This is a genomic window from Streptomyces sp. NPDC058579, from assembly GCF_042718575.1.
Lineage (GTDB): Bacteria > Actinomycetota > Actinomycetes > Streptomycetales > Streptomycetaceae > Streptomyces.
Window position 1 is genome coordinate 407,965 of sequence record NZ_JBHXPI010000002.1, and the last position, 114,289, is coordinate 522,253.

At 72.0% G+C, this 114,289-nt stretch carries 90 protein-coding genes, 2 tRNA genes, 1 pseudogene and 5 riboswitches (1 of these 98 cut by a window edge); of the genes and pseudogenes, 39 read left to right on the forward strand and 54 right to left on the reverse strand.

What is annotated here, in order from left to right:
- Window positions 1-163 precede the first annotated feature (163 nt).
- The 7 genes from shc to ACFWRO_RS04755 all read left to right on the forward strand — a co-directional run bounded on the left by shc (window position 164) and on the right by ACFWRO_RS04755 (window position 8,217).
- A complete protein-coding gene (gene shc / locus ACFWRO_RS04725; RefSeq protein ID WP_384504285.1) occupies window positions 164-2,143 on the forward strand; it encodes a squalene--hopene cyclase in 1,980 nt (659 codons plus the stop codon).
- Entirely contained in the window at window positions 2,143-2,892 is a 750-nt protein-coding gene (locus tag ACFWRO_RS04730) for a 1-hydroxy-2-methyl-2-butenyl 4-diphosphate reductase (RefSeq protein WP_384504287.1), read from the forward strand. Before shc ends, ACFWRO_RS04730 begins: the two co-directional genes overlap by 1 nt.
- Before the next feature lie 7 nt (window positions 2,893-2,899).
- Window positions 2,900-3,922, forward strand: a complete 1,023-nt coding sequence (gene hpnH / locus ACFWRO_RS04735) for an adenosyl-hopene transferase HpnH (protein ID WP_384504289.1) — start codon at window positions 2,900-2,902, stop codon at window positions 3,920-3,922.
- Window positions 3,923-4,034: 112 nt separating this feature from the next.
- Window positions 4,035-5,912 (forward strand): 1-deoxy-D-xylulose-5-phosphate synthase, encoded by a 1,878-nt coding sequence (dxs, locus tag ACFWRO_RS04740; RefSeq protein WP_384504291.1) that lies wholly within the window; start codon window positions 4,035-4,037, stop codon window positions 5,910-5,912.
- A complete protein-coding gene (locus ACFWRO_RS04745) occupies window positions 5,909-7,294 on the forward strand; it encodes an aspartate aminotransferase family protein (RefSeq protein WP_384504293.1) in 1,386 nt (461 codons plus the stop codon). The genes dxs and ACFWRO_RS04745 overlap by 4 nt, the downstream gene beginning before the upstream one ends.
- A gap of 95 nt (window positions 7,295-7,389) precedes the next feature.
- Entirely contained in the window at window positions 7,390-8,028 is a 639-nt protein-coding gene (locus ACFWRO_RS04750) for a helix-turn-helix domain-containing protein (protein WP_384504295.1), read from the forward strand.
- Between the two features lie 33 nt (window positions 8,029-8,061).
- Window positions 8,062-8,217 carry a DUF6126 family protein gene (locus ACFWRO_RS04755; RefSeq protein WP_384504297.1) on the forward strand — a complete coding sequence of 52 codons (156 nt, stop codon included), beginning with the start codon at window positions 8,062-8,064 and terminating at the stop codon, window positions 8,215-8,217.
- Window positions 8,218-8,233: 16 nt separating this feature from the next.
- Here ACFWRO_RS04755 and ACFWRO_RS04760 read toward each other — a convergent pair whose 3' ends face one another.
- On the reverse strand, window positions 8,234-9,046 hold the full coding sequence (locus ACFWRO_RS04760) for a tyrosine-protein phosphatase (protein ID WP_384504299.1): 813 nt from the start codon (window positions 9,044-9,046) through the stop codon (window positions 8,234-8,236).
- A 394-nt stretch (window positions 9,047-9,440) separates the two neighbouring features.
- A riboswitch (cyclic di-AMP (ydaO/yuaA leader) is annotated at window positions 9,441-9,600 on the forward strand.
- Between the two features lie 4 nt (window positions 9,601-9,604).
- Here ACFWRO_RS04760 and ACFWRO_RS04765 point away from each other — a divergent pair.
- Both ACFWRO_RS04765 and ACFWRO_RS04770 read left to right on the forward strand, forming a co-directional pair.
- A complete protein-coding gene (locus tag ACFWRO_RS04765) occupies window positions 9,605-10,579 on the forward strand; it encodes a peptidoglycan DD-metalloendopeptidase family protein (RefSeq protein ID WP_384504301.1) in 975 nt (324 codons plus the stop codon).
- Window positions 10,580-10,756: 177 nt separating this feature from the next.
- Window positions 10,757-11,569, forward strand: a complete 813-nt coding sequence (locus tag ACFWRO_RS04770) for an SGNH/GDSL hydrolase family protein (protein ID WP_384504303.1) — start codon at window positions 10,757-10,759, stop codon at window positions 11,567-11,569.
- Here ACFWRO_RS04770 and ACFWRO_RS04775 read toward each other — a convergent pair.
- The 5 genes from ACFWRO_RS04775 to ACFWRO_RS04795 form a co-directional block, all read right to left on the reverse strand.
- A complete protein-coding gene (locus ACFWRO_RS04775) occupies window positions 11,556-12,434 on the reverse strand; it encodes an STM4011 family radical SAM protein (protein WP_384504306.1) in 879 nt (292 codons plus the stop codon). The two genes, ACFWRO_RS04770 and ACFWRO_RS04775, sit on opposite strands and share 14 nt — an antisense overlap.
- A gap of 9 nt (window positions 12,435-12,443) precedes the next feature.
- The gene (locus ACFWRO_RS04780) at window positions 12,444-13,811 is read right to left on the reverse strand and encodes an STM4012 family radical SAM protein (RefSeq protein WP_384504308.1); all 1,368 of its coding nucleotides are present in this window, start codon (window positions 13,809-13,811) and stop codon (window positions 12,444-12,446) included.
- Window positions 13,808-14,629: an STM4013/SEN3800 family hydrolase gene (locus ACFWRO_RS04785; RefSeq protein WP_384504310.1), complete on the reverse strand. Its 822-nt coding sequence runs from the start codon at window positions 14,627-14,629 to the stop codon at window positions 13,808-13,810. Before ACFWRO_RS04785 ends, ACFWRO_RS04780 begins: the two co-directional genes overlap by 4 nt.
- A 20-nt stretch (window positions 14,630-14,649) precedes the next feature.
- A complete protein-coding gene (locus tag ACFWRO_RS04790) occupies window positions 14,650-15,819 on the reverse strand; it encodes an STM4014 family protein (protein WP_384504311.1) in 1,170 nt (389 codons plus the stop codon).
- 62 nt (window positions 15,820-15,881) lie between these two features.
- Window positions 15,882-16,844, reverse strand: a complete 963-nt coding sequence (locus tag ACFWRO_RS04795; RefSeq protein WP_384504313.1) for an STM4015 family protein — start codon at window positions 16,842-16,844, stop codon at window positions 15,882-15,884.
- A 177-nt stretch (window positions 16,845-17,021) separates the two neighbouring features.
- Between ACFWRO_RS04795 and ACFWRO_RS04800 the strand changes: the two genes are divergently transcribed.
- Both ACFWRO_RS04800 and ACFWRO_RS04805 read left to right on the forward strand, forming a co-directional pair.
- Entirely contained in the window at window positions 17,022-17,348 is a 327-nt protein-coding gene (locus tag ACFWRO_RS04800) for a hypothetical protein (protein ID WP_384504315.1), read from the forward strand.
- Window positions 17,349-17,401: 53 nt separating this feature from the next.
- On the forward strand, window positions 17,402-18,442 hold the full coding sequence (locus ACFWRO_RS04805) for a DUF6745 domain-containing protein (RefSeq protein ID WP_384504317.1): 1,041 nt from the start codon (window positions 17,402-17,404) through the stop codon (window positions 18,440-18,442).
- Window positions 18,443-18,656: 214 nt separating this feature from the next.
- Here the strand turns inward: ACFWRO_RS04805 and ACFWRO_RS04810 are convergent, their stop codons facing one another.
- Window positions 18,657-19,286: a TetR/AcrR family transcriptional regulator gene (locus tag ACFWRO_RS04810; RefSeq protein ID WP_384504319.1), complete on the reverse strand. Its 630-nt coding sequence runs from the start codon at window positions 19,284-19,286 to the stop codon at window positions 18,657-18,659.
- 146 nt (window positions 19,287-19,432) lie between these two features.
- Window positions 19,433-20,611, reverse strand: a complete 1,179-nt coding sequence (locus tag ACFWRO_RS04815; RefSeq protein WP_384504320.1) for a Glu/Leu/Phe/Val dehydrogenase dimerization domain-containing protein — start codon at window positions 20,609-20,611, stop codon at window positions 19,433-19,435.
- A gap of 104 nt (window positions 20,612-20,715) precedes the next feature.
- On the opposite strand from ACFWRO_RS04815, the gene ACFWRO_RS04820 reads away from it, so the two are divergent.
- Window positions 20,716-21,945, forward strand: a complete 1,230-nt coding sequence (locus ACFWRO_RS04820) for an MBL fold metallo-hydrolase (protein WP_384504322.1) — start codon at window positions 20,716-20,718, stop codon at window positions 21,943-21,945.
- A 44-nt stretch (window positions 21,946-21,989) separates the two neighbouring features.
- Here ACFWRO_RS04820 and ACFWRO_RS04825 read toward each other — a convergent pair whose 3' ends face one another.
- From ACFWRO_RS04825 to ACFWRO_RS04840, 4 genes are all read right to left on the reverse strand, one after another.
- Window positions 21,990-23,468, reverse strand: coding sequence for a carboxylesterase/lipase family protein (locus ACFWRO_RS04825; protein WP_384504324.1), 1,479 nt, complete (start codon window positions 23,466-23,468; stop codon window positions 21,990-21,992).
- A gap of 124 nt (window positions 23,469-23,592) precedes the next feature.
- Window positions 23,593-24,498, reverse strand: coding sequence for an MBL fold metallo-hydrolase (locus ACFWRO_RS04830; protein WP_384504326.1), 906 nt, complete (start codon window positions 24,496-24,498; stop codon window positions 23,593-23,595).
- Between the two features lie 53 nt (window positions 24,499-24,551).
- A complete protein-coding gene (locus tag ACFWRO_RS04835) occupies window positions 24,552-25,514 on the reverse strand; it encodes an SMP-30/gluconolactonase/LRE family protein (protein WP_384504328.1) in 963 nt (320 codons plus the stop codon).
- Between the two features lie 115 nt (window positions 25,515-25,629).
- The gene (locus ACFWRO_RS04840; protein WP_384504330.1) at window positions 25,630-26,559 is read right to left on the reverse strand and encodes a helix-turn-helix domain-containing protein; all 930 of its coding nucleotides are present in this window, start codon (window positions 26,557-26,559) and stop codon (window positions 25,630-25,632) included.
- Between the two features lie 154 nt (window positions 26,560-26,713).
- Between ACFWRO_RS04840 and ACFWRO_RS04845 the strand changes: the two are divergent.
- Window positions 26,714-27,237, forward strand: a pseudogene (locus ACFWRO_RS04845) (GNAT family N-acetyltransferase).
- Window positions 27,238-27,341: 104 nt separating this feature from the next.
- Here the strand turns inward: ACFWRO_RS04845 and ACFWRO_RS04850 are convergent.
- From ACFWRO_RS04850 to ACFWRO_RS04860, 3 genes are all read right to left on the reverse strand, one after another.
- On the reverse strand, window positions 27,342-28,190 hold the full coding sequence (locus ACFWRO_RS04850) for an alpha/beta fold hydrolase (RefSeq protein WP_384504331.1): 849 nt from the start codon (window positions 28,188-28,190) through the stop codon (window positions 27,342-27,344).
- Between the two features lie 81 nt (window positions 28,191-28,271).
- Window positions 28,272-28,970: an alpha/beta fold hydrolase gene (locus ACFWRO_RS04855; RefSeq protein ID WP_384504333.1), complete on the reverse strand. Its 699-nt coding sequence runs from the start codon at window positions 28,968-28,970 to the stop codon at window positions 28,272-28,274.
- A 138-nt stretch (window positions 28,971-29,108) separates the two neighbouring features.
- Window positions 29,109-31,370, reverse strand: coding sequence for a helix-turn-helix domain-containing protein (locus tag ACFWRO_RS04860; RefSeq protein ID WP_384504334.1), 2,262 nt, complete (start codon window positions 31,368-31,370; stop codon window positions 29,109-29,111).
- Window positions 31,371-31,544: 174 nt separating this feature from the next.
- On the opposite strand from ACFWRO_RS04860, the gene ACFWRO_RS04865 reads away from it, so the two are divergent.
- The 6 genes from ACFWRO_RS04865 (at window position 31,545) to ACFWRO_RS04890 (ending at window position 36,812) form a co-directional block, all read left to right on the forward strand.
- A complete protein-coding gene (locus tag ACFWRO_RS04865) occupies window positions 31,545-32,450 on the forward strand; it encodes a LysR family transcriptional regulator (RefSeq protein WP_384504336.1) in 906 nt (301 codons plus the stop codon).
- A 498-nt stretch (window positions 32,451-32,948) separates the two neighbouring features.
- Window positions 32,949-34,832: an ATP-binding protein gene (locus ACFWRO_RS04870; RefSeq protein ID WP_384504337.1), complete on the forward strand. Its 1,884-nt coding sequence runs from the start codon at window positions 32,949-32,951 to the stop codon at window positions 34,830-34,832.
- 7 nt (window positions 34,833-34,839) lie between these two features.
- On the forward strand, window positions 34,840-35,274 hold the full coding sequence (locus ACFWRO_RS04875; protein WP_215071982.1) for a roadblock/LC7 domain-containing protein: 435 nt from the start codon (window positions 34,840-34,842) through the stop codon (window positions 35,272-35,274).
- Complete coding sequence (locus tag ACFWRO_RS04880) at window positions 35,271-35,648, forward strand: DUF742 domain-containing protein (RefSeq protein WP_384504339.1); 378 nt, start codon at window positions 35,271-35,273, stop codon at window positions 35,646-35,648. The genes ACFWRO_RS04875 and ACFWRO_RS04880 overlap by 4 nt, the downstream gene beginning before the upstream one ends.
- Window positions 35,626-36,249, forward strand: coding sequence for an ATP/GTP-binding protein (locus ACFWRO_RS04885; RefSeq protein ID WP_384504341.1), 624 nt, complete (start codon window positions 35,626-35,628; stop codon window positions 36,247-36,249). The genes ACFWRO_RS04880 and ACFWRO_RS04885 overlap by 23 nt, the downstream gene beginning before the upstream one ends.
- Window positions 36,246-36,812, forward strand: a complete 567-nt coding sequence (locus ACFWRO_RS04890; protein ID WP_384504342.1) for a GAF domain-containing protein — start codon at window positions 36,246-36,248, stop codon at window positions 36,810-36,812. The genes ACFWRO_RS04885 and ACFWRO_RS04890 overlap by 4 nt, the downstream gene beginning before the upstream one ends.
- Before the next feature lie 128 nt (window positions 36,813-36,940).
- On the opposite strand, the gene ACFWRO_RS04895 is transcribed toward ACFWRO_RS04890, so the two are convergent.
- Window positions 36,941-38,140, reverse strand: coding sequence for an acyl-CoA dehydrogenase family protein (locus ACFWRO_RS04895; protein WP_384504343.1), 1,200 nt, complete (start codon window positions 38,138-38,140; stop codon window positions 36,941-36,943).
- 574 nt (window positions 38,141-38,714) lie between these two features.
- On the opposite strand from ACFWRO_RS04895, the gene ACFWRO_RS04900 reads away from it, so the two are divergent.
- Entirely contained in the window at window positions 38,715-39,086 is a 372-nt protein-coding gene (locus ACFWRO_RS04900; RefSeq protein ID WP_384504345.1) for an MmcQ/YjbR family DNA-binding protein, read from the forward strand.
- A gap of 51 nt (window positions 39,087-39,137) precedes the next feature.
- On the opposite strand, the gene ACFWRO_RS04905 is transcribed toward ACFWRO_RS04900, so the two are convergent.
- Both ACFWRO_RS04905 and ACFWRO_RS04910 read right to left on the reverse strand, forming a co-directional pair.
- Window positions 39,138-40,031 carry a transketolase family protein gene (locus ACFWRO_RS04905; RefSeq protein WP_384504347.1) on the reverse strand — a complete coding sequence of 298 codons (894 nt, stop codon included), beginning with the start codon at window positions 40,029-40,031 and terminating at the stop codon, window positions 39,138-39,140.
- Between the two features lie 68 nt (window positions 40,032-40,099).
- Window positions 40,100-40,786, reverse strand: coding sequence for a transketolase (locus ACFWRO_RS04910; RefSeq protein ID WP_384504349.1), 687 nt, complete (start codon window positions 40,784-40,786; stop codon window positions 40,100-40,102).
- 126 nt (window positions 40,787-40,912) lie between these two features.
- On the opposite strand from ACFWRO_RS04910, the gene ACFWRO_RS04915 reads away from it, so the two are divergent.
- Window positions 40,913-40,986, forward strand: a tRNA-Pro gene (locus ACFWRO_RS04915).
- Window positions 40,987-41,298: 312 nt separating this feature from the next.
- Here the strand turns inward: ACFWRO_RS04915 and ACFWRO_RS04920 are convergent.
- Window positions 41,299-41,694, reverse strand: a complete 396-nt coding sequence (locus ACFWRO_RS04920; protein WP_384504350.1) for a hypothetical protein — start codon at window positions 41,692-41,694, stop codon at window positions 41,299-41,301.
- A 562-nt stretch (window positions 41,695-42,256) separates the two neighbouring features.
- Window positions 42,257-44,833 carry a SpoIIE family protein phosphatase gene (locus tag ACFWRO_RS04925; RefSeq protein WP_384504352.1) on the reverse strand — a complete coding sequence of 859 codons (2,577 nt, stop codon included), beginning with the start codon at window positions 44,831-44,833 and terminating at the stop codon, window positions 42,257-42,259.
- 857 nt (window positions 44,834-45,690) lie between these two features.
- Here ACFWRO_RS04925 and ACFWRO_RS04930 point away from each other — a divergent pair.
- A complete protein-coding gene (locus tag ACFWRO_RS04930; protein WP_384504353.1) occupies window positions 45,691-47,199 on the forward strand; it encodes a DUF4246 domain-containing protein in 1,509 nt (502 codons plus the stop codon).
- Here the strand turns inward: ACFWRO_RS04930 and ACFWRO_RS04935 are convergent.
- Window positions 47,166-48,569, reverse strand: a complete 1,404-nt coding sequence (locus tag ACFWRO_RS04935) for an erythromycin esterase family protein (RefSeq protein ID WP_384504355.1) — start codon at window positions 48,567-48,569, stop codon at window positions 47,166-47,168. The two genes, ACFWRO_RS04930 and ACFWRO_RS04935, sit on opposite strands and share 34 nt — an antisense overlap.
- 251 nt (window positions 48,570-48,820) lie before the next feature.
- On the opposite strand from ACFWRO_RS04935, the gene ACFWRO_RS04940 reads away from it, so the two are divergent.
- Together ACFWRO_RS04940 and ACFWRO_RS04945 are read left to right on the forward strand one after the other, a co-directional pair.
- On the forward strand, window positions 48,821-49,636 hold the full coding sequence (locus tag ACFWRO_RS04940; RefSeq protein ID WP_384504356.1) for a S1 family peptidase: 816 nt from the start codon (window positions 48,821-48,823) through the stop codon (window positions 49,634-49,636).
- A 143-nt stretch (window positions 49,637-49,779) separates the two neighbouring features.
- Complete coding sequence (locus ACFWRO_RS04945; protein WP_384504357.1) at window positions 49,780-50,916, forward strand: alpha/beta hydrolase; 1,137 nt, start codon at window positions 49,780-49,782, stop codon at window positions 50,914-50,916.
- A gap of 77 nt (window positions 50,917-50,993) precedes the next feature.
- Here the strand turns inward: ACFWRO_RS04945 and ACFWRO_RS04950 are convergent, their stop codons facing one another.
- The 6 genes from ACFWRO_RS04950 to ACFWRO_RS04975 are packed head-to-tail and all read right to left on the reverse strand — an operon-like array spanning window position 50,994 to window position 59,145.
- Window positions 50,994-51,485, reverse strand: a complete 492-nt coding sequence (locus ACFWRO_RS04950; protein ID WP_384504358.1) for a DUF4430 domain-containing protein — start codon at window positions 51,483-51,485, stop codon at window positions 50,994-50,996.
- A gap of 34 nt (window positions 51,486-51,519) precedes the next feature.
- The gene (locus ACFWRO_RS04955) at window positions 51,520-52,323 is read right to left on the reverse strand and encodes an ECF transporter S component (RefSeq protein ID WP_384504360.1); all 804 of its coding nucleotides are present in this window, start codon (window positions 52,321-52,323) and stop codon (window positions 51,520-51,522) included.
- On the reverse strand, window positions 52,320-53,996 hold the full coding sequence (locus tag ACFWRO_RS04960; protein WP_384504361.1) for an ABC transporter ATP-binding protein: 1,677 nt from the start codon (window positions 53,994-53,996) through the stop codon (window positions 52,320-52,322). Before ACFWRO_RS04960 ends, ACFWRO_RS04955 begins: the two co-directional genes overlap by 4 nt.
- Window positions 53,993-55,216, reverse strand: a complete 1,224-nt coding sequence (locus ACFWRO_RS04965) for an energy-coupling factor transporter transmembrane component T (protein ID WP_384504363.1) — start codon at window positions 55,214-55,216, stop codon at window positions 53,993-53,995. The genes ACFWRO_RS04960 and ACFWRO_RS04965 overlap by 4 nt, the downstream gene beginning before the upstream one ends.
- 3 nt (window positions 55,217-55,219) lie before the next feature.
- Entirely contained in the window at window positions 55,220-56,200 is a 981-nt protein-coding gene (locus tag ACFWRO_RS04970) for a hypothetical protein (RefSeq protein WP_384504364.1), read from the reverse strand.
- The gene (locus ACFWRO_RS04975) at window positions 56,197-59,145 is read right to left on the reverse strand and encodes a prenyltransferase/squalene oxidase repeat-containing protein (RefSeq protein ID WP_384504365.1); all 2,949 of its coding nucleotides are present in this window, start codon (window positions 59,143-59,145) and stop codon (window positions 56,197-56,199) included. Before ACFWRO_RS04975 ends, ACFWRO_RS04970 begins: the two co-directional genes overlap by 4 nt.
- Before the next feature lie 166 nt (window positions 59,146-59,311).
- Window positions 59,312-59,450, reverse strand: a riboswitch (cobalamin riboswitch).
- Between the two features lie 119 nt (window positions 59,451-59,569).
- Window positions 59,570-59,646: riboswitch (cobalamin riboswitch) on the forward strand.
- A gap of 137 nt (window positions 59,647-59,783) precedes the next feature.
- On the opposite strand from ACFWRO_RS04975, the gene ACFWRO_RS04980 reads away from it, so the two are divergent.
- The gene (locus ACFWRO_RS04980) at window positions 59,784-61,196 is read left to right on the forward strand and encodes a hypothetical protein (RefSeq protein WP_384504367.1); all 1,413 of its coding nucleotides are present in this window, start codon (window positions 59,784-59,786) and stop codon (window positions 61,194-61,196) included.
- A 61-nt stretch (window positions 61,197-61,257) separates the two neighbouring features.
- On the opposite strand, the gene meaB is transcribed toward ACFWRO_RS04980, so the two are convergent.
- The 3 genes from meaB to ACFWRO_RS04995 are packed head-to-tail and all read right to left on the reverse strand — an operon-like array spanning window position 61,258 to window position 66,226.
- The gene (meaB, locus tag ACFWRO_RS04985; RefSeq protein WP_384504369.1) at window positions 61,258-62,247 is read right to left on the reverse strand and encodes a methylmalonyl Co-A mutase-associated GTPase MeaB; all 990 of its coding nucleotides are present in this window, start codon (window positions 62,245-62,247) and stop codon (window positions 61,258-61,260) included.
- On the reverse strand, window positions 62,244-64,418 hold the full coding sequence (gene scpA / locus ACFWRO_RS04990; RefSeq protein WP_384504371.1) for a methylmalonyl-CoA mutase: 2,175 nt from the start codon (window positions 64,416-64,418) through the stop codon (window positions 62,244-62,246). Before scpA ends, meaB begins: the two co-directional genes overlap by 4 nt.
- On the reverse strand, window positions 64,418-66,226 hold the full coding sequence (locus tag ACFWRO_RS04995; protein WP_384504373.1) for a methylmalonyl-CoA mutase family protein: 1,809 nt from the start codon (window positions 66,224-66,226) through the stop codon (window positions 64,418-64,420). The genes scpA and ACFWRO_RS04995 overlap by 1 nt, the downstream gene beginning before the upstream one ends.
- A gap of 148 nt (window positions 66,227-66,374) precedes the next feature.
- A riboswitch (cobalamin riboswitch) is annotated at window positions 66,375-66,560 on the forward strand.
- 262 nt (window positions 66,561-66,822) lie between these two features.
- On the opposite strand from ACFWRO_RS04995, the gene ACFWRO_RS05000 reads away from it, so the two are divergent.
- Genes ACFWRO_RS05000 through ACFWRO_RS05020 form a run of 5 tightly spaced genes read left to right on the forward strand, consistent with a single transcriptional unit; the run spans window position 66,823 to window position 72,285 of the window.
- Entirely contained in the window at window positions 66,823-68,346 is a 1,524-nt protein-coding gene (locus ACFWRO_RS05000; protein WP_384504375.1) for a CoA-acylating methylmalonate-semialdehyde dehydrogenase, read from the forward strand.
- 6 nt (window positions 68,347-68,352) lie between these two features.
- A complete protein-coding gene (locus ACFWRO_RS05005; protein ID WP_384504377.1) occupies window positions 68,353-69,501 on the forward strand; it encodes an acyl-CoA dehydrogenase family protein in 1,149 nt (382 codons plus the stop codon).
- The gene (locus ACFWRO_RS05010; protein WP_384504379.1) at window positions 69,498-70,604 is read left to right on the forward strand and encodes an enoyl-CoA hydratase/isomerase family protein; all 1,107 of its coding nucleotides are present in this window, start codon (window positions 69,498-69,500) and stop codon (window positions 70,602-70,604) included. The genes ACFWRO_RS05005 and ACFWRO_RS05010 overlap by 4 nt, the downstream gene beginning before the upstream one ends.
- Window positions 70,601-71,497, forward strand: a complete 897-nt coding sequence (mmsB, locus tag ACFWRO_RS05015; protein WP_384504381.1) for a 3-hydroxyisobutyrate dehydrogenase — start codon at window positions 70,601-70,603, stop codon at window positions 71,495-71,497. Before ACFWRO_RS05010 ends, mmsB begins: the two co-directional genes overlap by 4 nt.
- Window positions 71,494-72,285 (forward strand): enoyl-CoA hydratase, encoded by a 792-nt coding sequence (locus ACFWRO_RS05020; protein WP_384504382.1) that lies wholly within the window; start codon window positions 71,494-71,496, stop codon window positions 72,283-72,285. The genes mmsB and ACFWRO_RS05020 overlap by 4 nt, the downstream gene beginning before the upstream one ends.
- A 61-nt stretch (window positions 72,286-72,346) precedes the next feature.
- Here the strand turns inward: ACFWRO_RS05020 and metE are convergent, their stop codons facing one another.
- The 4 genes from metE to aceA all read right to left on the reverse strand — a co-directional run bounded on the left by metE (window position 72,347) and on the right by aceA (window position 79,098).
- Window positions 72,347-74,665 (reverse strand): 5-methyltetrahydropteroyltriglutamate--homocysteine S-methyltransferase, encoded by a 2,319-nt coding sequence (metE, locus tag ACFWRO_RS05025; protein WP_384504384.1) that lies wholly within the window; start codon window positions 74,663-74,665, stop codon window positions 72,347-72,349.
- 160 nt (window positions 74,666-74,825) lie between these two features.
- A riboswitch (cobalamin riboswitch) is annotated at window positions 74,826-75,046 on the reverse strand.
- 90 nt (window positions 75,047-75,136) lie between these two features.
- Entirely contained in the window at window positions 75,137-76,027 is an 891-nt protein-coding gene (locus tag ACFWRO_RS05030; protein ID WP_384504511.1) for a 3-hydroxybutyryl-CoA dehydrogenase, read from the reverse strand.
- Between the two features lie 41 nt (window positions 76,028-76,068).
- Complete coding sequence (gene aceB / locus ACFWRO_RS05035) at window positions 76,069-77,667, reverse strand: malate synthase A (protein ID WP_384504386.1); 1,599 nt, start codon at window positions 77,665-77,667, stop codon at window positions 76,069-76,071.
- A gap of 150 nt (window positions 77,668-77,817) precedes the next feature.
- The gene (aceA, locus tag ACFWRO_RS05040; protein ID WP_384504388.1) at window positions 77,818-79,098 is read right to left on the reverse strand and encodes an isocitrate lyase; all 1,281 of its coding nucleotides are present in this window, start codon (window positions 79,096-79,098) and stop codon (window positions 77,818-77,820) included.
- A 397-nt stretch (window positions 79,099-79,495) separates the two neighbouring features.
- Between aceA and ACFWRO_RS05045 the strand changes: the two genes are divergently transcribed.
- Entirely contained in the window at window positions 79,496-80,902 is a 1,407-nt protein-coding gene (locus ACFWRO_RS05045) for a short-chain fatty acyl-CoA regulator family protein (RefSeq protein ID WP_384504390.1), read from the forward strand.
- A 20-nt stretch (window positions 80,903-80,922) separates the two neighbouring features.
- Here ACFWRO_RS05045 and ACFWRO_RS05050 read toward each other — a convergent pair whose 3' ends face one another.
- From ACFWRO_RS05050 to ACFWRO_RS05060, 3 genes are all read right to left on the reverse strand, one after another.
- Window positions 80,923-82,209 carry a cation:proton antiporter gene (locus tag ACFWRO_RS05050; RefSeq protein WP_384504392.1) on the reverse strand — a complete coding sequence of 429 codons (1,287 nt, stop codon included), beginning with the start codon at window positions 82,207-82,209 and terminating at the stop codon, window positions 80,923-80,925.
- A gap of 5 nt (window positions 82,210-82,214) precedes the next feature.
- Complete coding sequence (locus ACFWRO_RS05055) at window positions 82,215-82,700, reverse strand: cation:proton antiporter regulatory subunit (RefSeq protein ID WP_384504394.1); 486 nt, start codon at window positions 82,698-82,700, stop codon at window positions 82,215-82,217.
- Window positions 82,701-82,782: 82 nt separating this feature from the next.
- On the reverse strand, window positions 82,783-83,352 hold the full coding sequence (locus ACFWRO_RS05060; protein WP_384504396.1) for a TetR/AcrR family transcriptional regulator: 570 nt from the start codon (window positions 83,350-83,352) through the stop codon (window positions 82,783-82,785).
- A gap of 148 nt (window positions 83,353-83,500) precedes the next feature.
- Here ACFWRO_RS05060 and ACFWRO_RS05065 point away from each other — a divergent pair, with 148 nt between their 5' ends.
- Both ACFWRO_RS05065 and ACFWRO_RS05070 read left to right on the forward strand, forming a co-directional pair.
- Complete coding sequence (locus ACFWRO_RS05065; protein WP_384504398.1) at window positions 83,501-84,532, forward strand: medium chain dehydrogenase/reductase family protein; 1,032 nt, start codon at window positions 83,501-83,503, stop codon at window positions 84,530-84,532.
- A gap of 85 nt (window positions 84,533-84,617) precedes the next feature.
- Window positions 84,618-85,016 (forward strand): nuclear transport factor 2 family protein, encoded by a 399-nt coding sequence (locus ACFWRO_RS05070; protein ID WP_384504400.1) that lies wholly within the window; start codon window positions 84,618-84,620, stop codon window positions 85,014-85,016.
- 28 nt (window positions 85,017-85,044) lie between these two features.
- Here ACFWRO_RS05070 and ACFWRO_RS05075 read toward each other — a convergent pair whose 3' ends face one another.
- The 4 genes from ACFWRO_RS05075 to ACFWRO_RS05090 all read right to left on the reverse strand — a co-directional run bounded on the left by ACFWRO_RS05075 (window position 85,045) and on the right by ACFWRO_RS05090 (window position 94,511).
- On the reverse strand, window positions 85,045-86,856 hold the full coding sequence (locus tag ACFWRO_RS05075; RefSeq protein WP_384504514.1) for a bifunctional serine/threonine-protein kinase/glutamate ABC transporter substrate-binding protein: 1,812 nt from the start codon (window positions 86,854-86,856) through the stop codon (window positions 85,045-85,047).
- 130 nt (window positions 86,857-86,986) lie between these two features.
- Entirely contained in the window at window positions 86,987-88,078 is a 1,092-nt protein-coding gene (locus ACFWRO_RS05080) for a trypsin-like serine peptidase (RefSeq protein WP_384504402.1), read from the reverse strand.
- Window positions 88,079-88,107: 29 nt separating this feature from the next.
- Complete coding sequence (locus tag ACFWRO_RS05085; RefSeq protein ID WP_384504404.1) at window positions 88,108-93,477, reverse strand: trypsin-like peptidase domain-containing protein; 5,370 nt, start codon at window positions 93,475-93,477, stop codon at window positions 88,108-88,110.
- Window positions 93,478-93,614: 137 nt separating this feature from the next.
- Window positions 93,615-94,511 carry a DNA/RNA non-specific endonuclease gene (locus ACFWRO_RS05090; protein WP_384504406.1) on the reverse strand — a complete coding sequence of 299 codons (897 nt, stop codon included), beginning with the start codon at window positions 94,509-94,511 and terminating at the stop codon, window positions 93,615-93,617.
- Window positions 94,512-94,617: 106 nt separating this feature from the next.
- On the opposite strand from ACFWRO_RS05090, the gene ACFWRO_RS05095 reads away from it, so the two are divergent.
- Complete coding sequence (locus ACFWRO_RS05095) at window positions 94,618-95,514, forward strand: caspase domain-containing protein (protein WP_384504408.1); 897 nt, start codon at window positions 94,618-94,620, stop codon at window positions 95,512-95,514.
- On the opposite strand, the gene ACFWRO_RS05100 is transcribed toward ACFWRO_RS05095, so the two are convergent.
- The 8 genes from ACFWRO_RS05100 to ACFWRO_RS05135 form a co-directional block, all read right to left on the reverse strand.
- Window positions 95,457-98,342 (reverse strand): AAA family ATPase, encoded by a 2,886-nt coding sequence (locus ACFWRO_RS05100; RefSeq protein ID WP_384504409.1) that lies wholly within the window; start codon window positions 98,340-98,342, stop codon window positions 95,457-95,459. The two genes, ACFWRO_RS05095 and ACFWRO_RS05100, sit on opposite strands and share 58 nt — an antisense overlap.
- 205 nt (window positions 98,343-98,547) lie before the next feature.
- Window positions 98,548-100,245 carry a S8 family serine peptidase gene (locus tag ACFWRO_RS05105; RefSeq protein WP_384504517.1) on the reverse strand — a complete coding sequence of 566 codons (1,698 nt, stop codon included), beginning with the start codon at window positions 100,243-100,245 and terminating at the stop codon, window positions 98,548-98,550.
- A 688-nt stretch (window positions 100,246-100,933) separates the two neighbouring features.
- Window positions 100,934-101,827: a GNAT family N-acetyltransferase gene (locus tag ACFWRO_RS05110; protein WP_384504411.1), complete on the reverse strand. Its 894-nt coding sequence runs from the start codon at window positions 101,825-101,827 to the stop codon at window positions 100,934-100,936.
- A gap of 139 nt (window positions 101,828-101,966) precedes the next feature.
- A complete protein-coding gene (locus tag ACFWRO_RS05115) occupies window positions 101,967-102,866 on the reverse strand; it encodes a hypothetical protein (RefSeq protein WP_384504413.1) in 900 nt (299 codons plus the stop codon).
- Window positions 102,863-103,882 (reverse strand): SPFH domain-containing protein, encoded by a 1,020-nt coding sequence (locus ACFWRO_RS05120; RefSeq protein WP_384504414.1) that lies wholly within the window; start codon window positions 103,880-103,882, stop codon window positions 102,863-102,865. The genes ACFWRO_RS05115 and ACFWRO_RS05120 overlap by 4 nt, the downstream gene beginning before the upstream one ends.
- A 52-nt stretch (window positions 103,883-103,934) precedes the next feature.
- Complete coding sequence (locus ACFWRO_RS05125) at window positions 103,935-104,642, reverse strand: MerR family transcriptional regulator (RefSeq protein WP_384504416.1); 708 nt, start codon at window positions 104,640-104,642, stop codon at window positions 103,935-103,937.
- 87 nt (window positions 104,643-104,729) lie between these two features.
- Window positions 104,730-105,725: a DMT family transporter gene (locus ACFWRO_RS05130; protein WP_384504417.1), complete on the reverse strand. Its 996-nt coding sequence runs from the start codon at window positions 105,723-105,725 to the stop codon at window positions 104,730-104,732.
- Entirely contained in the window at window positions 105,722-106,648 is a 927-nt protein-coding gene (locus tag ACFWRO_RS05135; RefSeq protein WP_384504419.1) for a phosphatase PAP2 family protein, read from the reverse strand. Before ACFWRO_RS05135 ends, ACFWRO_RS05130 begins: the two co-directional genes overlap by 4 nt.
- 159 nt (window positions 106,649-106,807) lie before the next feature.
- Between ACFWRO_RS05135 and ACFWRO_RS05140 the strand changes: the two genes are divergently transcribed.
- From ACFWRO_RS05140 to ACFWRO_RS05150, 3 genes are all read left to right on the forward strand, one after another.
- Window positions 106,808-107,425 carry a TetR/AcrR family transcriptional regulator gene (locus ACFWRO_RS05140; protein ID WP_384504421.1) on the forward strand — a complete coding sequence of 206 codons (618 nt, stop codon included), beginning with the start codon at window positions 106,808-106,810 and terminating at the stop codon, window positions 107,423-107,425.
- A gap of 29 nt (window positions 107,426-107,454) precedes the next feature.
- Window positions 107,455-107,832 carry a DUF488 domain-containing protein gene (locus ACFWRO_RS05145; RefSeq protein ID WP_384504423.1) on the forward strand — a complete coding sequence of 126 codons (378 nt, stop codon included), beginning with the start codon at window positions 107,455-107,457 and terminating at the stop codon, window positions 107,830-107,832.
- Window positions 107,833-107,921: 89 nt separating this feature from the next.
- The gene (locus ACFWRO_RS05150) at window positions 107,922-109,157 is read left to right on the forward strand and encodes a cytochrome P450 (protein WP_384504425.1); all 1,236 of its coding nucleotides are present in this window, start codon (window positions 107,922-107,924) and stop codon (window positions 109,155-109,157) included.
- Window positions 109,158-109,163: 6 nt separating this feature from the next.
- Here the strand turns inward: ACFWRO_RS05150 and ACFWRO_RS05155 are convergent, their stop codons facing one another.
- Entirely contained in the window at window positions 109,164-109,634 is a 471-nt protein-coding gene (locus tag ACFWRO_RS05155; RefSeq protein ID WP_384504427.1) for a DUF309 domain-containing protein, read from the reverse strand.
- Window positions 109,635-109,771: 137 nt separating this feature from the next.
- Here ACFWRO_RS05155 and ACFWRO_RS05160 point away from each other — a divergent pair.
- Window positions 109,772-109,845 (forward strand) — tRNA-Pro (locus ACFWRO_RS05160).
- 99 nt (window positions 109,846-109,944) lie between these two features.
- On the opposite strand, the gene ACFWRO_RS05165 is transcribed toward ACFWRO_RS05160, so the two are convergent.
- The 4 genes from ACFWRO_RS05165 to ACFWRO_RS05180 form a co-directional block, all read right to left on the reverse strand.
- The gene (locus tag ACFWRO_RS05165; RefSeq protein WP_384504429.1) at window positions 109,945-110,322 is read right to left on the reverse strand and encodes a site-specific integrase; all 378 of its coding nucleotides are present in this window, start codon (window positions 110,320-110,322) and stop codon (window positions 109,945-109,947) included.
- The gene (locus ACFWRO_RS05170; RefSeq protein WP_384504431.1) at window positions 110,270-111,121 is read right to left on the reverse strand and encodes a universal stress protein; all 852 of its coding nucleotides are present in this window, start codon (window positions 111,119-111,121) and stop codon (window positions 110,270-110,272) included. The genes ACFWRO_RS05165 and ACFWRO_RS05170 overlap by 53 nt, the downstream gene beginning before the upstream one ends.
- 86 nt (window positions 111,122-111,207) lie before the next feature.
- Window positions 111,208-112,032: a hypothetical protein gene (locus tag ACFWRO_RS05175; RefSeq protein ID WP_384504433.1), complete on the reverse strand. Its 825-nt coding sequence runs from the start codon at window positions 112,030-112,032 to the stop codon at window positions 111,208-111,210.
- A 50-nt stretch (window positions 112,033-112,082) separates the two neighbouring features.
- Window positions 112,083-113,363 carry a DUF2254 domain-containing protein gene (locus tag ACFWRO_RS05180; RefSeq protein WP_384504435.1) on the reverse strand — a complete coding sequence of 427 codons (1,281 nt, stop codon included), beginning with the start codon at window positions 113,361-113,363 and terminating at the stop codon, window positions 112,083-112,085.
- Window positions 113,364-113,634: 271 nt separating this feature from the next.
- Between ACFWRO_RS05180 and ACFWRO_RS05185 the strand changes: the two genes are divergently transcribed.
- Window positions 113,635-114,289, forward strand: the beginning of a protein-coding gene (locus ACFWRO_RS05185; protein ID WP_384504437.1) for a glycoside hydrolase family 15 protein. 1,193 nt of this gene lie beyond the right edge of the window; 655 of the gene's 1,848 nt are visible here — the first part of the coding sequence; the start codon lies at window positions 113,635-113,637; the stop codon falls past the right edge of the window.

Sequence of the window (114,289 nt, forward strand, 5' to 3'; positions counted from 1 at the left end):
CGGCTGGTTCTTTTGTTTATACCACACTGTAACGTAATAGTTCAACACAACACCCTTTTTTTGTGGGGGGGCGGGCCGGCCGGCCCCCCCGGCCCCCGCCCGACGGCAGACCCGAGTGAAGCAGAAAGTACGCAAAGTACACCGCCTGCACGAAGGGGAAGCCATGACAGCGACGACCGACGGAAGCGCCGGGGCCATGGGCCCCCGGACGACCGCGGCCAGCGACACCACCACACACGCCCCCGGCGGCCTCGAAGAGGCGGCCGCGCGGGCGACGGAACGCTCCATCGCACACCTGCTCGGCCGCCAGGACGCGGAAGGGTGGTGGAAGGGCGACCTGGAGACCAACGTCACCATGGACGCCGAAGACCTCCTGCTGCGCCAGTTCCTCGGCATCCGGGACGAGGCCACCACCCTCGCCTCCGCCCTGCACATCCGCGGCCAGCAGCGCGAGGACGGCACCTGGGCCACCTTCTACGGCGGACCCGGCGAACTCTCCACCACCATCGAGGCCTACGTCGCGCTCCGCCTGGCGGGCGACCGGCCCGAGGACCCGCACATGGCCCGCGCCGCGGCCTGGATCCGGGACAAGGGAGGGATCGCGGCCGCCCGGGTCTTCACCCGGATCTGGCTCGCCCTCTTCGGCTGGTGGAAGTGGGACGACCTGCCCGAGCTGCCGCCCGAGCTGATCTTCCTGCCCAAGTGGTTCCCGCTCAACATCTACGACTTCGGCTGCTGGGCCCGGCAGACCATCGTGCCGCTCACCGTGGTCTCCGCCAAGCGGCCGGTGCGGCCCGCGCCCTTCGCCCTGGGCGAGCTGCACACCGACCCGGAGCGGCCGAGCCCGGTGAAACCCCTGGCGCCCGCCGCGAGTTGGGACGGCGCCTTCCAGCGGCTCGACAAGGCGCTGCACGTCTACCGCAAGGTGGCGCCGCGCCGGCTGCGCAAGACCGCGATGAACGTCGCCGCCCGCTGGATCGTCGAACGCCAGGAGAACGACGGCTGCTGGGGCGGCATCCAGCCCCCCGCCGTCTACTCCCTGATCGCCCTGCGCCTGCTCGGCTACGACCTGGAACACCCGGTCATGCGGGCAGGACTCGAGTCGCTCGACCGGTTCGCCGTCTGGCGCGAGGACGGATCGCGCATGATCGAGGCCTGCCAGTCGCCCGTCTGGGACACCTGCCTCGCCACGATCGCCCTCGCCGACGCGGGCCTCCCGGCCGACCACCCGGCGCTCGTACGGGCCGCCGACTGGATGCTCGACGAGGAGATCGTCCGCCCCGGTGACTGGACCGTCCGTCGGCCCGGACTGCCCCCGGGCGGCTGGGCGTTCGAGTTCCACAACGACAACTACCCGGACATCGACGACACCGCCGAGGTCATCCTGGCGCTGCGCCGCGTCAAGCACCCCGATCCCTCCAGGACCGAGGCGGCCATCGCGCGAGGCGGCCGCTGGACCCTCGGCATGCAGTCGAAGAACGGCGCGTGGGCCGCCTTCGACGCCGACAACACCAGCCCCTTCCCCAACCGGCTGCCGTTCTGCGACTTCGGCGAGGTCGTCGACCCGCCATCGGCCGACGTCACCGCCCATGTCGTGGAGATGCTCGCCTACGAGGGCAGGGCCCAGCACCCCCGTACCCGCAGGGGAGTCGAGTGGCTGCTCGCCGAACAGGAGCCCAACGGCGCCTGGTTCGGACGCTGGGGCGTCAACTACGTCTACGGGACCGGATCGGTGGTTCCCGCGCTCACCGCCGCCGGGCTGCCCCGCTCCCACCCGGCGATCCGGCGGGCCGTCGCCTGGCTGGAGTCCGTACAGAACGAGGACGGCGGCTGGGGCGAGGACCTGCGGTCGTACAAGCCGCAGCCCTGGCTCGGGCGCCCCGCCTCGACCGCCTCGCAGACCGCCTGGGCGCTGCTCGCCCTGCTCGCGGCCGACGGACGCGACTCCAAGGCGGTGGGACGGGGCGTCGCCTGGCTGGCCGCGACACAGAACGCGGACGGCTCCTGGGACGAGCCGTACTTCACCGGAACCGGCTTCCCCTGGGACTTCTCCATCAACTACCACCTCTACCGGCAGGTCTTCCCGCTCACAGCCCTCGGCCGCTACGTGAACGGCGAACCGACCGTCTCCAGGGAGGCCTGATGGGCGAAGAGCCGGGGCCACCGGCCGGCTCCGCACCGCCGCTGCTGATCGCCTGCGCGCTCGGCATCGAGCAGTTCGCCCTGCGCAGCGGTGACCGGACCGGCGCGCCCGGCCCCTTCACCGTGGTGCGCACCGGCATGGGCCCGGAGCACGCCCGCCGGGGCGTCGCCCGGGCCCTGGACCGGGAGCCCTGGCGGGACGCCGCCGTCATCGCCTCGGGCTTCTGCGCCGGGCTCGCCCCGGGGATACACCCGGGCGACCTGATCGTCGCCGACGAGACCCGGGGCGGCCCGGTCGGCCCGGTCGGCCCGGTCGGCCCGGTCGGCCCGGTCGGCCCGGGCGGATCGGGTGCGCCGGTCGGCCCGGGCGCACCGGTCGGCCACGCCACGGTCACGGCCTGCATCGGGACCGAGCTCCTGGTGAAGGCCCTGACCCGGGCGCTGCCCGGGCGCACCGTCCACACCGGCCCCCTGACCGGCTCCGACCACGTGGTCCGGGGTCACGAGCGGGCCGAGCTTGCGGCCACCGGCGCCATCGCCGTCGACATGGAGTCCGCCGCCACGCTCCGTACCGCGCTGGCGGCCGGACCGCGTCCGGTTGCGGCCGTACGGGTGGTCGTGGACGCTCCAGAACATGAACTGGTCCGGATCGGCACGGTACGCGGGGGAATATCGGCGTTCCGTGTACTTCGTGCCGTCCTTCCCGCATTCTTCGAATGGCACCGTTCTTTGCTGCTCCCCAGGAGGTGAGCTAGTTATGGCCATGCCGCTCCGTCAGACCATCCGGGTCGGGACCTATCTCGTCGAACAGAAGCTCCGCAAGCGGGAAAAGTTCCCGCTCATCGTCGAACTGGAGCCCCTGTTCGCCTGCAACCTCAAGTGCGAGGGCTGCGGAAAGATCCAGCACCCGGCCGGTGTGCTCAAGCAGCGGATGCCGGTCGCCCAGGCCGTCGGCGCTGTCCTGGAGTCCGGGGCGCCGATGGTCTCCATCGCCGGCGGCGAGCCCCTGATGCACCCTCAGATCGACGAGATCGTGCGCCAGTTGGTCGCGAAGAAGAAGTACGTCTTCCTCTGCACCAACGCGATGCTGATGCGCAAGAAGCTGGAGAACTTCACCCCCTCCCGGTACTTCGCCTTCGCGGTGCACATCGACGGGCTGCGCGAGCGGCACGACGAATCCGTAGCCAAGGAGGGCGTGTTCGACGAGGCGGTGGCGGCGATCAAGGAGGCCAAGCGGCAGGGCTTCCGGGTCACCACCAACTCGACCTTCTTCAACACCGACACCCCGCAGACCATCATCGAGGTGCTCAACTACCTCAACGACGACCTCCAGGTCGACGAGATGATGATCTCGCCGGCGTACGCCTACGAGAAGGCACCCGACCAGGAGCACTTCCTCGGCGTCGAGCAGACCCGCGAACTCTTCAAGAAGGCCTTCGCGGGCGGCAACCGGGGCCGGTGGCGCCTCAACCACTCGCCGCTCTTCCTGGACTTCCTGGAGGGCAAGGCGGACTTCCCGTGCACCGCGTGGGCGATCCCGAACTACTCGCTCTTCGGCTGGCAGCGACCCTGCTACCTGATGAGCGACGGCTACGTCCCCACCTACCGGGAGCTGATCGAGGAGACCGACTGGGACAAGTACGGCCGGGGCAAGGACCCGCGCTGCGCCAACTGCATGGCGCACTGCGGCTACGAACCGACCGCCGTCCTCGCCACCATGGGCTCGCTCAAGGAGTCCCTGAGGGCGGCCCGCGAGACCGTCTCCGGCAACCGCGGATGACGTGACGTGACGTGACGTGATGTGACGTGTACGGGAGGGCCCGCGCGCCATCGGGCGCGGCCCTCCCCGTACGGCCGAGGGTGCGGAGCCGAACGACGAAAGGGGGCCGAGCATGACGATTCTGGAGACCATCCGGGGGCCGCGCGACCTCCGGCCGCTGGGCGGCGCCGAGCTCGACGAACTCGCCGAGGAGATCCGGCAGTTCCTGATCCACGCGGTCGCCAGGACGGGCGGCCACCTGGGACCCAACCTCGGCGTGGTGGAGCTGACCCTCGCGCTGCACCGGGTCTTCGACTCGCCCGCCGACCGCATCCTCTGGGACACCGGGCACCAGAGCTACGTCCACAAACTCCTCACCGGGCGCCAGGACTTCTCCAAGCTGCGCTGCAAGGGCGGGCTCTCCGGCTACCCCTCCCGCGAGGAGTCGGTCCACGACGTCATCGAGAACTCGCATGCCTCGACCGTCCTCGGCTGGGCGGACGGTCTCGCCAAGGCGAACAAGGTCCTGAAGAAGGACGACCACGTCGTCGCCGTCATCGGCGACGGAGCCCTGACCGGCGGCATGGCCTGGGAGGCGCTCAACAACATCGCCGCCGCCCCCGACCGGCCCCTGATCGTCGTCGTCAACGACAACGAACGCTCCTACGCGCCCACGATCGGCGGTCTCGCCGACCACCTGGCCGCCCTTCGGACCACGGACGACTACGAGCGGGTGCTCGCCTGGGGCAAGGACGTCCTCCAGCACACCCCCGTGATCGGCCGCCCTCTCTACGGCTCGCTGCACGGCGCCAAGAAGGGGTTCAAGGACACGTTCGCCCCGCAGGGGCTCTTCGAGGACCTGGGGCTGAAGTACGTCGGACCCGTCGACGGTCACGACCTCGCGGCCGTCGAGTCGGCCCTGCGCCGGGCCCAGCGTTTCCACGGGCCGGTCCTGGTGCACTGCCTCACCGAGAAGGGCCGCGGCTACCGCCCCGCCCTGGAGGACGAGGCGGACCGCTTCCACGCCGTCGGCGCCATGGACCCGGTCACCTGCGAACCGCTCGCCCCCTCGGCCGGACCCTCCTGGACCTCCGTCTTCGGTGACGCCATCGCCGAGATCGGGGCCGAGCGGCCGGACGTCGTCGCGCTCACCGCGGCCATGCTCCACCCCGTCGGCCTCACGAAGTTCGCCGAACGCTTCCCCGACCGGGTCTGGGACGTCGGCATCGCCGAGCAGCACGCCGTCGTCTCCGCCGCCGGCCTGGCCACCGGCGGACTCCACCCGGTCGTCGCCGTCTACGCGACCTTCCTCAACCGCGCCTTCGACCAGCTGCTCATGGACGTCGCCCTACACAGGTGCGGCGTCACCTTCGTCCTGGACCGGGCCGGCGTCACCGGCACCGACGGCCCCTCGCACAACGGCATGTGGGACCTCTCCGTCCTCCAGGTCGTGCCCGGTATCCGGATCGCCGCCCCGCGCGACGCCGACCAGCTCCGCGCCCAGCTGCGCGAGGCCGTCGCCGTCGACGACGCCCCGACCGTGCTGCGCTTCCCCAAGGAGACCGTCGGCCCGCCGGTCCCGGCCGTCGGCCGGATCGGCTCGATGGACGTCCTCCTCAGGGACGAGGACCCCGAGGTGCTGCTCGTCGCCGTCGGGGTGATGGCCGAGGTCTGCCTCCAGGCCGCCGACCTCCTGGCCGGACGGGGCGTCCGCTGCACCGTGCTTGACCCCCGCTGGGTCACACCCGTCGACGAGGCCCTCGCTCCGCTCGCCGAACGGCACCGCCTGGTCGCCGTCGTCGAGGACGGTATCCGCACCGGCGGAGTCGGCGCCGCCGTCGGCCGGGCCCTGCGCGACGCGGGCATCGACGTCCCGCTGAGGACCTTCGGGATCCCCGAACAGTTCCTCGCCCACGCCAAGCGCGGCGAGGTCCTCGCCGACCTCGGCCTCACCCCGGTGGAGCTCGCCGGGAACATCAGCGCCGCACTGACCCGGAAGAAGGGGCGATGAGCAAGGAGTTCGACCTCTCGGCACTGCTCGCCGAACGCGGCGCGGAGCGCTACGAGCTGCACGGCCGGTACCTCAACCACCAGCTCCCGCGCATGCTGCACACGATCGGCTTCGACAAGGTCTACGAACGGGCCGAGGGCGCCCACTTCTGGGACGCCGACGGCGAGGACTACCTCGACATGCTGGCCGGCTTCGGCGTCATGGGCCTCGGCCGGCACCACCCCGTCGTCCGCCAAGCCCTCCACGACGTCCTGGACGCCCAGCTCGCCGACCTCACCCGCTTCGACTGCCAGCCGCTGCCGGGCCTGCTCGCCGAGAAGCTGCTCGCCCACAGCCCGCACCTCGACCGGGTCTTCTTCGGCAACAGCGGTACGGAAGCGGTGGAGACCGCCCTCAAGTTCGCCCGGTACGCCACCGGGAAGCCCAGGATCCTCTACTGCGCGCACGCCTTCCACGGCCTGACCACCGGCTCCCTCTCGGTGAACGGGGAGAAGGGCTTCCGGGACGGCTTCACCCCGCTGCTGCCCGACACGGCGATCGCCCTCGGCGACCTCGACGCCCTGGAGCGGGAGCTGCGCAAGGGCGACGTGGCCGGCTTCGTGGTCGAGCCGATCCAGGGCAAGGGGGTGCACGAGGCCCCGCCCGGCTTTCTGCGCGCCGCTCAGGAGCTGCTGCACCGGCACGGGGCCGTGCTGATCGCCGACGAGGTGCAGACCGGGCTCGGCAGGACCGGGGACTTCTACGCGTACCAGCACGAGGAGGGCGTCGAGCCCGATCTGCTCTGTGTCGCCAAGGCCCTCTCCGGCGGGTACGTGCCCGTCGGCGCGACGCTCGGCAAGGACTGGATCTTCAAGAAGGTCTACTCGTCCATGGACCGCGTCCTCGTCCACTCCGCCAGCTTCGGCTCGAACGCCCAGGCCATGGCCGCCGGGCTCGCCGTGCTCGCGGTGATGGAGAACGAGGGGACGGTGGCGCACGCGCGCCGGATCGGCGAGCTGCTCTCCTCGCGTCTGAAGGAGCTCGTGCCGCGCTACGAGCTGCTGCACGAGATCCGCGGGCGCGGGCTGATGATCGGGATCGAGTTCGGCCGGCCCTCGTCGATCGGCCTGCGCAGCCGGTGGACGATGCTGCAGGCCGCCCGGAAGGGTCTCTTCGCGCAGATGGTCGTCGTACCGCTGCTCCAGCGCCACCGGATCCTGACCCAGGTGTCGGGGGACCATCTGGAGGTGATCAAGCTGATCCCGCCGCTGGTCATCGACGAGGCGGACGTGGACCGCTTCGTGACCGCGTTCACGGCGGTCATGGACGACGCCCACGGCGGCGGCGGGCTGATGTGGGACTTCGGGAAGACGCTGGTCAAGCAGGCGGTCGCGCAGCGCTGACGGTCGGCTGGCCCTGCTTCTCGACTCTTGCCGAGTCTCTTTGCCTCTGGGGCAAGAAATTTGCCTCAGAGGAAAAAAACTGGCGGAATGGAGGCATGGAGCACCTCCCCGGAGAGCCGTCCCCGGACCCAGCCGCAGCGGAGGCGACCGCCGTCCTGCCGGACGTCGCGCCGCAGCTGCGAGGACTGCGCCGGCGCCGCGGGCTGACCCTGGAGGCCGCCGCGCAGCGGGCCGGGCTCTCCCCGGCCCATCTCTCCCGACTCGAGACGGGCCACCGCCAGCCCTCGCTCCCGATGCTGCTGGCCCTGGCCCGTATCTACGGTACGACGGTCTCCGCGCTCCTGGGCGAGGTTCCGGCCGAGCGTGATCCGATCGTCCGGGCCGGCCGGTCCGAGCCCGTCGAGGCCGACGGCTGGACCTACCGCCAGGCCGGGGGGCCGGGCCGCGCCCTGCAGGCGCTCCGCGTCCACGTGCCGTACGCCACCCGGGCCGACATCGTGCGCGTCCATCCCGGCGAGGAGTGGCTGTACGTCCTCGACGGCCAGGTGCGCCTCGCGCTCGGCGACGCCGTCCATGTCCTGGACCCCGGGGACAGCGCGCACTTCGACTCGCTCACCCCGCACCGGATCGGCGCCGCCGGGCGCGGCGGGGCCGAGCTGCTCTTCGTCCACACGCTGATGCAGAGCCCCGCCGCCGAGCTGTGCCTCGGCGACGGCGCGCCGCACCTGCGCTGAGCCCTTCGAAGGCCTGATATGGAAAGGACCGATATGTCCGAGAAGTTCAAGCCGGTCACCGGCGAGGAGCGCGAGAACGGCAAGTTCCCCAAGGGGCTGGTCCTCCGGCTCTTCGCGTACCTCGTGGCCGGGCACCTCTTCGCCGGGTTCCTCTATCTGCTGTTCGCCCTGGGCGCGCAGAACCAGTGACACGCGGCAGGTGCGGTCACGCCTCGACGACGAGCCGCTCGCGCAGCCGCGCACGGGTCTCCGGGCTGAGCTTCAGGCCGTCGGTGAGGTAGTTCTCGGCCGTCCCCCAGGTCTGCTCCATCGTCTCGAACGCGGCCCGCAGGTACTCCACCCGCGCGTCGAACAGCGGGCTGATCAGCTCCATCACCTCGGGCGCCATCGCGTCCGAGGCGGAGGAGGCGCGGCGCACCTTGTAGCGGCGGTGCGGGTCGTTCGACTTCACGTAGTCGGCCTCGATCGCCTCGCGCTCGACGCCCACCGCGAGCAGCGAGATGGCGATCGAGAGGCCGGCCCGGTCCTTGCCGGCCGCGCAGTGCATGAGCGCCGGGACGCTGTCCTCGGCGAGCGCGTGCAGGATGCGGCTGTGCTCCGCCGTCCGCTCGACGATCATCTGCCGGTACGAATCGGACATTCGGGTCGCCGCCTTGCCGTCCCCGAGGATCTCGCGGAGCTGCTCCAGCTCGCCGGAGCGGACGAGCTTCCAGAACTCCTTGCCGTCGGCCGGGTCGTTGAGCGGTATGTTCACATTCCGTACACCGGGCAGGTCGACGTCCGGGCCCTCGATCTTGACGTCGGCCTGATTGCGGAAGTCGAAGATCGTGTGCAGCCCGAGGGTGGAGAGGAACGCCGCGTCCTCCTCGGTGGCGTGGGCCAGGTGGCCGCTGCGGAAGAGGCGTCCGAAGCGCACCGCACCACCGTCCACGGTCGGCAGTCCGCCCACATCGCGGAAGTTGCGTACCCCGGTGAGCTCGGGTTCGGTCGACGGGACCTGGGGCAGCTGCTGCGTCACGAGTGCTCCTGAAGGTAGACGGATCGCGATCGGTTCCTGATCGATTCCTGGGGCAATCATCCCGGGTGTCGAGGGCTGTGCGCACCCCTGGGTAAGGGAATGGGCGTTCTGTCCGAATTAAACCCTTCGGTATAACGCGCCCTGGTTGCAGGGGAGATGGGATTCGGGGCGTGAGCAGCGTCTCAAAGGTGACGGACCGTGCCTGATCGTCCGGACCAATTCCCTGGCCGGAAAAGGAAATCGATCCTCCGTCATCCACGGAGGGTGACCGGAATTCGGTACGAATATCACGCCGCTGAATGCGCGTGGAATCGGGCGGCTTGTTCGGCTCGACCCCGCTCGTCTAGCGTCACGCTCAATCCGGTCGGACCGCCGAATCCTGCCACCGCCCGGAATCGAATCCGCACCCATCCACGTACGGCAGGAGCGGGGGACCCAGGTAAGTACGCCGCACCGGTCTGACCGGACGGCTTGGGGTTAAGCCGCGTGAGAACGCGGCCGGACATCTCCAGTCCGAACCCGACAGCTCACCTCGCAGGCGACGGAGAGGAATTCGCCATGCCCGCGAAGGGTAAGCATCGCCGTCCCAAGGTCAACCCGATCACGCGCGGATTCGTCGCCGCCGGCACCGGTGGCGCAGTCGTCGCCCTCCCGCTGCTCGGCGCGACCGGAGCCCACGCCGCCGAGAAGGCCGCTCCGACCGTGACGCCCGAGAAGGCCGTCACCGCCGTCGCCGTCACTCCCGCGAAGGCCCCGGCCGCTCCGGCCGCCGCCCCCGCGGCGAAGCCGAAGACGTACTCCGTCGTCCGCGGCGACTACCTGTCGAAGATCGCCGCCGAGCACGACCTCAACGGTGGCTGGCAGAAGCTCTACGCCGACAACCGCCAGGTCGTCGGCGAGAACCCGTCGCTGATCCTGCCCGGCATGAAGCTCACCCTCGGCGCCAAGTCGACGGCCGCCCCGAAGGCCGCGGCCCCCAAGGCTGCCCCGAAGGCCGCGCCCAAGGCCGCCCCGAAGGCCGAGAAGAAGTCCTCGTCCTCCGACACGAGCGAGTCGCGCGCCTCCCGCTCCTCCGAGCGCACCGCGGCCACCTCCACCCAGGACTCCGCCCCCGCGCAGGCCTCCTCCTCCGGCTGGGTCGCTCCGGTCGGCGGTGGCATCTCCACCCCGTACCGTGCCTCCGGCTCGATGTGGTCCTCCGGCTACCACACCGGTGTCGACTTCATCGCCTCCTCCGGCACCTCGGTGAAGGCCGTCGGCGCGGGCACCGTCCACTCGGCCGGCTGGAGCGGCTCGTACGGCAACGAGGTCGTCATCCAGCACGCCGACGGCACGTACTCCCAGTACGCCCACCTCTCCTCGCTCTCCGTCTCGGCCGGCCAGACCGTCACGGGCGGCCAGCAGATTGGCCTCTCCGGCTCGACCGGCAACTCCAGCGGCCCGCACCTGCACTTCGAGATCCGCACCGGCCCGAGCTACGGCTCGGACATCGACCCGCTGGCGTACCTGCGCCAGCACGGCGTCGGCATCTGACGCCTCCGCGTCACCCGCGTCATCCGCAGCACCCCACAGGGGCCCGGCACTTCGGTGTGCCGGGCCCCTGCGGCGTATTCCGGCTTTGTGGAATCTTGACCGGTGGCGTATCTCACCCGGCGTCAACCCCTCCTTACGGTCGCGTAGGTCACATGTGTAAGGGAAAGATGAACTCCCGTGGCAGACGATTCGAGATCAAGAGACATGAAGGCATTCGGGTCGTACGCGGCGATCGGGGACAGCTTCACCGAGGGCGTGGGAGATCCCGGGCCGGACGGGCAGTACGTCGGCTGGGCGGACCGTTTCGCGGTACTTCTCGCCGACCAATTGCCGGAGCACGACGCGTTCCGTTACGCCAATCTGGCCGTCCGAGGCCGGCTCCTCGACCAGATCGTCGCGGAGCAGGTTCCGAGGGCCAGGGAACTCGCCCCCGACCTGGTGAGTTTCTGCGCGGGCGGCAACGACATCATCCGGCCCGGCACCGACCCGGACGACGTCGCCGAGCGCTTCGAGCGCGCCGTCGCCGACCTGACGTCGGCCGTCGGCACGGTGATGGTGACGACCGGCTTCGACACCCGCGACGTACCCGTGCTGCGGCACCTGCGCGGCAAGATCGCGACGTACACCGCCCACGTCCGGTCCATCGCGGACCGCTACGACTGCCCGGTCCTCGACCTGTGGTCGCTCAAGTCCGTTCAGGACAGGCGGGCCTGGGACGGCGACCGGCTGCACCTCTCGCCGGAGGGGCACACCCGGGTCGCGCTGCGCGCCGCCCAGGTCCTCGGCATGGAGGTGCCGGCCGACCCGGACCAGGCCTGGCCGCCGCTGCCGCCGAGGGGGACCCTGGAGGTCCGCCGCGACGACATCCACTGGGCCAGGGAGTACCTCGTCCCGTGGATCGGGCGGCGGCTGCGGGGCGAGAGCTCGGGCGACGACGTCGCGGCCAAGCGGCCCGACCTCATGCCGCTCGGCGACCTCATGCCTCTCTGAGCAGTCTGTCGGGCGCGGCCGGAGCCGGAGCCGGGATCCGCTCCAGGACCCCGCCGGCGAACACGTCGTACAGCGGCAGCGTCTCCAGGTGGACGTAGCCGATGTGGCAGTCGCAGACGGCGAGCGGGCAGGCGCGCGGGCGCAGGGCGGCACGGTACGAGCCGTCGTACAGGTTGCCGAGCTCGGCCTTGACGAAGTGGCAGCGGCGCACGGTCCCTTCGCCGTCCACGGAGATCACCGACTCGCCGGTCCGGCAGGGCAGCCCGGCGGAGCGGTGCGGACGGCGGCTGTACGGGAAGAGGGGATCGAGGGCCGTCCAGCCCTCGGCCTCCTCGTCGGTGTACGTGTGGCCCTCCGCCGCGTTCACCCAGAGGTAGACCTCGGGCGGGAGGTCCGCGCGCAGCCGCAGAGCGTGCTCCCGGTGCTCGGGCAGGCCGACGACCCCGACGCTGAACCGGGTGCCCCTGGCCGCCAGCTCGCGGCACTTCGCGAGGAAGCGGTCGTACGGCGTCTGGCCGGGATGGTACGTGCACCAGAGCGCGAGGGTCCCGGGGTCGGCCTCGGCCAGCCAGTCGGTGCGGCAGCTCAGATTGGTCTGGATCGCCACCCGATCGATGTGCGGCAGGTGGGACAGCTCGGCGAGGGTGCGCCGGTACCAGGAGCGGACCAGGCCCTCGCCCCACGGCGTGAAGAGGATCCTCAGCCGGTCGCCGGTCTGTTCCGCCGCCCAGGCGGCGAAACGTTCCAGTGCGGCCCGGTCGGCCCGCAGCTGTTCACGGCTGTCGCGGCGCTTGGCGAAGGGGCAGTAGGGGCAGTCGTAGTCGCAGGAGGCGAGCGGCCCCCGGTACAGGATGGTCAGGTCCATGTCGACGCCCTACTTCAGCTCGTAGGCGGCCATCGCCGCCCGGACCGCCGGGGAGAAGAGCGCGGGACCGAGCGCGTCCGAGTGCGCCAGGCCCTCGGCGGAGAGCCGCAGCAGCCCGGCGGGCGCCGCCCGGTCCAGCCAGCCCAGCGCTTCGAACCGGCCCAGCTCGTCGGGGAAGTCCGCGAACGGCGAGGCGCCGAACCGGTCCTGGTACTCCCCGGTCGGCATGCCCTGGGCCTGGAGGAGGGACTGGAGGAGGTGACGGCGGCGGGCCTCGTCCGGCTCGGCCGCTTGGTCCGCCTCGTCCGCCTCGTCCGTGTCGACCCAGCGGCCCACCCGCGCCCGGCCGAAGTCTTCGGTCGCGGTGTAGTCGTCGATGATCGCGCGGATCTCCCGCATCTCGACGGCGTAGTCGAAGGAGTAGTGCAGCGCCGAGGTGTACGAGCGGGCCCCGCAGCCGAGGCCGATCATGCCGTCGGTCTGGCAGGCGTAGTCGTCGGCGCCCTGTGGCGGGGCGTCGGCGCGCCGGAACATGCGCATCGACACCTGCTCGTAGCCGCGGGCGAGCAGATGGTCCCGGCCGTGGCGGTAGAGCCGCAGCCGCTGCTCGTCCCAGTCGCGGTCGGCGGTCGCCGAGAGCCGGCCGAGGCCGGTGAGGGGACGGACGTACAGCGGGTAGAGGTAGAGCTCCTCCGGGTGCCAGGCGAGGGCGGCGTCGAGCGATTGGGTCCAGGTTCTTTCGGTCTGGCCGTCGATGCCGTAGATCAGGTCGATGTTGAGGACGGGGACGCCGGTCTCGCGGATCCGGCCGAGTGCGGCCTCGACCTCGGCGCGGCGCTGGGGACGCACGGCGGCGCGGGCCTCCGCCTCCACGAAGCTCTGCACGCCGATGCTGAGGCGGGTGGCCCCGCGCTCGGCGAGGACCGCGAGCCGGTCGGCGGTCGCGGTCGACGGGGAGGTCTCGACGGAGAGGGGGACGGCGCGCAGGTCGACGCCCATCCGCTTCTCGGCGATGTCGCAGAGCCGCTCCAGCTCGTCGGCGGTGAGGAAGGTGGGGGTACCGCCGCCGAAGGCGGCCGTGGCGAAGCGGACGGGCTCGGCGTCGCCGAGCGCTTCGCGGACGGTGGTCGCCTGGCGGTCGAGGGCGTCGAGGTAGCGGGTCGTCAGCTCGTCCGGGGCACCGATCCGGGTGAAGAGGTTGCAGAAGCCGCAGCGGATCTCGCAGAACGGTATGTGGGCGTAGAGGGAGAGCGCGTCCTTCGGCTCGTCCCGCCAGAGCGCGGCGAGGGAGGGCGCCGGGTCGGGGAGCGGCCGGTACGCCGTCTTGTGCGGGTAGGCGTAGACGTAACTCTCGTACGGTCGGGGCGACTCGGTCATGCGTGAGCCTCCGAGCGCGGTCCGGACAGGAGGAAGTGGGCGTACGGGACGTTCCAGACGACCTCGTGGCCGAGCCGGTGACCGGTGAAGCCGTCCTCTCCGTACGCGGTGCCGTGGTCCGAGCAGACGATCGCGAAGCAGGGGCGGCGGCTGCTCATCGCGGCGAAGAGGCGGCCGATGTGCCGGTCCACGTACTCCAGGGCCGCCGCGTGCGAGGCGCGGGTGTCGCCGGACTCCCGGGTCGCGCCGGGGAGATGGAACCAGTTGGGCTGGTGCAGCGCGGAGACGTTCACGAAGAGGAAGAGCCGCTGCTCGGCGGGGAGCGCGGCGACGATCTCCTCGGCCCTCGTCACCTGGGACTCGAAGGAGGTGGGGGAGGCGACGCCGAAGGCGGGCTCCCAGTGGCTCTCCTCGAAGAGCCCCGGCAGAACCGAACCGAGCGGGCCCTGCCCGTTGAAGAACCCGACACCGCCGACGCACGCGGTGCGGTAGCCGTGTTTGGCGAGGCCGGTGACGAGGTCGGGGGTGTCGTACACGAACGTGCCGTCGGCGGTGGTCTCGCTGCCCGCGAACCGCGCGGCGAAGAGGCGGGGGTGCGGACCCGGGGCGGCCGGGGTCGGCAGGAAACCGGCGAAGATCGCCTGGTGGGAGGCGTACGTGAAGCTTCCTGGGGCGTGTCGGCGTTCCCAGCGGCTGTCCGGGAGGTGCCGGGCCAGGTTCGGGATGCGGCCCGCGGCGGCGAGTTCGGCGGCCACGTCGTACCGGAGGGTGTCGAGCGTGACCAGGAGGAGGTCGTGGCTGCCCACGATCTCGTTCATGTCGGGTGCGTGCTGCCGGTTCACGTGGTGCTCGTTCCTGTGGTGCGGGTGGTGCGGTTGTTGTTGCCGCTTAGGAGTGCGGTGACCTGGGCGGCGTAGGTGTCCTGGCCTTCGGCGCCGCTGCCCGGCAGGCCGGTGAGGCCGGGGAGGAGGTCGCCGAAGGCGTTGACTTCGCCGACGGCGAAGCGCCGCCAGCCGACGGCCGGCAGGAGGTCGATGCCGACGCACCGCGTGCCAGGGAAGGCGTCGGCCGCCCGCTCGCACACCTCCAGCGCGTCCGCCCACCGCCCGCCCGCGGCAGAGACGGCCGCGCGCACGGCGCCCAGGTCGCCCCGGGCGCCGCCGAGATGGAGGTTGGTCATCGGGGAGCGGCTGGTCCGCACGACGGCGTGGGTCGCGCGCCCGTCGATCACGACCACCCGCAGATCGGCCGCCCGGCCGTGCTGCGCCGCCTTCGGCAGCCAGCGCTCGATGTGCAGACCGTCCGGGGCGAGCGCGTCCACGATCGCGGCGACCTCGCGCTCGGTCGTGTAGCGGCGCACCCGGAGGGAGTTGAAGAGGCATCCGTCCGGGGCCCGTTCCACGGAGGTGGTGGCCTGGACGCGTCCGGTGCCGTTCGTCTCCACGGCCAGGACCCCCGAGGCTGACGAGCCGTGCGCGAGCTTCACGAAGACCCGGGGCAGCTCCGCGGCCGCCATGAGGGAGCGGACGTCCGCCCAGTCCCGTACGGGCGGACCGGCCGCCCCGGACGTCGGCGAGTCCGGCACCGGAACCCCGGCCGCGCGCAGCCGGGCGTGGGCGAGCCGCTTGTCGAAGAGCACCGCCGGCTCGGCGGGGTCGTCGACCAGGACGGCCCCCGCGTCGCCGACGGTCCGGGCGAGCCGCGCCGTGGCGGCCGTGAACGCCGCGTACCAGCGGGCCGTTCCCTCGACCCGGGTCGGGTCGTCCGTGCCGCGCAGCAGCCGCTCGACCTCCGGGTCCTCGCCCGGCGACTCGAGCCGTACCGTCTCGCCCGGGTGGAACCTTCCCCCGCCCCGCAGCACGTCGAGCCAGGGCTCGACCCGCGCCTCGGGCAGCCCGGCCGCCCGCACCGCGTCGCGGAAGTACGCGACCCGGCGGTTGCCCGGGTTGCCGACGACGACGAGCCGCGCGGACTTCCCTAGCGGCGCGTGCGTGAGCCGCGCGTGCACGGGTGGTGCGTACGGGAGCGGCGCGTGTGCGAGGGGCGTGTGTGCCGGGGGCGGGGGAGAGGTCATTCGGCGACCGCGACGTACCGGAAGACCTCGCCGTCACCGTCGTCCTCGGGCTCCTGCGCGTCGCCGACGTCGACCGTCACCCCGTAGGGGGTGAGGGCGTCGACGATCCGCTCGCTCATCTTCTCGCTGAGGTAGTGGTGGGAGAGGTCGAGGTGCGTGAGGTGGGTGAGCGGCTGGCCCACGAGCAGCGCCTCGGCGCCCTCGTCGGTGAGCGTGCCCATCGACAGGTCGAGCCGGTCGAGCCGGGCGACCACCGGGGCGCCCGCCACGGCGGCGGCGATCTCGTCCTGGAGGACGCTGTTGCGCAGCGCGAGATCGCGGAGGGCGGGGAAGCCGGTGCCGGCGAGCACCGGCGCCAGGTCGTCGACCGTGGCGTCGCCGCCGTACTCGTCCGTGCCGAGCCAGAGGTCCAGCTTCTCCAGAGCGGGCAGGTCGCTGCCCGCGATGCCGCGCACGACGTCGGCGCCGAGACCGCCCGTCTCGACCACGAGAGCGCGCAGTTCGGTGTGCCGGACGGCCGGGAAGGCGAGCTCCGTGCCGCCGCGCACACCCAGCTCCCGCAGGCGGGGGTAGGCGGCGAGGAGCGGCGTCACGTCGGACTGCTGGATCCAGGAGATCTCGCAGTCCTCGAACGTCATGTCCCCGAGGAACAGCGCCTCCAGGGAGACGAGCCGGTCCTCGGCGGCCGCGACCAGCGCGGTCACGATCGGCGCGGACGAGGAGTCGTACGCCTCGTCCCAGCCGCCGACGACCAGGGCGCGGACCCGCCGCGTGTCGACGCCGGCGAGGAACCGGGCGAAGACCTTCTCCCACTGCTCGTCCTCCGGGCCGCAGTACGTCGGGCCGGAGACCCGCCAGGCCACGGAGGCCGGGTCCGGCAGTTCGACGGCGGCATCACGGTCCGGGAAGTCGAACACGGGCAGGCCGTGGAACTCCTGCATATCTCCCGAGATGGTCATGAATGCTCCAGACACCGGACGGCGTTGATCTGCTGACGCGAGCAGTTGTACCAACCCCCACCGACAACGCGGGGCGCGGGGGCGGTCGGAGGCTGTTGTCGAGGCCGTTGTCAGTGGCTCCCTCTAGCGTCGAATGCGTGGTCGACACAGACCGTGCCCACCACGGAGGGGAGAGCCATGTACCGGCAGGGAGACGTGCTGATCGTGCCCGTCACGGAGACGGCGGTGCCCGCGCACGCCAAGGACGCGGCGGGGGAGCCGAGAGACACCCGGGGGCGGCTGGTCCTCGCGCTCGGCGAGGTGACCGGGCACGCCCACGCGATCCCGGGGCCCGGACGACTGGTGCGGGAGCCCGGACCGTTCGGACCGTTCCTGCTCGAACTGCCCACGGGCGGCCGGGTGGTGCACGAGGAGCACGCCCCGATTCCGCTGCCGAAGGGCTGGTACCGGGTGGTGCGGCAGCGGGAGTACACACCGGGCGCGTACCGGATCGTCGCGGACTGACACAGACAGTGACACCGACACAGACACCGGCAATGACACCGACTGGGGGAGAGATGAACGGGACACCGATGACGGTGGACAGGTGGCGGGCCGTCGCGGCCGCCACCGGAGCGGCCGACCGGGCGGCGGCGGAGGTGGGGGTACGGCTCGCCTATGCCACGGCCGGGCTCGCGGCGCCGGAGCGGATCGTCTGGGCGGCCTCGCCCCGGGCGGCGGTCGCGCTCGTGCGCGAACTGACCGACGCGGGCGCCTCGGTACGGGACGAGGTCCGCACCCGGCCCTGGGCGGAGGAGCGCCGAAGGGTCCACGACGAGCTCGGTCCCCGGGGCTGGACGGCGCTGTGGTCCAGCACCGGGGCGCCGCTCTGGGACACCACGAGGGCCCTGGCGGACCGGATACGGGCGGCGGTGGTGGCCGCGGCCGTGGACGAGCTCGGCGGGGACTCCGACGGAGCTGCCGCTGAGGAAGCGGCCGCCGTGCGGCTCGTGCTGCTCGACGCGGTCCTGGGCCAGCACGACGCGGCGTGGCTCGCGGCCTTCGACGGGCGGGGCGACCGCCTCGCCGGGCTCACGGCGGTCGCCGAGAACGCGGGCTGGTGGTGGCCGTACGAGAAGGTCGCCGTGATGTGCGAACGGCCCGTCGAGCTGCACCGGGACGAGGCCGGCCGGCTCGACCGGGGCGACGGCCCGGCGCTGGCCTACGGCGACGGCTTCGCGCTGCACGCCTGGCGGGGCATGGCCGTGCCGGCGGAGTTCCTCGCCGATCTCGGCGGGCTCACCCCGGAGCGCATACGCGGCGAGGAGAACGCCGAACTGCGCCGCGTGATGCTGGAGTTCTACGGCTACGAGCGCTACCTCGCCGAGTCCGGCGCGCAGCCGGTGGCCCGGGACGAGACGGGCGTGCTCTGGCGGATCGAGCTCGTGGACGACGAGGACGTGGTCATGGTCGAGGTCGTCAACGCGACGCCGGAGCCGGACGGGACCTTCCGTACGTACTGGCTGAGGGTGCCGCCCCGCACGAGGACCGCCCGCGAGGGCGTCGCCTGGACCTTCGGGCTCGCGGAGACGGCGTACGAGCCGCTTGTGCAGACGTGAGCGGGTGCGGGGTGCGGTGTGCCGGGTCCGGGTGCCGCGTGCTGGGTGACCGGGCGGCCGGGCGGTCGTGGCGCCCTGGGAGGTGACCGGGCGGCCGCGGCGCCGTCGGCGGGGTGGGCGACTGGTGCGGCCGGGCGGGTGACAAAAGGCGGCTGTGGCCCCCTGGTCGGGGGCGGGTGACCAAGGCCGGTTCGTGGCGCCCTGGGCGGAGGCTCTATGCCGTCGGCGGGGGATTCGGTGACGCGTCCAGGGACGCAAGCCCGAGCTCCCGGGCCAGGGCGGCGTCGGCCCACTCCAGCATGGCGGCGCGGGAGAGGGATCCGGCGTACGAGGTCATCTGCACGGCGAGCCCGTCCAGAAAGGCGGTCAGCCGCCAGGCGGCGGCCGCCGGGTCGGCGCACGGGAACTCGCCGGCCGCCGCGCCCTCGGCGATCACCCGGGTCAGGGCCGCCTTCCACTGCTGGTCGAGCGCCCCGGCGACCTCGCGGAGCGCCGGTTCCCGCAGGCAGGCAGCCCAGCCCTCGATCCAGAGCCGCCAGCCCTTGGCCTGCCCGGTCGGCGCGTACCACCGGACGGCCGCCCGCAGGCGGCGCAGGGCGGTGGTCCGGCGCCCCAGGAGCCTGCGCAGATGCTCGAGGTCGGCCTCTGCGGCGTACGCGAACGCCTCCGCGACGAGCTTCTCCTTGGTCGAGAAGTGGTAGAGCACCAGCGCGTTGCTGACCCCGAGCGCGCTGGCGACATCGGCGATCCGGACGGCCGCCACGCCCCGCTCCTCGATCTGCTCGACGGCGGCGCGGAGCAGCTCATCCCGCCGCTCCGCCACGCTCAACCGCACTCTCGCCACGGCGGCAGCCTACACAGACCATGCCAAAGGCATGATCATCTTCGCGCCGGGTCGCGGTAACGTCCAGGCCGGTTCCCGGTCGCTTCCCCGTCGCTTGCCGGTCCCTTCCCGGTCGGTCCCTGCCGGTCGCCGGTGAGTACCAGCCGTCAGTACCAGCCGTACCGCTCCGCGATCTCCGGCAGCCGCTCCTCGACCAGCGCGTGGGCAGCGGCGCGCGGCGTGGAGCCGTCCGCGTCCGCCCGGTCCAGCATCCGGCCGACCAGGGCGCGCATGGCCTCACGGATGTGGGCGAAGGCCTCGTCCGGGTCGGCGCCGATGTCGCCGAAGAGGGTCCACCACCACCAGGCGTTGGTGGCGGAGTTCACCACGACGTCGGGCAGGACCGTGATCCCGCGCGCGGCAAGGAGCTGCTCCGCGTCGGGGAGGACGGGCATGTTGGCCGCCTCGACGATCCAGCGGGCGGTGATCCTCGCCTGGTTCCGGGTGTCGATCGCGTACGAGACGGCGGCCGGGACCAGCACCTCCGCGTCGGCCGCGAGCCAGGCGTCGCCGGGCTCCTCCCGGTCCCCGGGCCGCAGCACGGCGCGGTCCACGGTGCCGTGCGCGTCGCGCGCCGCCAGGAGCGCCTCGACGTCCAGGCCGTCCGGGTTGGTGATCGTGCCTCGTACGTCGGCCACCGCCACGATCGTGAGCCCGGCCCGGGCCAGGAAGCGTGCCGTGGCCCCGCCCATGGTCCCGAAGCCCTGTACGGAGACGCGGGTGCCGGAGTACGGCCTGCCCGCCCGCTCCAGGGCCACCAGGACCGATTCGGCGACCCCGCAGCCGCCCGCGAGCTCGTCGAGGCCGATACCGTCCACCTCGGCCTCGAACGCGTCCGCGAGCCTGCGCCGGGCCCGCGCCTCGTCGTCCAGGAGCGGGTAGACGGCCTGGATCGAGGAGACGAGCCCCGCCTCGGCCGCCGCCCTGTCGACCAGGTCCTGGGTCAGGCCGAGGTCCTCGCCGGTGGTCCAGAAGCGTTCGATGTAGGGGCGCATCGCCCGCAGGTAGCGGACCAGGACGCCGTACGCCTCGGGCGAGCGGGGATCGCAGTCGATGCCGCCCTTGGCGCCGCCCAGGGGGACGTACCGGCTCTTCGGGTCGTAGTGCAGGGCCTCCTTCATGGTCATCCCGCGCGCGAGCCCGGCCACCTCCGCCGACGTGCAGCCCTCACGCATCCGCAGCCCACCGCTGCACACGCCGCGCACCAGCCGGTCGATCACCAGATGACCCTGTCGGCCGGTGACGGGGTCCGACCAGGTCAGCGAGATCAGAGGGGCGGTACTCATGGGCGTTCTCCGAGGGGATGCGACAAGGGATCCTGCGATGGTGCTACTGAATGACGGTTCAGTATCGCGCATGCTCCGACCGAGAGCGGCGCGGGCCGACCATAATGGAACGACCCCGACCATCAGGAGGACCCGTGACCGGCACCGGCTCCGACCATTCGCTGCGGGCCAGGCTGCGCGCCCTGCGGCCCGAGGCCTTCGGCGCGGATCCCGCCGGCGAGCGCATGGAGCGCATCCGCCGCTCGCCGAACTTCGCGGACGGCGTCTTCCAGAACCCCGTGTCCGCCCGGCACAGGCCCACCGGCTCCAGCGTCGAGTTCGCGAAGATCTACTTCCAGAAGGAGGCCCGGGCGCGCCGGGCCCCCACGGGCCCGATCCCCGTGCACGCCACCACCCTGGCCGATCTCGCCAAGCCGCCGGTCTCGGGCCTGCGGATCACCTGGATGGGGCACTCCAGCGTCCTCGCGGAGATCGACGGCCGACGGGTCCTCTTCGACCCGGTCTGGGGCGACCGCTGCTCGCCCTTCGCCTTCGCCGGCCCCAAGCGCCTGCACCCGGTGCCGCTGCCGCTCGCCGCGCTCGGCCCGGTCGACGTGGTCGTGATCTCCCACGACCACTACGACCACCTCGACCTGCCCACGATCAAGGCCCTGGCCGGCACGGACACCGTGTTCGCCGTACCGCTGGGCGTCGGCGCCCACCTGGAGCGCTGGGGGGTGCCGGCCTCGCGGCTGCGCGAACTGGACTGGAACGAGTCCACCGAGATCGGCGACCTCCGGCTGACCGCGACCCCCGCCCGCCACTTCTGCGGCCGGGGCCTGCGCAACACCCAGCACACCCTCTGGGCGTCCTGGGTCGTCACGGGCCCCGAGCACCGGATCTACCACAGCGGCGACACCGGCTACTTCCCCGGCTTCGCGGAGATCGGCGCCGCGCACGGCCCCTTCGACGCGACCATGATCCAGATCGGCGCGTACAGCGAGTACTGGCCGGACATCCACATGACCCCCGCCGAGGGCGTCCAGGCCCACCTGGACCTCCAGGGCGGCCGCCCCCACGGCGTACTCCTGCCGATCCACTGGGGCACCTTCAACCTTGCCCCGCACGCATGGGCAGAGCCGGGTGAGTGGACGGCCGACGCGGGGGAGGAGGTCGGCCAGGCAGTGGCGGCCCCGCGCCCCGGCGAGCCGTTCGAGCCCGGGGAGAAGCTGCCCGAGGAGCCGTGGTGGCGGGGTGTGTCCAGTCCGATCGCCCGGCCGTGGCGCCGCCCCGGCCGAGCCGAGGCCGCGGCCGAGCCGCGCAGCGACGATCTGGACCTCGCGGGCGAGCGCTGACTCGTTGCGGTAGTACGCGGTAGTACGCGGTAGTAGGTGGTGTGTCAGCGGCGCGTACCGAGGTGTTCGACGTGCCCTCCCGCTGGGTGGTGGGTGGGCCAGCCGGGGTTGCCGGTCTCGGCGAAAGCGACCCACGACCGATGGATCCGGGCGGCGAGTTCGGCGGGGGGTTCCGTGGTGCCGAGGAGGGCTCGCGGGCCGCGTAGCGACGGCAGGGACACGCGGTCGAACACGAACGGCAGCTCCATGACGTGGCTGGCGCCGAGTTGTCCGTCGATCGCGTCGGAACGCCAGACGAACTCGTAGCAGTACGTCCGGCCGGGCGCGGTGCTCGCGTGTGCGGCCGCCATCTTCCGCGTACCCGCTCCGAAGAGGCCGTCGCCGAGGATGAGGGTGCGGAGTTCGGCCGTCGTGGCGGATGGATGTCGTGCCGCCTGGTAGGCGCGTACGACGTCGGCGGGACGCGCGTGGAACTGCGCCGCGGTCCGGAGGAGATCGTCCTCGGTGCTGGCTGCCAGGACACCGAGCGGGGCCAGGTAGAGGCTTCCCTCGTCGAGGTTGGAGCCGATCAGCAGGTCGATTCCCGACCCGTGGGCGGCCAGTGCCGTGGCGGGCTGACGCTCGCTGACGAGGCTGAAGGAAGTGACGCCCGCGAGCGGGTGGTGGTGGGTGGCGGTGCGCAGGTCCAGGCCGGTCAGGTGGGGCAGGACGTCGATGAGGTGCGCGTCCGGGATGTCCGCCAGGGTGCGGGCCGTGGGTTCGATCTCCAGCGCGCGTCCGACCGCCGCCGTGACGATGCCCGCCTGCTCCGGTGTGAACGCGGCGGTGCCGCTGCCGCTCTGGATGATCGCCCGCCGGACCAGGCCGGAGGAGGCCGGGTCGGCCACGATGCCGCCGACGATGATGCCGCCGGCCGACTGGCCGAAGAGGGTGAGGTCGGCGGGATCGCCGCCGAAGTGTGCGGCGTTCTCCTGGATCCAGCGCAGGGCCGCGAGTACGTCGAGCATGCCCCGGTTGTCGGGCGCGTCCGGGAGGTGGAGGAAACCGGGAATGCCGAGGCGGTAGTTGACGGTGATCAGGACAACGCCGTCGCGGGCGAAGGCCGTTCCGTCGTAGAGCGGTGCACGGGTCGATCCGGCGACGAAGCCTCCGCCGTGCACGAACACCATGACCGGCCGCGGCTGCCCTGCAGGTCCCTCCGGCCCTTCCGGCCCTTCTGGTTCGGGGGCCCAGATGTTCACGGTGAGGTAGTCGTCGCCGCGCTGCCAGCCCGGGCCGAAGTAGGGCGACATGTCGAGGGCGCCGAAGGAGTCCCGGGCGGGCTGGGGAGCGGTCGGTCCTGGATGTGTCGCGTCCCGGACCTCGCTCCAGCCGGGGTGCTGACGTGGAGCGGTGAAACGCTGAAGTCCGGTGGGTGGCGCGGCATAGGGCACGTTGAGGAACACCGTGCCGTGTTCGTCGTGGCGGCCGCGGATCGGTCCGTGGGTCGTGGTGACGGTGGCGAAGGTGTCGGGGGACGTCATCCGGTGTCTCCTCGGCGGTGCTGCGGCCATGCCGCCCCCTCGCGTTGTCCGGGGGCGGCATGGCCTGATCGGGTGGGTCTGTGGGTCTGTGGCGGGGTGGGTCTGTGGGGCGGTGGGCCGCGGGTCAGTACCGGATGATCGGCGCCCAGTTCTTGATCGCGAAGCCGTTCCCCCGGTGCTCGACCTCGAGGGCGCTGTGGCCGCTGAAGTGGGCCGGGAGTACGAGGGCGTTCGCGTCGGCGGCCCAGCCGAGCAGCTTGCGGCGCGTCGTGCGGGCCTGTGCCGGGTCGTCGCAGAAGCAGCTGTTGTGGTCCGGGTGCGTGACCTGCAGGGGAGTGTGCATCAGGTCGCCGGAGAACAGGGCCTTGTCACTGCCGGAGGCCAGTTCGACGACGCTGGAGCCGGGCGTGTGGCCGGGGGCCGCGAGCAGGCGCAGGTGGGCGTCGATGGTGTGGCTGCCCTCCCACAACTGGACCTGCCCCGCGGCGTGGACGGGGGCGACGCTGTCCTCGAAGACGTTCTCGTTGACCCCGCCTGCGATGCCCGGGTTGTTCGCCGGGTTCCAGAACTCGAAGTCGGCCTTGGGCATCAGGTAGGTGGCATTGGGGAACGTCGGCACCCAATCACCGTCGACCAGGCGGGTGTTCCAGCCGACGTGGTCGACATGGAGGTGGGTGTTGACCACCAGATCGACGTCCTCGGGACGTACGCCCGCCCGCTCGAGGTTCTGGAGGTAGCCGAGGTCAAGGTGGTCCCAACTCTCGACGGCCGGGCGGGACTTGTCGTTGCCGATGCCCGTGTCGATCAGGATCGTCCGACCACCGCTGCGCAACAGCCAGGTCTGCATGGCGACATGGACCATGGTGTCGTCGGCGTTCAGGTGGTCGGGAACGAGCGTCTCCCGGTGCTCCTTCCAGGCCTCTGCGGGCATGTCGGGGAAGAACTGGTCGGTGGGCATGATCGGCCCGTGCATCTCTTCGATCCGGGTGATGGTGACATCACCCAGGGTGATGCTGTCTGTGTGCTGCATGGCTGTCTCCGTGAGGTGAGTGACGTGAGAGAGGGGTGTGGTGCCCGCGCCGGTCAGCGCTTCAGGTGCAGGCGGACCAGGTTGGGGTCCTTGGCGGTGAGGTACGCGGCGCTCGTGACGTAGACGGTGTCTCCCCGCACGGCGACTGACGTGGGGTTCTGCAGGCCGTCGGCCGGGGTCAGCACGATGGAGTGCCTGCCGTCGGACTCGACCAGGGCGACCTGGCTCGTTCCGTTGAGGGTGGCCAGCAGTTGATCGCCGCGGCCGGTGAACGCGAAGTCGTCGATCCCCTGCAGTCCGGTGGCCTCGGTACGGACCCGGCCGGCCCGGCCGTCCGGGCGGATCGGGATGCTGAGGGCGGTGCCCTTGTCGAGGTTGGTGACCCAGACCGCACCGTTGTGGATCTTCAGGCCATTGACGCCGAGGAAGCCGTCGGGGGCCAGTTCGGGGGCGGACCACACGGTGGGGCTGCCACCCGTGGTGGGCACACTTGAGATGGTGCCGAGCACGGAGTCGGTGATGTAGAGCGTGCGGGTACGAGCGTCCAGGGCCAGGCCGTTGGGCAGACCGTTCGCGGGGAGCGCGGCGATCCGCTGCGGCTTGCCGCCGGGGCGCAGGCGCCACACACCGGTCAGGTCCGGCGTACCGGTGGCGTACAGGAAGTAGAGCGTGCCGTCGTGCGCGCGGACAATGCCGACGGTCAGCGGGAAGCCCAGCACCGGGGTGCGGACGCCGCCGTCGGCGGGTTCGGGCAGCGTGGCCAGGATCCGGGTGGTGCCGTCGCGCGAGACCTTGGCGACCTGGCGGCCCGCGGCGAAGGTGACATAGGCGGCGCCATCCGGTGCCAGGGCTATGTTCTCCGGCGTCTGCCCCTTGGCCAGATCGAAGTGCACGGACGCCCGTGGAACGAGCTGCGGGGCGGCTGTGGTGGAGGCGGAGGCCGTCGGGAGGAGCACGGGGGTGGCCGCGACGACGGCGGCTGACGCCGCTGTAAGGGTGAGGAGCTTGTTGTGCATGGTTCCTTCGCTGGATCTGGGCATGCGGCAGCCGCGCGCCGACGCAGGGGGATGGCTGAGCGGGCGATGAGTTGGTCGATGTGGTTGGGGCAACTGAGGTGTGAGGCGACCGATGTCAGTCGGCGAGCACCTGAGACCCCGGCCGCCGCGACGGGCCGGCGCTGAGGGGTTCGTGCGGGGCGGGCCGGGCAGTGGTGGACGGTCCGGTCGCCTGGGCGAGCAGGGCGAGTGCGGTACGGGAGGGCGAAGTCGTCTCCGTGGTGGCGACGACGACCACGGGGTCGGTGCCACGGCTCAGGGTCTGCTGGACGACGGTGAGGGTCCCGACCAGCGGGTGCCGCATCTCGTAGGCCGCGACGGTGCACGCCTTGACCCGATGGTCGGCCCACATGGTGGCGAACTCGGCGCTCTTCGAACCCAGTTCGCCCACCAACGCGTGCAACGCGCTGTCCTCCGGGTGCTGCCCGGCCACCAGCCGCAGGCTCCCCACCACGGCCTTGGCCTTGCTGGGCCAGTCGGCGTACAGCTCGCGGGTGTGCGGGTCGAGGAACACCAGCCGGGCCATGTTCGGACGCCCGCCCGGGCTTTGCGGGGCATCGGGGTCCAGGTGCCCCGCGAAGAGGGCGTGGCCCAGGCGGTTCCACGCCAGAACGTCACTGCGCCGGCCGAGCACGATCGCGGGAACGTCGTCCATGACCTCCAGCAACTGACGTGTCGCCTCGGTCACCCGCTCCGGAGCGGGCCGCCGGTTCCGGGGGCGGTGCCTGTCCGCCTGGGCCAGGTCGTGCAGGTGCAGCCGCTCGGACTCGTCCAACCGCAGGGCCCGGGCGATCGCGTCCAGTACGTCGGGTGAGGCACCCTGCGACTGGCCCTGCTCAAGGCGCGTGTAGTAGGACGCACTCACACCGGCCAGAAGCGCCAACTCCTCGCGCCTGAGCCCCGGAACGCGCCTGCGTTCGCCGTAGGTGGGGACTCCGACGTCCGCCGGTCGCAGCTGGGAACGCCGCGTCCTCAGGAAGTCTCCGAGCTGTGCTTGTCCGTTCATGACTCCGAGTATCAACAGCCTCGGAGCTCCGTGCCTGCCCCTGCTGTGGGTAGGCACGGCAGGGTCTGGCCGCCGCGCCGCATGACCGGTGGAGTGGCATTCCTCCTAGTACTGCCACGGTCTCTGCTGTGACGCCCGTGCGAGGATCGACGGCGTGAACGATCTACGCTTCCGTCTCGCCGAGGACGCCGACCTTGCCGCGGTCGTGCGTCTGCGCGACGACGCCGCCCGCTGGATGCTCGGCCGGGGCGTCCTGGTCAGTGGCGGCCTGGTGAGCTGGGGGAGGACCACTTCCGCCGGATCATGGAGCGCGGTGAGGTGTGGCTCGCGGAAGCCGCGGGTCGTGTGGTCGGGGCCTGGGAGCTCTGGTGGGAGGACGAGGACGCCTGGGGGCCGCAGCCGCCGACGGCCGGCTACGTCCACCGGCTGATGGTGGACCACAGTCGCGTCCCGGCCGGGACGGGGCGCCGGCTTCTGCGCGTCGCTGAGCGCCGCGTTGCCGAGGCGGACCGACCGCTGCTACGTCTGGACTGCCTGGCCGGCAACGAGCGGCTGAAGGCGTACTACCTCGACGCCGGTTACCGGGTTGTCGGACACAAGGAGGGCAAGCCGCAGCCGGGCGGTACGCCCAAGTCGTTCACGCTCCTCGAAAAGTCCGTACGGGACGGAGAAGCGTAGGAATCGCCCGGCAACCGCGGAGCTCCGCGGCGGCGCACTCGCGGACCGCACAGGGCGTCCCCGACCGCAGCAGGCACTGAGCCGCCGAGGTCGGGGACGGCCGGTCAGGTGGTGGCTCGGGCCGCGGCCTCGATGAGGCGGGTCGTGGTGCGGGGGTGGCTGATCATGGCGACGTGGGATGCGCCCCGTGCCTCGACGACGTGGCGGGCGCGGGCCCGGTCGTAGAAGAAGCGCTGCAGGGCGGGCGGAATCGCCTTGTCGGTGTCGGCGACCAGACCCCAGGAGGGGATCGTGCGCCAGGCCGTGGCCGTCGTGGTGTCGGTGAAGCAGGTGGCGCTGAAGGGCCGTTGGGTGGCCTGCATCAGGCGCGTGGTGGCGACCGGCAGGTCGGCGGCGAACGCGGCCCGGAACTTGTCGGCCTCCAGGTACAGGTCGACACCCGTCGTGCCGTCCGCGCCGGCGAAGGGGACCGGGCGGGTCGCGGCCTCGATGATGCTGCCGGGGTACTTGTTGATCAGGACGCTGAGTTGCTCGCCCTGGTCGGGGACGAAGGCGGCGATGTAGACGAGCGCCTTCACGTTGGTGGCCTCGGCGGCGGCGTTGGTGATGGTGGCGCCGCCGTACGAGTGCCCGACGAGCACCACCGGGCCGCTGATCGATCTCAGGACGCTGGCGATGTAGGCGGCGTCCGTGGGCAGGCTGCGCAGCGGGTTGGCGGGGGCGATGGTCGGATAGCCGGTGTGCTGCAGCCGCTCGATGACACCGTTCCAGCAGGAGGCGTCGGCGAATCCGCCGTGCACCAGCACGACGGTCGGCTTGCTGCTCGCCCCGGCCCCGGCCCCGGAGGGGGCGGCGGCGGAGGCTGCCGAGGAGAGCGGTCCCAGCAGTGCCGCCGTGCTCGCTGCGGCGGCGGTGCCGGCGAGGACGCGACGGCGGGTGAGCTCAGGGTCCATGAGGAACTCCCAGAGTGGTCGGGATGGAGTGTGTCGTCCGGATACGGGCGCCGGGCGGAGTGCCCGGCGCGAAAGCGACCACTAGGAAGGGGCGTTGACGCCGTTCGCCGCCTGGGCGATGACGGCGGCCACGACGGCCGGCCGGGAGACGTAGACGGCGTGGCTGCCGGGGGTCTCGGTGACCGTCGCGCCGGTACGCTCGGACATGGCACGCTGCGCGGCCGGCGGGATCATGCGGTCGTCGGTGGCGACCAGGTACCACGACGGCTTGGTCTGCCAGGCCGGCTCGGAGACCGCCCCTTCGAGGGCGTCGACGCCCCAGGGGACCTGGGAGTCGGCCATGAACGCGGCCGTCGACTCGGGGACGTCGGCGGCGAACGAGGCCGCGAACCTGTCCCGGTCCAGGAGCAGACGGCCGTCGACGGGCGGCAGGATCGGCGGGACCGGCGCACCGGGCGCCGGGTCGGCGATCAGGGTGCTGACCGACTCGCCCTTGTCCGGCGCGAACGCGGCGATGTAGGCGAGCGCGGCGACGTTCGGGTGGTTGCCGGCTTCGGTGATGACGACCCCGCCGTACGAGTGGCCGACCAGCACGGCCGGGCCGTCGAGGCGGTCGAGGATCTGGTGGGTGGCGACGACGTCACCGGCCAGGGACTCGGTCGGGTTCTGGACGACGGCCACGCGATACCCCTCGGCGGTCAGGTGGTCGTACACCCCCTGCCAGCCCGATCCGTCCACGAATCCACCGTGCACGAGCACGATGTTCCTGATGTTTCCCATGACCGTCTCCGCTCTGGAGGGACGGGCTCGGTGCCCGTCCGGTGCCTCCCATCCAAGTCGTCCGACGGGGCACACAACATGCAGAGCAGTACGCAGAGTTGGCGCTCGGTGACGTGTGCGCTTCTTGCTCTGCTGTCGTCAGGCTGCGGTCACCAATGCCTGGCAGCGGCTGCTCGCCTCCGTGTCACCGATCGACTCGAAGACCCGCGCGGCCCGTACGTAGGCGCGGCTGCTCTCTCCGGCGCGGCCTTCCTCGGCCAGCAGGGCGGCCAGCGTCTCCAGGGCCTCGGCGCGCCGGTAGTCGGACACCTGGAGGGTGTCCAGCAGGTCGATCGCGGTACTGAGCGTGGTGATCGCCTCAGGCCTGCGGCCGAGGTGACCCAGGCACTGGGCGACGCGGATCAGCGCGAACGGCCGGCTGTGCGTCACGACGCTCGGTGACATCCCGGAGGCTTCGTCGTCCATCAGCGCGACCAGGGCGAGGTACTGCTCCAGTGCCTCGGCATGGCGTCCGTCGTCACGAAGGCAGTTGGCGACGTGGGCGAGGCACTGGACGTAGCTGTCGATGTCGTCGATTCCCCTGAACGTCTCCGCTGCCCGCAGCGACATGGCGACGGCTTCGTCGAGCTGTCCGAGGGTGTGCAGCGCCGTCGCGGTGTACTCCTGCGACCAGGCGACCTGCGCCGTGGCGCCGGCCCGGGTGGCCAGCTCCAGGGCCTCGGCCGCGTACCCCATCATCGCCCTCGGGTCGCGCGGCGGCACCGACTTGACCCACGCCACGTAGTTCAGCTGCGTGGCCTGCTGCGCCAGGTCCCCGAGGGCGGCCGCGGCCTCCGCCCCCAGCGTGAAGACCTCGTGCCAGTGCGCGCCGTGGACCCAGCGTTCGGAGTACCAGTGCATCGACTCGGCGCAGTCGAGCACGAGGGAGGGCCGGGCGGCGAGCGAGATCCGCATCGCTCCCAGCCAGTTGTCCACATGGCTGCGCAGCCACCAGTCGGCCTCGTCCGCTGAGGCCTGGGCCGCCAGGTCGGGGTCGGGCCGGTGGGGACGGCCGTAACCGGGCTCGAACCAGCGCCCGGACATCGTCGCCATCCGCAGCAACCACGACGTCACCCGCTCCGTCAGCGCCTCTTGCCCGGCCGCGGAATCTTCCTCCTGGAGCCGCTCGCGGGCGAACAGGCGGACCAGGTCGTGGAATCGGTAGAGGCCCTCGCCACTGTCCTGAAGCAGGCCGAGGTCCACGAGCTCGTCGAGGGCGTCCCAGGCGTCCACGATCGGCATACCGCCGGCGACGGCCGTCAGCGCGGCGTCGAAGTCCAGGCCGGGCACGACGGCGAGGTTACGGAACACCCGGCGGGTGGAGTCAGCGAGTTGCTCGTACGAAAGACCGAACGCGTTGGCGATCTTGAGGTCGCCGGCATGGAACTGCTCGAGCCGGCGCTCCTCGTCGGCCAGCCGGGCGGCGAGGTGGGCGGAGTCCCAATCGGGGCGGCTGAGCAGCCGGTTGCCGATGATCCGCAGCGCCAGGGGCAGCCCGCCGCACAGCTCGGCGAGCCGGGTGAGCGTCGACTCCTCGTCGCGCACCGAACGTTCGCCCAGGATCCCGGTCAGCAGCTCCGTGGACTCCGACAACGGCAGGGGGCCCAGGACGAGTCGGCGGACGCCCTCCAGGCCTGCCAGCAACCGCCGCGTGGTGATCAGAGCCCGGCTCGCGCCTCCACCCGGCAGCAGGGGACGTACCTGTTCCTCCGACGCGGCGTTGTCGAGCACGACCAGGACATGCTTGTCCCTCAGCAACGAGCGGTACAGAGAGGCGCGTTCGTGAGGATCGCCCGGGATGTTCTGGTCGGCGGTGCCGAGCGCGCGCAGCAGCTGCCGCAGCGCGTCGTCGGCGGTAAGGGGCCGCTGGGACATGCCGAGCAGATCGAGGAACAGCACCCCGTCGGGGAAGCTCGCCCGCACGGAATGGGCGGCGCGGACGGCGAACGTGGTCTTCCCCAGGCCGGCGGAGCCGGTGATGAGGCCCACCACGCCGACCCCCGGCGAACTCTCGACGTACACGAGCTCGCTCAGCCAGATCAGCTCCTCGGCACGACCGGTGAAGTCCTCGACCATCCGGGGGAGTTCGCAGAGCCCGCTCTGCCGCGCCCAGTGGTCCCGCAGCCGGCCGTCGCGCGCCAGCTCGATCAGCCGGGTGCGACCGCTGTCGTCCAGCTTCAGCGCATCCGCCAGAGCGGTGACGGTACGGGCCTGAGGGCCCTTGCTCCGTCCGCGCTCCATGTCCGACAGGGTCCGGGCGCTGACGCCCGAGACCTCGGCCAGCTGCTCCAACGTCAGCCGCGCCGCGCGGCGGTGGTCACGCAGTACTTCCCCGAATGCCGACCGGCCCGTTCCGTCCATGTCACTCCTCAGCGCGCCGGGGGCAATCTGCCAACAGCCTCGGGACACCGGCCTCGTACGTCCAATACACAGTGGTGATGGCAGCGGTCATGCTCCCTGATGGCACCGGGGCGAGCGGCCCTCGTGCCCGTCGCAATACGGGCTCTCAGCTGCGGAGTTGATAGTTTGGCCGTCATGGAGCTCCGTACACTTGAGTACTTTGTCGCGGTGGCGGAGGAGGGGTCGTTCACCAGGGCGGCGGCCCGCTGTCATGTCGTGCAGCCGGCGATCAGCCAGCAGATCCAGGCCCTGGAGAAGGAGTTGGGCGAGCCGCTGTTCGAACGGCTGCCCCGGCAGGTGGTTCTCACCTCCGGCGGAGCCGCCCTGCTGCCGCACGCCCGCGCCTGTCTGGCGGCGGCCGCTTCGGCGGTCCTGGAGTTCGCCGACCGGTCCGGACTCCTCAGCGGCTCTTTCGCGCTGGGGACCGTCGGGGGTCTCGAAGGCACCACCATTCCCAAGTTGCTGGGGGAGTACCACCGGCGGTACCCCCAGGTCGCGGTGACGCTCACCGGGGCGTCGAGCCCGTCCCTCCTTGGGAAGGTCCGCGACGGGGAGATCGACGCGGCCGTGGTCGCGGGACCGCCGGAGGGCACGCCCTCCACCGTGGCCACACGGGTGCTCCTGGAGGACCGCATCGTCGCCGTCCTCCCCGCCGGAAGCCGGCCCGCGAACCGTCCGATGTCCCTCGAGGAGGCGGTCCGGAGCCCGGTGATCAGTTACGGCCGCGACAGCGGAGTGCACGCGTACATCCGTGAGGCCTTCGCGGCCAAGGCGCTCCGGCTCGAGGTCGCGTACGCGACGAACGACGTCGCCCTCCAGGTCGCGCTGGTCGCGGAGGGCATCGGCATCGCCCTGACCTCGCACGCGAGCCCGGTCCTCGCGGCCGACCCGCGCTTCGTCGTCGTGCCGCTGGAGCCGGCCATCCGGCTGCGGAAGGTGTTCGTCTGGCGAGGCGGCACCCGGCCGAGCGCACCCCTGCGGGCCTTCCTCGACCTGTGGACGGAACTGTCCGACCCACACGAGCCGCCCCTCGCCGAGTAGGGCCCCGCCCGCTCGCCGGGCCCGTACAGCTCCCGTGTCGCCGGTCACGAGGTAGTCGAACTCGCGCGGGTGGTGATGCGAACGCGAATGCGAACGGTGAAGGGGAGTCCGCGGGGCGCGGGTGAGGCTCCCGCTCGCGGTCCGGAGCGGAGGTGCTCGCTTCGTTGTGCGAGCGGGTACGGGTCGATTCCGGTCACGGCTGGATCCCGCCGACGGGGGAGGCGTGCGGAAGGGCGGGGGAGGCGTACGGATGCTTCCGTCGGCCTTCCGTTCCGTGCCCCCGACACGCTCGTCGAGTTCCGGCCATGTCGTCTCGGCCTGTCGTGCGAAGGCTGATAGCAGAGTGGGTCTCGTCTACGGGTAAGTTTGCCAACTGCGCACCGCACATGAACGGTTGACGTCTACAGTGGGTGGTTGGTGATCATCGGTAGCCTCGACAGACCCACGTAAGACACCCCCCGTAGTACGCCGCATCCTGGGCACGTACCAAGGACACTCATGTCTCAACTTCGCGCACCCGCCGCGCGGTCCGAACGCCGTGAGGGCGGGCGGCACGGCCGGTCAGGCGCCCGTTCCGCTTCCGGCGCGGGGGCTCCCAACCCCCCGCAGCACCCCGTGCCGCTCCCGACCGAAGCCCGCATACGCCCCCAACTCCTGCGTACCTCCGTGCTTCCCGCCGTCGCGGTCGCACTCGGTGGCGCCGCCGCCGTCCTCTTCACCCTCCGGTCCACCGGAGCCAGCCCCACCCCCGGCCTCTGGGCCGCGCTGACGGGCGCCGCGGCCCTCACGGTCGCCTCCGTGACCGCGGCCGCGCTCGGCGCCGACCGGGCGGCCAAGGCCGTCCTCGACCGCTGCAACGCCCTGCGCCGCTCCAGCGCGCGCGGCCAGAGCGAACTGCGTACGGTCGTCGAACAGTTGCGCAGGGGCGAGGGGGCCCCGGACCGCCCGGTCACCCCGCCGACAGCCGTGTCCGGAGACGAGTTCGACCTGCTCGCGCACGAGCTGAACCGCTCGCACGAGGCCGCCGTCGCGGCCGTGGTGCAGGCCTCCCGGCTCTCCACCAGCGTCGGCAACGAGCAGAAGGTCGAGGTCTTCGTCAACCTCGCCCGGCGTCTCCAGTCCCTCGTGCACCGCGAGATCCAGCTCCTCGACGAGCTGGAGAACGAGGTCGAGGACCCCGAGCTGCTCAAGGGCCTCTTCCACGTCGACCACCTGGCCACCCGCATCCGCCGCCACGCGGAGAACCTCGCCGTGCTCGGTGGCGCCATCTCCCGCCGTCAGTGGTCGAATCCGGTCACCATGACCGAGGTGCTGCGCTCCTCCATCGCCGAGGTCGAGCAGTACCCGCGCGTGAAGCTGGTACCGCCGATCGACGGTACGCTCCGGGGCCATGCCGTGGCCGACGTCATCCACCTGCTCGCCGAACTCGTCGAGAACGCGACGCTGTTCTCCGCGCCGCACACCACGGTGCTGCTGCGCGCCCAGTACGTCACCGCCGGCCTCGCCATCGAGGTCGAGGACCGCGGCCTGGGCATGCCGGTCACCGAGCAGAACAAGATGAACGCGCTCCTCGCCGACCCCGACCAGGTGAACGTGGCCCACCTGCTCCAGGACGGCCGCATCGGACTCTTCGTCGTCTCCGCGCTCGCCCGCCGCCACGGCATCGCGGTACGGCTCCAGTCCAACATCTACGGCGGTGTCCAGGCCGTCCTCGTGCTGCCCCAGGGCCTCCTGGGCGCCGACCCCGAGGGTCTCGCGCGCAGCGCGAACCAGACGGCCCAGATCCAGCACGTACCGCAGGCACCTCAGGTCCCGCAGGCACCTCAGGTGCAGCAGGTGCAGCAGGTGCAGCAGGCATCCCACGCGCCTCAGGTTCCGCACGCTCCCCAGGTTCCGCAGGCGCCGCGGGTCCCGCAGTCACCTCAAGCACCCCAGGGGCCGCACATGCCTCAGCAGGTGCCCCCGGCCGTCCGCGGGGTCCCCACTGCTCCGGCCCCTGCCCCCGCGCCCGTACCGGCGCCCATGCACACCCCCGCTCCCGTGCCCTCGCCCGTGCGGGCCTCGGCCCATGGGGCGGAGCACGCGTCGGGCGAGCTCCCGCACCGGCCGCTGACCTACACCACGTCCGCCCCCGCGATCCCCCTCCAGCAGTCGGAGGCCGTCGAGCGCGCCCAGCCCCCCGGCCGCCCGCTGCTCCCCAAGCGGCGCGCCCAGGAGCACCTCGTCCCGCAGCTGCGCGACGAACCGGTGGCGCGCAGGCCCGAGGAGCACGCCCTGCACGACCCGGGTCTGATGGCCGCGTTCCAGCGCGGCATCGGACTCGCCGAATCCCAGCCCGCAGCCCAAGAACCGCCGCGTCCCGGTGACGCGCACAAGGAGTAGATGCACCATGGCGAGCAATGTGCCGAACGGCCATTCCTCGGATCTCGACTGGCTGCTGAGCGGTCTGGTCCAGCGGGTCCCGTACACGCGGAACGCGGTCCTGCTCTCCTCCGACGGCCTGGTCAAGTCGGTCCACGGGCTCGACACGGACGCCGCCGACCACATGGCCGCGCTGGCCTCCGGGCTGTACTCGCTCGGCCGCAGCGCCGGCGCGCGGTTCGGCGACGGGGGAGAGGTGCGGCAGGTGGTCGTCGAGCTGGACTCGACGCTGCTGTTCGTCTCCACCGCCGGCTCCGGCACGTGTCTGGCGGTCCTCGCCGGGCGGGAGGCGGACGCCGCGGTCCTCGGGTACGAGATGGCGATGCTGGTCAAGAGCGTACGGCCGTATCTCGTCACTCCGGCCAGACAGGCGGCCGGCGCGGCGGGCAGCACGGGGCAGTGAGCGCGTTGTCCCCCCAGGAGGGGCCCTGGCTCGACGACGCGGCGGGCCGGCTGATCCGTCCGTACACCGTCAGTGGTGGCCGGACCCAGCCGACCACCGCGCTGGACCTCCTCTCCATGGTGATGGCGACCGGTTCCTCCCCGCAGCCACATATGGGTCCCGAACACAGCCTGGCCCTCGGGCTGTGCGGCGGACCCACATCAGTGGCGGAGATCGCGGCGCACCTACGATTACCGGCCGTCGTCACCAAGGTCCTGCTCTCCGACCTCGTGGACTGCGGGGCGCTGACCGCCCGCGCGCCCCGCTTCCACGCCAACCCAACCGACCGTTCCTTGCTGGAGGCAGTGCTCGATGGCCTACGACAACGGCTCTGAGCGCCACGAGAGCTTCGCGTCCGACCCGTTCCCCACCGCGCTCAAGATCCTGGTGGCGGGCGGCTTCGGCGTGGGCAAGACGACCTTCGTGGGCGCGGTCAGCGAGATCGAACCGCTGAGCACCGAGGAGCTGCTGACCCAGGTCAGCGCGGCCACCGACAGCCTGGAAGGCGTGGAGTCCAAGACCACGACCACGGTCGCGATGGACTTCGGCCGCATCACCCTCGACGACAGGAACGTGCTGTACCTGTTCGGCACCCCGGGCCAGGAGCGCTTCTGGTTCATGTGGGACGAGCTCTCCGAGGGAGCCCTCGGCGCGGTCGTCCTCGCCGACACCCGACGCCTCCAGGACTGCTTCTCCGCCGTCGACTTCTTCGAGCGGCGCGGCATCGGATTCGTGATCGCGGTCAACGAGTTCGACGGCGCCTACCGCTACGACCCCGACGAGGTCAGGAACGCGCTCGACCTCAAGCCCGAGGTACCCGTGGTGCTCTGCGACGCGCGGATCTCCAGCGCCGGCATCCGGACCCTCCTCACCCTCGTCCAGCATCTGCTCACCACCATCCCGGCCCCCGTGCCGAGCTACGGAGCACCCTCATGACCTACGACCCGACCGGTCACCTGCTGCTGACCCCCGTCGACCAGGAGGCGCCCGCCCGTGTGCGGCGGCTGCGGGAGCTGGGTCTCGGGGAGCGTCCGGAGCCCGCGTTCGACGAGTTCGCCCACCGCCTCGCGGAGGTGACCGGCGCCCCGTTCTCGATGGTCAACTTCATCGACGAGCACCGGCAGTTCTTCGCCGGGCTGCACACCCCGACGGGCACGCACACCGGCAGCGAGCTCAACGCGGCGGCCGGCGGGAACGTGGGCCGGTACATGGACCGCGACCACGGCTACTGCCCGCACGTGGTGGTGCGCCGCAAGGCGCTGGTCCTGGAGGACGTCTGCGACTACCCGCGGTTCGCGGGCAACCCGGTCGTGGACGAGATCGGCATCCGCTCGTACATGGGCGCGCCGCTGATCGACCGTACGGGGATAGCGCTGGGCACGATCTGCGTGGTCGACACGGACGTACGACCGTGGGGCCGCGCAGGTCTGGAGACGATCAAGTCGCTCGCGGCGGAGCTGGTGGAGCAGATCCACCGTCGTGAGGAAGGCCTGATCTGAGCCCGCGTGACGGGCTTGGTGCGTCTGGCGGGCCTGGACGGCCTGGCGGGCTTGGTGTGCCGAAGCGATGGCGCCCCGGGACGGCTCTCATAGGAGCCGTGCCGGGGCGCGTCTGTGTCTGTGATCGGTCATGCGTGTACGGGCTCCAGTTTGAGGAGGTCCGCCAGCCGCTCCGACCAACTGCCCTTGTCCTGGCCGAGAGCGACCTCGGCGAGGCGCAGCAGCTGGATGTCGGAGGTGCCGGCCGGGGCGAAGATGTGGTGCGCGTCGCGGAGATAGCGCTCGATCGGCCGGTTCGTGAAGAGACCGGCGGCCGCGTGGATCTCCATGGCGTTGCGGCCGGAATCGATCGCCGACTCCACGTTCACCAGCTTCGCGTTCATCAACTCCGCGTCGCAGGACAGCCCTTGGTCGAGCAGGTGGACGGCGTGGTACGCGGAGAGCCGGGCCGTCATGAGCCGCGACTGCATCTGGCCGAGCTTCAGCTTGACGGTGGGCAGGTGGTGCAGCGGCTTGCCGTAGCGGTGGCGCTCCTCGCAGAACCGGGTCGTCTCCTCCAGGATCGCCTGGTGGATGCCGAGCGAGACGGCGGTGAGGTTGGCCCGGCCGTACAGCACGCTGGAGGAGTACGCGACGGCCAGTCCGTCGCCCTCGTCGCCGAGCCGGTTGGCGGCCGGAACACGGCAGTTCTCGAAGACGAGTTCGCCGAAGCTGAAGCCGTGCAGGCCCATGGCGGGCTGCTGGGGACCGGTCCTGAAGCCGGGGCGATCGGATTCGACCAGGAAGGCCGTCAGTCCCTTCGATCCGGGACCGGTCCTGACCACGACGCCGTGCAGATGGCCGACGTGGCTGTTGCCCACGAAGACCTTGTTGCCGTTGAGGATGTAGTCGTCGCCGTCGCGGACCGCGCTCGCGCTCATCCCGAGGACGTGCCCGCCCGACTCGGGCTCGGTGACCGCGATGGTCGGCAGGCACTCGCCGGCGGCGATGGCGGGAAGCCACGTCTTGCGCTGCTCGTCGCTGCCGAAGTGGACGATCTTCGCGGTGCCGAGCTGGGAGGCCTGCACCATGGCGCCCATCGCGCCGCTGACGCGGGAGAGCTCCTCGATGATGATGGTCTTGGCCAGGTGACCGGCGCCCATCCCGCCGTACTCCTGGCCGATCGTGGCGCCCAGCCAACCCTGCTCGCAGATCAGTCGGGACAGTTCGTGGTGCACGGACCGGGACGCTTCCATCTCGGCTATCTTTGGCCGAACTTCACGCTCTGCGAAGTCCCTTACGGTCGCTCGGAGTTGGTGATGAAGGCGACTACTGAAGTAGCTGTCCACGCGAGAGTCCTCCCCTGCTCATCACCTGCTCGATCGAGTGTTCGAGCAGGTCGTGCATCGGCAGTGGTCCCGTCCCGAACAGGCCGACCCTTCATGGTGTTGATCTTTCCGGGGCGGAGCAATATCGCCACCGAGTTTGTCTCAAACCGGAGTGGTTGACGCCGGCAACTGACTGTGTTTCGGAAGGACTTGACCTGTTCGAGCGGGTCACCAGGGCATTCCCCGTGGACATCTTTCTGCCACATGCCATGGGCAAGCAGTTCGAGGGCATATGGCCCCGAGAGGGGCGGTGTCGCCTCATGAGCCACCTGTTCACCACAGGGTCGGCATCTCGGAAGGGTCCCGGAATGCGGACGGGGCCGGAACAGTGCGGCTGGGTGCGCGTGAATCCTTCGATCCGCGGGTGGCGGACGGCGTACAGGTGTGCTCGGCGGCGCCGGGGCGCGTCACGGGGAGTGAGGGGGGCGCGCTCCGGCGCGTGCGCGGCCGACCGGCGCCGTCGCGTCCGCGGCGAAGGAGGGACGAGCCGGGGACAAGGGGTGTCGGTGTCAGTGGGGCGTCGTACGGTCGAGGTATGGCCACTGCCGACGACGTACGCCGTATCGCACTCTCGCTGCCCGGGGCGTTCGAGAAGCTCGCCTGGGGCATGCCCACCTTCCGTGCGGGCCAGGGCGGCAAGATCTTCGCCTCGCTGGACGACGACGACCAGGCGATGGGGGTGAAATGCCCCAAGGAGGAGCGCGCCGAACTCCTCGCCGCCGAGCCCGCCAAGTTCTTCATCCGGGAAGGCCACGACGACGGGTACGCCTGGATACGTGTCCGGATCGGCGCCCTTGACGACGAGGACGAGCTCCGGGCCATCCTGGCCGATTCCTGGCGGCAGGCCGCGCCGCGCCGCCTGCTGCAGGAGTATCCGGAGGTCGGGGTGGATCCGGAGCGCGGCTGAGGCGGCGGGCGCGGGCCCGCTCCGGCCTGCCCCGCGCCCGCTCGGGCCCCCTCAGAGGTCGAAAAAGACCGAAACGCGCTCGCGCAGACCGACCGGGTCGAGGCCCTGCCCCGCGAGGTGCTCGTCGAGCGTGCCGTACCTGCGCAGCTCCCGGCGGGCGACCCCGAGCCCGAGGACCCGGTGCGGCAGCGCGGCGAGGGCGTCGTTGGCGGCGGCGGTCGACGTGCCGGCGAGGTACGGCTCGACCAGGACGACGTCCGGGCGCGCCCCGTCGACCGCCCGGCGCAGGCCCTCGGCGTCGAAGGGGCGCACGGTCGTGGCGTAGAGGACGGTCACGTCGAGGCCCTCGGTCGCGGCGAGGACGCTGTCGAGCAGGGGCCCGACGGCGACGACCACACCGGCCCGGCCCTCGCGGACGGTACTGAAGCCGGGGGAGACGGGGCGGGCGACGGCGTTGGACTGGACGGAGAGCCGGACGTAGTCGAGGCCGTCGCCCGCGGCCGCCTGCCGTACCAGGGCCTCCGCCTCGTCAGGGTGGCCGGGGACGTGGATCGTCCAGCCGTCGAGGGTGTCGAGCAGGGCCACGTCGCCGGGTGCCATATGGGTCAGGCCGCCGGCCGGCCAGTCGTAGGAGGCGCCCGCACTCACCAGTACGCCACCCACGCCCTGGTGGCCGAAGTCCAGCTTGATCTGCTCGAAGGGCCGCTCGACCAGGAAGCTCGCGAAGGTGTGCAGCACCGGCCGCATCCCGGCCAGCGCGAGCCCGCCGCCCGCGCCGATCAGCAGCTGCTCGCGGATCCCGACATTGATCACCCGGTCCGGATGGCGCCGCTCGGCCTCCCGGAAGCCGTCCCTGCTGATCTCGGCGAGGACGAGCGCGAGGCGCGGGTCCTCGTCGAGCAGCCGGCCGGTGGTGGCGATGAAGCGGTCACGCATCGTGTCCATGGGGGAAGCTCCTTCTTACGGGTCTCGGTCTCACGGGTCTCGGTCTTACGGGTGTCGGACCGGGCTGATCAGGCGTTCTTGGGCTCGACACGGGCGACGACGGCGCGCGGCCGGCCGGGGTGGGGCGCGGTGAAGGCGGCGTACAGCGCCTCGTGGTCCCGCCCGTCCACGGTCTCCGCGGACCAGCCGGCGGCCTCGAACCGCGAGGCGATCCCGCCGGGCCAGCCGTGGGTGGCGGAGCCGTTGTCGATCACCAGGGTGTGCAGCCGCTCCAGGCCCGCGGGCCCTGCGTAGGCGATGGCCTCGTGGTTGCTGCCCTCGTCCAGCTCGGCGTCCCCGATGAGCACCCACACCCGCGCCTCGGTGATCCCGCGCGCCCGCAGCCCGAGCGCGCTCCCCACGGCCAGCGGCAGCCCGTGCCCCAGCGACCCGCTGCCGATCTCGGCGCCGGGCACGAGAGTCCGGTCGGGATGGTGCCCGAGGGGCGAGTCGTACGAGCCGAAGCCCGTGAGCAGCTCCTCGGGGAAGAACCCCTTGGCGGCGAGGACGGCGTAGTACGCCATCGGCCCGTGCCCCTTCGACAGCAGGAACCGGTCCCGGTCCGCCCGCCCCACGGTCTCGGGCGACACCCGCAGCACCCGGTCGTAGAGCACCCAGAGCGCGTCGAGGGTGGAGGTGGCGGCGGGCGAGTGCTTCTCGTCACCGGTCATCAGGCCCATGAGGCCGTGGAGCCGGTCGATGTCCGTGTTCGTCATGCCACCCACGGTGCAACCTCAAGCTTGCTTGAGGTCAACCCGTAAAGCGGTTCGTGACCACCCGTGGAAGTGCGGTATTGTTCTCATGCGCGTGCGGCCGGGGGAAACCCCAGGTCAGACGGGCATCGGGACGTGGCGCAGCTTGGTAGCGCACTTGACTGGGGGTCAAGGGGTCGCAGGTTCAAATCCTGTCGTCCCGACTGTGCGGAAACGCAGGTCGGAGGCCGTTCTCTCATCCATGAGAGGGCGGCCTTTGGTGCGTCCGGGGGCGTGGTGGTCGCAGTGTGGTCGCATACCCGGGGCGTGGCTGGTTCGCCAGGGTGCTGTTGGCAGTTGGTGCGGGAGAGTGAAGCCTGTGGAGGGCTGCGCGGAGGCGGCGGATGTGGCCGCGCGGTGGTCGCAGCCACACGGGCCGGTCCGTACGGACCGCCGTCTGCTGGGCTCCGCTGAGGACGTGGTCGATGGTGTCGACGGCCTGGTGTGCGGCCTGTTGGGTGAGGTGGCTGTAGAGGTTAGCGGTCGTCGACAGGGTGGAGTGTCGCAGCATCTTGGAGACCACGGTGAGCGGAACGCCGGCGGAGGGCTGTGGCGACGCGGGGTGAGTTGGCGATCCAGCCTCTGCTCGACCGGGTCTTCGGTGTCGTGATGACCAGGCGGTTGTTGTCGACGGCGGAGAGCGTGCAGCGCACGCAGAGCACGCCCTGGGCGAGGTGGACGTCGTCCGCCAGCGCCCACGCCTCCGCCACCGGCATCCAGCTCGGCACCAGCGCAGGCCCGGCATCGGCACCTTCAACGTGCCGGCCATCTCCCACACTGGCGACGTCCTTGCCCACTGATCTGCGCTGCTCCTCGCAGAGCGCGGCCCTGAGCCGATGGTGCGCGAGCTCGCCGACCGCAATCGAGGTCACCTCGCGACCCACTGGCCGCCCCTGGTTACGGAAGCAGACGCTGCTTTTCACACGGCAGCCCCGTTGCCGCTCGGGCGCATCACGGACATGCGTGGGGCTCAGACAGGACACGAGCTGGGGACCAGTTGGGGACCACACGGTGTGCGCGCCGGTGCGCGAAGAGTCGGCACGTACACTCCCTGCGCCCTGATTAGGTCCAGAGAGATCTGAAACGGCCCCTCGATCGTTTTTGGGGACCACTTCGGGACCAACTCGCCTTGACCGCGTCAGCGGGCGACCAGGATGGGACTCGGCAGGGAGCGCGGCGCGCGGAGCACGCTGAGGTGTGCCGAGAGGGCCGCGCCTGCGGCGGTGATCTTCGCCGACCGGCTGATGAGAGTGCCGTGTGACGCCGGTGGGGACCATTCGGGGACCAGTGCACTCGACCGGTCAGAGCGCACCTTGACCCGGTCGGGAAGAACGGCGGCAACTCCCGCAACGGCACTCGGGCACCACGCCGACCCGATCGTCTGTCCGACGGGCGCGTCCTGAGGGCGACGGCGGTCAGCAGGACAACTGCGGTCTAGGAGAGGGCACTGCCAGCGGCGGGCAGGACCTGTTCGGCCCAGATGACCTTGCCTTCCGGTGTGTACCGGGTGCCCCAGTGCTCGCTGAGCTGGGCCACCAGGAACAGTCCGCGGCCTCCCTCGTCCGTGGTGGCGGCGTACCGCAGATGCGGGGCGGTACTGCTGCCGTCCCACACCTCGCAGGTCAGAGTGCGATCGCGCAACAGACGAACGCGAACTGGCGCGGCGGCGTACCTTATGGCGTTGGTGATGAGCTCGCTGAGGATCAGTTCTGTGGTGAAGGCGAGTTCCTCCAGGCCCCACTCCTCGAGTTGCTCGGCCGCGAGGCCGCGCACGGCGCCGACCTCGCTCGGGTCGAACGGTACGTCCCACTCTGCGACCCGGCTGGGGCCCAGAGTCCGTGTCCGGGCGATGAGCAGCGCGATGTCGTCGGCCGGCCGGACGGGGAGCAGGGCGTCGAGTACGGCGCGGCGGCTGGCTTGCGGGTCTCGGTCGGGGTGGCTCAGCGCCGTGCGCAGCCTTTCCAAGCCCTCTGAAATGTCCCGGCTCCGCTCCTCGACCAGCCCGTCGGTGTACAGGACGAGCTGACTGCCTTCCGCCATGTGCAGTTCCATGCTCTCGAAGGGCATGCCTCCCAGCCCCAGCGGGGGACCGGCCGGCAGTTCCGAGATCGTCGTCGTGCCGTCCGGGGCGACCACGAGCGGTGGCATGTGCCCTGCCCGCGCCATGGTGCAGTTCTGCGAGACCGGGTCGTAGACGGCGTACAGGCAGGTCGCGCCCAGGACACCGCCGTCCGAGGGCGCGCTGTCGCCTTCCTGGTCCATGCGCTGGACGAGGTTGTCGAGACGGGCGAGGAGTTCGTCGGGCGGCAGATCCAAGGAGGAGAAGTTGTGCACGGCCGTGCGCAGCCGCCCCATGGTGGCCGCGGCGTGCAGGCCGTGCCCGACGACGTCTCCGACGACGAGCCCGACGCGGCTGCCCGACAGCGGGATCACGTCGAACCAGTCCCCGCCCACTCCGGACTGGGCGGGCTGGTAGAAGTGCGCGACGTCCACCGCGCTCTGCTCGGGCAGATCCTGCGGCAGCAGGCTGCGCTGGAGCGTCACGGCGAGATTGTGTTCGCGGGTGTAGCGGCGGGCGTTGTCCATGGTGACCGCGGCGCGGCCGACAAGCTCCTCGGCCAGGGACAGGTCGTCGTCGTCGAACGGTTCCGGCTTCTGCGACCGCCAGAAGTTGACGATCCCGAGCACGACACCTCTGGCTTTCAGCGGAGCCGCGATGAGCGAGTGGATGCCGTAGTCGACGATCCGGGACGTCCGCAGCGGGTCCTGGGCGTGCCAGCCCGGCGCGTCATGGAGATCGGGTACGAGTTCGGTCGTGCCCGTACCGTAGCCACGGGCCTGCGGTGTGGACGGCAGGAAGTCGATCAGTGCGCCGAGCGGGTACAGCGGGTGATCGGATCGGATGCCGCTGACCGCCGTGCGCCGCATGTCGGCGCCCGGGCCGGGCTCGTCGCCCTTCAGTACCGGGTCGGCCAGGTCGACCGTGACGAAGTCCGCGAACTGGGGAACGGCGACGTCGGCCAGTTCCTTCGCGGTGCGGACCACGTCGAGGGTGGTGCCGATGTCACCCCCGGCGTCGTACAGCAGCTTGAGCCGCTTGCGGGCCGTCTCCGCCCGGCTGCTCAGGAGCTGCATCTCGGTGGAGTCGCGGATGGTGACCGCCGAGCCATGCGGGCGCGTGGGCCGCTGATTGACCACGAGCAGCCGGTCCCCGGCCTCCAGCACCTCGTCGGTGGCCACCCGGCCGGACAGCAGCAGCTCCGCCATTCGGCGATCCATGCCGACCTCGTCGACGGGGCGTCCTTCGGCGTCGTCCGGCAGGCCGAGCAGTCGTCCGGCCTCGTCGTTCGCCAGGAGTAGCAGTCCGTCGCCGTCCGTGATCAGCACCCCTTCGCGGACGGAGTGGAGCACCGCGTCGTGGTGCTCGTACATGCGGGTCATCTCCTGCGTGCCGAGCCCGTGGGTCTGGCGGCGCAGTCTTCGGCTGATCAGCGCCGTGCCGACGGTGGCCAGAGCCAGACCGATGGCGATGGCCAGGAGGATGACCGGAAGCTGACGGTCGGCGATGCCGGTCACGCTCGCCACCGTCAGACCTGCCGATACCAGGGCGACAACCTCACCGTCGGGCGAGGTGACCGGGACGATCGCCTGGATCTCCTTACCGAGCGGCCCCTCCACACTCTCGGTGTACACCTCGCCGGCGAGTGAGGGCTCGATCGTGCCGACGAACCGCTCGCCGATGCGGTCGGGCTGGGGGTGGCTGTAGCGGATGCCGTTCGTGTCCATCACCACGATGAAGTCCACGCCTGCGTCCTTGCGTGTCTCCTCGGCGAGGGGCTGCAGGATCGCGGACGGGTCCGGCGAACTCAGCGCGTCCTGCAGGCCCAGGGAGTTCGCAAAGGTCTGAGCCACGGAAACCGACCGGTTGCGCGCTTCACGGTCGATGTCGTACCGCGACTGCAGCAGCAGAGCCAGGAGGGCCCCGGCGGCGAGCAGCACCACGATCGCCACCTGAAGGACGAAGACCTGTCCGGCGACGCTTCCGAATCTTCTGCCTAGGTTCGACCGCACCGGTACGCCGGGCACGATAGACGAGACGGGCTCACAACCCCAGTTGTAGCACCTCCCCGCGGCCGGGGCTCCTGGCTTTCACGGTACGCGTCTGAACCACTACACAAGGTTCCCACCGCTGCGGGTCAGGGGGATGGACGTAGATCCATGATCTGGGAGACGAGGGCGTCCAGGGCGAGGCGCTCGCCCTCCCGGCCGCGGGACAATGCGTTCGGTCCGGCGCAGGAGGGCGGCGACGTCGGGCCTCGAGGCGCGGAGCAGGGCGGTACATCCTCTTCCGCGGCCGGCGGGTGAGAGGTGGACACGGCCCGAGTGGTCGCCGCGGCCGGGGAGAACGATAAGTCGCCCGTGTGGCTCGTCCCTCGGCGCCGGCCGTGAGTACGGTGCGCGAGAGGGCTCACGCGAGGGACACCGGCGAGCCGGTGTGACTGGCGGGACAGACCGTGCACGGGGTCCTCGGCCGCCTTCGCGCTCCTCACCCGTGTTCCAGCCTGGCGGCAGGTGGGGACCAGTTGGGGACCACACAGTGTGCGCGGCGGTGAACGGCCTGGGTGTTCAAGCGCAACTCGCGCCCAGAATTCGTTCGTTATGTCACGACAATCCCCATGGCCCCTATTCCTGGGGGTCAAGGGGTCGCAGGTTCAAATCCTGTCGTCCCGACTGTGCGGAAACGCAGGTCGGAGGTCGTTCTCTCATCCGTGAGAGGGGGGCCTTTCGTGTGTCCGGGGGGACGCTGCGGTGTCAGTGCCCTCAGCTATCGTTCCCGCCACCTGACACCGACTGTAGGGATCACGAGAGTGACCGGCCTGTCTGCTTTTCCGCTGCCCTTCAACGCCTCCCGTTCCCTGGCGTTCGCGAAGCCCCGAACGCTTCGGGAGCTCGAGATCATGCGGTGCAGCGCGCACATCCGGGCGAAGCCGGAGTGGTTCGACAAGATGAACGACGCCGACATCGTCTCCAGGTGGACGCGAGAAGCGGTCGACCAGGGCCTCACCGAAGCGCAGGTCCGCTACGTGCTTGCCGAACTCGCGCACTACGCCGCGCTGCGGGACGGACGAACCGGCATCGAGGTGTCCGCCGTCGACGGGGTGTGGCAGTCGGACGCCCTGGTCGACGACAAGCTTCGATCCCGGCTGCGCGAGGCGGTCCGGGTTCTGGAAGAGGTTCCCGACGCGGAACGGGACTGGCATCCCGGATCCGACGGGCAGGTCCTGGATCTGGTTCACCCCTCATTGTTCTGCCTGGTGAAAGGCGTGAGCGGCGCGCCTGAGCGGGCTTGGGAGAACCCGACGGACCGCTACTCGAAGTACGAGTTCTCGGAGCAGTTCCAGTGGCTGCCCACGGACGTCGACGTCAGCGGCGACGGCGAGGTCGCCTTCCGTTCGTACGTCAACAACGTCCACCCCGAGACTCATCGCGAACTGGCCTCCGTCCTGCCGGACTTGTTCGCGCGTATGCGCCCGCTGCTGGAGAACGTGCTCACCGATCTGCGCCATCCGCGGCCCCTGCGGATCGAGGCCGATCCCTACGGGTGGTACGACTCGGAACCGGAGTATCCGAAGAAGTCCGACTACAGCGATGCCGGGGCCCACGCGGACGCCATCGACGCCTGGACGGACGCCCAGGAGGAGTGGTGGGACACCCGCCGCCCGGTCATCCCGGACGCCCCGGCCTTCACCCTGCCCGAGGCGCCCGACGAATCCGCCCGGGTCGACCTGCGCGGCCGCCGTCTTCAGGTCATCGTCAAGCTCGCCACCGTGCATCTCACCCCGGAGAAGCCCGAGTACGAGGGCGGCTCCTGGCATGTCGAGGGGATGCTGAACGAGCGGATCGTCTCGACCGGCATCTACTACTGGGACAGCGAGAACATCACCGAGAGCCGGCTGGGTTTCCGGGCGGCACTCGACGACCCGCGCTACGAACAGAACGACGACGACGGCCTGCGCGAGGTCTACGGTCTGGAGGACGAAGACGCGCTGAACCAGCTGTTGGGATCGGCGCCGACACCGGCGGGCCGCTGCCTGGCGTTCCCGAACATCCTGCAACACCGCGTCGACTCGTTCCGCCTCACGGACCCCACGCGCCCGGGACACCGCAAGATCCTCGCGTTCTTCCTGGTCGACCCGTCGGAGAAGATCGTCTCGACATCCGATGTGCCACCGCAGCAACCGTGGTCCGACACCTCGACCATGACGCTCGAACAGGCCAAGGACCACCGCGAACAGCTCATGCGGGAACGCAAGTTCTTCGTCGACGAACACAACGAGCAGCTCTACGAACGGGAATTCTCCCTCTGTGAGCACTGAACCTCTTCGGCCGCCCGGACCCGGTGGAAGTGGATGAGGATGTCGTAGGCCCGGCCGAGGGCGAGGGTCGGCAGGGGATCAGGGGTGAAGGTCGAGCCGGCGTCGTGGACCGGCCGGGCGCGGTCGAGCCAGGCGCGGGCCGCGCCTGGTGCGGTCCGCAGGTCGAGGTAGAAGTCCCGGTACGCGACCCTGTCCAGGATGTGCTCGTTCATGCCAGGGCGTGCTGCCGGGACGGTGACCGGCCTCCAGTCCCCGTCGAGGGACGTGTCCTTGGTGAGGAAGGAGCCCCCGGCGAAGCTGAAGCCGATCGCGGCGTAGTCGCGGCCCAGGCTGTCGCGCAGCACGGCGCCCTGCGTCCGCGGGTACATGTCCGGGTGGGTGGACAGGTACCCGACGTGGCCGTTGTGGGCCGACAGCAGCATCTTGTGGCCGGTCTGGCGGTGCCACCAGAGCACGTTGTCGGCCATGGCCTGGTCGCGCAGGCGCTCGGCGGCGGTGACCGAGGCCGGGTCGGCGAGGTCGACGGTGGCGAAGGCGAAGGTCTGCGCGATGTTCCGGGCGTGCTGCACCGTCCACGCGTGGGCGTCGCCGCCGCCCTCCTGGTCCTCGGCGATCAGGTCGAGTGCCTCCTGCGCGCGTGCGGCGTTCTCCTCGCGTTCGGCGACCGGCTTGCGGAGGTAGCCGAAGATGTCGTCGAAGGGGCGCAGCCCGGCGTACAGCTCGGTAAGTCGGGGCAGCGCCTCCGGCCGGGTGGTGCGGACGGACGACAGGACGCGCTCGAAGACGTGGTCGCCCAGCTTCGGCGCCCCGAGGTCGTCCCCCATGAAATGGACCCGATGGTCGGGGTGGCGGTCGTTGTATGCGCGCATCCAGCCGATCAGGCTGACGAACTCCGAGCGCTCCCAGGGGGATCCGGCCAGGGTCTCCCGCGCGATCCCGCGCGGGTCGCCGGGACCTCCCTGGAGGTATTCGTCGATCCTGAGCCCCGCCGACCAGCTCATCTCCAGGGCGAAGGTGGTGAATCCGCGTTTCTCGACCAGGTGTCGGAAGACGCGTTCCTTCATGGCGAAGAACTCGTGCGAACCGTGCGTGGCCTCGCCGAGACCCACCACCTTCGCTTCCCCGACCATGGTGCTCAGCGCGCGCAGGTCCCCGCTCCGGCCGCCGGGTTCCGGGGAGCGCAACGGGTGCGCGGCCCGTTCCAGGGACCGTACGACGGCTGCTTCCCGGTTCGTCGCGGCGGATGCGGGAGAGGTCCCTCCCGCGGCCGGTGCCGCTGAAGCCGCCGGGGCGGCCAGTGGCGTGGCGGCGAGCGCGCCTGCGAGAGAGAGCAATCGTCGCCGGCCGATCGTCTTCTTGTGTCCGTCCATGCTGATCACTCCTCGAATGCGGCGGCTTCCTGAGCCGATGAAGTGATCTTCGTGTGCTGGGGCGCGGACCGCGCTGGGGTGTCCCACCGACTTCCACCAGGGGACACCCCCGGTACGGGGGAGGGGGTTACCCCTACCTCGTTCGGGCCGCTGGCCGGATGGTCCGGTGGATCTTGAGGCGAGCAGGGTGGAACGGACCCATCCGGAACCCATCCGGATCCATCCGGATCCACGAGGGAAGGACTCCCCCTGTGTTCAGCATGAAGTCGGTCGGCCGCCGTGCGGCGCGTACCACTGCCGTCGGTGCTCTCGCCGTCGCGACCTGCGCCACCCTGATGGCCGGCAGCGCCGGAGCGATTGTCAACGGGACCGATTCCACGGAGCGTTACCCGTTCATGGCATCGATCCCGGAGTCGGCGCCGAAGCACGGGCTGTACGACGGCTCCTGCGGGGCGTCGTTGATCGATCCGCGGTGGGTGCTGACGGCAGCCCACTGCGTGCGGGGCGACGGCCTCGAGCTGGACGGGATCGTCCGGATCGGCAGCGAGCGGCGGAAGTCCGGGGGAACAGTCCGGGCCATCGATCGGATCGTCGTTCACCCCGGCTACGCGAACGGCGACGGAAAGGCCGCCAACAAGGACGACATCGCGCTGGTCCGCCTCGACCGCCCGGTCACCGAGGAGCCCATCCGGATCGCCGAGCGGGTCGGGCGGCCCGGCACCCCCACCCGGATCCTGGGATTCGGCACCACCGTCGACGCCGAACTGAAGTTCGCGGAGCGGTTGCAGGAGCTCGAGACGCGGCGGGGCGCCGACAGCGAGTGTGCCCCGGGCTACGCCGGCCGGACCCGGCTGTGCACGATCAGCCGTGTGCCCGAGGCCATGGCGTGCCGCGGGGACTCCGGCGGCCCGCAGCTGCAGAAGGGCAGGCACGGGCGTTGGGAGCTCATCGGGGCCACCTCGGGTCCGGGAGCCCCAGGGGTCGCGTGCTCGGCCGGACCGGGCCTCTATACCGACGTGCCCGCCTACGCGGACTGGATCCGGAAGACCCTCAGGCGCGACGCCTGAGCTCGGAATCCGCCGGCCGGGCAACCTCCGGCCTCGTCGAGCGCTCTGTCGTAACGACATTCGCAGGCAGCACCGTTGACCCCTCATGGAGACCGTCTTTGAAGCACCACGGCAACACCATGCTCCGATCCTGCACACTCGCAGTGTCCACGGTGGCCCTCGTCCTCCCGCAGGCCCTGGCGGGGACCGCCGCGTCCGCCGCGACCCCAGGCGTTCCGGCCCAGGGGACAAAGGGCGTAGGCAGCGTCACGTACAACCTGGGTGACCAGGCCTATCGGCTGCCGGGAACCGGGGAACCGGTCGAGATCGCCGCGACCGTGCACTACCCGAAGGACCTCGGCACCACGCCGCGCCCCCTCGTCGTCCAGCTGCACGGCTTGCACGAGACCTGTGCGGACCGCTCGGCGGAGGCGGACCGCACCGCCGCCGAGAAGGCCGGCGACTGGGACGCGTACGCGGCCGCCGACAAGAAGCTGTTCAGCTGGCCCTGTGCCCCCGGCATCCGGCCCATCGCCAACGACCGGGGCTACGACTACCTCGGCGAGAAGCTGGCCCGCAACGGCTTCATCGTGGTGTCCATTCGCGCCAACGGCATCAACGCCTCGTCGGTCTCGGGCGACGAGAACGCCTCCGCGCGGGCCGACCTGATCAACAAGCACCTCGCCCTGTGGCAGCAGCTCAACGCCTCCGGTCGCGGCGGTCTCGCCGATGCCTTCCGCGACGCGGTCACGGGCAAGCCGCAACGCGTCGACTTCCGGCGCCACGTCGACCTGAACAGGGTCGGCACCATGGGGCATTCGCGCGGCGGCGCGGGCGCGACCTGGCACGCGGCGGACCGGCACAAGGACCAGTGGCCCGCCGGCGTCAAGGTCAGGTCGGTCCTGGCACTGGCGCCCGCGTACAACGTCATGACCGAGGACATGACCGCGTACGAGATCACGAAGACGCCCCTGGCCGTGATCCGCGGGACCTGCGACGGGCACGTGGGCCGTGAGGCGCTCTCCTTCGCCGCCGAAGCGACGGCGAAGAGCTCCGCCGGGTTCCAGCAGTGGGAGATGCGCGGTGCCAACCACAACTACTTCCACACCCAGTGGTCGCCGGAGAGCGGAGAGGTCGCGGCCTGGGACGACGCCGTCCACGACGCCGCCCGCCCCGGTCAGTGCACCGACCCCGGTGGCTCCCCCTACGAGCCCCAGCTGACCGAAGCCGCCCAGCGCCACGCCGGCGCGGCATACATCGACGCCTTCTTCCGGCGGTACCTCACCGACGGTAAGGGGTAGCGGCAGTCGTTGACTCCGCGCCTCCGCCTCCCCCGGACGCATCCGGGGGAGGCGGAGGCACACGTCTTCGGTAGCCGCTAGAACGTCGTCCAGGTGAAGGAGACCTGGTCGCCGTGGGAGAGCTTGAACTGGCAGCCGCCGACCGGGGTCGGGGTGCCGTTCACCGCTATGTTCCAGTAGGCCGAGCCGCCGCCGTTGACGTTCTTGATGGTGTCGACCGAGAAGTCGTCGAAGGAGGCGTACCAGGTGCCGTCCCAGGCGAAGTAGTTCCGCTTGGCGGCGTCGTCGAGGGCCGCCGTCGGGGTCGGGACCTTCGTCGGGTGGGCGTTGCCGTTGGTGCCGTCGCACTTGTGGGTGCCGCCGGTGGCCGTCGTCACGTCGTGGCCTCTCGTGGTGACCTTGCCCTTGAAGAGCAGGCCGTCGGGGCCCTGGACGGTGACGGTGACGCGCACCGGCGCGTTCGTGTACGGCGCGGAGTGGGCCTGCGCCGCGGTCGGGGCGGTCGTGAGGGCCAGGCCGAGGGCGGTGGTGGTGACGGCGGCGCGGCGGAGGAGAGTCGAACGGTGCATGGGTGTGGTGTCCTTTCGGGTCAGTGAGCGTGGGTCAGTGATCGTGGCTCTTGAAGCGGACCGGGGCCTGGAATCGGGCCTTGCGGGCGGCGCGCCGGAAGACCGTGAGGACGGCCGGGCCCGCGAGCGTGACGCAGACGAAGTTGGTGACCGCGCGGCCGGTGTCCCAGCCGAGCGAGGTCGCCAGGTCGAAGGCGATGTAGCGCTGGAACTGCTCGGTGAACGGCAGCCCCGGCAGGTACGCGATCGAGCTGTTCGGGTCCAGCGCGAACGGCCAGAACGAGAGGTTGAGGAGGAAGCCGAACAGATAGCCGGAGAGCGAGCCGTAGACCGCGAGCAGGAGGATCTCCTTGCGGCCGGTGGCCTTCGGGAGGTAGCCCGCCAGCATGCCGACGAAGGCGCAGCCGAACATCTGGTACGGCATCCAGGGGCCCACACCGCCCGTGATCAGCGCCGACGCGAACAGCGAGGTGCACCCGAGGGTGAAGCCGAAGCCGGGGCCGAACACCCGGCCCGCCAGGACCAGGATGAAGAAGACCGTCTCGATGCCTGCCGTCCCCGCGCCCAGCGGGCGGATGGCGGCGTTCACGGCCGAGAGCACGCCCAGCATCGCCAGCGCCTTGGAGTTGATGCCGCCCTCGGCGATCTCGGAGATCACCACGCTCAGGACGATCACCAGGAGCACCCCGAAGATCAGTGGCGGGGCGTAGTTCGCGCCCAGCTTGCCGGGGGCCACGAGGAACGGCCAGAAGAACGCCACGACCCCGAGGAAGGCCGCCATGGCGATGACGAGACCCGCGCGGGGGCCGATGCGGATGGCGGCGGCGTGTGTGCTCATTCGCCCGCGTCCGATTCCGCTGCGGCCAGTGCCGTCGTCAGCTGGTCGACCGTGAGGTACGGGAGCGGCGCCAGGATCTTCGCCGTCTGCGGGGCGAACACCGGTGACGCGACGATCACTTCGGCCGTCGGGCCGTCGGCGACGACGTCGCCCTCCGCCATCACGACCACCCGGTCGGCCGCGCGGGCCACGAACTCGACGTCGTGGGTGGAGATCACGACGGCGCGGCCCTCGGCCGCCAGCTCGTCGACGATCCGGATCAGCTGGTTCTTGGCCCGGTAGTCGAGACCCCGGGTGGGTTCGTCGAGCAGCAGGACCCGGGGCGCGGCGGACAGTTGGATCGCCAGGACCAGCGCGAGTTTCTGGCCCTCGGAGAGGTCGCGCGGGTGGGTCGTGTCGGGGATGCCGGGGGCCAGCCGGTCCAGGATGTCCCGGGCCGTCGCCGGGTGGCCCGACTCGGTGTCCGCCTGGTCCAGTTCCTGCTTGACCGTCTCCAGGTAGAGCAGGTCGGTCGGGGTCTGCGGGACCAGGCCGACCAGCTGCCTCGCCTCGGCGGCGGACAGCTTCCGGGGGTCCGCGGTTTCCCCGTGTCGGCGCCCGTGCTCGTGCCCGTTCGCCGCGACCTGTACCGAGCCGGCCGCGCGAGGGCCCGAGCCCTGCAGCGCCCAGAGCAGGGACGACTTGCCGGAGCCGTTGCGGCCCATGAGCGCGGTGATCTCGCCGCCCCGCAGGCTCAGGTCCACCTCGCGGACGGCGGGGACACCGTGGTACGTCACCGTGATCCCCTTCGCTGTCAGCAACTCGCCTTGATCGGCTGTCTGTTCGGAGGCAGGGGCGGGGCGTACCGGTGCCGGTGTCGTGTCGGCCAGTCGGGTGCGTAGTGGGGCCGCCGCGCGGCGGGCGTCTCGGATGGACAGGGGCAGCGGCGACCAGCCGGCGGCGCGGCCGAGTTCCACGATGGGCGGTGCGATGGACGACGTACGGAAGATGTCGGCGGGCGGACCCGAGACGACACGGCCGTCGCCGGGGAGGTGGATGACCCGGTCGGCGTACTGGACGACGCGCTCCAGGCGGTGTTCGGCGAGGAGGACGGTGACGCCCAGGTCGTGGACCAGGCGGGTGACCGCGGCCAGTACCTCCTCGGCGGCGGTCGGGTCCAGGGCCGAGGTGGGCTCGTCCAGGACCAGGACGCGCGGGTGGGCCGTGAGGACGGAGCCGATCGCGACGCGCTGCTGCTGGCCGCCGGAGAGTTCGTACAGGGCGCGGTGGCGCAGATCGGCGAGCCCCAGCAGATCGAGCGTCTCCTCGACGCGCTTGCGCATGGTGGCCGGCGGGATCGCCAACTGCTCCATGGCGTACGCGAGTTCCTCCTCGACCGTGTCGGTGACGAACCCGTCGATCGGGTCCTGGCCCACCACGCCCACGACGTCGGCGAGTTCGCGCGGCGGGTGGTCCGCCGTGTCCCGGCCGTCGACCGTGACGCGGCCGTACAGCGTGCCTCCGGTGAAGTGCGGCACGAGGCCGTTGACGGCGCCGAGGAGCGTGGACTTGCCCACGCCCGTGTGGCCCACCACGAGACACAACTCGCCCTCCTCCACATGGAGGTTCACGTCCCGCAGGACCGGACCGTCGGTGTCCTCGTAGTGGACGGTGACCTGGTCGAAGGTGATCACGTGGTTCCGGCTTCTTCCTTGGTGCGGCGCGACGCGGGGAGTGCGGGAGCTGCGGGGGAGGGCGGCGAGGACGGCCTCGTCGGCGGGGTCGGCGGCGGGGACAGGAAGCCGGCGGCGCCCGCGAGCAGGATCGCGGCGGCCGGGACCGGCGGCAGCGTCGGCCAACTGAGCGGGTAGATCGAGGGGTTGAGCTCGGCCGCGTTGAACCCGGCGTTGCTGAAGAGAAGCACCGCCGACAGCACACCGCAGCCCGCCACCGCCCATTCCGGGAAGCGCCATGGATCGGGCCGGTACGTGGTCCGGGTGACGCGACGGCCGCCGAGCCGCAGCCCGGCGAAGCAGAGCAGCGCCCCGGCCCCCATGGCCGGCAGGCCGAGCACTGTCGGAGCGGTCGCGTCGAGCAGACCGTACGCCCCCGCGCACAGTCCGCACATGCCCGCCAGCATCAGCGCGCCCGTGGCCCGGCGCGAGCGACGGGTGGCGGTGCCGGCGCGCCCGTAACCACGGGAGTCCATGGCCGCCGCGAGACGCAGCGAGCGTTCGAGGGCGTCCTCCAGGACCGGGACGACGATGCCGCGCAGCGCCCGCAGCCCCTTGGCCCGGCCGGCCCGCAACCGCCGTGCCTTGTGCACCCGTTGGACGCTCTGCACCAGTTGCGGCGCCACGCTGATGGAGACCGTGACGGCGACCCCGAGTTCGTACAGCGCACCCGGCAGCACGCGCAGCGCCCGCTTGGGATTGGCGAGGGTGTTCGCGGCGCCGATGCAGCACAGCATGCAGGCGAGCCGCAGTCCGTCGGTGGCGGCGGAGAGGAGCGCCTCCAGCGAGACGGGGCCGCCGAGTTGGATGCCCGCGTACCAGTCGGGGGTGGGGATGTGGGGCAGCGAGAAGAGGAAGTGGTCGTGGGGTGTGATGCCGGTGGCGAAGACCGCCCGGAAGACGACCCGGATCGCGACGACGGTCAGCGCGAGATACAGGTAGTACTTGAACCCGCGGGCCCAGGGCGCCTCGGTGCGCCGCGCCGTGATCACGTAGCCGAGGACGGCGAGCACGAGGAAGAGCAGCAGCGGGTTGTTGGTGCGGCTGACGGCCGTGGCGAGGGCCAGGGCCCAGATCCACCAGGCGACGGGGTGCAGGGTACGGGGCAGGCGGCGGCCGCCCGTGTCCGGTCTGGAACCGGGCACGGGCGGCGTCGCCGGGGCCGTGGTGGTGCGGGCCACGCGTTACCCCGTACGCCCACGTGCGCGCCGGGCCGCGAAGGCGGCGGCGCCGATCAGCACCACGAGACCGCCGGTGGCGATCGCGGGCAGGTACGAACCCGCGTCGTGCCGCGCGTCCGCCGCCGGAGCGGCGTCGACTACCCGCTTGCCGGAGGCCGTCGGCGTACCGGTGCCGGACGGGGTGGACCCCGGTGACGGAGGCGCGGCCGAGGCGCTCGACGTGCCGCTAGGCGTCGGACCCGTCGACGTCGACGCCGACGCCGGCGGCGTGACGGGGGTGGGCGCCGTCGTCGGTGCCTGGTCGGGCGTCCGCGTCGGGTCCGCGGGCGGCGGGGTGGGCAGGGGCTCCTCGGGGGCCGGGCCGGTGTCCGTGCCGGGCGGGACAGGCGGCGCGGTCCGGGTGTCCTGCGGGGTGGGCTTCGCGCCGCCGGTCGGCTTGGTGTTGTGCGCGCGGAGCTGATCGGGGGTGACCGTGGGACGGCCCTGGGTGCCCTCGATGTTCGTACCGCCGAAGATCCACAGGTCGACGCTGCCCGGCTTGGGCTTGTAGAGCATGGCGCCGAGCTGGCTGTACTCCCAGGTGTTCTGGCCCGGGTTGGCGTGCCAGTACGACCAGTACGCGGAGGCCGGCGGCGTCAGCACGCAGTCGTCCTGCTCCGGCGTCGGGAATTGCTTGCCGCCCTGGTGACCGCTGTAGCCGATCCGGCAGATGAAGGCGGGGCCGTCGTGACCGGTGCCGGTGGTGCGCCAGCCGCCCTGGTTGAGGAGCTCGTACCCGGTCGTGGGCGTCGTGCCGCACGAGCGAAGGATCGGGCCGCCCCAGCGGCTGAAGTCGACCGCGAGGACCGCGCCGGAGGTGGTGGTGCACCGGCCCATCGGCTGAGGGGTCGCCCCGGCAGGGCTTACAGCGGTGGCCAGGGCCGCCACCGTCAGGCCGAGGGCTGCCGTGAGCCGGGTGAGGGCGCGGGGGATGCGTGTCTTCATCGCTGGGCTCCCGTGGTGGTGCTGCGGCGCTTGCGCGCGGTGACGGTGACGAGCCAGCCGCCGGACACCAGCACGGCCGCGCCCGCGCCGAGCGCCGCCACCTGACCGCCCGTGGAGGCGAGGCCGCCGCCATCGCCGTGCGTCGAGGTGCCGGTGCCAGTGCTGGTGCCGGTGGAAGTGCCGCTGCCGCTGCCGGACGTGCCGGCGGCGCCGCCGCTCGTGGTGCTGCCTCCCCCGGACGCCTCGCCCGGGGTGATGATCACGGGCCCGGTCGACGTCGCGGACGGGGTCACCGACGGGCTCGCCGTGGGGTCGTCCGTCGGCGTGGCGGTGGGGTTGCCGGTGGGGTTGCCCGTCGGGTCGTCCGTCGGATCGTCCGTGGGGTTCCCCGTCGGCGTGGTCTTCGTCGGGGTCGGCTCGGGCTGCGGGGTCGTACCGTCCAGACTGCGGCTGAGCAGGCCGAAGGAGATGCCGGTCGTACCGCCCACCGCCTGGGTCGAGGCGCGGACGTCCGAGCCGGCCTGGCCGCCCTTGGCCACGTTGAAACCGCCGTCGGCGTTCTGCTGCGAGGCCAGGAACTTCCGCGCCTTCGCGATCGGCGCCTTGTACGCGTCGGCGTCGAGGGACATGCCCTGGACCGCGAGCGCCGCAGAGTTCACGGAGTTGCCGGAGGCGCCGGGGAAGCCGCCGTCCTCCTTCTGCTGGCCGGCCAGCCAGGCCAGCGCCTTGTCAACGGCCGCCTGCGAGGCGGCGTCCGGGAGGAGGTCGAGGGCCATGACGGCCATCGCGGTGGAGTCCACCTCGGCCTGGCTCGGCTCCCCGATCAGGCTCGGCCAGGCGCCCGACGGCTCCTGAAGGCTCTTCAGGTACGCGACGGGTTCGGCCGCCGCGGCCGCCTCGCCGGCCCGGATCTGGGCGATGACGCCCAGGGACTGGGAGAAGACGGACGTGGCGTTGGTGTAGGCGCCCTTGGCGGCGCAGGAGCGGTCCGGTGCCGGGGTCTTGGCGGGGCAGACCGCCGTGGCGAGCGCGGCGATCAGGTCCTTGCCGCCGAAGGCGCGCGGGTCGCGGCCGACGGTCTCGGCCAGGAGCGCCGCCTTGCCGATGGAGCCGCCGCCCGCGTACTTGGTACCGATCTTGGTCCAGTCGTGCACGGTCCGGCCGGTGCCGTCCTTGCCGCCCTTGTCCAGGAAGTCGACGATCGCGCGCAGGGCCGCGTTGTCCTCGCCCGTGGCGGCGAGGGCGTACGCGCCGTCGATCGTCAGGCCGAAGTCGGCGAAGCCGCTGCCGGGGGCGTTCTCGTAGTAGCGGCCCTGGAGGAGGCGGGCGGGGCCGGTGAGGTACGCCGTGCCCTTCCGCAGGTCCGGCCCGTCACCCGGCGCGGGGGTGGGCGTGGGAGTGGGTGTCGGCGTCGGAGTGGGCGTCGGGGTCGGCGTAGGCGTGGGTGTCGGAGTAGGCGTAGGCGTCGCCGTCTTCGTCGTCACCGCCACCAAGTCCGTCTTCGCCCCCGCGATCGCCGCCGATGCCGTCGCGAAGAGCAGCGGGTCGGTCGCGCCTTCCTCGAAGGCGAAGGCCCCGTCCGGCAGTTGCTGCCGGGAGAGCCACGAGACGCCCGCGTCCGCCTGGGCGGTGTCGCCGAAGGCGCGCAGGGCCTGGGCCGCCCAGGCGGTGGGGTGCGCGCTGCCGACGGTCATGTACGAGGCCGCGGGCCAGCCGCCCGTCGGGAGCTGGGACTTCTTCAGCCACTCCCGGCCCTTGGCGACCGTCGCGTCGTGACCGCCCGCCAGCTTCAGGGCCAGCGTGATCAGTCCGGTCGAACTGGCGTCGCTGTCGCACCAGTCACCGGCCCTGATGAAGATCGTGCTGAACCCGCCGTCCTCGCACTGGAGGACCGTGAGCCGGCTGACCGCGTCGGCCGGGGGCGTCACCCCGCCGTTGAGCAGGGCGATGACGGCAAGCGCCTGGCCCTCGGACTGGAAGGCGGTCCGGAAGTCGCCCTTGGTGAAGCAGCCCGGCACCGGTTCGGGCGCCTCCAGGCCGCTGGGGCAGACGTACGTCATGAGGTCGCCGAGCAGGTCGTGACCGCCGAAGTCGCGCGGGTCGAGCCCGGTCGCCTCGGCGACGAGCGCGAGGCGGGCCGCCGCGGTGGCGTCAGGGGCCTGGTCGGTGCCGTTCGGGTAGGCGTACGCGTCTGTCTGCGCGGGAGTGGCCAGGAACGCCGCGGCCTTGCGCGCGACCGGGCTCTCCCGGTCGGCCGCCGCGAGCGCGAGGGCGGCCTCGGCGGTGAGCATGTGGTTCGCGGTCTCGGCGCCCTCGTCGACGACCCGTTCGCCGTCCGTGAGGCGCCCGTTGATCCACCCGGTGGCGGCGGCCACGTCCACGTCACCCGGCGGAACGGGCGGGTTCGTCGTCTCGGTGGGCTCCGGAGTCGTGCCCCCGCCGGCCCGGACGTCGTCGGGGGTGAAGGTGGGCCGGCCGGTGGTGCCGCCGACGTCGGTGCCGCCGTAGACCCAGGCGTCCACGTCACCCGGCTTCAGCGTGCGGGCCATCGCGCCGAGCGGGCTGTACGACCAGTTCTTCTGGCCCGGGGAGGCGATCCAGTACGACCAGTACGCGGTCGCCTGTGGCGTGAGGACGCACGCCTCCTTGTCCGGGGTGGGGTACTCCGTACCGGAGTTGAAGGGTCCGTACCCGATCCGGCAGATGAACGCCGGGCCGTCGTGCTCGGTGCCCTTCGTGGTGAACCCGGCGTCCCGGAGGAGTTCGTAGCCGGTGGAGGGGCTGGTGTCGCAGCCGCGTTCCACGGTGCCGCCGAAGGGGCCGAAGTCCACGGCCACGACAGCGCCGGTGGTGGCCGTGCAGTCCTCGATCGGGTCGGCGCTCGCGGAGTTCGGCAGCGAGAGGAAGCCCACGGCGGCGGCGAGAGCCAGGAGGAACGCCGTCACCAACGACAGGGGCCGTCGACCGGACCCCGTCCATCGTCTCGCCCGCTGTGCGGTCACCACCGTGGCCCCTCGTCCCTGCCGGACGGCTGCGCACGTGGCGGTACGCCCCGGTGCGCAGGCACCAAGGGGCGGTGTCGACCACGCCGTAGTCCGCGACGGCGTTCCTCGCTCAACTGACTTTCACCCCAGGCAATCCGGCTCGCCCGGGATGTGAGCCGGGCCTACGGTTGCGGGTCAGCGCCGGAATTCGACCGGCTTCCCCTGGAGCTGAGTGCTTATCAGCCGGAATGGAACACGGATTCGGGCGGGCCGTCAAGGTGGCGTGGCTCTCATCGGCAGCCCTGGAGGACCGCGTCGCCCGTCCCCCTCCGAGGGTCGCTGGCGCACTGCTGACCCCTGGGGTAGCGTCCAGGGCTGCCACATGGGGGAACCCGGTGAGAAGCCGGGGCTGACGCGCAGCGGTATGGGACGGCCGAGACCGGTTCCCGAGCCCGAATGCCCATGGGGCGAGCAAGTTCAGGAAGTCGACCACGCGTTCCGGACGGCGGCCCCCGGCGAATCCCGTTCCCCGGCCGTGCCCACGCACGGCGCGGTACGGCTCCGGGACCGGTCGGCGTCCCCCGACCCAGGAGCAGTCCATGCCCCGTCCCCGCTCGCAGCGCCGTCTCGCGCTCGCCCTGCCCGCCGCGCTCGGCGCCTTCGCGCTGACCACCCTGCCCGCCTTCGCGACCTCGAGCCCCGCACAGATCGCCACCTCCAAGACGAACGGTGTGGCGTATCTCAAGTCCCTGCAGGCCGCGGACGGTTCGTACGCCGGCTCCGGACTGTCCAACGAGTGGGCGTTCAGCGCGTTCGCCGCCGCCGGTACGGCCGTCGTCGACGTCGCGCCGGGCGGTGACACGACGAAGAACGCGAGAACCGTCTACCGCAATCTGCTGTCCACGTCCGGCTGGCCCTCGGCCACGCCGGTCGTCACCGACTACGAGCGCGGCACCCTCAACGCGTACGCCGCCGGCATCGACCCGGCCCGGGTCTCCGCCTCCCGCAACCTCATAGCGAACGTCTACGGCTACTGGCAGACGGCCGAGCCGGGCTACTTCGGACCCTCGGGCAACTTCAACGGGACCGTCTTCGCGGCTCTCGCACTCGGCGGCGCCAAGACGCAGGCGGGCACCGCCCGCGTCCCCCAGGCGCTGACCGACTCGCTCGTGACCCGCATCCGGGCCAACCAACACGTGGACGGCGGCTGGACGTTCAGCAAGGCCGAGGGCAACCCCACCGCGCTCAACCAGCCCGGCGACATCGACATGACCGGGGCCGCGATGGCCGCGCTGTGCGTGTCGGGCGTCCCGAACACCGACCCGGACATCGTGCAGGCGAAGAACTTCCTGAAGTCCAAGCTCGTCCTCAACTCCGGTGCGTTCACCTCCCTCTACGGGGTGAACACCAACTCCAACGGCTGGGGCGTCTCGGGCCTGAACGCCTGCGGCATCAACCCGCAGACGGGCGACTTCCTCACCTCCGCGGGCAAGACGCCGGTGGACTTCCTCATCGCCAACCAGTTCAACCCGGGCGGCGGCTTCAAGTACAAGCCCGCCGACACCACTCCGTCCGCGTACTCCTCCATCGACGCGCTGCGCGCCGTCGCAGGCGGCGGCTTCACGGCGGCCCCGCCCGTCCCCGTCACCCCGGGCGCGCCGCAGTGGGTCGCGCAGTCCTCGTTCACCGCGGGTACGGCCACCAAGCTGGCCCTCACGGTCGACGACGGGGCGGGGAGCCTGAAGGTGTGCTCGGTCTCCCTCACGCCCACCGGGGCGACGACCACGCTCGGCGCCGTGCTCGATGCGGCGATCGGCGCCGCCGCTCCGGCCGGCTGCGTCACGAGCGTGACGCCCTCGGCGGGCAGCGGCACCATCACCGCCGTCAACGGCAAGGCCAACGGCGGGGGCAGCACCTGGAAGGTGAGCGTCGACGGCTCCGCCTTCGCGGGCGCCGACCGCGCCAAGGTGATCAACGTGGGCGACACGATCGCCCTGCGCTGGGGCGTCTGAGGTTCCATGAACGGCCTGGGGCCCGGGAGTTCTCCTCCCGGGCCCCAGCCGGCCATCAGCCCTACTGTGTGTCCGTCGGCTCCTCGAACGCCCGGAGCAGCCGCTCCGCGGCCGTGGTCGCCGTCAACACGCCGTCCCTCAGCTGCCGTTCGACGTCGGGTGCCACCGCGCGGACGGAAGGGTGGGCGTGCAGGCGGCCGAGCAGCTCGTCCCTGACCATCGTCCAGGCCCAGTCGACCTGCTGGTCCCTGCGCCGGGCGGCGAGCCGGCCGGTCGAGTCGAGCAGGGTGCGGTGCTGTTCGAGCCGGTGCCAGACGGTGTCGAGCCCCGTCGACTCGCGGGCGCTGCAGTGCAGGACCGGTGGCGTCCACGCGGCGTCCGCGGCGTGCATCAGCCGGAGCGCGCCCGACAGTTCGCGGGCGGCGGCGCGGGCGTCGCGTTCGTGCGGCCCGTCCGCCTTGTTGACGGCGATCACGTCGGCCAGCTCCAGGACGCCCTTCTTGATGCCCTGCAGCTGGTCGCCCGTCCGCGCCAGGGTGAGCAGCAGGAACGAGTCGACCATCTCGGCCACGGCGGTCTCGGACTGACCGACACCGACGGTCTCGACGAGGACCACGTCGTAACCCGCGGCCTCCATCACGATGATCGACTCGCGCGTCGCCTTGGCGACCCCGCCCAGCGTCCCCGCCGTGGGCGAGGGCCGGACGAAGGCCGCCGGATCCACGGCGAGGCGTTCCATCCGCGTCTTGTCGCCGAGGATGGAGCCGCCGGTCCGGCTGGACGACGGGTCGACGGCGAGCACCGCGACCCGGTGACCGGCGGCGGTCAGCATCGTGCCGAAGGTGTCGATGAACGTCGACTTGCCGACGCCCGGCACACCGCTGATCCCGATCCTTCGCGCCCGGCCGCTGTGCGGCAGCAGCTGGGTCAGCAACTGCTGGGCAAGGACCCGGTGTTGGGGGCGGGTGGACTCGACGAGCGTGATCGCGCGCGCCACGACGGCACGCTTCCCGTCGAGCACCCCCTTCACATACGCGTCGAGGTCGATCACAGCTCGTGCCCGAGGCCGTCCGACAGTCGTCGTACCAGGTCGTGGGCCGCGTCCGGGATCACCGTGCCGGGCGGGAAGACGGCGGCCGCGCCCATCTCCAGGAGCGTCGGCACGTCCTGGGGCGGGATCACCCCGCCGACCACGATCATGATGTCCTCGCGGCCCTCCGCCGCGAGCTCCTCCCGCAGCGCCGGTACGAGCGTGAGGTGACCGGCCGCCAGCGAGGACACTCCGACGATGTGCACGTCCGCCTCGACGGCCTGCCGGGCGACCTCGCCGGGGGTCTGGAACAGCGGGCCGACGTCCACGTCGAAGCCCAGGTCGGCGAAGGCGGTGGCGATCACCTTCTGGCCGCGGTCGTGGCCGTCCTGGCCCATCTTGGCGACCAGGATGCGCGGCCGGCGGCCCTCGGCCTCCGCGAAGGCGTCGACCAGGGTGCGGGTGCGTTCGACGGAAGGGGACTGCCCGGCTTCGTTGCGGTACACACCGGAGATCGTACGGATCTGGCTCGCGTGCCGCCCGTACACCTTCTCCAGGGCGTCCGAGATCTCACCGACCGTCGCCTTGGCGCGTGCCGCCCGTACGGCCAGCTCAAGCAGGTTGCCCTCGCCGCCCGCCGCCCGGGTGAGCGCGTCGAGCGCGTCCTGGCACACGGTCTCGTCCCGTTCCTCGCGCAGCCGCCGCAACTTGGCGATCTGCTGGGCGCGTACGGAGGAGTTGTCGACCTTGAGCACGTCGATCTGCTCGTCGGAGTCCACCCGGTACTTGTTGACGCCGATCACGGGCTGGCGCCCGGAGTCGATGCGCGCCTGGGTCCTGGCCGCGGCCTCCTCGACGCGCAGCTTCGGGATGCCGGCGTCGATGGCCTGCGCCATGCCGCCCGCGCGCTCGACCTCCTGGATGTGCTTCCAGGCACGGCGGGCCAGGTCGTACGTCAGCTTCTCGACGTACGCGCTGCCGCCCCAGGGGTCGATGGCCCGGGTCGTGCCGGACTCCTGCTGGATGAGCAGCTGGGTGTTGCGGGCGATCCGCGCCGAGAAGTCGGTGGGCAGCGCGAGCGCCTCGTCGAGGGCGTTGGTGTGCAGCGACTGGGTGTGGCCCTGGGTGGCCGCCATCGCCTCGACGCAGGTCCGCGTCACGTTGTTGAAGACGTCCTGGGCGGTCAGGGACCAGCCCGAGGTCTGCGAATGGGTGCGCAGGGACAGGGACTTGACGTTCTGCGGCTCGAACTGCTTGACCAGCTTGGCCCAGAGCAGGCGGGCCGCCCGCATCTTGGCGATCTCCATGAAGAAGTTCATGCCGATGGCCCAGAAGAAGGAGAGCCGGGGCGCGAACGCGTCGACGTCCAGGCCCGCTTCGCGCCCCGCCCGGATGTACTCGACGCCGTCGGCGAGGGTGTACGCGAGCTCCAGGTCGGCCGTCGCGCCCGCCTCCTGGATGTGGTAGCCCGAGATGGAGATCGAGTTGTAGCGGGGCATCCGCTGCGAGGTGAAGGCGAAGATGTCGGAGATGATCCGCATCGACGGCTTCGGCGGGTAGATGTAGGTGTTGCGGACCATGAACTCCTTGAGGATGTCGTTCTGGATGGTCCCGGCCAACTTCTCGGGCGGTACGCCCTGTTCCTCCGCCGCGACGATGTACAGCGCGAGCACGGGCAGCACCGCGCCGTTCATCGTCATCGACACCGTCATCTTGTCCAGCGGGATGCCGTCGAAGAGCTGGCGCATGTCGTAGATCGAGTCGATCGCCACGCCCGCCATGCCGACGTCACCGGTCACGCGCGGGTGGTCGCTGTCGTAACCCCGGTGCGTGGGCAGGTCGAAGGCGACCGAGAGCCCCTTCTGACCGGCCGCCAGATTGCGCCGGTAGAAGGCGTTGGACTCCTCGGCCGTGGAGAAGCCGGCGTACTGACGGATCGTCCAGGGCTGGTTGACGTACATCGTCGGGTACGGGCCCCGCAGGTACGGCGCCATGCCCGGGTACGTCCCCAGGAAGTCGAGGCCCTCCAGGTCCTGGCCGGTGTACAGCGGCTTGACCGCGATGCCCTCCGGGGTCTCCCAGAGCAGGTCGTCACCGCCGGCGGCCTTCTTCACGGCGGTGCGCCATTCGTCGGCGCTTCCGTCGGCGGCCGGGGTACCCAGCTCGATCCCGGAGAAGTCGGGGACGGACATCAGGACACTCCCATCCGGTCAAGGGTGGCGACGAGCACGGCGACCGTGTCGCAGCCCGCGAAGACATAGCTGTCGACACCCGCGTACTGCGCGGGCCGGCCGGCGAGGAGCACATGCCCCGCGCCTTCGGCCCGCAGTTCGCGCGCGCGTTCCTCCGCCTGCTCCTCGTAGAGCGCGTCGCTGGAGCAGAGGCACGCCTCGCTCGCCCCGCTCTCCTCGAAGGTGCCCTCGGCGACGGCCTCGATGCCGCCCGCCTGGAAGAGGTTGGCGGCGAACGTGGCGCGTGCCGTGTGCGCGGCGGCGGGGCCGAGCGTGGCGAGGTAGATCCGCGGCCGGGCGCCGGTCGCGGCGAGGTGCGCGTCGGAACGGGCGCGCAGCGCCTCGAACGCGTCGTCGCGACGGACCCGCGGGAGCCCGCCGGACGGCGGCTCGGGCGCGGGCTCGCGGACGACGGGCTTCTCGGCGAGGTTCGGGAACTCGCTGACGCCGGTGACGGGTTCGCGGCGCTTGGCGAGCTTCGCGCTGCGGGCCGACCAGGTCTCGGCGAGCCGGTCCCCGATCAACCCGGAGCGCAGCGCGGCGGCCTGGCCGCCCGCGCTCTCGACGGTCTGGAAGAACTCCCAGCCCGCGTGGGCGAGTTCGTCCGTCAGGCGCTCCACGTACCAGGAGCCGCCCGCCGGGTCGATGACCCGTGCGAGGTGCGACTCCTCGACGAGGATGGTCGAGGTGTTGCGGGCGATGCGCCGCGCGAACGCGTCCGGCAGGCCGAGCGCGTGGTCGAACGGAAGGACGGTGACGGATTCGGCGCCGCCCACGCCCGCGGCCAGCGTGGCCACGGTGGTGCGGAGCATGTTCACCCAGGGGTCGCGGCGGGACATCATCACGGGAGAGGTCACCGCGTGCTGCCGCTGTGCGCCCGCACCGCTCGCCCCGCTGACCTCGGCCACCCGGGCCCAGAGCCTGCGCGCGGCACGCAACTTGGCGATCGTGAGGAACTGGTCGGCGGTGGCCGCGTAGCGGAACTCCAGCTGCCCGAGGGCCTGTTCGACGGAGAGTCCGGCTTCCGTGAGCTGCCGCAGGTACGCGACGCCGGTCGCGAGGGCGCACCCCAGCTCCTGCGCGGCCGAGCCGCCGGCCTCGTGGTACGGCAGCGCGTCCACGGTCAGCGCCCGCAGGCCCGGGTACTCCTCGGCGCAGCGCAGGGCGAGCCCGACGGCGGGGGAGGGGTCGTAGGGCCGGCCGGTGCGGGCCTCCAGGCCGAGGGGGTCGGCGCCCAGGTTGCCGCGCGCGGCCTCCGGGGCGACGCCCCGCTCCTCGTACAGTCCGAGCAGCTCGCGCGCGGCCTCCTCCACGTCCTGCCCCGCGTCGAGGACGACGGGCGCGAGGTCGAGGTAGACGCCGTCGAGGGTCCGGCCGAGGCTCCCCAGGGGGATGCCGCCCTCGCCGACGACCAGCCAGAGCGAGGTGACGCCGTTCTCCAGGTCGGCGAGGACCGTCCCGGTGTCGGCGGTGGTGTGCCGCTGGCGCACGTCCCAGCCGCCGACCGTGTTCCCCTCGGCGCGCCCGGATCGTACGAAGGGCGCGAAGCCGGGCAGGCCGGGCTCGGGGGCGGTGTCCTCGGCGGCATAGAGGGGACGGACGCGGAGCGCGTCCTCCAGGGCGGTGGACAGGGCGTCCTCGGCCGCCGGGCCCTCGACGTCCTTGCCCGACTTGCGCAGCACCCCGGCTACCAGGTGCTGCCACTGTTCACGGGACGCGTCGGGGAATTCGGCGGCGAGGGCGAGCCCGTCGTCGGGAAGGACTGTCATGCTCGGATGTTAGGACAGCTCGCTCAGATGACAGCAGTGCACACCGCTGTGACCTTGCCCTCTCCGAGCAGGTCTTGAAGCTCCGGGCGACTCCGCTCTACTAAGGGATGCCGCAGGTTCACCCGGCCGGGGGTGGATTTACTAGGACGTCCAACTATATAGTCGCGGCGAAGGCCCGCGGTGCAGGGAAGCCGGTGTGATTCCGGCGCGGTCCCGCCACTGTGACCGGGGAGTACGCCGTCGAGCAGCACGCCACTGACGAGTGATGTCGGGAAGGCGGACGGCGCGCGCTGATCCGGGAGTCAGGATACCGGCCGCGGGATGTTCCGTGTTGTCCACGAGGATGGAGCTGACACGCATGGCACCGGTGCGCCCGCACACTCCCCGCGGATCCGGCCGACGGGCACCCGCCCGTCGAGGACCCCGTCGAGTAGGACCCCACCACCACACGACCGTCAGGACCTGACGGCGCCTCGCCATTCGCGCTCTCGCGCCGTAGGCGACCACCACCCCGCGATGAATCACGCCCACCGGCGTTCGCGGTCGTGGCGGTCCTCCGGCGCGCCATCCGGATCACCTGACGAGAGCAGGCACTCATGGTCCGCGCACAAGACACCACCCCCGTCCGCGAGTTGACCCACTTCATCGGCGGCAGGCACACCCCGGGAACCTCGGGCGCCTACGGCGACGTGTACGACCCCAACACCGGCGAGGTCCAGGCCCGCGTGCCCCTCGCGAACCGGGCCGAGACCGAGGCGGCCATCGCCGACGCCGCCCGGGCGCAGCGTGACTGGGCCGCCTGGAACCCGCAGCGCCGCGCACGCGTCCTCCTGCGCTTCCTCCAGCTCGTCGAGCAGGAGAAGGACGACCTGGCCCGGCTGCTCTCCTCCGAGCACGGCAAGACCGTCGCCGACGCCCACGGAGACCTCCAACGCGGCCTGGAGGTCGTGGAGTTCGCCGCCGGCATCCCGCACCTGCTCAAGGGAGAGTTCACCGACAACGCCGGGACCGGCATCGACGTCCATTCGCTGCGCTCCCCGCTCGGCGTCGTCGCCGGCATCACCCCGTTCAACTTCCCCGCGATGATCCCGCTCTGGAAGGCCGCCCCCGCCCTGGCCTGCGGAAACGCCTTCATCCTCAAGCCCTCGGAGCGCGACCCCTCCGTACCGCTGCGGCTCGCCGAGCTCTTCCTGGAGGCGGGGCTGCCCGCGGGCGTCCTGAACGTCGTCAACGGCGGCAAGGACGCCGTCGACACCCTCCTCGACGATCCCCGCGTCGCCGCCCTCGGCTTCGTCGGTTCCACCCCCGTCGCCGCGCACGTCTACGCCACCGCCGCCGCCCACGGCAAGCGCGCCCAGTGCTTCGGCGGCGCCAAGAACCACATGATCGTGATGCCGGACGCCGACCTCGACCAGGCCGTGGACGCCCTCATCGGCGCCGGCTACGGCTCGGCCGGCGAGCGGTGCATGGCCGTCTCGGTGGCCGTCCCCGTCGGCGAGGACACCGCCGACGCCCTCGTCGCCCGGCTGAAGGAGCGCATCGGCGAGCTGAGGATCGGCCGCAGCGACGACGCGGACGCCGACTTCGGTCCGATGGTCGGCCCGGACGCCGTCGACCGGGTCCGTAAGTACATCGGCATCGGGGTCGAGGAGGGCGCCGAACTCGTCGTCGACGGACGCGACTTCGTCCTCCCCGGGCACGAGGGCGGCTTCTTCGCCGGGGCCTCCCTCTTCGACCGGGTCACCCCTGACATGCGCGTGTACCAGGAGGAGATCTTCGGCCCCGTGCTCTGCGTGGTCCGCGCCGCCGACTACGAGGAGGCCCTGCGGCTGCCCAGCGAGCACCTCTACGGCAACGGCGTGGCGATCTTCACGCGCGACGGCGACACCGCCCGCGACTTCACCCGGCGCGTCGACACCGGCATGGTCGGCGTCAACGTGCCCATCCCGGTGCCGGTGGCGTACCACACCTTCGGCGGCTGGAAGCGGTCCGGCTTCGGCGACCTGAACCAGCACGGACCGGACGCCATCCGCTTCTACACCCGCACCAAGACCGTGACCTCGCGCTGGCCCGCCGGGCTCCGCGACGGCGCGAGCTTCACCCTCCCCACGATGGGCTGAGCGACCATGACCACGACCCTGCTCACCGAGGACCAGCGGGCCCTGGTCGAGACCACCCTCGACTTCGCCCAGGACCACCTCGCCCCGCACGCCCTTGACTGGGACCGCGACAAGCACTTCCCCGTCGACGTCCTGCGCAAGGCCGCCGGACTCGGACTCGGTGGCGTCTACGTCCGCGAGGAGTCCGGCGGCTCCGGCCTCACCCGCTCCGACGGCGTCCTCGTCTTCGAGACCCTCGCCTCCGGCTGCCCGTCCATCGCGGGCTACCTCTCCATCCACAACATGGTCGCCTGGATGGTCGACCACTACGGCGACGACGCCCAGCGCCGCCGGTGGCTCCCGCGCCTGTGCGCCATGGACGACCTGGCCAGCTACTGCCTGACCGAGCCCGGCGCCGGATCGGACGCCGCCGCGCTCACCACCCGCGCCGTGCGCGACGGCGACCACTGGGTGCTCACCGGCGTCAAGCAGTTCATCTCCGGGGCGGGCGCCTCCCAGCTGTACCTGGTGATGGCCCGCACCGGGGGCGAGGGCGCCGACGGGATCTCCGCGTTCCTCGTCGACAAGGACGACCCCGGGCTCTCCTTCGGGCCCGACGAGCGGAAGATGGGCTGGAACGCCCAGCCCACCCGCCAGGTCGTCCTGGACGCCGTCCGCGTCCCCGCCGACCGACTCCTCGGGGTCGAGGGCCAGGGCTTCCGCATCGCCATGAACGGCTTGAACGGCGGCCGGCTCGGCATCGCCGCCTGCTCCCTCGGCGGGGCGCGCAGCGCCCTCGACCGCAGCCTCACGCACCTCGCCGACCGGCAGGCGTTCGGGCGGCGGCTCCTCGACGCCCAGGCCCTCCGCTTCCGCCTCGCCGACATGGCGACCGAGCTCACCGCGGCCCGCGCCCTGGTCCAGCAGGCCGCCCACGCCCTCGACCGCGGCGACCCCCGGGCGCCGGAGCTGTGCGCGATGGCCAAGCGGTTCGCCACCGACACCGGCTACTCCGTGGCCGACCGGGCGCTCCAGCTGCACGGCGGCTACGGCTACCTCAGCGAGTACGGCATCGAGAAGATCGTCCGCGACCTGCGGGTCCACCAGATCCTGGAAGGAACCAACGAGATCATGCGCGTCATCGTGGCCCGCGGACTGACGGAGGCCTTCGAATGACCTCGACGGCCGCCAGGACCTCCCCGGCCTCCCCGGACGACACGTATGTACTGCTCCACACCACCGGCCGCATCGGCCACATCACCCTCAACCGCCCCCAAGCCCTCAACGCCCTCACACACCCCATGGTGCGGCGGATCGACGAGGCCCTCACCGCCTGGGAGCACGACCCGGCCGTCGAGACCGTCGTCATCAGCGGCGCCGGGGAGCGCGGGCTCTGCGCGGGCGGCGACATCCGCGCCATCCACGAGGACGCCCGCACCGGCGGCCGGGCCTCCGCCGACTTCTGGCGCGACGAGTACCGGCTCAACGCCAGGATCGCCCGCTACCCCAAGCCGTACGTCGCCCTCATGGACGGCATCGTCATGGGCGGCGGCGTCGGGATCTCCGCGCACGGCAGCGTCCGGATCGTCACCGAGCGCTCCCGGATCGCCATGCCCGAGACCGGCATCGGCTTCGTCCCCGACGTCGGCGGCACCTATCTGCTCGCGCTCGCCCCCGGCGAACTCGGCACCCACCTCGCGCTGACCGGCGCGCCGGTGGGCGCCGCCGACGCCCTGCTGTGCGGCCTCGCCGACCACCACGTACCGTCCGCCGCGCTCGGCGCCCTCGTCGCCGACCTGGCCGAGCTGCCCGTACGGGACGCCCTCGCCCGTCATGTGCGGCCCGCGCCGCCCGGGGTGCTCGCCGGGCGCCGGGAGTGGATCGACGCCTGCTACGCCGCCGACACCGTCGAGGAGATCGTCCGACGGCTCCTCGGCCACGGGAGCCCGGAGGCGAAGGAGGCCGCCGAGACGCTGCTCGCGAAGTCCCCGACCTCGCTCAAGGTGACCCTGGCCGCCCTGCGCAGGGCCCGGCACCTCGGCCCGCTGGAGCGGGTCCTCGACCAGGAGTACCGGATCTCCTGCGCGGCCCTGACAGGACCCGACCTGGTGGAGGGCATCCGCGCCCAGGTCGTCGACAAGGACCGTGCCCCGCGCTGGCGCCCGGCCACCCTCGCCGAGGTCACCGACGCCGACGTCCAGCGTTTCTTCGCCCCGCTCGGCGAGCTGCCCGAACTGGGGCTCGCCGGACCCGAACCCACCCCGGAGGTGGCCTGGTGAGCCGTACCGTCGCGTTCATCGGACTCGGACACATGGGCGGCCCCATGGCCGCCAACCTCGTGAAGGCCGGCCATCGCGTCCTCGGCCACGACCTCGACGCCGACGCCCTGGCCTCCGCCGCCCGGGCGGGCGTGGAGCCCGCTGCATCCGCCGCCGAGGCGGTCTCCGGCGCGGACGTCGTCGTCACCATGCTGCCGGCCGGCCGCCACGTCCTCGGGCTGTACGACGGCGTCCTCGCCGCCGCCCGCCCCGGCACCCTGTTCGTCGACTGCTCGACCATCGACGTGGCCGACGCCCGTACCGCCCACGAACGGGCGAAGGCGGCCGGTCTGCGGGCCCTGGACGCCCCGGTCTCTGGCGGCGTGGTCGGCGCGGAGGCCGCCACGCTGACGTTCATGGCCGGCGGGGGCGAGGAGGAGTTCACCGAGGCCCGCCCGCTCCTCGACGCCATGGGGAAGAAGGCCGTCCACTGCGGCGGACCGGGCGCGGGGCAGGCCGCCAAGATCTGCAACAACATGATCCTCGGCGTCTCCATGATCGCCGTCAGCGAGGCGTTCGTCCTCGGCGAGAGCCTCGGCCTCTCCCACCAGGCGCTGTACGACGTGGCCTCCACGGCCTCCGGGCAGTGCTGGGCGCTCAGCGTCAACTGCCCGGTCCCCGGCCCCGTTCCGACCAGCCCGGCCAACCGGGAGTACGCGCCCGGCTTCGCAGCCTCCCTGATGGCCAAGGACCTGGGCCTGGCCGCCAACGCCGCCCGAGCCGGAGGCGTCCACGCCGAACTCGGCCTTCGTGCGGCCGAGTTGTACGCAACGTACGCCGAACGCGCCGGAGCCACCGAGGACTTCTCCGGCATCGTCCGCACCATCAGGAAGAACGACGGAGGACAGGCATGACCGCCGTAGAGGCGCAGGAGTACGAGGCCATCCTGGTCGAACGCAAGGGCCGCACCGCCCTCGTGACCCTCAACCGTCCCGGCGCCCTCAACGCGCTGAACCTCCAGGTCATGAACGAGGTCGTGGCCGCCACCGAGGCCCTCGACAGGGACCCGGAGTGCGGCTGCGTCGTCATCACCGGCTCGGCCAAGGCCTTCGCCGCCGGGGCCGACATCAAGGAGATGCGGCCCCAGGGCTACCTGGACATGTACCTCTCGGACTGGTTCGCCGCCTGGGACCGGCTCGCACAGCTGCGCACCCCGACCGTCGCCGCCGTCTCCGGGTACGCCCTCGGTGGCGGCTGCGAACTCGCCATGCTCTGCGACGTCCTGCTCGCCGCCGACACCGCCGTCTTCGGCCAGCCGGAGATCAAGCTGGGCGTCATCCCGGGAATCGGCGGCTCCCAGCGGCTGACCCGCGCGGTCGGCAAGGCCAAGGCCATGGAGATGTGCCTCACCGGCCGCACCATGGACGCGGCCGAGGCCGAGCGCGCGGGCCTCGTCTCCCGGGTCCTCCCGGCCGACGAACTGCTCCCCGAGGCCCTCGCCGTCGCCGAGACGATCGCCGGGATGTCGCTGCCGGTCGCGATGATGGCCAAGGAGGCGGTGGCCAGGGCCTTCGAGACCACGCTCACCGAGGGCGTGCGCTTCGAACGGCGGCTGTTCCACGCGGTGTTCGCCACCGCCGACCAGAAGGAGGGCATGGCCGCCTTCGTCGACAAGCGACCGCCGGAGTTCCGCCACCACTGATACGGGACCGCCCGAGGGACGGGCCGGGGCACGCGCACGTGCCCCGGCCCGCTAGGGAGCCCTACGACGCCGGCAGCTCGCCCCGTACCGTGCGCGCCGCCGCGACCAGGTTCTCCAGCGAGGCGCGGGTCTCCGGCCAGCCCCGGGTCTTCAGGCCGCAGTCGGGGTTGACCCAGAGCCGCTCGGCGGGAATGGCCTTCAGCCCCGTACGGAGCAGGTCGGCGGCCTCCTCGGCGCTCGGGACGCGCGGGGAGTGGATGTCGTACACACCGGGACCGGCCTCGCGCGGGTAGCTGTGCGCGGCCAGCTCGCGGGCGACCTGCATGTGCGAACGGGCTGCCTCCAGGCTGATCACGTCCGCGTCCAGGTCGTCGATGGCCTGCACGATGTCACCGAACTCCGCGTAGCACATGTGCGTGTGGATCTGCGTGTCCGGCCGGACCCCGCTGGTGGAGAGCCGGAACGCCTCCGTCGCCCACGCCAGGTACGCGGCGTGGTCGGCGGCGCGCAGCGGCAGGGTCTCCCGCAGTGCGGGCTCGTCCACCTGGACGACCGAAGTGCCCGCCGCCTCCAGGTCGTTCACCTCGTCGCGCAGGGCGAGCGCGACCTGCCGGGCGGTCTCGCCGAGCGGCTGGTCGTCCCGCACGAAGGACCAGGCGAGCATCGTGACCGGTCCCGTCAGCATGCCCTTCACCGGGCGGTGGGTCAGGGACTGCGCGTACGTCGTCCAGCGCACCGTCATCGGCGCGGGGCGCGAGATGTCGCCGGCCAGGATCGGCGGCCGGACGTACCGGGTGCCGTACGACTGCACCCAGCCGTGCTGTGTGGCGAGGTACCCGGTCAGCTGCTCGGCGAAGTACTGGACCATGTCGTTGCGTTCGGGCTCGCCGTGCACCAGGACGTCCAGGCCCGCCTTCTCCTGGAAGGCGATCACCTCCTGGACCTCCGCCTTGACCCGCTCCTCGTAACCGGCCGTGTCGATCCGGCCCGCGCGCAGGTCGGCGCGGGCGGTGCGCAGTTCGGCGGTCTGCGGGAAGGAACCGATCGTGGTCGTCGGCAGCAGCGGAAGCCCGAGGTGGGCGTGCTGGGCGGCGGCCCGCTCGGCGTACGGCTGGGAGCGTCGGGTGTCGGCGTCGGAGACCGCGCCGGTACGGGCGCGCACGGCCGGGTCGCGGGTGAGCGGGGACTCCGCGCGGGAGGTCAGGTCGGCCCGGTTGGCGGCCAGTTCGGCGGCGATCGCGGAGGTGCCGTGGGACAGGCCCTTGGCCAGCGTGACGACCTCGGCGGTCTTCTGGCGTGCGAAGGCGAGCCAGCGCAGGATCTGCGGGTCGATGTCCCGCTCGGCGGCGGCGTCGAGGGGGACGTGCAGCAGGGAGCAGGAGGCCGCGACGTCGACCCGGTCGGCGAGACCGAGCAGGGTGCCGAGGGTCGTGAGGGACTTCGCCAGATCGTTGACCCAGATGTTGCGGCCGTCGACCACGCCGGCGACCAGGCGCTTGCCCGGCAGCCCGCCCACGCCCGCGAGGGCCTCCAGATTGGCGGCGGCAGAGCCGGTGAAGTCCAGCGCGAGCCCCTCGACCGGCGCCTTGGCGAGCACGGGCAGGGCCTCGCCGAGCCGGTCGAAGTACGAGGCGACCAGCAGCTTCGGCCGGTCCGTGCGGCCACCGAGCTCGCGGTAGACGCGGGTGGCGGCGTTCAGCTCGGCCGGGGTGCGGTCCTGGACCAGGGCGGGCTCGTCGACCTGCACCCACTCGGCGCCCGCGGCCCGCAGGTCGGCGAGGACCTCGGCGTACACCGGCAGCAGCCGGTCGAGGAGCGTCAGCGGGTCGAAGTCCGCGGCCACCCCGGGCGCGGGCTTGGCGAGGAGCAGATAGGTCACGGGTCCGACGATGACCGGACGGGCCGTCAGGCCGAGGGAGAGGGCCTCCGTCAGCTCGGCGACCTGCTTGGCGGAGTCGGCCGTGAAGACCGTGTCCGGACCCAACTCGGGGACCAGATAGTGGTAGTTGGTGTCGAACCACTTGGTCATCTCCAGCGGCGCGACGTCCTGCGTACCGCGCGCCATGGCGAAGTAGCCGTCGAGAGCGTCGGCGGAGACGGCTTCCCGGTGCCGCGCGGGGATCGCGCCGACCATGACGGTGGTGTCCAGGACGTGGTCGTAGAGGGAGAAGTCGCCGGTCGGCACCTCGTGGACGCCCGCCTCGGCGAGCCGGCTCCAGTGGGCGCGGCGCAGTTCGGCGGCGGTGGTCCGGAGGGCGTCGGCGGTGACGCGGCCCTTCCAGTACCCCTCGATCGCCTTCTTCAGTTCCCGGTGCTGCCCCTGACGGGGGTAGCCGTACACGGTGGCCCGTGCTGCCGCGGCTGCGGGCTTGGTGGTCACGGAGATCTCCTTCGCGAGATGAATCCCTGAGATCCCGGCGACGGGACGAGAACGCGAAGGGTGACCGACCGGACGGCCGACTCGCGCGGTACGCGCCGGTCTCCGTCTGGTGTGGTCGCCGACCCGCCCTCGAGGTCACCGGAATGTCCGCGCACGAATGGTCCGTGCACGGGCAGATGGCAGGTCTTCGGACTCGCGGGCACATCCTCCACGGGGGAGGACACCTACTGGCCGTCGCTTCCCAGACCCCTACGGGTCCAGTGCGTATGACGGCGGTCGTTCCCGCTCACCGCTGCGGGGCAGTCCCGGATTCCCACCGGGTTCCCTCTTACGACGCATCCCGTCCGGCTGACGGGGCGAACCAGCTGCACCGGCCACCCTAAGGGGCCGGCCGGCGCCGTGCCGGGAGATGTCCACCATACGGATGGTGAGGTGAGACACGCCCGCGGGTCCGCCCCGCAGCTCAGGGGGTCAGTCCCGGCCGGGGTACGGGTGGAACCCCCGGCCCGCCTTGCGGCCCAGTAGCCCCGCCTCCACCATCCGCTGGAGCAGCGGGGGCGGCGCGTAGAGGGGCTCCTTGAACTCCTCGTAGAGCGACTCCGCGATCGAGGAGACGGTGTCGAGGCCGATGAGGTCGGCCAGCTTCAGCGGGCCCATCGGGTGGGCGCAGCCCAGCTCCATGCCGGCGTCGATGTCGGCGGCCGTGGCGAAACCGGACTCGGCCATACGGATCGCCGCGAGCAGGTACGGCACGAGCAGCGCGTTGACGACGAACCCGGCCCGGTCCTGCGAGCGCACGACCGTCTTGCCGAGGGCCTCCGTCGCGAAGCGCTCCACGCGGGCGACCGTGTCCGAAGCGGTGTGCAGCGAGGTCACGACCTCCACCAGCGGCAGCACCGGCACCGGGTTGAAGAAGTGCAGGCCCACCACCCGGTCGGCGCGGCCCGTCGCCATGCCGAGGCGCATCACGGGGAGCGAGGAGGTGTTGGTCGCCAGGACCGCCGACGGATCCTCGACGATCTTGTCGAGGCGGGTGAACACCTCGGTCTTGGCCTCCGCGTTCTCGACGACGGCCTCGATCACGAGCTGGCGGTCGGCCAGCTCCTCGAGATCGCCGGTGAAGACGAGCCGGTCGAGGGCGCTCTGCGCGGCGGCCGGCTCCAGCTTGCCCCGTCGTACGGCGCGGTCGAGGGAGGCGGTCACCCGCTCCCGCGCGGCCCGGGCGGCCACGGCGTCCGTCTCGCAGACGATCGTGTGCCGTCCGGCCCGCGCGCAGACCTCCGCGATGCCCGCCCCCATCTGGCCGCCGCCGACCACCCCGACGCGGGTGATCTCCTCGGCGCCCGTGGTCTCGGCGCTCATGGTCTCGGCACCCGTGGTCCCGGCGCCCACGCTCTCGGCGCTCATGAGCGGGGCTCCGCGTGGCGCACGAGGTGGCGGGAGTAGGCGTCCGGGGTGAAGAAGAGCGGCAGTTCGCCGCTGAGGGCGTTCCGTTCGAAGATCGCCCGCACCTCCTCCAGCGGGGCCCACGGGTACCGGGCGCCGAGCGCCTCGAGCTCCTCGTCGAGCAGGCGTACGACGGTCTCCCGGTCGATCAGCCGGTGCCGCACCCACTGCCAGATCTGGACGCGGGCGATCTCGGCGGTCGCCGCGTCCTCCATGAGCCCGTCCAGGGCGACCGCGCCCTGACCGCGCAGCCAGGCCGCGAAGTAGCCGAGTGCGACGGCGATGTTCGTGCGGATGCCCTCCTGGGTGGGCGGTCCGCTGATCCGGCGTACCGACAACAGGTCCGCCGGGGTGACCTCCACGTCGTCCCGCGTCCGGTGGAGCTGGTCCGGCAGGTCGCCGAGCACGCCGTCGAACACCTCGCGGCAGACCGGGACGAGCCCGGGATGGGCGACCCAGGAGCCGTCGAAGCCGTCCTCCGCCTCCCGCTCCTTGTCGAGGCGCACCTTGGCGAGCGCCGCCTCGTGGGCGGCCGGGTCCTTGCTCGGCACCTGGGCCGCCATCCCGCCGATCGCGTGCGCGCCCCGCTTGTGGCAGGTGCGCACCAGGAGTTCGGTGTAGGCCCGCATGAACGGCGCCGTCATGGTGACCTTCGCCCGGTCGGGCAGGAGGAAGTCGGTGCGGTGGCCGAAGGTCTTGATCAGGCTGAACAGGTAGTCCCAGCGGCCCGCGTTGAGACCCGAGCTGTGCTCGCGCAGCTCGTAGAGGATCTCCTCCATCTCGAAGGCGGCCGTGATCGTCTCGATGAGCACGGTGGCGCGGACCGTGCCCCGGGGGATGCCGAGCAGCTCCTGCGCCAGCAGGAACACGTCGTTCCAGAGCCGGGCCTCGTACCGGTTCTCCAGCTTCGGGAGGTAGAAGTACGGGCCGTGTCCCGCGTCGATCTGGCGCTGCGCGCAGTGGAAGAAGTACAGACCGAAGTCGACGAGGGAGGCCGGCACCGGGGCACCGTCGAACTCCAGGTGCTCCTCCAGGAGGTGCCAGCCGCGCGGCCGTACGACGATCGTGGCGAGCCGGTCGCGGTCGGCGAGCCGGTACTCCTTGCCGTCCTCGCTGGTGAAGTCGATCCGCCGGTCGATCGCGTCGCGCAGGACGACCTGGCCGCCGACGACGTTCTCCCAGGTCGGCGCCGTGGCGTCCTCGAAGTCCGCCATCCACACGCGGGCACCGGAGTTGAGGGCGTTGACCGCCATGCGGCGGTCCGGCGGACCGGTGATCTCGACCCGCCGGTCGGTCAGACCGGGCGCGGGCGGCGCGACCCGCCACGAGAGATCGTCGCGGACGACGGAGGTGATCGGGGAGAAGACCAGCGGGGCCCCGCCGGCCAGGCGCAGGGCCTGGCGGCGGCGCTCCTTCATCAGGTCCAGTCGGCGTTCGCCGAACGCCTCCGCCAGCTTCCCGACGAAGTCCAGGGCGGCGGGGGTGAGGATCTCGGCGTGCCGGTCACCCGGTGCGGCGAGAACGCGGACACGGTGGGTCAGCGCGGTGGTGGGCATCGGATTCTCCTGGGGTGGGACCTGAGGGAGGCTGGACGGGACCCGATTGAGGCGGGGGCATGACCCGGTGGAGGCCGGGCGGGACCCGGGGCCGGGCCCTGGGACGGGACCCGGGGCCGGGCCGCCTGGCGGGGCCCCGGTTTCAAGGGCCTAGTGGAACTGCTCTTCCTCCGTGGAGCCGGCCAGGGCCGTGGTGGAGGAGGCCGGGTTGACGGCGGTGGAGACCAGGTCGAAGTAGCCCGTGCCGACCTCGCGCTGGTGCTTGACGGCGGTGAAGCCCTGCGCCTGCGCGGCGAACTCCCGCTCCTGCAGGTCGACATAGGCGGTCATGCCGTGCTCCGCGTAGCCGCGGGCGAGGTCGAACATGCCGTGGTTGAGGGAGTGGAAGCCGGCCAGCGTGATGAACTGGAACTTGTAGCCCATCGCGCCCAGTTCGCGCTGGAACTTGGCGATCTGGTCGTCGTCCAGGGCCGCCTTCCAGTTGAAGGACGGCGAGCAGTTGTACGCGAGCATCTGGTCCGGGTACCGCGCGTGGATCGCCTCGGCGAACTCCCGCGCCTGCGCCAGGTCGGGGGTGCCCGTCTCGACCCAGATGAGGTCGGCGTACGGGGCGTAGGCGAGGCCGCGCGCGATGACCGGGCCCATGCCGTTACGGACCCGGTAGAAGCCCTCGGCCGTGCGCTCGCCGGTCACGAACTCGGCGTCGCGCTCGTCGACGTCGCTGGTCAGCAGGGTCGCGGCCAGGGCGTCGGTGCGGGCGACGATCAGGGTCGGGGTGTCGGCGATGTCGGCGGCGAGGCGGGCCGCGTTCAGGGTCCTGATGTGCTGCGCGGTGGGCACGAGGACCTTGCCGCCGAGGTGGCCGCACTTCTTCTCGGACGCGAGCTGGTCCTCGTAGTGGATGCCCGCCGCACCGGCCGCGATCATCGCCTTGGTCAGCTCGAAGGCGTTGAGCGGTCCGCCGAACCCGGCCTCGGCGTCGGCGACGATCGGCGCGAGCCAGTCGGTGGTGTCGTCGCCGCCCTCGGCGGTCGCGATCTGGTCGGCGCGCAGCAGGGCGTTGTTGATCCGACGGACCACCTGCGGCACCGAGTTGACCGGGTAGAGGCTCTGGTCGGGGTAGGTGTGACCGGCCTGGTTGGCGTCGGCGGCGACCTGCCAGCCGGAGAGGTAGATGGCCTGGAGGCCCGCGCGCACCTGCTGGACGGCCTGGCCGCCGGTGAGCGCGCCGAGCGCGTGGACGTAGTCCAGGTCGTGCAGCTGCCGCCAGAGCCGCTCGGCGCCGCGCCGGGCAAGGGTGTGCTCCTCGCGGACGCTGCCGGACAGCCGCAGCACGTCCTCGGCGCTGTACGTGCGCTCGATGCCGGCCCAGCGCGGGTCGGTCGCCCAGCGCTGGGCGAGCTGCTCCGCGGTCGGGTTCGTCGCTGCCATGATCGTCACCGTCTCCTTGGTTCTGTTGCGTTTGCCAAGCCCTGCACGGCTCTCCCCGTGGAGCTCCTGCGGGGTGGCACTAGGTGTCTCGTGATGGGTCGCGGCCCGCCGGCGCCCGGACGGGGCGGAGGTGAGCAATCTGGCCGCTCCAGGCTTGTCGCGTGGCCAGGACGGCCGACATCAGGGCGTGAATCGGGTCCCGGCTCCGGTTCGAGCCTGTGGGGTCCGGCGGGCCGCACTCAGACTCTGGCACTGGCACGCAGTGCCATCAATCGTGGAGCCATGCCAAGTTCTGCGAATCTTCCGGAGCCGGATTGCCAAGATTGCGAAGGGTGCGAAGCGTGCCGCCTGACGTACGCTGCCCCTGTCCCGGACAGACACGGAGGAGGAGCGCGCGGTGGCCAAGACGTACGCGGGGGCGCGGCTGCGGCGGCTGCGCGAGGACCGCCGGATGAGCCAGGCGGAGCTGGCCCGGACCCTGGGCATCTCGCCGAGCTATCTGAACCAGATGGAGCACGACTCCCGCCCGCTCACCGTGCCCGTGCTGCTGCGGCTCACCGAGACCTTCGGCGTCGACCCCGGCTTCTTCTCCGAGCGGGACACCGGCCGCCTGGTCGCGGACCTCCGGGAGGCGCTCGCGGCCGAGCTGTCCGCGTCCCGCGTCGCCCCCTCCGAGCTGGCCGAGCTGGCCTCGCGGCTGCCCGAGGTCGCCCGGGTCCTGGTCCAACTGGGCCGACGTAACCAGGCGTTGTCCGAGCAGCTGGCCGACGCCGCCGACGGCCGGTACGCGGCCGGCGAGTCGCCGCGCTCCGCGCACGAGGAGATCCGGGACTTCTTCTACCGCCGCCAGAACTACCTGCACGACATCGACCTCGGGGCGGAAGGGCTCGCCGCGGAGATCGGCATCCAGCCGGGCGAGGTCGTCCGGGCCCTGACGGCCCGGCTCGCCGACACCCACGGCGTAAGGCTCTCCGCCGAGACCGGTGACCGGCTCCACCACTACGACGGGACGACGCGGACCCTCCACCTCTCCCCGCGCCTGCGCCCCGGGCAGCGTGCCTTCCGCATGGCCACCCAACTGGCTCTGCTTGAGTGGGGCGCGGAGCTCGACCGGCACGCGGCCGAGGACTTCGCGGCCGGTTCGCCCGCCCACGCCCTGGCCCGGATCGGGATCGCCAACTACTTCGCGGCGGCGCTGATCCTCCCGTACCGCTCCTTCCACACCGTCGCCGAGGAGTTCCGCTACGACATCGAGCGGCTCACCGACCACTTCGGCCTCGGCCACGAGACCGTCTGCCACCGGCTGAGCACCCTGCAAAGGCCCCGGCTGCGCGGGGTGCCCTTCTCCTTCGTCCGCGTCGACCGGGCCGGCAACCTGTCCAAGCGGCAGTCGGCGACCGGCTTCCACTTCTCCCGCGCGGGCGGCACATGCCCGCTGTGGAACGTGTACGAGGCGTTCGCCGCCCCCGGTCGCATCCACGTCCAGATCGCCGCCATGCCCGACGGCCAGCGCTACCTGTGGACGGCCCGCGCCGTCACCCGGCACCGCGGCGGCTGGGGCGAGCCGGGCAAGACCTTCGCGATCGGTCTGGGCTGCGAACTCCGCCACGCCTCACGCCTGGTGTACTCCGACGGCCTGGACCTCGACAACGCGGCGGCGGCCACCCCCATCGGGATGGGCTGCCGGCTCTGCGAACGGCTCGACTGCCCCCAGCGGGCGGTCCCGCCGCTCGGCCTCCCGCTGCGGATCGACCAGAACAGCGGCACGTTCGTGCCGTACCCGGTGGCGGATTCGGCGCGGTGAGGTGGCGGAGGGGGAGGGGCTCAGGGGCGTCCGGCGGTGCCGTCGTCCACGGGCTCAAGGGTCTCCTCGGCCGGGGCTTCGACTGGTGCTTCGGCCGGGGCTTCGACCCGGGCGGCCGTGACGGCGGGGGCTCCGCGGCGGCGGCCGGTGAGGCGAGCGGTGACGCGGGTGGCGATGGGCTCCGTGTAGCGGGCGGTGAGCGGGCCGAGGACGACGAGGACGAGGACGTACGCCGTCGCGAGGGGGCCGAGGGCCGGTTCGATGCCCGCGGTGACGGCGAGGCCCGCGATGACGATCGAGAACTCGCCACGGGCGACGAGCGTGCCGCCCGCCCGCCAGCGGCCCTTGACGGAGATTCCGGCCCGCCGGGCGGCCCAGTAGCCGGTGGCGATCTTCGTCGCCGCCGTGACCACGGCGAGCGCGAGCGCGGGCAGGATCACCGGCGGAATGCTGGCCGGGTCGGTGTGCAGACCGAAGAAGACGAAGAACACCGCGGCGAACAGGTCACGCAGAGGGCTGAGCAGATGATGGGCACCCTCGGCGACCTCGGCCGAGAGGGCGATGCCGACGAGGAACGCGCCGACAGCGGCGGACACTTGGAGCTGCTGGGCGATACCGGCGACGAGCAGCGTCAGACCGAGGACGACGAGAAGGAGCTTCTCCGGGTCGTCGCTGGAGACGAAGCGCGAGATGAGCCGGCCGTAGCGGACGGCGACGAAGAGGACCGTGCCCGCGACGCCGAGCGCGATGGCGAGGGTGAGGCTCCCGGCCGCCAGGCTCACCCCGGCGAGCAGGGCGGTGACGATCGGCAGGTAGACCGCCATGGCCAGGTCCTCCAGGACCAGGATGCTCAGGATGGCCGGGGTCTCCCGGTTGCCGAGACGGCCGAGGTCGCCCATGACCTTGGCGATGACGCCGGAGGAGGAGATCCAGGTGACGCCCGCCAGGACGACGGCGGCGACCGGACCCCACCCGAGCAGCAGCGCCATACCGGCGCCGGGCAGCGCGTTGAGGGCGAAGTCGACCAGGCCCGCCGGGTATTGGGTCTTGAGGTTGGTCACCAGGTCGCTCGCGGTGTATTCGAGGCCCAGCATCAACAGCAGGAGTATCACGCCGATTTCGGCGCCGATCGCGACGAACTCCTCGCTGGTGCCCAGCGGAAGCAGACCGCCCTCGCCGAAAGCGAGGCCCGCGAGCAGGTAGAGGGGTATCGGCGAGAACTGGAACCTTCCGGCGAAGCGGCCGAGCAGGCCGAGCGCGAGGATGATCGCGCCGAACTCGATCAGGAAGACGGCGGAGGAGTGCATGCCGCTCACTCCTGGCCGAGGATCGCGGCGGCCGCCTCGACGCCCTCGCGGGTGCCGATCACGATGAGCGTGTCCCCGCCGGCAAGGCGGAAGTCCGGTGCGGGCGAGGGGATCGCGCCGGCCCGCCGCAGGACCGCGACTATGGAGGCGCCGGTCTCGGTACGGGTCCGGGTCTCGCCCAGGACGCGGCCGTTCCACTGCGAGTGCGCGGACAGTTCGATCCGCTCGGCGACCAGGCCCAGGTCGGTGGTGGAGAGCAGGTTGGGGCTGTGGTGCGAGGGCATCAGCGCGTCGATCAGCGCCTCCGCCTCCTTCGCGGTGAGTTTCGCCGACAGCGCGCACTCGTCGGGATCGTCCCTGCGGTACGCGTTCAGTGTCCGGCTGCCGTCCCGGTGGGCGATCACCGACAGGCGCCGGTGCTCACGGGTCGTCAGGTCGTAACGGACGCCTATGCCGGGGAGCGGCGTGTTGCTCATCCGTGGAACGGGCACGAGAAACCCCCTGTGCGTGCTGTCGCCGAAAGAAGATACGAACGCGCCCCCGCGGCCCACCTTATCGGCCCTTTCGGCAGGTCTAGCGGGCGAGCGTCGCGACCTCGTTCTCGAAGAGGGCTTCCGGCGAGACGTCCATTCCCGTGAAGTGGCCCGCGAGTTCGAGCGAGAGCACCCCGTGGAGCCGGGTCCAGAACGCCATCGCCGTGGCGAAGGGGTCCGTCGAACCCGCGGCCTCGCCGGCCCGGAGGAGCACGCTCATGATCTCGGACGCGATGCCGGTGATCTCGTCCGGCGCGTGGTAGCCGGGCACGGGTGTGCCGTAGACGAGGAAGTAGCGGTGCGGGTCCGCGAGGGCCCAGCGGCGCAGCGCGCGGGCGATGTCGGACAGGTCGGCGCCCTCGCTCTCCGCCTCGCGGACGGTGTCGGCGAGGCTGCGGTAGGCGTCCCGGACGAGTTCGGTGATCAGCTCGTCCCGGCCCGCGAAGTACCGGTACAGCGCGGGGCCGCTCATGCCCATCTTCTTGGCGATCGCGTTGAGCGACAGAGCCGAGGCACCGTCGGCCGCGATCTGCTCCCAGGCCAGCTCCTTGACCTCGGCGCGGACCTGGTTCCTGTACCGCTCCCGAGGCGTTCCACCGGTCTCCGTCATGGGTTCCTCCCGATCTGACGTTGATGGTTAGAAGCTATCACTTACGCGAATGCTTGACAGCTTCGCGAGAGGTCAGTTATATCTTGTAACGAAAGCGATAAGGCGTAGTCAGTGCGTCGTCGGCAGTCGACAACGGAGGCAGTTCGTCATGAGCGTCATCGAGCGAGTAGAGGTCGTCCTTCCCGGCACGGTGGAGCCCGAGGGCCTCCAGCTGCGGCACGGGCCGGTCCCGGCGGCCGGAGCCGGCCAGGTGCTCGTCGCCATGGAGGCGACCGGGGTCTCCTTCGCGGAGCAGCAGATGCGCCGGGGCCGGTACTACGACCAGCCGCCGTTCCCGTTCGTTCCGGGATACGACCTGGTCGGCCGGGTCGCCGCCGTGGGGCCCGGGGTCGGCCCTGACGTGCTCGGCACCCGGGTGGCCGCGCTGACCAAGACGGGCGGCTGGGCCAGTCACGTCCTGCTGGACGCCGCCGATGTCGTCCCCGTCCCGGAGGGCCTCGGGGCCGCCGAGGCGGAGACCGCCGTCGTCAACGGGGTCACGGCCTGGCAGATGCTCCACCGCAAGGCCCGGATCCGGGCCGGCCAGACCGTCCTGGTGCACGGCGCCAACGGTGGCGTCGGCACCGTGCTCGTCCAGCTCGCGCGCAGCGCCGGAGTGAAGGTCATCGGCACCGCGTCCGCCCGCCACCACGAGGCGCTGCGACGGCTCGGCGTCACCCCGGTCGACTACCGGACCGAGGATGTGCCCGCCCGCGTACGGGAGTTGGCGCCGGACGGCGTCGACGCGGTCTTCGACCACGTCGGCGGCCGCAGCGTCGTCGACTCCTGGCGGCTGCTCGCGAAGGGCGGCACCCTCGTCTCGTACGGCAGCGCCGCCACCCGCGACGACTCCGGCTCGAAGCAGTGGCCGGTGCTCAAGATCCTCGGCCGGGTGTGGGCCTGGCAGGCGCTGCCCAACGGCCGCCGCGCGTATTTCTACAACGTCTGGGGCGGCCGGGCCTTCGCGAAGGACCGCTTCCGCAGCCGCCTGCGCGCCGACCTCGGACAGGTCTTCGAGGCGATGCGGCGCGGCGAGATCACGGCCAGGGTCGCGGCCGAACTCCCGCTGAGCCAGGTCGCCGACGCGATGCGGCTGGCCGAGTCCGGCACCGTGAACGGCAAGGTCGTGCTGACTCCGTGAGGTCCGGTCCGGGGTGGACAGCGCATCGCTCCGGCCCTAGCCTCCTCCTCAACCTATTCAATTATTTGAGTACTGCGAGGGCGATATGCACCCGTTCCGCAAGGCCGTCGAGAACCGTGACGCGGCCGCCATCGAGGCCCTGCTCGCCGAGGATGTCGTCTTCACCAGCCCCGTGGCCTTCAAGCCGTACGCCGGCAAGGCGATCACCGCCGCCATTCTCCGGGCCGTGATGCGGGTCTTCGAGGACTTCGCCTACGAGCGCGAGATCGCCAACCCCGACGGCCGTGACCACGCCCTCGTCTTCAGCGCCACGGTGAACGGCCGCCGGATCCAGGGCTGCGACTTCCTCCACTTCGACGAGGACGGCCGGATCGACGACTTCACCGTCATGGTCCGGCCCCTGTCCGCCGCCCAGGCGCTCGCCGAGGCGATGGGCGCGCAGTTCGACCGCATCGCACGGGAGGCGGCGGAGGGCGGGTCGTAGGGCGCGGCGGGGTGAGCCGCCCGGGCGGTCAGCCGGTCGGCGACTTGCCGGTGCCCGTCGTTCCGAGCAGTGGCAGGTTCTTCTCCACGGCCGCCGCCCACGAGCCGTCCGCCACCATGGCCTTCAAGGCCGTGTCGATGCGCCCCCGCAAGGGGCTGCCCTTCGGCAGGCCGACGCCGTAGCGCTCGTCGGTCAGCTTGAATCCGGCGAGCTTGAACTTGCCCTGGTACTTGGCTTGTGCGGCGTATCCGGCGAGCAGGGCATTGTCCGTGGTGACGGCGTCGACGTTGCCGGTGGCCAGGTCCTGCATGCAAACCTCGTACGTGGAGCGTCCGTACACGGCCGACCACGTGAGGTGCTTCGTGATGTTCTCGGCCGAGGTGGATCCGGTGACCGAGCACAGTGTCTTGCCCTCCAGATCCTCCGTCTGGGTGACTCCCGTCTCGTCGGCGCGGAGCAGGACGTCCTGGTGAGCCGTGAGGTATGGGCCCGCGAAGTCGACCTGTTGGGCGCGCCGGTCCGTGATCGCGTACGTCGCCACGACCAGGTCGACCTCGCCACGGGTGAGGGCGCTTTCCCGCTCGGCACTCGTGACCACCTTCCACTCGACGGCGGCGGGGTCGTGGCCCAGGGCGCGGGCGATGTACGTCGCGACCTCCACGTCCAGGCCCGTGTACGTGCCGTCGTCCTTCAGCCGCGCGAAGCCGGGCTGGTCGGATTTGATGCCGATCGTGACGGTGGGCGTGGTCGCGGTCGTGGGCGCGCGGGGAGTGCTCGATGACGTGGACGCGGACGGTTTGTCACCGCCCTCGGCCTTGCCGTCGCCGCCGTCGGGCCACAGCGTCCAGGTCAGTACGCCGGTCAGCGCCACCGCGCCGACCGCCGCGAACCAGCTCTTTCGTACCCGGCGGGGCGCCCGTGTCGGTGCCGGTGGCGCGATCCGGTACGAGGTCGCGGTGTCGGGATCCTCCGGCCGCGCGTCGGACGCCTCCGCGGGCTCGGGCTCAGGCTCGGTCACCGCGCCTTCGGCGCTCTCCGCCTCCGCCAGCAGCCCGTCGAGCGTTTCCGAGTCCGGGCGGGCCGCCGGGTCCCGTACGAGGACGGCCGTCAGCGCCGCCGTGAGCGGGCCGGCCTCGCGCGCCGGCGGGACGTCCTCGCTGAGGACCGCCGCGAGCGTGGCGAGCGTTCCGGAGCGGCGCAGCGGGTTCTGGCCCTCCACGGCCACGTACAGCGTCAGGGCCAGCGACCAGAGGTCGGCGGCCGGACCGCCCTCCTCCCCGCCGGCCCGTTCGGGGGCCATGAAGTCGGGGGTGCCGATGAGGGAACCGGCGGCGGTGAGCGCGGTCGACCCGTGGAGCGCCGCGATGCCGAAGTCCGTCACGACCGGAGAGCCGTCCGGGCGCAGCAGGACGTTCGCGGGCTTGATGTCCCGGTGCTGGATGCCGGCAGCGTGCGCGGCACACAGCCCCTTCAGGATCTCGCGCCCGAGCGTGGCCGCCTCGCCGGGCGTGAGCCTGCCCCGGTCGAGCCGGTCCTGGAGGGAGCCGCCGGTGACCAGCTCCATCACGAGCCAGGGGTACGACTCCTCGCCCTCGTCGACGATGTGATGGATCGTCACCACGTTCGGGTGGGTGACGCGAGCGAGCGCCCTCGCCTCGCGCAGGACCCGGTCGCGCAGGGCGCGGGCGGCAGCGGGGTCGTACTCGGCGAGCCCCGGGTCCGGTGGCCGTACCTCCTTCAGCGCCACGTCGCGGCGGAGCATCAGGTCACGGGCCTGCCACACAAGACCCATCCCACCGCCGCCGAGCCGTGCCACCAGCTCGAACCGGCCGTCGATCACCCGAGCCACACCGCCCCCTTCGCCCCCGTCACCCTCCGCACCCGGCCGACTCTGCCACACGGGGCGGGAGTTCAGTGAGGTGATCCCGAGGCTGCGTGCCCGTCGCCGTGCCCGTCCGCGTGGCCGCCGCTCAGACCCAGTTGATCTCCGCACGCGCCAGCAGTGGATCGTCGATCAGCTCCCACAGGGGTACGGCGACGTTGCCGAGGCGGTAGCGGCCGCCGAAGTGCAGCGCCAGGACGCGGTGGTCCGTGAGGTCGAAGACCGGGGAGCCGCTGTTGCCGCCGAGGGTCGAGCAGTCGTGCTTCATCACCAGGCCGCCGGGGGCGAACTCCGTCGCCGTGCCCGGCTGGAGGCGCTTGACGTTGTAGATGTCCATGAAGATCCGGCGCATCGACTCCGGCTCGTTGCGGCGCCCGTCCCAGGCCGGGTACCCCACCACGTACACCGGCCGTCCCGGCACGTCGGCGGGTGCGTCGGCGGCCACGGCGAGCGGGCTCGGCAGCGGGGCGCCGTTCGGCGGCTCGATCCGCAGGAGGGCCATGTCGACGTCCGGATGGATGCCGATCACCTCGGTCACCTCGTACGCGGGCATCCCCGACCCCGCCCCGAGGCCCGGCCCCGCCGCGGGTGCGGCGGCCAGCTCCTCGCCCGGGTCGACGCGCGCGGACATGCCCTGCTGGAAGGACCAGCCCGCGTCCTCGGCGCGGCTGAACTCCACCGCCACGTGCCGGTTCGTCATCACCGTCCGCGGTCCCACCAGGAAGGCCGTGCCGACCCAGTCGAGGTTCGGGTGGCCGGTCACCTCGACCCGGCCCACGCGGGCGATCGACTCGCGGATCGCGTCCCGTCCGGCCTCCAGGACCGACCAGTCGCCTTCCTGGGCGGCGAAGTTCTGCCCCTGCACCAGGATCGCGGGCCTGCCCTCCAGGAGGACGATCGCCTCCACGCCGAAGTACTCGTCCTCGTCGATCTCGTCCGCCCGGTTCGCGGCGAGCTTCTCCAGGCCGGCGACCCCCGCCTCCAGGACCCGGGCCCGTTCCTCCTGCGCGAAGCGGGAGATCTGGCCGGCCGGTGCCTGGTCGGGCGGCAGCTCCGCCGCCGATTCGGAGATCTCCGCCTCCAGGTGCCGGCGCACCCGCGCGGCGACGCCCGCCAGGTCGTCGAAGACCCGCTCGGGGCCGGTCGCGACCGGTGATCCGTACGCGTTCAGCGTCTTCATCTCACACCTCACCTCACCTCACGTCACGCTCACGCGGCCCACATGTGGGTCTCGGGGCCTGGCACCACCTGTGCGGCGCCGATCTCCTCGTACAACTCCGGTGCGGTCTCCTTCAGATGGGCCAGGATCCGGCTCATCTGGGTGCCGACGTTCACGAACGCCGTCGTCCTGCCCTGGTAGTGGACCTCCTCGACCCGGCGGGTGCCGCGATGGAGCGCCACGACCGTCCAGTCGTCCGTGAAGACAGGTGAACCGGACGAGCCGCTGCGGGTGTCGGTGAAGTACCGCAGGTCCCGCTCGTCCGCCTCGAAGACGAGGTTGTTGCGCAGCGCCACCCGCTTGGGCTGCCCGCCGGGGTGCTGGATGATGTTGACCGCGACCGGTTCGGCGCCGGTCAGGAGCAGCGGGGCGGTCGCCACCCGGAGCACCGGGCGGGGCGGCAGCCCGGGCGAGAGCCGCATCAGCGCGAAGTCGAGGGTCTCGTCCCAGGCGACGAGGGCGCCCGCCGTGGCCTCCACGGTCTCCGCCTCGTCGGCGCCGTAGTCGAACCGCGAGCGAGAGTTGCGCACCTGGAGCTGGAGGTCGTCGTCGGCGACCCGGAGCACCGCCCCGGGCGAGCGGGTACGGGCGTTCACGACGTGGTGGTTGGTGATCAGGAGCTCGGGGGTGATGAGCCAGCCGGTGCCCGCGTGCGGGTAGGCGGGCTGGAGCGGGCGGCCCGACTCGAAGGGCGGGACCTTCAGCCGGGCGACCGACGAGCCGGCGAGGACGCCGCCCTGCAGGAACTCGAACGGCACGGTGTCGTCCCGGAAGATGATCTCCTCCTTGGTCTCGGCCGGCAGCGTCCCGGCGGGCAGGTCCGGCTCCCCGGCGGCGTCCCGCGCCACGTCGTCGAGCGCCCGCTGGAGGACCGTGAGCGGGGCCGCGTCGACGGTCTGGGCGATCGCGTTGTGCAGCCAGACCTCCAGCGGAACCGTTCCGTCGATCAACCGCTCCACCTGGTTCATCACGTCCAGGTCGGAGTGCATCTGACGCAGCGGGGTGTCCATCGCGGGCAGACTGGCCCGGAAGTGCGCGGTCGTCCCCGCGAACAGCAGCCGCCGCACCCCGTCCTCGGCGAGCCCCGCGTCCAGGGCCGCGTTGCGGACGCGGACGAGGTCCTCGGCGGAGAGGTACGGCTGCCCTCGGACGGCTCCCTCGGTCGCCGCGGGCGGGGGCTGCGACCAGACGCCCCGGCCGTCCCCGGGCTCCTCGGCGGGCCCACGAGGCGGGGTGCCCGCGTCCATGGCGGCGGCGACGCCCTCGACCAGGTCACCGCTGGCGTCGCGGAGCGTGAGGGCCCGCCAGGCGACGCTGTCGAGCGTCCCGCGCTCGCGCGCCTCGCGCAGCGCCCGCTCCACCTCCGCCCGTGTCATCCGGGCGGTGTGCGGGATCGCGTGGCTGCCCGTCGACGTCCTCGTCGCGGCGGGGACGGTCCCGGCGGTCCCGAAGGGGACGGCCGCAGTGGGGGCATCGGTCGCGGCGGCCGTCGTCGCGCGGGTGCCGGACGCCGACTCCAGGATCCGGATCAGGGGTTCGCGCAGCTGCGGTTCGTCGGTCATCGCCGTGTCGATCCAGCGGGCCAGGGCGTCGACGACCGCCTCGTCGTCGGCCGGAAGTCCCACGAGCCGCAGCGTGTGCTCCAGGAGCTCGGGATCGACCCGGGAGGCCGTGGCCGCCGCCGCCCGGGCGAGGGCGGGCTGCCGGGCCAGCTCCTCGTCCGGCATGCCGCGCAGCGTCAGGGCGAGGCGGCCGTCCATCTCGGCCGAACCCTCGTCCGACAGCGCCGCCAGGCGCGAGCGGGCCACCAGGACGCCCATCGACTCGTGCGCGAGACCGAGCCCGGCCGCGACGTCCTCCGCCTCCTGGAGGTCGTGGTCCGCGTCCGTGAGGTCGCCCTCGTCCTGGGCGAGTCGCGCGGACATCTGGAGCAGTTCGAGGCGGGTCCGCGCGCACCCCGCCTCGGCCGCCAGGTCCACAGCCTGCTCGGCGGTCTCCCGGGCCTCCGTGACCCGCCCGGACCGCGCCAGGGTCTCCACCAGCTGCCCGTGCAGCCGGCTGCACGGCGTCCAGGGCCGCCGCTCGGCCAGCCGCTCCACCGCCGCCTCCACGTACCCCTGGGTGAGCAGGTCCTCGACCTCGCGCGCGGCGATCCGCTCCCAGTCCTCCTGGTCGGCCTCGGCCATGATCCGGTCGGGTACGTGTCCGCCGAGCTTTCCAAGGAGGAAGGCTGCCGAGCGGGGTGGCATGTCGCGGTCCGCGCCGGCCAGGTAGGGGGCCACACCCGGCTCCCAACGCCGTTCCACCGCACGGGGGTTCTGGCCCAGGCGAAGGCGGTGGTAGATCTCCTCGGCGCGCGCGGCGGGACCCTCGCGGGCGGCGTGGAACTCCACGGCCAGATGGTCGACGGCCCGCATCAGGTCCGTCCGCGCGCTGTCCGAGAGCCGCAGCATGATCGAGCGCAGATCCGCCCGGTGCCGTACGGCCTGCGGCCCCGCCGGTTCCATCAGGTCGAGCCGCGAGACCAGCCGGCCGAAGAGCACGCGGGCCTCCTGGTCCGAGCCGACCTCCAGTCCTGCCGGTTCGGCGAGGACGTCCCTGACCAGCTCCGGGGTGATCACCCGCAGCGCCAGGCCCGCCTGCACGAGGACGCGGACCGCTTCGTCCGCGATGTGGTTGAGGATGCGGTCGTACAGCGTGCCCTGGATGAGCATCTGGTCGACCTGGTGGTGGAAGTACCGGCGGCGCGAGGGCAGGCTGCGCAGCAGGTCGCCGAGCGGTTCGGACCCCGCGCCGAGCAGGACGGTGGTCCGTGCTGCGAGCTTGAGGCTGAGCGGATGGCCGCCGATCCGGTCCACGAGGTCCCGGGCGACGGCCTCGTCGTCGACCCCGCAGGACATCAGCAGGTCCAGGGACGCCTGCTGGTCCAGCTCGCCCAGCTCCATGGTGCGCGGCGTGAGCACCTTCGCCGGGTGGTCGATGGGGGCGCGCCCGGCGACGAGGAACCGCAGCCGGGGGTACGCGGCGCGCAGCGCCGACCAGATGGCCCACATCCGGCCGAGGACCGGGGAGCCCCGGTACTGGGCCTCCTCGAAGGAGTCGTAGGCGACCACCAGCGGGGGAGCGTCCTCGCCGGCCGGGGTGTCGACCGCGTCGGCGACCAACTCGGCCACCTGCCGGGCCAGTTCCTGCTCGCGGGCGCTGGCCCGGGAGTGGAACCCGGCCGAGTAGTCGCGGCCGAGCGTCGCGCGGGTCGCGGACAGCTGGTACAGCTCGTCGAGCTGGTTCCGTTCGCCCCGCTGGGAGGCCGCGGTCTCCTCGCACTCGTCGGCGAGGGCGTCGAACTCGGCCCGGCGGGCGGGGTACTGGACGCCGAGCTGGCGTGCGAACTCGGCGAGCACCGTGGCCGGTTCGTGGATGGAGAGCGTCGGGCGCGCGAAGTCGATGAAGACGAAGGGGAATCCGGTCGGGGAGTCGCGGAGGCTCTCGACGAAGAAGGTGGCGAGCAGGGTGCTCTTGCCGATGCCGCCCACCCCGTGGATGAGGACGGGCGGCTCGGCCGGTTCGGAGGGCAGCGCGATGTACGCGCGCAGGGCGTCGAGCTCACGCTGCCGCCCGTGGACCGGGCCCTCGATCAGCCGTTGCAGGGGTTCGAGCAACCGGGCCCGCTCCAGGCGGTGTTGAACGTCGTCGACGTCCGGAAGGCCGGCGATGCCGGGGACCTGGCGCAGCCACAGGACCGCCCGCAGGGTGTCGCAGAGCCCCTCGACCCCGAGCGCGTCGAGGTCGGCGGGGACGCCGGACAGCAGGGCGAGCGCGGCGCGCTCGGTGCCGAGCCCGTCGTGGCCCGGGCTGTCGCAGGGGCCTCCGTGGGCCGGTACGCAGTGCTCCGGCGAGGCACCTTCCGTACGGGGCCCGGCAGGCAGGGTGCCGATGGTGGCCTCCAGGGCGCGCCGGGCGTCCTCGGGAGCCGCGAACGCGCTCAGCGTCTCCTCGCGCACCTCCGGCTTCAGGACCCAGGTCTGCGTGGGGTGCGAGGCCAGCGCGGTGCAGTCGTCGACGAGGGTGAGCACGGCCCGCCCCGTGGGGGCGCTCTCGCCGGGCAGCCGCAGCAGGGCGGGGTCGAACTCGTCCAGGAGGCAGGCCGCCTCCCGGTAGGCCCTGCGCAGCTCCGGCAGCGTGGCGGCGGGCGCAGGCTGGGCGGCCGTGCTGTGCAGAGCCAGCTCGAGCTGCTCGGGGGCGTCGTCGCCGGGGGCGAGGTCGCGGGAGAGCCGTACCGTCTCCTCCACCGCCGTGCAGACCCGGCGCATGTAACTGTCCGTGGAATCCGCCGAGTCGACCGCGTGCACCACCCCGGTCACCGCCACATCCACCAGGCGGGCCAGTGTCGCGGGGTCCGGCGGGGGCCGGTCCAGGGTGAAGAACTCCCGGAAGAACGCACGCAGATCGTCCTCGGTGACCACGCGGGCCGTGTCGCGGCACTCGTTCTTCCGTATGTCGTAAGGGAGTTGACGCATCGTGGGGGAGTAGCCGAGGAGGACGAGCCGGGGTACGGAGTCCTGGCGTACCGGTGTGTGCTCGTAGACGGCGAGGGCGAGCTTGCCGACGCAGTCCCAGACGTCCGAGGTCGGGTCGAGCTTGTCGCACTCGTCGAGCACCAGCCAGAAGCGTTCCTCGGCGGCCGTCGCCCAGCTCACGATCCGGTGCACGGCGTCGTCGATGGAGGACAGTGGATCGTTCAACTGTGTGGGGTTCAAAGGCGACCGGTCCGCCCCGGGACCCGCGACGAACTCGGTGAGCCGCTCCACGAGCCGCGCCGCCGTCGTCGTCCGCGAGAGTGTGATCCGTACCGGACGGAACCCGCAGTGCTGCCCGAGGTGGCGGATCAGCCGGTACGAGTACGAGCGCCCGCTGTCCTGCTCGCCGTCCACCACGAGCACCGTCTGCTCCGGGTCGGCGACGAACCCGCGGAGCTTCTCGCGCAGCTCGGCCCGGTCGATGAACACCTCGGTCCCGTTCGCGAGCACCAGCGTGCCGAACGGGTCGCGCGCCGAACGCAGCAGCTCCTCGTCCTCCCTCAGCCGCCGCAGCAGGCTCCGCGCCTCGGCGTTCCCGGCCGCCGTGAGCGCGTCGAGCCCGGTCAGGGCGTCGAGCAGCGCGCGCTGATGGGCGATGTCCTTGCGCGCCCCGGCGACCACCAGACGCGCGTTCGCGTCGCGGTCCGGCGTGAGCACGAGGGCCCCGACGAATTCCGGTGAAAGTCCGACGCCCCGCAGCCGGCCGACCGGGTCCGGGGTGTCGAGAAGGTACTCACGCACCCATGTGGTGACGAGTCCCCACTCCGTATCGGTGAGCGGCATACCGCACCTGCCCGGCGGTCCCGACTACTCCTGCTGTCATCGTTTCATCGGGCACGGGTGGTGGCAAACGGGCGACGGGCCGAGCCGGACACGCGCGACAGGCCGATCCCGACACGGGAGCCGCCCGGCCTCCGGGGTCAGCCGTGCAGCACGATCTCGTCGAGCGACTCGAGGCGTCGCCAGCGGTCCTCCGGCGCCCGGAACGGTGGCATCAGATCGACGTCCGGCAGCGGTCCGAGATCCAGCTCGGTGAGTTCGGCGATGTCCGAGACCGGGACCTGGAAGGTCCGGAACGGGCCGAGCGGCGGCGGCGCGCCCGCCTTCGCCCCGGCGAGCGCCCGCTCGGCGTCGCGGCTCAGATCGGGGCTCTGGTCGAGGACGTACGCGGTCGAGGCCAGCGCCCCGTCCTGCATGAACGCGGCCACCTTCCAGAACCGCAACGGCACCTGGATCCCCCGGTAGGGCGGGTCGGAGTCGTGCAGCACCGGGCCCGTGAACACCGTGAGCCGCCGGTCGAACTCGGCCGCGTGGTCCAGGAGATGGTTCTCCAGACCCTGCCACAGCTGCTTGCCCTGATTGAAGACGTCCGCCTGCGGCGCCGCGTTCGTGTAGTGGAAGCTGTCGGTGTTGGCCAGGCCCGCGACCGCCGCCGTGCCCCACACCGGATCGAGCCGGCGGACCAGATGGCCCCGGTCGAGACTGTTGTTCTTGTAGACGTCGTTGCCCGCCTGCTGCTCCTCGGGCAGCCGCGGGTCGAACAGCCAGACGTCGTCCCGGGGTACGTCCTCGGCCAGTTGGCCGCCCTCGATGCAGACGGCGGTAGAGGCGGCGAGCCGCCGGTCGGGCCGGAAGACCACCGTGAAATGGGTGTACGGCAGGATCACCGTCTTCACGGCGGCGCGCACGGGCAGCGGCAGCGGCACGGTCGGCCCCAGGAAGTCCTCGTCGTAGCCGGTGCGGTCGGCGAGCGAGTCCTGGCGCGGCTTGCGCCCGCGCGGATGCGGTGCGGAAGGCGAGGGATCGGTCGGTTCCATACGATGTAAGTACCGCGCATGAAGGGTCGCGCTCGGCACCGGGCGCAGAGGCCACTCGATCAGCCGCCCCGGTGCTTCCCTCCCACCCTGTTGAAGGAGGCACCCCATGCCCGCCGGAATCTCCCTCCACGTCGGACTGAACAAGGTCGACCCCGCCCGTTACGAGGGCTGGGACGGCGCCCTCGTGGCCTGCGAGAACGATGCCCGGGACATGGCCGGTCTGGCCCGCGAAGCGGGCTTCTCCGACACCGTCCTGCTGACCCCCGACGGCACCGTCGACCAGGTCACCGCCGCGCTCCGCGAGGCCGCGGGGAGTCTCGGCCCCGGCGACATCATGCTCTTCACCTACTCGGGCCACGGCGGCCAGGTACCGGACGCCGCGGGGGACGACGAAGAGGCGGACGCCCTCGACGAGACCCTCGTGCTCTACGACCGCCAGTTCCTCGACGACGAGGTGAACCGGGAGTTCCGGGCCTTCGCTGACGGGGTGCGGATCGTCGCCCTCCTCGACTGCTGCCACAGCGGCACCGGCATCGAGGCGCCCGGGGACGCCCCGGGGGCCGCCGTCCGCCTGATGCCCCCCTTCCGGCAGCAGGAGATCTACGCGCGGGACCAGGGCTTCTTCGAGGAGCTGCAGCGCTCCCTCGCCAAGGACTCCCCGAACGGGGCGGGCGAAGCGGCGGCGCTCCTGATCTCGGGCTGCCAGGACAACCAGTTCTCCATGGACGGCGACCACAACGGCGCCTTCACGGCGGCCCTCCTGGAGGTCTGGGACCAAGGCGCCTTCCGCGGCGGCTACCGCTCCTTCCACCGCGCCATCCAGAGCCGGCTCCCGGCCACCCAGAGCCCCAACCTCTACACGACGGGAACCCCGCCCCCCCACCTTCCTGCGCCAGCGGCCCTTCACGGTCTGACCGGGCGAGGAGCGGACTCGACCAGCCTTCCTCAGCCGCGCAGCGCCGTCGCCAGCTGGGCCCGGGAGCGGACGTCCAGTTTCTGGTAGATGCGGGTGAGGCGCGCCTCGACCGTCTTCACGCTCAGATACAGCTTGGCCGCCGCCTCCTGGTTGCTGGCGCCCTGCCCGACCAGGTGGGCGAGCCGCAGCTCCGCGTCGGTCAGCGACGACAGCGCCGGTGAGGTGTCCTCCCCGGCCGGGGTCTCGCGCGTCAGCGCCAGCCAGGGGGCCGCCCCCGCCCGCTCGAACGCCGTGGCCGCCGCCTGCAGCGCGCTCTGCGCCGCCGAGCGGCGCCTGCGCCTGCGCTCCACCCGCGCCAGCGCGAACAGCGCCCGCCCGTGCTCCAGCGGCAGGCCCGCCGCCGCGAACCGCTCCGCCGTGCCGGTGAGCAGCTCCGCCGCCTCGTCCGTCCGCCCGCACCCGGCGAGGTGCAGCGCGTACGCCCGGTCGCAGCCGAGCAGTACGGTCGTACGGCCCAACTCCTCCGCCACCGGACGCACCCCGGCCAGCAGGTCCACCGCCTCCTGCGCGGCGTCGTTGGCGAGCAAGGCCTCCGCGAGCTCCTCGTGCCAGCGCAGCATCGACGGATCGACGGTCGACTGCGCCCGCTCGTTCGCCTGCACCCGGCGCAGGGTCTCGAGCGCCGAGGCGACATCCCCGTTGACCAACTGGACCCGCCCCAGGGCGTAGAGGCTGCGGGAGAGGAAGACCCGGTCGCCCTCCTCCTCCGAGGCCTGGACGCTGCGCCGGGCGTAGCTCGCGGCCCGCGCGAAGCTGCCGCCGGCCGTCTCCGCGAGCGCGAGCGTGTACCAGGCGGGCCCGGGGGAGAGGCCCGCCTCCAGGGTCAGCGCGAGCGACTGGCCCGCGTGCACGAGCGCCGCCGGACAGGCCCCGATCCGGGACTCGATCGCGGCGAGCGTGGAGAACAGCTCGATCGTGTCCTCCACCGAACCACGCCGCTGCACCAGCGGCAGCAGCGCGTTCAGCTGGTCACGGGCGTCCGTCAGCCGGTCGTCGAAGAGAGTGTGACGGATCGTCAGGATCTGGGCCGCGTTACGGATTCCGAGCGGACGCTCCGCCATCTCCAGGCCTCGCGCCTGCGCCAGGACCGACTCCGCGTCCGAGGCCCCGAGCGCCCGGTCCATCCGCGCCTGTACGGTCAGGGCCTGCGCTGCCGTCCGGGGATCTCCCACCGACGCGGCCAGCGCGGCCGATTCGACCGCGGCGGCCCGCGAGCGCAGCGGATCCCCGTCCGCAAGGACGTACTTGACGGCCAGTCGGAGGAGCACCCCGGCCCGCAGCGCGGTGTCGCCCTCCGAGTCCTCCATCGCGTGCACGTACATCTCGTCCAGACCCGTAAGCCCCTGCCCCGCCGTGTCCAGGACGGCGAGCCGGGCCCGTACCCGGTCGGACGGGGCCGCGTCGCGGGCCAGCAGATCGCTCGCCGCCCGCATCGCGAGGTCCGCCCGCGCGGCCCTGGCGGCCTCCTCGGCCGCGTCCACCAGGCGGGTGATCCGCTGCGCCGCGTGCTGGACGGGCGTCGACTCGGCGGCGAGCAGGGCCAGTTCGGCGGCGAGCGCGCTGTTGCCCCGCCGCCGCGCCAGATCGGCCGCGGCGGCGACCTCGGCCGCAAGCGCCTCGTCGGGGATGTCGGTGGCGAGCGCCCGGTGCCGTACCGCCTCGACCGAGTCGTCCACGACCCCGGCGAGCGCCGCGTGCCCGGCGCTGCGCTCCGCCCAGCAGGCGTCGTGCACGAGGGTGGAGGGGAGCAGCCCGGCGGTGAAGGCGACCGTGCCGTCCTCTGCGAGCGACACCAGGTCGGCCCGCTCGGCGGCGGCGAGGTCCGCCTCCGCGTTGGGGCGCCCGGCCCGCCGGATCAGCGCCGCCGTGGGGCGCAGGGCGAGGGCGGCGAGCAGCAGCGTCTCCCGTACGGCGGGCGGCGCGGCGCCGAGCAGCTGCCGCGCCAGATCGCGGGCCCGGCCGGACAGGGTCAGCGCCTCGGCGTGGTGGACGGGGGTGCGCGCGTCGGCGAGCGAGCGGCCCACGGCGAGCGCGAGGCGCGGGTTGCCGCCGCTCGCCTTGTGGATGCGGCCCGCCATCCGGGACGGCAGCCGGTGGTGGATGAGCAGTTCGGCGATCTCGTCGGCGTGCAGCGGCGGCACGAGCAGGATGTCGGCCTCCGACGGCACCCAGAGCCGGGTGTCGTGACTGTCCTCGGAGCCGTACGCCTCGGGGGTCTCGATCGCGATGACCCGCAGCGCGGGCGGGGCCAGGTGCAGGGCGAAACGCAGCAGGTCGGCGCTGTCGGCGTCGATGTGCTGCACGCCGTCGACGACGAGCAGCGCGGGGCCGCGGGCGGTGAGGGCCCGCAGGATCTGCGCGATGCCGAGGCGCAGCGCGATCGGGTCCCAGCCGCCGTCCTGCAGCGGCGCCTCCCGGCAGAGCATGGCGACCGCGGTCCGCTGCGGCCCGGGCAGCCCGTCGAACACCCCGGAGCCCAGATCGGTACGGGGCGAGGGCACCCGCGGCTTCGCGGCCGGGGCCTTCGACTCGGCCGGCGCCGTCGGGTCCGGGAGCCCCGGCCAGGTCACGGTCGCCGCCGCGGAGGCGACGAGGGCGGCCGCCGCCGCGCCCGGTATCTCGCGGTCGGCAGGCAGGGTCGCCAGCCACAGGACCGTTTCGCCCCGGGCCTCCGACCGGGCCGCCTCGGCGAGCGCGACCTCGGTCTTGCCGACGCCCGCGGTCCCCGTGAGGAACGCCCGGCCCCGTGAGTTGAGGACGCGTTCCAGCCGCGAGAGCAGTTCCTCGCGGCCCACCGGCGGCGGGGTTCCCCCCACGCCCGCGGGGCGCGGCGGAAGGTGCGGCGCTGTCGTCACCTGTCCACCCCCCTCCGGCACTCGGGGCCCGGCCCGTGAGCCCCGTGGGGCAGAGAATACGGAGCGTACCGGCGCAGTCCAGGCCCTTTGTCCGGCATACGGACAGCGCTTCGCCGCCATCACGCCAGGACGCGCCCGTGGTGTAGACCACGAGCGCGTCGCTGACCAGCAATGATGCTGATGTGGGGGGTGGTTCAGGTGGGGCTCAGAAGGTCAGGTTCCACGAGTTGATGTAGCCGGTGTCACCCGTGGCCACATCGCGGACCTGAAGCTTCCAGGCGCCGTTGGCGACCTCGCTGGACGCGTCGACGGTGTACGTGGTCACGACATCGTCGGCGCTGTCCGAGCTGGAGGAGGCCTTCAGGTTGCGCACCGTGCCGTCGGGGGCGATCAGGTCGATGACCAGGTCCCCGCGCCAGGTGTGCTTGATGTCCACGCCGACCTTGAGGGCGGCGGGGGCGTTGCCGGTGCGGCCGGTGACGGAGATCGTGGACGACACGGTGGTGTTGTCCGCGATCGTGACATCGGTCGCGTTCGTGAAGACGGTGCCCGTGGGCGGCGTCGTGGTGGTGACGGCGTTCACGGTCTTCGTGGCGTCGGCGATGCCGGCTCCGCAGCCGCCGGTGCAGGTGCCGGGCAGCGGGCGGGCGTTGGACTTGATCGCGGACTCGATCTCGGCCGGGGTGAGGCTCGTCTTCGCCGACTTCAGCAGCGCGGCCAGGCCGGCGATGTGCGGCGCGGCCATCGAGGTGCCCTGGTAGGGCGCGTAGTTCTCCGCCGACTGGGTCGTCGCGCCGGAGTTCAGCGTCGAGAGGATGCCGTTCTGCGGGGTCGTGACGGTGCCCGGAGTGTCGGTCCCGCGGCGGGTCTCGCCGCCCGGCGCGGCCACGTCCACGATGGAGCCGAAGTTCGAGTAGAACGAACGGTTGCCCTCGCGGCTGGTCGACGCCACGGTGATGACGTTCGAGCAGTTCGCGGGGGTGAAGCCGGAGGTGTTGGCGTTGCTGTTGCCCGCGGCGACGACGACGGTGGTACCGCGCGAGACGGCGCCGTTGATCGCGGTCTGGTAGACGCTCGGGCAGGTGGAACTGGCGCCGCCCAGGCTCAGGTTGATGACCTTCGCCGGGGTCGCGTTGGCGGCGACGCCCGGCACCGAGCCGCCGGACGCCCAGGTGATGGCGTCGGCGATGTCGGAGGAGGAACCGCCGCACTTGCCGAGCACGCGCACGGGCTGGATCTTCGCGTCGTACGCGATGCCCGCGATGCCCTTGGTGTTGTTGGTGACGGCGCCGATGGTGCCCGCCACGTGGGTGCCGTGCCAGGAGGAGTTGGAGGCCGGGGAACCGAGCCCGCACTCGTTGGCGGTGGCGTTCCAGTCGCCCTCGTCCTTGGCGTTCGCGTCACGGCCGTTGCCGTCGCGGGCGTCCGCCGAGTCGGAGATGAAGTCGTACCCGTTGACGACGTTGGTCGCGAGGTCCGTGTGGGCCGCGTAGCCGGTGTCGATGACGGCGACGGTCACGCCGGAGCCGGTCGTCTTGTCCCAGGCGGTCGGGACGTTCATGCCGCCGGTGGCCTCGAAGAGGTCCCACTGCTTGGCGTACTCGGTGTCGTTCGGGGTGACCGCCATCGCGTAGGCACGGATGTCGGGCTCGACCGAGGCGACCTGCGGGTCGGCGCGGAACGCGGCCATGACCTCGGTGACGTCCTGCTTGGTGGCGCTGCCACCCAGGTCGACAAGGGCGGCACCGCCGGCGAGGCGGCGCTCGAAGGCGAGGCTCTCGCCGGTCTTGGCGGCCTTGGCCCGAGCGTCGGTCTTGGCCGCGTCGTTGGAGCCGGCCTCCGCGGTCTTGGACTTGTAGGTGACGATGACCTTCTCGACCGGAGCGCTGGGCAGCGCGGTCATCGCCTGCGCGGCCGGAGCGGGCTTCGGCGTGACAGCGGCCGGGGCGGCGGCGAACGCCCCGGTGGACGTGGCAGCGGCGCCGATGATCGCGGCACTCGCGACCACGACGGATATGACTCTCCGCCTGGAACTGTTCAATGTGTTCCCTTTCAAGCACGACGTGGGTGCGGAGCAGTGGCGGCGGCGCGGGAGCCACGGGGCGAAGTGGGGTCGCTGTCCGTCGGTCCCTGGGCTTGGGGGGCCCGTGCGCCGCCACCGGCGACGCGACGGCCCGGGTCAAGGCCGCCACCGGCGGACATTACCCACCGCTCCACATGGACCTGTCAGTCGGGTGGGTCGTGGAGGGCGGGGATCTGCCGGTGCGGCAGACAGTAGGGAACGACGAGATGAACCCGATACGGGGAAAACCCTTGTCGCCCCCCGAGGGGGGTGGGGGAGGGCCCGGCGGGGAGCCCGAGGGGGCGGGCGGGAGTGGGGAGGGGGAGGGCGGGGAAGGGGACGGAAATGTCGGCCCAGGGTTGCCCGTACTGGGGCCCCGTATTACCCCGTGATCGGGCCCCGTATTAGAGGACGGGCCCGGTGCTGGGGGGCGGGCGTCACCCGCGTCCGAAGGTGCGGACGGCGGTGACGGAGCTCACGGCGCGGACCGCCCTGACGGCGCTGACCGCGCTCGCGCCGCCGCCCGGCGTCAGCCGAGTTCGAGGGTCGTGACGCCGAAGACCCGCTCGCGCGCGATCGGCCGGACCGGCCCGGTGTACATCCGCGCTGTCTCGAACGTCGACTCCAGGCCCCGGTCGAGCGCGAGCCGGACCGCCTCCGGATTGGCCTCCGGCATGTCGATCGAGATCCGGGCCGAGCCGAACGCCCGCGCCTCGGCGGCGAGGGCGTCGAGGAGGGCCGCCGCGTCGGCCGGCGTGTCGGCGAACAGGGGTCCCACGCGCGCCTCGTCCTCGGCCGGGCGCACCACGCCGTACCCCGTCAGGCGCCCGTCGACGACCCGCGCCAGGGCCCGGTGGCCGGGGGTGGCCAGCCACGCGGCGAGGAAACGGGGGCGCTCGGCGTGGTGGCAGACGCTGTCGTACGCGGCGAGGGCGGCGGGGCCGACGTCGAGGGCCGGGACGATGTGCGCGTCGGGGGCGTCGGATGCGCCGGGGGAACCGGGGGACTCCGGGGCACTCGGCTCACCGACGTACCGTGCCGTGCGGTGGGCGGAGGAGAAGCCGGAGCGGCGGTAGTTGTCCTGCTGGTCCGGCACCCCGTCGAGCCCGACGGACCGGTCGCCGGCGTGTGCCAGCGCGGTGCGCCAGGTCGCGAGCCCGTGGCCGAGGCCGCGCAGGTCGGGGCGGACGAGGTAGAAGCCGAGGAAGGCGTACCGGTCGCTGTAGTTGACGACCGAGATCGCCGAGACGGGCTCGCCGTCGACCCGCCCGAGGAAGAACCCCTCGGGGTCCTGGGCGAAGAACGGGACCGCGTCCGCCACGCCCGGGTTCCAGCCCTCGTCGACGCACCACCGCCGTACGACCGCCCAGTCCTGGAGCGTCGCGCGGGAGACCTGGAGGGAGCCGGTGGCGGGGAGCGTCATGGGGTTCCTTCGGCGGCCGAGGGAGTGTCAGAACCGGGCAAAGCGAGTATCAGAACCGGGCAAAGCGCCCCGAGCATAGCGAGCCGGCGGCCCACCCGACGCCCGCGACGACGGTTTCCGGCCGCGCTCCGTCCCGCACTCAGCCCACGAGTCGCAAGGTCGTCGCGGCGACGCCCACGCGGATCGTCTGGCCCCACGTCAGGTCCAAAGTGTCCGATTCCATGCCGTCGCCGAAGGCGACCATGCGGTCCGACTCCACGGTGAGGCGGAGCGACGTACCCGGGATCAGGGCGCCCTCGACGCGCGTCGTGCCCGTCGTCGGGGAGGGCCAGGCCTCGCGGACGAACCAGGCGAGGCGGCGGGCCGAGGGGCCGGGGAGCGACAGTTCGCTGGAGCGCTCGTGCCACAGGGAGCGCAGCCAGCCCGTCGCCCCCGTGCCCGTACCGACCAGGACGCCCGAGGACGCCTGCGGTTCGGGCGGCGCCTCGGCGCCCTCGACCGTGAGGGTGTAGCGCGCGGTCTGGTGACTCGGCGGGCCGAGGTAGATCTCGTTGAGGGCGAGGAGCCGCTGCGCGTCGTCCGTCACCGCCTCCACCATCGTGAGCTCGTCGGCCCCGGCCGCCGGGGCGGCCGCCGCCCTCAGCAGCGCCGCCGCGTCCGCCGCCCGGTGCCGGACGAGCACGCCCGGGTTCCGGCCCGGGTCGGTGTCGACGCCGACGACCGGCTGCCCTGACAGGTACTTGGCGGCATTGGCCACCAGGCCGTCCTGCCCGACGACCACCAGGACGTCCTCGGGGCCGAAGAGGAACCGGTCCAGGTCCGCGCGCTCCACCCGCGCCTGCCGCCACGACAGCGGCACGGCCGCCGCCACCTCCGTGAGCGCCTGCCGGTTCCGCTCGTACCGCCGCCGTACGTCCTCGATGCTCCGACCCCGGCTCGACAGGAAGAACGCCGCCTGCCCGTGCGTACCGTGCCGCGCGAGCAACTCCTCGTACTCCGTGGTGCGGTGCACGAGCACCGCGCGCGGCGCCAGGCTCACGACGACGCCCCGCCCGTCCCGCCGCCGCCGGCCAGCCGGCCGAGGAGTGTGGTCAGGACGTCCGGGGAGATCGTGACGCTCTCGATCCGCGGCAGGTTCGCCGCCGCCGCGGTCGCCGCGAGGGCGTGCAGCGTGCCCGGGTCGACCTCCGCGTGCACCCGGAGCCAGGCCGCCTGGGCCGCCGCCTGCGCCTCGCCGACCTCGCGCGCCGCCTCGGCCTCGGCCCGCGCGAGCCGGACCTTCCGTACCGCCTCGGCCTCCGCCCGTACGGAGTCGGCGGCGGCGCTCTCCTCCGCCTCGCGCCGCGCGTTGGTGCCGCGCTGGTCGACGAGGCGCTCCTCCTGCCGGGCCAGTTCGATCTTGCTGGCGAGCTCGTTCTCGGCGATGGTCCGCTCGCGCTCGACGGCCACGGCGCGGCGCTCGTAGGTCGCGCGGTCCGCCTCCTGCTGGATCTGCTCGCGCGCCGGGGTGCGCAGCGCCCGCTCGACCTCCGGCTCCGGACGGATCGCCACCACCCGTACCGCCACCACCTCGATCCCGGTGGCGGGCAGCCGCGGCTCGGCCGCGAGCCCGTCCGTGATCCGGTCCCGTACCGCCGCCACGCCGTCGACGAGAGCCGCCGCCAGCGGGGTCCGGGCCAGGACGTCGAGCGCGTGCTGCTGGGCCGTCTCGGTCAGCAGGGTGGCGATCTGTTCGAGGGGCGCGCCGCGCCAGGCGCCGGTGTCCGGGTCGATGGAGAAGTCGAGCCGGGTGGCCGCCGCGTCCGGCTCGCCGATGCGGTACGTGACGGTGGACTGGACGCTCACGTCCTGGAAGTCGGCGGTACGGGCGTGGAAGGCCATCGCCAGCTCGCGGTCGTTCACCGGCACTTCGGAGAGCGCGGCGGAGAGTGAGCGGTACCAGAAACTGAGCCCCGTGCCGTCGTGGACGAGGCGTCCGCGCCGGTGGTGGCGGATGTGCGCGGTCGGTGCGGACCGCAGGTGGCGCCAGCCGGCGCGGCGGGTGATGTCGGCCATGAGAAACTCCCCCTTGTCGTCATGTTGACGATAGGGGGCGGGACTCTTTTGGTCAAGATGACGAAATGGGTGGCTCGGGCTCGGGGTCGGGGTCGGGGGCGGAGTCGGGGCCGGGGCTGGGGTACCTGTACAGGTGGGCCGAGACGTCCTCGTGGGCCAGGCGGCGCAGGGACAGCAGGATCGGTTCGTACAGCACCGTGTACGCGACCGCCGCCTCGATCGCCTCCTCCAGGACCGGGTACTCGGCCATCACCTCGTACTCCTCGGCGGCGATCGGGTGCATCACCTCCGCGTACCGCCGGATGTCGTCGGCGCCGCCCCGGTAGCCCAGCTCGCGGAGTGTCAGGACCGCCCGGGTCAGCGCGGCGAGCGCGGGCGCCTCGTCGAACACCCGCCAGCCCATCCCGGTGAGCACCCCCCGCATCTCGGCGAAGGTCTCGTCCCAGAGCGCGCGTTCCGGGTCGGAGGAGTCGGGCGGGGAGGCCTGCGGGCCGAGCATGTACTGGGCGATCCCGACGCGCTCGTGTCGGCCGAACGCGGGGTCGTCCGAGACCGCCAGGACGTCGCGGGCCTGCTGGATCGTCATCCCGCCGACCGTGAGGAGCGCCCGGACCAGGCGCAGCCTGCGCAGGTGCTCCTCGCCGTACTCCGACTGTCGAGCGGTGACCGGGGTTCCAGGGGGCAGGAGCCCCTCGCGCAGGTAGTACTTCACGGTGGCCACGGACACGCCACCGCGGTCGCTCAACTCGGAGAGGCGCAAAAGGATTCCACCGATCCCATCGTCTCGACACGGTAGAGGAGTTCTATCCTCCCCTTAGAGGATAGTTCAGCTATCCAGTACGTGCCGTCAGGCGACGATGGCGGGGGTGGCGGGAGCCGCGGCGGTCTCGTCGACGAGGGGAGCGGGCAGCGGCTGACCCGAGGCCACGACCGGTGACGGCGACGGGGGCGGAGCCTGAGCCGGTACGGGCGCCGCCCCCGCTCCGGTCGTCAGGAGCACCACACCCCGCGCCGCCACCAGCGAGGCGGCGGCCGCGACCAGCCAGCCCCACGCGCCCGCGCGGAACGTCTCGCCGAGCAGCGCCACACCGATGACGGCGGCGGCGGCCGGGTTGGAGAGGTTCACGACGGCGAGCGGGGCGGCGAGCCCGCCGCGGTAGGCGGCCTGCGAGAGCAGCAGCCCGCCCACGGCGAAGCCGGAGATCAGCACGGCGATGAGGGCGGTCTGCCACCAGACCGGCGCCCCGCCCGGCAACTCCCGCGCGAGCGCGGCGGTGAGCGTCTGCGTCAGGGCGGAACCCACCCCGGAGGCGACCCCGGAAGCCGTGGCGTGCCCGAGCCCCCGCCCGCGCCGCCGCCCGCCCCGCAGTGCTCCGTACCGGCTCCCCGAAGCCAGGGTCGCGATCAGGAGGGCGGTCACGGCCGCGACGATCAGGGCCTCGCGCAGGGTCAGTGCTTCGCCGGGGGCCGCCGGCCCTGTGACCGAGACGAGGGCGACGAGCCCGGCCAGGGTCAGGAGCGCGCCGCGCCACTCCGCGCGGGTCACCCGGCGCCGCGCGCAGTACGCGCCCAGGGGCAGGGCTGCCACGAGCGTGAGCGCGCCCAGCGGCTGAACGAGCGTCAGCGGGCCGTAGTGGAGCGCGACCACGTGGGCGAGCGCGCCCGCCGCGTTGAGGCCGACCGCCCACCACCACTGGCTGCGCGCGAGCAGCGCGCGGAGCGCGCCACGGCCGCCGGTGGAGGCCGAGGCGAGCCGGGACTGGGCGACCGCGGCGAGGGCGTACCCGGCGGCGGAGACCAGGGAGAGCAGTACGGCGAACACCGTGCCGTCGAGGCCGTTCATCGCAGCGCCTCCGCCGGGCGGGGCGCCCTGGCGCGCGGCACGGTGCGGGGGCCGGTGGTGCCCGTGGTGCTGGTGGGAGCCTCGCCAGGCGGCCGTACGGCCGCGAGGGCGAGCCCGAGCAGGGCCGCCGCCGCGAGCGCGTCGAACCAGTAGTGGTTGGCCGTGCCGACGATGACCAGCAGGGTCAGCGCGGGATGCAGCAGCCACAGCCATCGCAGCCGCCCGCGCCCCGCCACGATCAGGCCGATCGCGACCATCAGCGCCCAGCCGAAGTGGAGCGAGGGCATCGCGGCGAACTGGTTCGCCATCGAGTCCGTCTCGGGCGTCGCGCCGTAGACCGACGGCCCGTACACCCGCGCGGTGTCGACGAGCCCCGTCGCCGCCAGCATCCGGGGCGGCGCCAGCGGCATCAGCAGATGCAGCGCGAGCGCGGCGGCGGTGAGCAGCGCGAGGATCCGGCGGGACCAGAGGTAGTGGGCGGGGCGGCGCCAGTAGAGCCAGGCGAGGAAGGCGACCGTGGCCGGGAAGTGCACGGCCGCGTAGTAGGTGTTGGCGGCCCGGACGAGCGCGTCGCCGTCGCCGTGCATGAGGAGCGCCTGGACCGCCCCCTCGCCGGGCAGATGGAACGCCCGCTCGACGTCCCAGATCCGGTCGGCGTTGGCAAAGGCGCGCAGTTCGTGGCCGTTGGCGAAGAGCCGGCCGAACTTGTAGACGAGGAAGAGCGCGGTGACGAGCAGCAGCTCACGCAGCAGGGGCGGTCGAGGGGGAGCGGCCGGCTCGGATCCCTCCGGGCGGGGCTGTGGTCTCCCCGGACGGGCCTTCGGTCCTTCCGGACCGGCCTTCGGTCCTTCCGGATCCAGATTCGGACCCGGCTCCGGTTCGGCGGGAAGTGTCCCCCGAGTCCCGCGTATCCCGGCAGCCATGGCGCGGCCCCCTCGCATCGTGCGTCAATCCGTCAATTCGTCAGCAAACGGAGGAAGCCTAGATCCGAATTGATCGAGACGCAACCGTCTCGATACGTTTGCGTCTCGATTGTGCACCCCCTACTCTCGTATGTGCAGAGAGCTGTCCGGGAGGAAGCCATGTCCACGCAGGCCGCGACCGCCGCCGCCCGCCGCAGCAAGATCACCCCCGAGCGGGAGACCGAGCTGTACGAGGCCGTGCTCTGCCTGCTCCGCGAGGGCGGCTACGACGCGGTGACCATGGAGGGAGTCGCGGCCCGCACCAAGTGCGGCAAGGCGACGCTCTACCGTCAGTGGGGGACCAAGCCGAAGCTCGTCACCTCTGCCCTCGCCAAGCAGCGCTGCACGTTCTTCGCCGGCATCGACACCGGCACCCTCGCAGGCGACCTCCGCGAGGCCGCCCACCTCGCCGCGACCCGCCGCGACCACGACGCCGAGCTGATGGAGGCCGTCAGCCAGGCCTACGTCCAGTACCCCGATCTGCGCGAGGCCCTCCGCGAGACCGTCATCAGCCCCGAGGTCGCGGCGATCGACGCGATCCTCCGCCGGGCCGTCGAGCGCGGCGAGATCGACGGGGAGAACCCGGCCATCGGCTTCGTCGCCCCCTGCTTCCTCGGCATGCTCCGCATCGAGCGGCTCTTCGAGGAACGGTTCGCGGACGCCTCGACCATGCGCGTCTTCGTCGACTCCGTCCTGCTGCCCGCGCTCATGCCGGCGGGGTGGACCGCCGAGGTGTGAGCGCCCGGCAGGTCCGGCACCCTGGACCCATGCCTTCCGCCGCCCCTGATGTACGCGTCCGCCGGATCTACGAAGCCCCGTCCCCCGAGGACGGCGTCCGGGTCCTCGTAGACCGCCTCTGGCCGCGCGGCCTGGCCAAGGCCGACGCCCACATCGACGAATGGCCCAAGGCCCTCACCCCCTCCACCGAACTGCGCCGCTGGTACCACGGAGCGGTGGAAGGCGCCTACGAGGAGTTCTGCCGACGGTACGAGGCCGAGCTCGCCGAACCCGCCGCCGCCGAGGCCCTCGAAGGGCTGCGCACCCTCGCCGCGCGCGGCCGCGTCACCCTCCTCACCGCCGCCAAGGACCCGTCCGTCAGCCACACGTCCGTCCTGGAGCGCGCGCTGACCGCCACGGGGCCGTAGCCAGGCGCACGCGTCGCCGGTCACGATGGGGGAGGGCGGGCACCCGGCAGGCGCCCGCGTTCCGCTCCTTCCCGTACTGGAGGCGCCGCGTGGACCCGACGACGTACGCACCCCACGAGCTGCTCGACGCGTTACAGCGCGACCCGTACCCCCTCTACAGCCGTGCGCGACGGACCGACGGTCTGACCTTCGTCCCCGAACTCGACGCCTGGCTGGTCGCCCGCGACGCCGACGTCCGCGAGGTGCTGCTGCGGCCCGAGGACTTCTCCTCCTCAGGCTCCCTGCGGCCCGACGTCATGCCCTCGCCCGCCGCGTTCGGCGTCCTCGCCCGCGGGTTCGCCGCGCGGTCGACCGTCGTCTCCACCGACGGCGCCGCCCACCGGCGCCACCGGGCCCCGATCAACCGGGGCCTCTCCGCCGCGCGGATCGCGGCCCTCGCGCCGTACGCCACCGAGGTCGCGACCGCCCTCGTCGACGGCTTCGCCGCCGACGGCCACACCGAACTCATGGCCTCCTACGCGGGCCGGCTACCCGGAGCCGTCATCGGCCGGCTCATCGGCTTGGCACCCGAGGACGTGCCGACGGCCCTGTACGGGAGCCACCGCGCGGAGCAACTCCTCTTCCGCCCCATGACGGAGGAGGAGCAACTCGCCGCAGCCGAGGACGTGGTGGCCCTCCACCACCTCCTGGACCGTTACGCCCGCGCCAGGCACACCGATCCGCGCGAAGACCTCTGCTCGATGATGGTCGCCTCCGTGGCCCCGGACAGGAGTGGCGAGCTCACCCTCGACGAACGCGCCGAACTGGTCGCCAACCTCCAGAACTTCCTCATAGCCGGCCACCTCACCACCACCGCGCTGATCGGCACGACCCTGCTCCACCTCCTGCGCCACCGCGACCAGTGGGAGCTGCTCCGCTCCCGGCCCGACCTCATACCCGGGGCGGTGGAGGAAGCGATCCGCTACGACACCGCCGTACAGGGCTTCCGCCGCACGACGACCAAGCCCGTTGTCCTCGCGGGCACCGAACTACCCCCAGGCGCCACCGTCTTCGTCGCCTACGGCTCCGCCAACCGCGACGAGGCACGCCACCGGGACGCCGACACCTTCGACATCACCAGGCCCGCGACACCCACCCGCCACCTAGGCTTCGGCCACGGCACCCACGGCTGCCCAGGCTCCCAGCTGGCACGCACTCAACTCCGCGTCACCCTGGAGTTGTTCACCCACCGCTTCCCCGACCTGCGGCTCGCCGAGGACCGGGAGGTCGTGATGCGGCCGACCCTGATCCACCGCTCGCCCCTGGAACTGCCCCTCACCTGGTGACCGCCGTCAGGGGCGCAGCAGGCGCGGCGCCTCGGCGGCGGCGTCCGTCACCTCGCCCGCCCGCTCCGCCAACGCGCGTGCCCAGCGGACGAGTCCGCCGACATCGATCCCGTACGGGTCGCCCTGCCCGGAGATCCGCGCGGCCCCGCGCAGCAGCAGCCGCGCGCCGCCATCGGCGTTGCCCCGGGCGGCATGCGTGAGCCCTACGGACAGCTGGGCGAGCCCCTGCCACAGATCCCGTTCCCCGGCGGGTCCGCTCTTCCAGGCGTCCTCGAAGACCTCGTGCGCGTGGAACGGCATCCCCGCGTCGAGCAGCCGCTGCGCCTCCCGCACGGTCTCACCGGGCGCCCGCACAACCCCCTCAGGCTGCCGAGGCACCCCCTCGACCCCGTACGGCAACGGCCGCCCCAACCCATCCCGCGGCCGCCCACTCCGCGCCCGCCCCTCGCCATCCCGGTCCCTCGACGTCCTGTCCACACCCCCATTCTCCCCGCCCCACCCGGCCTGCGCGAATGCCTCCCACCACGTCCCCGGGGGTGCGTCCCGACGTCGCACGGAGTGAGGTAATGTTCTCTTGCACGCCGCCACCGGGGAAAACCCGGAGGCACGGGCACCGGGACGTGGCGCAGCTTGGTAGCGCACTTGACTGGGGGTCAAGGGGTCGCAGGTTCAAATCCTGTCGTCCCGACTCGAAAGAGTCGCAGATCAGGGGCCGTTTCAGAGCAATCTGAAACGGCCCCTGACTCGTTCTTGGGGACCACTTGGGGACCAACTCGCCTTGACCGCGTCAGCGGGCGACCACGATCGGACTCGGCAGGGACCGGGGTGCGCGGAGCAGACCGCCGTCGGCCCGAGGCGAGGCGCCGAAGACGCTGAGATGTGCCGAGAGCGCGGCGCCCGCGGCGGTGATCTTGTGGACATCGGGGTGCAGGTACCGCTGGGGGGTGGTCAGCGAGCCATGGCCGGCGATCTTGCGCAGGACGTGCACCTGGACCCCGGCATCGGCGAACCAGGTGAGTCCGGTGTGCCGGAGGTCGTGGCGGCGAAGGTGCTCGTACGCCTCCGCTGGGTCAGAGGTGCGGATGTCTTGCCGAATGCCCGGGCCTGGTCCGTCAGCTGTGAGGTACGACGGCCACGGGGCAGGAGGCGTGGTGAATGAGGGCATGAGTGACCGAACCGATGTGGGAGCCCTTGGCCGCCCTGCGCCGGCCGACGACCACGAGACCCGCGCCCTGTGCGGCTTCGACGAGGTGCTCGGCTGCCCGCCCCGGAGCGGATACTTCGGACACGTCCACTGCCGGGAACCTGTCTCGGAATGGGTGCACCGCGTGTGAGAGCGCCGACGCCATGTCGGCGTCCTCGGCCGCTTTGTGGCGTTGAGTGAAGGGGGAGTGCCACGTGTGCACGATCTCCAACAGCACGCCATGCCGTCCGGCGAAGTCGAATGCGAACTCCAGGAGCTCGTCCTTCACTTCGGATACGTCGAGACCGAGGACCACTTTCCGGTTGCCCCTCTCATCGGTGGCTCCGGACCCGCTCTTCCCATTTCCAGGACGCACGAGAACCACTGGGCGCTTCGCGTCCGCGACGACCTCCTGGCCCACAGAACCGACAATGAAACCGCGGACACTACCAAGCCCATGAGAGCCAACGACCAGCAAATCCGCCTCCGCCGCGGCGGCCAACAGCACACTGTTGGGGGCATCCTCGATTTCATCGGCGGTCATCGCGAGGTCTGGCTGCCGGTCCCGGACACGTTGCTCGGTCGCAGCGAGTACCCCTTCCGCCTCGCCGGAGCGATCCTCGTGCGACACCTTCATGGCCCCCAACTGGTGCTGCGCCCACCGCGTGGCATACACCAGCCGCAGGTCGGTGCCGCGCAGCGCCGCCTCGTCGGCGGCCCAGTCCAATGCCGCCAGACTTCCCTCGGAGCCATCCACTCCCACGGTGACAGGTCGTGACATGCCGCTCTCCTCGCTTCGGGGCTGTCGTCAACGGGCCATCACATGGGCCCCATGGGCACCCACGCCCGAGATACCTGGTCACGAAGCTACCGAGTCGCTGAATCGCTGGGGTGCACCGCGTTTGGTGGCGCTACCGAAGTGCCCCATCTGGCGGACGACACTGAGACGGCGGCGCGTATGGCGTCGACAGCGGGAGGGGAAAAGACGAGTGCCGGGGTGGGAGGCATGTGGTGGGCGCGGGCGGCGGCCCCGCCGCTGTCGAGCTCGTAGTACAGCGGAGAGAAGGCCGGCACGGTGCACACCCACACCGTGCCGCCAGTCTGCAGCAGGCGCGAGGCGGAGTCGGTCTCCCGGCCGCCGTGAACGAGGTCGTCGACCAAGTGGACCGTCGACCAGACAGCACTGAGTGCAAGGGCTCCGACCAGGGTGATGGAGACCGCACGCAGGGAGGCGGTACGTCGGTCGATCCGGCGGGGATCGCCCGCGAGCAGCGCCGGCAGGAGCAGCCCCTCGACGACCGGGAAACCCAGCGAGGCGCCATGCGCAGGCCGTCGGGGAGCAGCACGGTCAGCACCATCGCAGCCAGGACGGCCGCGGCCATCGGCCAACGGGATTCGCCGAATGTCTCGTGCGGATCTGGGTGCTCGGCTGGCTCGGGAGAGTGGTTGCTGGTCATGTGGCACGAAGTCGGGGGTGCCCCGGAGCGACGCGAGAGCGAGCGACACGGCCAGTTCGGCGGTGCTGGTGTCATGAACGCCCCTGGCGTTGCAGAGCGTGACACCGGCGGGAACGAGGTTTACGAGGTCGTCGACGCCGGCTGAGAGGGACTGGACTACTCTCAGCCGCGGCGCGCTCGCAAGGATGGGTACGGAGGCATCCGTGCGGCCGTAGGGGACGACGAGGAATTCCACCGCTGCGAGGCTCTCCGCGTCCGGCGGTCTGAGGGCAGGCCGCGGGGGAGCTAATACTGCCCGCCGATGCCTTGATGGTCTGCCTGTTGAGCGATGGCCCGGCGGGCGGGGTCGGCGAACTCCCGCTCGACCGAATCCTGCAGCAGCCTCAGCTCTGCTCTCACAGCGGTGTGCTGCGGCGGCGGGAGGGCGTGGAGCAGGCCGTCGAGCATGGCGCGGAGCCGTCGGCAGATCTGCACGGACGAGCTTCCGTAGTCGCGGATCTCGCAGACGGCGAGCTGGAGGTAGTTCTCCCAGTCGCGCCCCGGCAGCACGAGTCGGGCGTGCCCGTGGCGATCGGCCAGCACGTGACGACCGGGGAGGGGCGTTCCGCCGACCGTGTGCAGGAACGACTCGATGTAGTTGACCACCTGCACTGCGGTCGTAGGGTCGTTCACCGCCGGCGAGAGGGCCCTGATGGCGACATCGACGAGGATCCTCAGGGCGAAGGCGGGGTCCTGTTCGATGGTGCGCTCGGCGCCGAGGGCGAAGAGACTGGTCACCCGGTCCGGGTCCGGTTTCGACGTTCCCCCGTGGACCTCGACGAGGACGGTGCCGGGCGGTACGAAGTCGCCGATCAGCCGGGTCACGACAAAGACGCAGTCGTGGCGCTCCGCCTCCGAGACCAACCCGGCCGCGTTGACTGCCTGGATGGCTCCACGCCGGCCGGTACGAATGCGCATCACCCGACCGCCGGACGGCACCGTTCCGTCACCGTGCGGCGCGGAGCTCCGGATCGCGGCGGTCCCGCTCGTGAAAACGGCCTCCCCGATACGTGAGACCACCTCGGCGATGGCCACCGGTCTGAGATTGTGGGTGAACTTGTTGAGGTAAATGAGCAGGAGCACGAGGCTGACGGCCACCGCCAGGCCGGCCAGAGTGACCCCGAGGTCGGGGACGGAATCGGCTTCGATGCTGCGCAGCAAGGAGAACGCGAACGCGAACGTCCCGGTGAAGGTCGCCAGCACCGCTTTCTGTAGCCGGTCCCGGTACCACAGGCGCATATAGCGGGGGGAGAGGGTTCCTGTCGCCTGCTGCACGACGAGTACGCCGATGGTCACGACGAATCCGAGCAAGGCCACCATCGCCCCGACGATGGCGGTGAGCACGCCGCTCGCCGTCGTCGCGGAGTAGTGCCAACCGCTCGGTGGCCAGTCCGCGCCGTCGGACGCGAGGGCGAGCTCAGCAAGCAGGGCGCCAACGACGAGACCGAACATCGGCACGATCCACAGGCTTGCCTTGACATATTGCCGCAACCTGAATCTGGCCGCCCAGGACGTCAGGACACCCACGTCACGCCCCCTTCACCCGGAGGACTCCGATGCTCATGAGGCACACGAGACGGCGGGCACCCTCGACGGGACCGCCGCTCTCACACGGTAGAGCGATTCCGGGACCGGTGCAGCGGCAGCGCTCCCGCCGCCACCCCGTGCGACGTCCTCGTCAGGACGGACCGACACCGTCGGCCTAAGCTGACCGAGTGGCGCCCGGTTCGCCTTGTCCCCCGTGTAACGCTGTCCGAGCGTGGTCGACCGGGTCTACTGGGGCCGAAAGGGGCTCACGATGGAGGACTACCCCCTGATCGAGAACCACGGTCTGATCGGTGATTTGCAGACCGCGGCTCTCGTGACCACCGATGCGACGATCGACTGGTTCTGCTGTCCGCGCTTCGATTCGCCCAGCGTCTTCGGTGCTCTCCTCGACCGGCGGAAGGGCGGACACGTCACCGTCAGGCCGGCCGCGGACACGTACACCACCAAGCAGCTCTACCACCCGGACACGGCTGTGCTGGTGACGCGCTTCATGACCGAGGCCGGGGCGGGTGAGGTGGTCGACTTCATGCCCGTGACCGGCACGACGGTGACGGATCGGCACCGTCTGGTCCGCATGCTGCGCTGTGTCCGCGGCAGTATGACGTTCGAGGGGGAGATCGCTCCGCGCTTCGATTACGGCCGCAAGCCCCACGAGCTGCACATCTCGGAGCACGGGGCCATGTTCACCTCGGAGGACATGGACCTCGCGGTCCACGCCGTCCGGGAGCCGCAGGACGACCGGCTGCTGAACAGCCTGTCCGGTGACGGGGACCTCCGTTTCAGCCTGACCCTGCAGGCGGGGCAGCAGCGCGGCATGATCATGGAGTCGTCCCCCGGCGGGCCGCCGCACGAGGTCCGGGTGTCCGAGTTCGAGCGGCTCTTCGACGAGACGGTCGGTTTCTGGC

What these genes read in the sequence shown, in the direction of transcription:
- ACFWRO_RS05005 (WP_384504377.1), top strand. Translation starts at nt 68,353, where the DNA reads ATGACCACGACCCTGCTCACCGAGGACCAGCGGGCCCTGGTCGAGACC.
- ACFWRO_RS04730 (WP_384504287.1), top strand. Translation starts at nt 2,143, where the DNA reads ATGGGCGAAGAGCCGGGGCCACCGGCCGGCTCCGCACCGCCGCTGCTG.
- ACFWRO_RS04820 (WP_384504322.1), top strand. Translation starts at nt 20,716, where the DNA reads ATGGAACGACCCCGACCATCAGGAGGACCCGTGACCGGCACCGGCTCC.
- ACFWRO_RS04870 (WP_384504337.1), top strand. Translation starts at nt 32,949, where the DNA reads ATGTCTCAACTTCGCGCACCCGCCGCGCGGTCCGAACGCCGTGAGGGC.
- ACFWRO_RS05095 (WP_384504408.1), top strand. Translation starts at nt 94,618, where the DNA reads ATGCCCGCCGGAATCTCCCTCCACGTCGGACTGAACAAGGTCGACCCC.
- ACFWRO_RS04750 (WP_384504295.1), top strand. Translation starts at nt 7,390, where the DNA reads ATGGAGCACCTCCCCGGAGAGCCGTCCCCGGACCCAGCCGCAGCGGAG.
- ACFWRO_RS05170 (WP_384504431.1), bottom strand. Translation starts at nt 111,121, where the DNA reads ATGTCACGACCTGTCACCGTGGGAGTGGATGGCTCCGAGGGAAGTCTG.
- ACFWRO_RS04815 (WP_384504320.1), bottom strand. Translation starts at nt 20,611, where the DNA reads ATGAGTACCGCCCCTCTGATCTCGCTGACCTGGTCGGACCCCGTCACC.
- ACFWRO_RS04850 (WP_384504331.1), bottom strand. Translation starts at nt 28,190, where the DNA reads ATGGACCCTGAGCTCACCCGCCGTCGCGTCCTCGCCGGCACCGCCGCC.
- ACFWRO_RS04865 (WP_384504336.1), top strand. Translation starts at nt 31,545, where the DNA reads ATGGAGCTCCGTACACTTGAGTACTTTGTCGCGGTGGCGGAGGAGGGG.
- ACFWRO_RS04860 (WP_384504334.1), bottom strand. Translation starts at nt 31,370, where the DNA reads ATGGACGGAACGGGCCGGTCGGCATTCGGGGAAGTACTGCGTGACCAC.
- ACFWRO_RS05130 (WP_384504417.1), bottom strand. Translation starts at nt 105,725, where the DNA reads ATGAACGGCCTCGACGGCACGGTGTTCGCCGTACTGCTCTCCCTGGTC.
- dxs (WP_384504291.1), top strand. Translation starts at nt 4,035, where the DNA reads ATGACGATTCTGGAGACCATCCGGGGGCCGCGCGACCTCCGGCCGCTG.
- ACFWRO_RS05120 (WP_384504414.1), bottom strand. Translation starts at nt 103,882, where the DNA reads ATGGCCGACATCACCCGCCGCGCCGGCTGGCGCCACCTGCGGTCCGCA.
- ACFWRO_RS05020 (WP_384504382.1), top strand. Translation starts at nt 71,494, where the DNA reads ATGACCGCCGTAGAGGCGCAGGAGTACGAGGCCATCCTGGTCGAACGC.
- scpA (WP_384504371.1), bottom strand. Translation starts at nt 64,418, where the DNA reads ATGTCCGTCCCCGACTTCTCCGGGATCGAGCTGGGTACCCCGGCCGCC.
- ACFWRO_RS04905 (WP_384504347.1), bottom strand. Translation starts at nt 40,031, where the DNA reads ATGGACACGATGCGTGACCGCTTCATCGCCACCACCGGCCGGCTGCTC.
- ACFWRO_RS04775 (WP_384504306.1), bottom strand. Translation starts at nt 12,434, where the DNA reads ATGGACCTGACCATCCTGTACCGGGGGCCGCTCGCCTCCTGCGACTAC.
- aceA (WP_384504388.1), bottom strand. Translation starts at nt 79,098, where the DNA reads ATGGCAGCGACGAACCCGACCGCGGAGCAGCTCGCCCAGCGCTGGGCG.
- ACFWRO_RS04855 (WP_384504333.1), bottom strand. Translation starts at nt 28,970, where the DNA reads ATGGGAAACATCAGGAACATCGTGCTCGTGCACGGTGGATTCGTGGAC.
- ACFWRO_RS05060 (WP_384504396.1), bottom strand. Translation starts at nt 83,352, where the DNA reads ATGACGGAGACCGGTGGAACGCCTCGGGAGCGGTACAGGAACCAGGTC.
- ACFWRO_RS04875 (WP_215071982.1), top strand. Translation starts at nt 34,840, where the DNA reads ATGGCGAGCAATGTGCCGAACGGCCATTCCTCGGATCTCGACTGGCTG.
- ACFWRO_RS05010 (WP_384504379.1), top strand. Translation starts at nt 69,498, where the DNA reads ATGACCTCGACGGCCGCCAGGACCTCCCCGGCCTCCCCGGACGACACG.
- shc (WP_384504285.1), top strand. Translation starts at nt 164, where the DNA reads ATGACAGCGACGACCGACGGAAGCGCCGGGGCCATGGGCCCCCGGACG.
- ACFWRO_RS05085 (WP_384504404.1), bottom strand. Translation starts at nt 93,477, where the DNA reads ATGCCGCTCACCGATACGGAGTGGGGACTCGTCACCACATGGGTGCGT.
- ACFWRO_RS04935 (WP_384504355.1), bottom strand. Translation starts at nt 48,569, where the DNA reads ATGGACGGACACAAGAAGACGATCGGCCGGCGACGATTGCTCTCTCTC.
- ACFWRO_RS05050 (WP_384504392.1), bottom strand. Translation starts at nt 82,209, where the DNA reads ATGCACTCCTCCGCCGTCTTCCTGATCGAGTTCGGCGCGATCATCCTC.
- ACFWRO_RS04970 (WP_384504364.1), bottom strand. Translation starts at nt 56,200, where the DNA reads ATGAAGACACGCATCCCCCGCGCCCTCACCCGGCTCACGGCAGCCCTC.
- ACFWRO_RS05030 (WP_384504511.1), bottom strand. Translation starts at nt 76,027, where the DNA reads ATGAGCGCCGAGACCACGGGCGCCGAGGAGATCACCCGCGTCGGGGTG.
- ACFWRO_RS04780 (WP_384504308.1), bottom strand. Translation starts at nt 13,811, where the DNA reads ATGACCGAGTCGCCCCGACCGTACGAGAGTTACGTCTACGCCTACCCG.
- ACFWRO_RS05135 (WP_384504419.1), bottom strand. Translation starts at nt 106,648, where the DNA reads ATGGCTGCCGGGATACGCGGGACTCGGGGGACACTTCCCGCCGAACCG.
- ACFWRO_RS04830 (WP_384504326.1), bottom strand. Translation starts at nt 24,498, where the DNA reads ATGCAGCACACAGACAGCATCACCCTGGGTGATGTCACCATCACCCGG.
- ACFWRO_RS05080 (WP_384504402.1), bottom strand. Translation starts at nt 88,078, where the DNA reads ATGAAGACGCTGAACGCGTACGGATCACCGGTCGCGACCGGCCCCGAG.
- ACFWRO_RS04765 (WP_384504301.1), top strand. Translation starts at nt 9,605, where the DNA reads ATGCCCGCGAAGGGTAAGCATCGCCGTCCCAAGGTCAACCCGATCACG.
- ACFWRO_RS04950 (WP_384504358.1), bottom strand. Translation starts at nt 51,485, where the DNA reads ATGCACCGTTCGACTCTCCTCCGCCGCGCCGCCGTCACCACCACCGCC.
- ACFWRO_RS05105 (WP_384504517.1), bottom strand. Translation starts at nt 100,245, where the DNA reads ATGACCGCGCTGCCCAGCGCTCCGGTCGAGAAGGTCATCGTCACCTAC.
- ACFWRO_RS05165 (WP_384504429.1), bottom strand. Translation starts at nt 110,322, where the DNA reads ATGCCCTCATTCACCACGCCTCCTGCCCCGTGGCCGTCGTACCTCACA.
- ACFWRO_RS05000 (WP_384504375.1), top strand. Translation starts at nt 66,823, where the DNA reads ATGGTCCGCGCACAAGACACCACCCCCGTCCGCGAGTTGACCCACTTC.
- ACFWRO_RS04890 (WP_384504342.1), top strand. Translation starts at nt 36,246, where the DNA reads ATGACCTACGACCCGACCGGTCACCTGCTGCTGACCCCCGTCGACCAG.
- ACFWRO_RS04745 (WP_384504293.1), top strand. Translation starts at nt 5,909, where the DNA reads ATGAGCAAGGAGTTCGACCTCTCGGCACTGCTCGCCGAACGCGGCGCG.
- ACFWRO_RS04835 (WP_384504328.1), bottom strand. Translation starts at nt 25,514, where the DNA reads ATGCACAACAAGCTCCTCACCCTTACAGCGGCGTCAGCCGCCGTCGTC.
- ACFWRO_RS04755 (WP_384504297.1), top strand. Translation starts at nt 8,062, where the DNA reads ATGTCCGAGAAGTTCAAGCCGGTCACCGGCGAGGAGCGCGAGAACGGC.
- ACFWRO_RS04980 (WP_384504367.1), top strand. Translation starts at nt 59,784, where the DNA reads ATGCCCCGTCCCCGCTCGCAGCGCCGTCTCGCGCTCGCCCTGCCCGCC.
- ACFWRO_RS05110 (WP_384504411.1), bottom strand. Translation starts at nt 101,827, where the DNA reads ATGACGCTCCCCGCCACCGGCTCCCTCCAGGTCTCCCGCGCGACGCTC.
- aceB (WP_384504386.1), bottom strand. Translation starts at nt 77,667, where the DNA reads ATGCCCACCACCGCGCTGACCCACCGTGTCCGCGTTCTCGCCGCACCG.
- ACFWRO_RS04825 (WP_384504324.1), bottom strand. Translation starts at nt 23,468, where the DNA reads ATGACGTCCCCCGACACCTTCGCCACCGTCACCACGACCCACGGACCG.
- ACFWRO_RS04910 (WP_384504349.1), bottom strand. Translation starts at nt 40,786, where the DNA reads ATGACGAACACGGACATCGACCGGCTCCACGGCCTCATGGGCCTGATG.
- ACFWRO_RS04785 (WP_384504310.1), bottom strand. Translation starts at nt 14,629, where the DNA reads ATGAACGAGATCGTGGGCAGCCACGACCTCCTCCTGGTCACGCTCGAC.
- ACFWRO_RS05070 (WP_384504400.1), top strand. Translation starts at nt 84,618, where the DNA reads ATGCACCCGTTCCGCAAGGCCGTCGAGAACCGTGACGCGGCCGCCATC.
- ACFWRO_RS05145 (WP_384504423.1), top strand. Translation starts at nt 107,455, where the DNA reads ATGCCTTCCGCCGCCCCTGATGTACGCGTCCGCCGGATCTACGAAGCC.
- ACFWRO_RS05090 (WP_384504406.1), bottom strand. Translation starts at nt 94,511, where the DNA reads ATGGAACCGACCGATCCCTCGCCTTCCGCACCGCATCCGCGCGGGCGC.
- hpnH (WP_384504289.1), top strand. Translation starts at nt 2,900, where the DNA reads ATGGCCATGCCGCTCCGTCAGACCATCCGGGTCGGGACCTATCTCGTC.
- ACFWRO_RS04805 (WP_384504317.1), top strand. Translation starts at nt 17,402, where the DNA reads ATGAACGGGACACCGATGACGGTGGACAGGTGGCGGGCCGTCGCGGCC.
- ACFWRO_RS05065 (WP_384504398.1), top strand. Translation starts at nt 83,501, where the DNA reads ATGAGCGTCATCGAGCGAGTAGAGGTCGTCCTTCCCGGCACGGTGGAG.
- ACFWRO_RS04840 (WP_384504330.1), bottom strand. Translation starts at nt 26,559, where the DNA reads ATGAACGGACAAGCACAGCTCGGAGACTTCCTGAGGACGCGGCGTTCC.
- ACFWRO_RS04885 (WP_384504341.1), top strand. Translation starts at nt 35,626, where the DNA reads ATGGCCTACGACAACGGCTCTGAGCGCCACGAGAGCTTCGCGTCCGAC.
- ACFWRO_RS05140 (WP_384504421.1), top strand. Translation starts at nt 106,808, where the DNA reads ATGTCCACGCAGGCCGCGACCGCCGCCGCCCGCCGCAGCAAGATCACC.
- ACFWRO_RS04800 (WP_384504315.1), top strand. Translation starts at nt 17,022, where the DNA reads ATGTACCGGCAGGGAGACGTGCTGATCGTGCCCGTCACGGAGACGGCG.
- ACFWRO_RS04795 (WP_384504313.1), bottom strand. Translation starts at nt 16,844, where the DNA reads ATGACCATCTCGGGAGATATGCAGGAGTTCCACGGCCTGCCCGTGTTC.
- ACFWRO_RS04955 (WP_384504360.1), bottom strand. Translation starts at nt 52,323, where the DNA reads ATGAGCACACACGCCGCCGCCATCCGCATCGGCCCCCGCGCGGGTCTC.
- ACFWRO_RS04995 (WP_384504373.1), bottom strand. Translation starts at nt 66,226, where the DNA reads ATGACAGTCCTTCCCGACGACGGGCTCGCCCTCGCCGCCGAATTCCCC.
- ACFWRO_RS04900 (WP_384504345.1), top strand. Translation starts at nt 38,715, where the DNA reads ATGGCCACTGCCGACGACGTACGCCGTATCGCACTCTCGCTGCCCGGG.